94 protein-coding genes, 1 tRNA gene and 5 pseudogenes are annotated in these 115,343 nt (G+C 67.2%); 47 read left to right on the plus strand and 53 right to left on the minus strand.

Going from position 1 to position 115,343, the window contains the following annotated elements; genetic code table 11:
• Nucleotides 1-442, minus strand: a pseudogene (locus RHCRD62_RS13710) (steroid 3-ketoacyl-CoA thiolase); the annotation flags it as partial.
• Nucleotides 443-758: 316 nt separating this feature from the next.
• Between RHCRD62_RS13710 and RHCRD62_RS13715 the strand changes: the two are divergent.
• From RHCRD62_RS13715 to RHCRD62_RS13735, 5 genes are all read left to right on the plus strand, one after another.
• Nucleotides 759-1,121, plus strand: a complete 363-nt coding sequence (locus RHCRD62_RS13715; protein ID WP_050065307.1) for an ArsR/SmtB family transcription factor — start codon at nt 759-761, stop codon at nt 1,119-1,121.
• Nucleotides 1,122-1,205: 84 nt separating this feature from the next.
• Nucleotides 1,206-2,087, plus strand: a complete 882-nt coding sequence (locus RHCRD62_RS13720) for a hypothetical protein (RefSeq protein WP_253277318.1) — start codon at nt 1,206-1,208, stop codon at nt 2,085-2,087.
• Nucleotides 2,088-2,134: 47 nt separating this feature from the next.
• Nucleotides 2,135-4,021, plus strand: coding sequence for a phosphoenolpyruvate carboxykinase (GTP) (locus tag RHCRD62_RS13725; RefSeq protein ID WP_050065794.1), 1,887 nt, complete (start codon nt 2,135-2,137; stop codon nt 4,019-4,021).
• A gap of 157 nt (nt 4,022-4,178) precedes the next feature.
• On the plus strand, nt 4,179-5,906 hold the full coding sequence (locus RHCRD62_RS13730) for a SulP family inorganic anion transporter (RefSeq protein ID WP_050065308.1): 1,728 nt from the start codon (nt 4,179-4,181) through the stop codon (nt 5,904-5,906).
• Nucleotides 5,903-6,310 carry a DUF5313 family protein gene (locus RHCRD62_RS13735; RefSeq protein ID WP_050065309.1) on the plus strand — a complete coding sequence of 136 codons (408 nt, stop codon included), beginning with the start codon at nt 5,903-5,905 and terminating at the stop codon, nt 6,308-6,310. The genes RHCRD62_RS13730 and RHCRD62_RS13735 overlap by 4 nt, the downstream gene beginning before the upstream one ends.
• 234 nt (nt 6,311-6,544) lie before the next feature.
• Here the strand turns inward: RHCRD62_RS13735 and RHCRD62_RS13740 are convergent, their stop codons facing one another.
• The 3 genes from RHCRD62_RS13740 to RHCRD62_RS26725 all read right to left on the minus strand — a co-directional run bounded on the left by RHCRD62_RS13740 (nt 6,545) and on the right by RHCRD62_RS26725 (nt 9,453).
• Nucleotides 6,545-7,792, minus strand: a complete 1,248-nt coding sequence (locus tag RHCRD62_RS13740; RefSeq protein ID WP_050065310.1) for a cytochrome P450 — start codon at nt 7,790-7,792, stop codon at nt 6,545-6,547.
• Nucleotides 7,793-7,857: 65 nt separating this feature from the next.
• Nucleotides 7,858-9,267 (minus strand): PucR family transcriptional regulator, encoded by a 1,410-nt coding sequence (locus RHCRD62_RS13745; RefSeq protein WP_253277319.1) that lies wholly within the window; start codon nt 9,265-9,267, stop codon nt 7,858-7,860.
• Between the two features lie 24 nt (nt 9,268-9,291).
• The gene (locus RHCRD62_RS26725) at nt 9,292-9,453 is read right to left on the minus strand and encodes an MmyB family transcriptional regulator (protein WP_172671064.1); all 162 of its coding nucleotides are present in this window, start codon (nt 9,451-9,453) and stop codon (nt 9,292-9,294) included.
• A 123-nt stretch (nt 9,454-9,576) separates the two neighbouring features.
• On the opposite strand from RHCRD62_RS26725, the gene RHCRD62_RS13750 reads away from it, so the two are divergent.
• The 3 genes from RHCRD62_RS13750 to RHCRD62_RS13760 all read left to right on the plus strand — a co-directional run bounded on the left by RHCRD62_RS13750 (nt 9,577) and on the right by RHCRD62_RS13760 (nt 13,218).
• On the plus strand, nt 9,577-10,701 hold the full coding sequence (locus RHCRD62_RS13750; RefSeq protein WP_172671079.1) for a PucR family transcriptional regulator: 1,125 nt from the start codon (nt 9,577-9,579) through the stop codon (nt 10,699-10,701).
• Between the two features lie 122 nt (nt 10,702-10,823).
• Entirely contained in the window at nt 10,824-11,378 is a 555-nt protein-coding gene (locus RHCRD62_RS13755) for a hypothetical protein (protein ID WP_050065313.1), read from the plus strand.
• A 133-nt stretch (nt 11,379-11,511) separates the two neighbouring features.
• Nucleotides 11,512-13,218 (plus strand): AMP-binding protein, encoded by a 1,707-nt coding sequence (locus tag RHCRD62_RS13760; protein ID WP_253277320.1) that lies wholly within the window; start codon nt 11,512-11,514, stop codon nt 13,216-13,218.
• A gap of 290 nt (nt 13,219-13,508) precedes the next feature.
• Here the strand turns inward: RHCRD62_RS13760 and RHCRD62_RS13765 are convergent, their stop codons facing one another.
• Nucleotides 13,509-13,991 (minus strand): DUF6326 family protein, encoded by a 483-nt coding sequence (locus RHCRD62_RS13765; protein ID WP_050065796.1) that lies wholly within the window; start codon nt 13,989-13,991, stop codon nt 13,509-13,511.
• A 162-nt stretch (nt 13,992-14,153) separates the two neighbouring features.
• On the opposite strand from RHCRD62_RS13765, the gene RHCRD62_RS13770 reads away from it, so the two are divergent.
• Nucleotides 14,154-15,293: a sensor histidine kinase gene (locus RHCRD62_RS13770; protein WP_050065314.1), complete on the plus strand. Its 1,140-nt coding sequence runs from the start codon at nt 14,154-14,156 to the stop codon at nt 15,291-15,293.
• Entirely contained in the window at nt 15,290-15,946 is a 657-nt protein-coding gene (locus tag RHCRD62_RS13775; protein ID WP_050065315.1) for a response regulator, read from the plus strand. The genes RHCRD62_RS13770 and RHCRD62_RS13775 overlap by 4 nt, the downstream gene beginning before the upstream one ends.
• A 320-nt stretch (nt 15,947-16,266) precedes the next feature.
• Here the strand turns inward: RHCRD62_RS13775 and RHCRD62_RS13780 are convergent, their stop codons facing one another.
• A complete protein-coding gene (locus RHCRD62_RS13780) occupies nt 16,267-16,899 on the minus strand; it encodes a TetR/AcrR family transcriptional regulator (protein ID WP_050065316.1) in 633 nt (210 codons plus the stop codon).
• A gap of 95 nt (nt 16,900-16,994) precedes the next feature.
• On the opposite strand from RHCRD62_RS13780, the gene RHCRD62_RS13785 reads away from it, so the two are divergent.
• The 3 genes and pseudogenes from RHCRD62_RS13785 (at nt 16,995) to RHCRD62_RS13795 (ending at nt 19,762) form a co-directional block, all read left to right on the plus strand.
• A complete protein-coding gene (locus tag RHCRD62_RS13785; protein WP_050065317.1) occupies nt 16,995-17,948 on the plus strand; it encodes an aldo/keto reductase in 954 nt (317 codons plus the stop codon).
• A complete protein-coding gene (locus tag RHCRD62_RS13790) occupies nt 17,939-18,823 on the plus strand; it encodes an acyl-CoA thioesterase domain-containing protein (RefSeq protein ID WP_253277321.1) in 885 nt (294 codons plus the stop codon). The genes RHCRD62_RS13785 and RHCRD62_RS13790 overlap by 10 nt, the downstream gene beginning before the upstream one ends.
• A gap of 127 nt (nt 18,824-18,950) precedes the next feature.
• Nucleotides 18,951-19,762: pseudogene (locus RHCRD62_RS13795) on the plus strand (class II aldolase/adducin family protein).
• Between the two features lie 494 nt (nt 19,763-20,256).
• Here RHCRD62_RS13795 and RHCRD62_RS13800 read toward each other — a convergent pair.
• From RHCRD62_RS13800 to RHCRD62_RS13810, 4 genes are all read right to left on the minus strand, one after another.
• The gene (locus RHCRD62_RS13800; protein ID WP_050065319.1) at nt 20,257-20,505 is read right to left on the minus strand and encodes a hypothetical protein; all 249 of its coding nucleotides are present in this window, start codon (nt 20,503-20,505) and stop codon (nt 20,257-20,259) included.
• A gap of 506 nt (nt 20,506-21,011) precedes the next feature.
• Nucleotides 21,012-22,100 carry a 23S ribosomal RNA methyltransferase Erm gene (gene erm, locus RHCRD62_RS13805; protein ID WP_367379644.1) on the minus strand — a complete coding sequence of 363 codons (1,089 nt, stop codon included), beginning with the start codon at nt 22,098-22,100 and terminating at the stop codon, nt 21,012-21,014.
• A 77-nt stretch (nt 22,101-22,177) separates the two neighbouring features.
• Nucleotides 22,178-22,492: a hypothetical protein gene (locus RHCRD62_RS25855; protein WP_157050921.1), complete on the minus strand. Its 315-nt coding sequence runs from the start codon at nt 22,490-22,492 to the stop codon at nt 22,178-22,180.
• A 145-nt stretch (nt 22,493-22,637) separates the two neighbouring features.
• Nucleotides 22,638-23,180 carry a TetR/AcrR family transcriptional regulator gene (locus tag RHCRD62_RS13810; RefSeq protein WP_050065321.1) on the minus strand — a complete coding sequence of 181 codons (543 nt, stop codon included), beginning with the start codon at nt 23,178-23,180 and terminating at the stop codon, nt 22,638-22,640.
• Between the two features lie 157 nt (nt 23,181-23,337).
• Here RHCRD62_RS13810 and RHCRD62_RS13815 point away from each other — a divergent pair, with 157 nt between their 5' ends.
• Nucleotides 23,338-23,586 (plus strand): hypothetical protein, encoded by a 249-nt coding sequence (locus RHCRD62_RS13815; protein WP_050065322.1) that lies wholly within the window; start codon nt 23,338-23,340, stop codon nt 23,584-23,586.
• 800 nt (nt 23,587-24,386) lie between these two features.
• Here RHCRD62_RS13815 and RHCRD62_RS25860 read toward each other — a convergent pair.
• From RHCRD62_RS25860 to RHCRD62_RS13825, 3 genes are all read right to left on the minus strand, one after another.
• On the minus strand, nt 24,387-24,641 hold the full coding sequence (locus RHCRD62_RS25860) for a hypothetical protein (protein WP_157050922.1): 255 nt from the start codon (nt 24,639-24,641) through the stop codon (nt 24,387-24,389).
• A gap of 460 nt (nt 24,642-25,101) precedes the next feature.
• Nucleotides 25,102-25,791 (minus strand): hypothetical protein, encoded by a 690-nt coding sequence (locus tag RHCRD62_RS13820; RefSeq protein WP_050065323.1) that lies wholly within the window; start codon nt 25,789-25,791, stop codon nt 25,102-25,104.
• Nucleotides 25,792-25,878: 87 nt separating this feature from the next.
• Nucleotides 25,879-26,403 carry a hypothetical protein gene (locus RHCRD62_RS13825; RefSeq protein ID WP_050065324.1) on the minus strand — a complete coding sequence of 175 codons (525 nt, stop codon included), beginning with the start codon at nt 26,401-26,403 and terminating at the stop codon, nt 25,879-25,881.
• A gap of 276 nt (nt 26,404-26,679) precedes the next feature.
• On the opposite strand from RHCRD62_RS13825, the gene RHCRD62_RS13830 reads away from it, so the two are divergent.
• Nucleotides 26,680-27,093 carry a hypothetical protein gene (locus RHCRD62_RS13830; RefSeq protein WP_050065325.1) on the plus strand — a complete coding sequence of 138 codons (414 nt, stop codon included), beginning with the start codon at nt 26,680-26,682 and terminating at the stop codon, nt 27,091-27,093.
• A 386-nt stretch (nt 27,094-27,479) separates the two neighbouring features.
• Nucleotides 27,480-28,064: pseudogene (locus RHCRD62_RS13840) on the plus strand (DUF4178 domain-containing protein); the annotation flags it as partial.
• Nucleotides 28,065-28,591: 527 nt separating this feature from the next.
• Here the strand turns inward: RHCRD62_RS13840 and RHCRD62_RS13845 are convergent.
• The 4 genes and pseudogenes from RHCRD62_RS13845 to RHCRD62_RS13860 all read right to left on the minus strand — a co-directional run.
• Nucleotides 28,592-29,467 carry an RNA polymerase sigma-70 factor gene (locus RHCRD62_RS13845; protein ID WP_050065327.1) on the minus strand — a complete coding sequence of 292 codons (876 nt, stop codon included), beginning with the start codon at nt 29,465-29,467 and terminating at the stop codon, nt 28,592-28,594.
• Nucleotides 29,464-30,117 (minus strand): carboxymuconolactone decarboxylase family protein, encoded by a 654-nt coding sequence (locus tag RHCRD62_RS13850; protein ID WP_050065328.1) that lies wholly within the window; start codon nt 30,115-30,117, stop codon nt 29,464-29,466. Before RHCRD62_RS13850 ends, RHCRD62_RS13845 begins: the two co-directional genes overlap by 4 nt.
• A gap of 335 nt (nt 30,118-30,452) precedes the next feature.
• Nucleotides 30,453-31,409 carry a hypothetical protein gene (locus tag RHCRD62_RS13855; RefSeq protein ID WP_050065329.1) on the minus strand — a complete coding sequence of 319 codons (957 nt, stop codon included), beginning with the start codon at nt 31,407-31,409 and terminating at the stop codon, nt 30,453-30,455.
• Between the two features lie 167 nt (nt 31,410-31,576).
• Nucleotides 31,577-32,037: pseudogene (locus tag RHCRD62_RS13860) on the minus strand (TIGR01458 family HAD-type hydrolase); the annotation flags it as partial.
• A gap of 578 nt (nt 32,038-32,615) precedes the next feature.
• Between RHCRD62_RS13860 and RHCRD62_RS13870 the strand changes: the two are divergent.
• Nucleotides 32,616-33,215 (plus strand): hypothetical protein, encoded by a 600-nt coding sequence (locus tag RHCRD62_RS13870; protein ID WP_050065332.1) that lies wholly within the window; start codon nt 32,616-32,618, stop codon nt 33,213-33,215.
• Between the two features lie 183 nt (nt 33,216-33,398).
• On the plus strand, nt 33,399-33,644 hold the full coding sequence (locus RHCRD62_RS13875) for a hypothetical protein (protein WP_050065333.1): 246 nt from the start codon (nt 33,399-33,401) through the stop codon (nt 33,642-33,644).
• 419 nt (nt 33,645-34,063) lie between these two features.
• On the opposite strand, the gene RHCRD62_RS25475 is transcribed toward RHCRD62_RS13875, so the two are convergent.
• The 5 genes from RHCRD62_RS25475 to RHCRD62_RS13890 all read right to left on the minus strand — a co-directional run bounded on the left by RHCRD62_RS25475 (nt 34,064) and on the right by RHCRD62_RS13890 (nt 38,888).
• Complete coding sequence (locus RHCRD62_RS25475; protein ID WP_084734270.1) at nt 34,064-34,960, minus strand: PaaX family transcriptional regulator C-terminal domain-containing protein; 897 nt, start codon at nt 34,958-34,960, stop codon at nt 34,064-34,066.
• 162 nt (nt 34,961-35,122) lie between these two features.
• Nucleotides 35,123-36,376, minus strand: a complete 1,254-nt coding sequence (locus RHCRD62_RS13880) for a flavin-containing monooxygenase (RefSeq protein WP_367379645.1) — start codon at nt 36,374-36,376, stop codon at nt 35,123-35,125.
• A complete protein-coding gene (locus RHCRD62_RS26730; RefSeq protein WP_367379646.1) occupies nt 36,282-36,620 on the minus strand; it encodes an NAD(P)-binding protein in 339 nt (112 codons plus the stop codon). Before RHCRD62_RS26730 ends, RHCRD62_RS13880 begins: the two co-directional genes overlap by 95 nt.
• Nucleotides 36,621-36,713: 93 nt before the next feature.
• On the minus strand, nt 36,714-37,175 hold the full coding sequence (locus RHCRD62_RS13885; protein WP_050065334.1) for a hypothetical protein: 462 nt from the start codon (nt 37,173-37,175) through the stop codon (nt 36,714-36,716).
• 111 nt (nt 37,176-37,286) lie between these two features.
• Complete coding sequence (locus RHCRD62_RS13890; protein WP_084734271.1) at nt 37,287-38,888, minus strand: flavin-containing monooxygenase; 1,602 nt, start codon at nt 38,886-38,888, stop codon at nt 37,287-37,289.
• 523 nt (nt 38,889-39,411) lie between these two features.
• Between RHCRD62_RS13890 and RHCRD62_RS13895 the strand changes: the two genes are divergently transcribed.
• Together RHCRD62_RS13895 and RHCRD62_RS13900 are read left to right on the plus strand one after the other, a co-directional pair.
• Entirely contained in the window at nt 39,412-40,638 is a 1,227-nt protein-coding gene (locus RHCRD62_RS13895) for a saccharopine dehydrogenase family protein (protein ID WP_050065335.1), read from the plus strand.
• Between the two features lie 16 nt (nt 40,639-40,654).
• The gene (locus RHCRD62_RS13900; protein ID WP_172671065.1) at nt 40,655-41,515 is read left to right on the plus strand and encodes an alpha/beta fold hydrolase; all 861 of its coding nucleotides are present in this window, start codon (nt 40,655-40,657) and stop codon (nt 41,513-41,515) included.
• Between the two features lie 80 nt (nt 41,516-41,595).
• Here the strand turns inward: RHCRD62_RS13900 and RHCRD62_RS13905 are convergent, their stop codons facing one another.
• A complete protein-coding gene (locus RHCRD62_RS13905; RefSeq protein WP_050065337.1) occupies nt 41,596-42,654 on the minus strand; it encodes an alpha/beta fold hydrolase in 1,059 nt (352 codons plus the stop codon).
• Between the two features lie 100 nt (nt 42,655-42,754).
• Between RHCRD62_RS13905 and RHCRD62_RS13910 the strand changes: the two genes are divergently transcribed.
• Nucleotides 42,755-43,348 carry a TetR/AcrR family transcriptional regulator gene (locus tag RHCRD62_RS13910; protein WP_050065338.1) on the plus strand — a complete coding sequence of 198 codons (594 nt, stop codon included), beginning with the start codon at nt 42,755-42,757 and terminating at the stop codon, nt 43,346-43,348.
• Between the two features lie 250 nt (nt 43,349-43,598).
• Here RHCRD62_RS13910 and RHCRD62_RS13915 read toward each other — a convergent pair whose 3' ends face one another.
• Together RHCRD62_RS13915 and RHCRD62_RS13920 are read right to left on the minus strand one after the other, a co-directional pair.
• Nucleotides 43,599-43,865, minus strand: coding sequence for a GNAT family N-acetyltransferase (locus tag RHCRD62_RS13915; protein WP_084734273.1), 267 nt, complete (start codon nt 43,863-43,865; stop codon nt 43,599-43,601).
• Between the two features lie 171 nt (nt 43,866-44,036).
• The gene (locus tag RHCRD62_RS13920) at nt 44,037-44,882 is read right to left on the minus strand and encodes an NAD-dependent epimerase/dehydratase family protein (RefSeq protein WP_050065339.1); all 846 of its coding nucleotides are present in this window, start codon (nt 44,880-44,882) and stop codon (nt 44,037-44,039) included.
• A gap of 175 nt (nt 44,883-45,057) precedes the next feature.
• On the opposite strand from RHCRD62_RS13920, the gene RHCRD62_RS25865 reads away from it, so the two are divergent.
• Both RHCRD62_RS25865 and RHCRD62_RS13925 read left to right on the plus strand, forming a co-directional pair.
• Complete coding sequence (locus tag RHCRD62_RS25865) at nt 45,058-45,225, plus strand: hypothetical protein (protein ID WP_157050923.1); 168 nt, start codon at nt 45,058-45,060, stop codon at nt 45,223-45,225.
• Nucleotides 45,226-45,789: 564 nt separating this feature from the next.
• Complete coding sequence (locus tag RHCRD62_RS13925; RefSeq protein WP_157050924.1) at nt 45,790-46,179, plus strand: hypothetical protein; 390 nt, start codon at nt 45,790-45,792, stop codon at nt 46,177-46,179.
• A 207-nt stretch (nt 46,180-46,386) separates the two neighbouring features.
• Here the strand turns inward: RHCRD62_RS13925 and RHCRD62_RS25870 are convergent, their stop codons facing one another.
• From RHCRD62_RS25870 to RHCRD62_RS13955, 5 genes are all read right to left on the minus strand, one after another.
• Entirely contained in the window at nt 46,387-47,079 is a 693-nt protein-coding gene (locus RHCRD62_RS25870) for a hypothetical protein (RefSeq protein WP_157050925.1), read from the minus strand.
• Nucleotides 47,080-47,297: 218 nt separating this feature from the next.
• Nucleotides 47,298-48,344 (minus strand): hypothetical protein, encoded by a 1,047-nt coding sequence (locus tag RHCRD62_RS13940; RefSeq protein ID WP_050065343.1) that lies wholly within the window; start codon nt 48,342-48,344, stop codon nt 47,298-47,300.
• Nucleotides 48,341-48,883, minus strand: coding sequence for an RNA polymerase sigma factor (locus RHCRD62_RS13945; protein ID WP_050065344.1), 543 nt, complete (start codon nt 48,881-48,883; stop codon nt 48,341-48,343). Before RHCRD62_RS13945 ends, RHCRD62_RS13940 begins: the two co-directional genes overlap by 4 nt.
• Before the next feature lie 614 nt (nt 48,884-49,497).
• Entirely contained in the window at nt 49,498-49,920 is a 423-nt protein-coding gene (locus RHCRD62_RS13950; protein WP_157050926.1) for a hypothetical protein, read from the minus strand.
• An 815-nt stretch (nt 49,921-50,735) separates the two neighbouring features.
• Nucleotides 50,736-51,671 carry an alpha/beta fold hydrolase gene (locus RHCRD62_RS13955; protein WP_084734274.1) on the minus strand — a complete coding sequence of 312 codons (936 nt, stop codon included), beginning with the start codon at nt 51,669-51,671 and terminating at the stop codon, nt 50,736-50,738.
• Between the two features lie 97 nt (nt 51,672-51,768).
• Between RHCRD62_RS13955 and RHCRD62_RS13960 the strand changes: the two genes are divergently transcribed.
• The gene (locus tag RHCRD62_RS13960; protein ID WP_050065346.1) at nt 51,769-52,251 is read left to right on the plus strand and encodes a MarR family winged helix-turn-helix transcriptional regulator; all 483 of its coding nucleotides are present in this window, start codon (nt 51,769-51,771) and stop codon (nt 52,249-52,251) included.
• Nucleotides 52,252-53,739: 1,488 nt separating this feature from the next.
• Here RHCRD62_RS13960 and RHCRD62_RS13970 read toward each other — a convergent pair.
• The 4 genes from RHCRD62_RS13970 to RHCRD62_RS13985 form a co-directional block, all read right to left on the minus strand.
• Complete coding sequence (locus RHCRD62_RS13970; protein WP_050065348.1) at nt 53,740-55,392, minus strand: AMP-binding protein; 1,653 nt, start codon at nt 55,390-55,392, stop codon at nt 53,740-53,742.
• Nucleotides 55,382-56,368, minus strand: coding sequence for an SDR family NAD(P)-dependent oxidoreductase (locus RHCRD62_RS13975; RefSeq protein WP_050065349.1), 987 nt, complete (start codon nt 56,366-56,368; stop codon nt 55,382-55,384). The genes RHCRD62_RS13970 and RHCRD62_RS13975 overlap by 11 nt, the downstream gene beginning before the upstream one ends.
• A gap of 4 nt (nt 56,369-56,372) precedes the next feature.
• Nucleotides 56,373-57,053 carry a TetR/AcrR family transcriptional regulator gene (locus tag RHCRD62_RS13980; protein ID WP_050065350.1) on the minus strand — a complete coding sequence of 227 codons (681 nt, stop codon included), beginning with the start codon at nt 57,051-57,053 and terminating at the stop codon, nt 56,373-56,375.
• A 729-nt stretch (nt 57,054-57,782) separates the two neighbouring features.
• Nucleotides 57,783-57,853 (minus strand) — tRNA-Gly (locus RHCRD62_RS13985).
• 93 nt (nt 57,854-57,946) lie between these two features.
• Between RHCRD62_RS13985 and dcd the strand changes: the two genes are divergently transcribed.
• A complete protein-coding gene (gene dcd, locus RHCRD62_RS13990) occupies nt 57,947-58,525 on the plus strand; it encodes a dCTP deaminase (RefSeq protein WP_050065798.1) in 579 nt (192 codons plus the stop codon).
• An 89-nt stretch (nt 58,526-58,614) separates the two neighbouring features.
• On the opposite strand, the gene RHCRD62_RS25875 is transcribed toward dcd, so the two are convergent.
• Nucleotides 58,615-58,776, minus strand: coding sequence for a hypothetical protein (locus RHCRD62_RS25875; protein ID WP_157050927.1), 162 nt, complete (start codon nt 58,774-58,776; stop codon nt 58,615-58,617).
• 296 nt (nt 58,777-59,072) lie between these two features.
• Here RHCRD62_RS25875 and RHCRD62_RS13995 point away from each other — a divergent pair, with 296 nt between their 5' ends.
• Both RHCRD62_RS13995 and RHCRD62_RS14000 read left to right on the plus strand, forming a co-directional pair.
• Nucleotides 59,073-60,452: a UDP-glucose dehydrogenase family protein gene (locus tag RHCRD62_RS13995; protein ID WP_050065351.1), complete on the plus strand. Its 1,380-nt coding sequence runs from the start codon at nt 59,073-59,075 to the stop codon at nt 60,450-60,452.
• A 128-nt stretch (nt 60,453-60,580) separates the two neighbouring features.
• Entirely contained in the window at nt 60,581-61,867 is a 1,287-nt protein-coding gene (locus tag RHCRD62_RS14000) for an Hsp70 family protein (protein ID WP_050065352.1), read from the plus strand.
• A 159-nt stretch (nt 61,868-62,026) separates the two neighbouring features.
• Here RHCRD62_RS14000 and RHCRD62_RS14005 read toward each other — a convergent pair whose 3' ends face one another.
• Nucleotides 62,027-63,292, minus strand: coding sequence for a YibE/F family protein (locus RHCRD62_RS14005; protein ID WP_050065353.1), 1,266 nt, complete (start codon nt 63,290-63,292; stop codon nt 62,027-62,029).
• Between the two features lie 302 nt (nt 63,293-63,594).
• Nucleotides 63,595-64,209 (minus strand): 5,6-dimethylbenzimidazole synthase, encoded by a 615-nt coding sequence (bluB, locus tag RHCRD62_RS14010; RefSeq protein WP_050065354.1) that lies wholly within the window; start codon nt 64,207-64,209, stop codon nt 63,595-63,597.
• Nucleotides 64,210-64,330: 121 nt separating this feature from the next.
• Between bluB and RHCRD62_RS25490 the strand changes: the two are divergent.
• Nucleotides 64,331-64,913, plus strand: a pseudogene (locus tag RHCRD62_RS25490) (hypothetical protein).
• A 3-nt stretch (nt 64,914-64,916) separates the two neighbouring features.
• Here the strand turns inward: RHCRD62_RS25490 and RHCRD62_RS14020 are convergent.
• The 5 genes from RHCRD62_RS14020 to RHCRD62_RS14040 all read right to left on the minus strand — a co-directional run bounded on the left by RHCRD62_RS14020 (nt 64,917) and on the right by RHCRD62_RS14040 (nt 72,914).
• Entirely contained in the window at nt 64,917-66,584 is a 1,668-nt protein-coding gene (locus tag RHCRD62_RS14020) for an ArnT family glycosyltransferase (protein ID WP_172671080.1), read from the minus strand.
• 2 nt (nt 66,585-66,586) lie between these two features.
• Complete coding sequence (locus RHCRD62_RS14025) at nt 66,587-68,104, minus strand: glycosyltransferase (protein ID WP_253277323.1); 1,518 nt, start codon at nt 68,102-68,104, stop codon at nt 66,587-66,589.
• The gene (locus RHCRD62_RS14030; RefSeq protein WP_050065357.1) at nt 68,101-69,597 is read right to left on the minus strand and encodes a hypothetical protein; all 1,497 of its coding nucleotides are present in this window, start codon (nt 69,595-69,597) and stop codon (nt 68,101-68,103) included. Before RHCRD62_RS14030 ends, RHCRD62_RS14025 begins: the two co-directional genes overlap by 4 nt.
• Before the next feature lie 12 nt (nt 69,598-69,609).
• A complete protein-coding gene (locus RHCRD62_RS14035; protein WP_050065358.1) occupies nt 69,610-71,553 on the minus strand; it encodes a hypothetical protein in 1,944 nt (647 codons plus the stop codon).
• A gap of 104 nt (nt 71,554-71,657) precedes the next feature.
• The gene (locus tag RHCRD62_RS14040) at nt 71,658-72,914 is read right to left on the minus strand and encodes a pyridoxal phosphate-dependent aminotransferase (RefSeq protein WP_050065359.1); all 1,257 of its coding nucleotides are present in this window, start codon (nt 72,912-72,914) and stop codon (nt 71,658-71,660) included.
• A 212-nt stretch (nt 72,915-73,126) separates the two neighbouring features.
• Between RHCRD62_RS14040 and RHCRD62_RS14045 the strand changes: the two genes are divergently transcribed.
• Together RHCRD62_RS14045 and RHCRD62_RS14050 are read left to right on the plus strand one after the other, a co-directional pair.
• A complete protein-coding gene (locus RHCRD62_RS14045) occupies nt 73,127-74,524 on the plus strand; it encodes a carotenoid oxygenase family protein (RefSeq protein ID WP_050065360.1) in 1,398 nt (465 codons plus the stop codon).
• A gap of 100 nt (nt 74,525-74,624) precedes the next feature.
• Complete coding sequence (locus tag RHCRD62_RS14050; protein WP_050065361.1) at nt 74,625-75,776, plus strand: alkane 1-monooxygenase; 1,152 nt, start codon at nt 74,625-74,627, stop codon at nt 75,774-75,776.
• Between the two features lie 86 nt (nt 75,777-75,862).
• On the opposite strand, the gene RHCRD62_RS14055 is transcribed toward RHCRD62_RS14050, so the two are convergent.
• Together RHCRD62_RS14055 and RHCRD62_RS14060 are read right to left on the minus strand one after the other, a co-directional pair.
• Entirely contained in the window at nt 75,863-76,813 is a 951-nt protein-coding gene (locus tag RHCRD62_RS14055) for a hypothetical protein (protein ID WP_050065362.1), read from the minus strand.
• Between the two features lie 413 nt (nt 76,814-77,226).
• Nucleotides 77,227-80,358, minus strand: coding sequence for a (Fe-S)-binding protein (locus RHCRD62_RS14060; protein WP_050065363.1), 3,132 nt, complete (start codon nt 80,356-80,358; stop codon nt 77,227-77,229).
• A gap of 336 nt (nt 80,359-80,694) precedes the next feature.
• Between RHCRD62_RS14060 and RHCRD62_RS14065 the strand changes: the two genes are divergently transcribed.
• Nucleotides 80,695-81,357 carry a DUF8020 domain-containing protein gene (locus tag RHCRD62_RS14065; protein WP_050065364.1) on the plus strand — a complete coding sequence of 221 codons (663 nt, stop codon included), beginning with the start codon at nt 80,695-80,697 and terminating at the stop codon, nt 81,355-81,357.
• A gap of 133 nt (nt 81,358-81,490) precedes the next feature.
• Here RHCRD62_RS14065 and RHCRD62_RS25880 read toward each other — a convergent pair whose 3' ends face one another.
• The 4 genes from RHCRD62_RS25880 to RHCRD62_RS14080 all read right to left on the minus strand — a co-directional run bounded on the left by RHCRD62_RS25880 (nt 81,491) and on the right by RHCRD62_RS14080 (nt 86,678).
• Nucleotides 81,491-81,631 carry a hypothetical protein gene (locus RHCRD62_RS25880; protein ID WP_157050929.1) on the minus strand — a complete coding sequence of 47 codons (141 nt, stop codon included), beginning with the start codon at nt 81,629-81,631 and terminating at the stop codon, nt 81,491-81,493.
• A 233-nt stretch (nt 81,632-81,864) separates the two neighbouring features.
• Nucleotides 81,865-83,148, minus strand: a complete 1,284-nt coding sequence (locus RHCRD62_RS14070) for a S1 family peptidase (protein ID WP_050065800.1) — start codon at nt 83,146-83,148, stop codon at nt 81,865-81,867.
• A gap of 267 nt (nt 83,149-83,415) precedes the next feature.
• A complete protein-coding gene (locus tag RHCRD62_RS14075) occupies nt 83,416-84,759 on the minus strand; it encodes a S1 family peptidase (RefSeq protein ID WP_050065365.1) in 1,344 nt (447 codons plus the stop codon).
• A 128-nt stretch (nt 84,760-84,887) separates the two neighbouring features.
• The gene (locus RHCRD62_RS14080) at nt 84,888-86,678 is read right to left on the minus strand and encodes an Hsp70 family protein (protein WP_050065366.1); all 1,791 of its coding nucleotides are present in this window, start codon (nt 86,676-86,678) and stop codon (nt 84,888-84,890) included.
• A 269-nt stretch (nt 86,679-86,947) separates the two neighbouring features.
• On the opposite strand from RHCRD62_RS14080, the gene RHCRD62_RS14085 reads away from it, so the two are divergent.
• From RHCRD62_RS14085 to RHCRD62_RS14095, 3 genes are all read left to right on the plus strand, one after another.
• On the plus strand, nt 86,948-87,463 hold the full coding sequence (locus RHCRD62_RS14085) for a nitroreductase/quinone reductase family protein (protein ID WP_172671066.1): 516 nt from the start codon (nt 86,948-86,950) through the stop codon (nt 87,461-87,463).
• A gap of 86 nt (nt 87,464-87,549) precedes the next feature.
• The gene (locus tag RHCRD62_RS14090) at nt 87,550-88,581 is read left to right on the plus strand and encodes a Dyp-type peroxidase (protein WP_216596634.1); all 1,032 of its coding nucleotides are present in this window, start codon (nt 87,550-87,552) and stop codon (nt 88,579-88,581) included.
• Entirely contained in the window at nt 88,578-89,381 is an 804-nt protein-coding gene (locus RHCRD62_RS14095; protein ID WP_050065368.1) for a family 1 encapsulin nanocompartment shell protein, read from the plus strand. Before RHCRD62_RS14090 ends, RHCRD62_RS14095 begins: the two co-directional genes overlap by 4 nt.
• A 12-nt stretch (nt 89,382-89,393) precedes the next feature.
• On the opposite strand, the gene RHCRD62_RS14100 is transcribed toward RHCRD62_RS14095, so the two are convergent.
• Both RHCRD62_RS14100 and RHCRD62_RS26610 read right to left on the minus strand, forming a co-directional pair.
• A complete protein-coding gene (locus tag RHCRD62_RS14100; RefSeq protein ID WP_050065802.1) occupies nt 89,394-91,850 on the minus strand; it encodes a LuxR C-terminal-related transcriptional regulator in 2,457 nt (818 codons plus the stop codon).
• A gap of 29 nt (nt 91,851-91,879) precedes the next feature.
• Nucleotides 91,880-93,646: an Hsp70 family protein gene (locus RHCRD62_RS26610; RefSeq protein WP_050065369.1), complete on the minus strand. Its 1,767-nt coding sequence runs from the start codon at nt 93,644-93,646 to the stop codon at nt 91,880-91,882.
• Between the two features lie 377 nt (nt 93,647-94,023).
• Here RHCRD62_RS26610 and RHCRD62_RS14110 point away from each other — a divergent pair, with 377 nt between their 5' ends.
• The 4 genes from RHCRD62_RS14110 to RHCRD62_RS14125 all read left to right on the plus strand — a co-directional run bounded on the left by RHCRD62_RS14110 (nt 94,024) and on the right by RHCRD62_RS14125 (nt 100,028).
• Nucleotides 94,024-95,892: an IniB N-terminal domain-containing protein gene (locus RHCRD62_RS14110; RefSeq protein WP_050065370.1), complete on the plus strand. Its 1,869-nt coding sequence runs from the start codon at nt 94,024-94,026 to the stop codon at nt 95,890-95,892.
• 108 nt (nt 95,893-96,000) lie between these two features.
• Nucleotides 96,001-97,803 carry a dynamin family protein gene (locus RHCRD62_RS14115; protein WP_157050958.1) on the plus strand — a complete coding sequence of 601 codons (1,803 nt, stop codon included), beginning with the start codon at nt 96,001-96,003 and terminating at the stop codon, nt 97,801-97,803.
• Nucleotides 97,800-99,266, plus strand: a complete 1,467-nt coding sequence (locus tag RHCRD62_RS14120; RefSeq protein ID WP_050065372.1) for a dynamin family protein — start codon at nt 97,800-97,802, stop codon at nt 99,264-99,266. Before RHCRD62_RS14115 ends, RHCRD62_RS14120 begins: the two co-directional genes overlap by 4 nt.
• A gap of 111 nt (nt 99,267-99,377) precedes the next feature.
• On the plus strand, nt 99,378-100,028 hold the full coding sequence (locus RHCRD62_RS14125; RefSeq protein WP_050065373.1) for a hypothetical protein: 651 nt from the start codon (nt 99,378-99,380) through the stop codon (nt 100,026-100,028).
• A gap of 74 nt (nt 100,029-100,102) precedes the next feature.
• Here the strand turns inward: RHCRD62_RS14125 and RHCRD62_RS14130 are convergent, their stop codons facing one another.
• Nucleotides 100,103-100,651: a TetR/AcrR family transcriptional regulator gene (locus RHCRD62_RS14130; protein ID WP_050065374.1), complete on the minus strand. Its 549-nt coding sequence runs from the start codon at nt 100,649-100,651 to the stop codon at nt 100,103-100,105.
• A 222-nt stretch (nt 100,652-100,873) separates the two neighbouring features.
• Between RHCRD62_RS14130 and RHCRD62_RS14135 the strand changes: the two genes are divergently transcribed.
• From RHCRD62_RS14135 to RHCRD62_RS14160, 6 genes are all read left to right on the plus strand, one after another.
• On the plus strand, nt 100,874-102,076 hold the full coding sequence (locus tag RHCRD62_RS14135) for a cytochrome P450 (protein ID WP_050065375.1): 1,203 nt from the start codon (nt 100,874-100,876) through the stop codon (nt 102,074-102,076).
• Between the two features lie 248 nt (nt 102,077-102,324).
• On the plus strand, nt 102,325-104,163 hold the full coding sequence (dnaK, locus tag RHCRD62_RS14140; RefSeq protein WP_050065376.1) for a molecular chaperone DnaK: 1,839 nt from the start codon (nt 102,325-102,327) through the stop codon (nt 104,161-104,163).
• Complete coding sequence (gene grpE / locus RHCRD62_RS14145) at nt 104,160-104,723, plus strand: nucleotide exchange factor GrpE (RefSeq protein WP_050065377.1); 564 nt, start codon at nt 104,160-104,162, stop codon at nt 104,721-104,723. The genes dnaK and grpE overlap by 4 nt, the downstream gene beginning before the upstream one ends.
• A gap of 34 nt (nt 104,724-104,757) precedes the next feature.
• Nucleotides 104,758-105,945: a molecular chaperone DnaJ gene (gene dnaJ / locus RHCRD62_RS14150; protein WP_050065378.1), complete on the plus strand. Its 1,188-nt coding sequence runs from the start codon at nt 104,758-104,760 to the stop codon at nt 105,943-105,945.
• Nucleotides 105,946-105,989: 44 nt separating this feature from the next.
• Nucleotides 105,990-106,388 carry a heat shock protein transcriptional repressor HspR gene (locus RHCRD62_RS14155; protein ID WP_050065379.1) on the plus strand — a complete coding sequence of 133 codons (399 nt, stop codon included), beginning with the start codon at nt 105,990-105,992 and terminating at the stop codon, nt 106,386-106,388.
• Nucleotides 106,389-106,565: 177 nt separating this feature from the next.
• The gene (locus RHCRD62_RS14160; RefSeq protein WP_050065380.1) at nt 106,566-107,729 is read left to right on the plus strand and encodes a globin domain-containing protein; all 1,164 of its coding nucleotides are present in this window, start codon (nt 106,566-106,568) and stop codon (nt 107,727-107,729) included.
• A 21-nt stretch (nt 107,730-107,750) separates the two neighbouring features.
• Here RHCRD62_RS14160 and RHCRD62_RS14165 read toward each other — a convergent pair whose 3' ends face one another.
• The gene (locus RHCRD62_RS14165; protein ID WP_050065381.1) at nt 107,751-108,509 is read right to left on the minus strand and encodes an FAD-binding oxidoreductase; all 759 of its coding nucleotides are present in this window, start codon (nt 108,507-108,509) and stop codon (nt 107,751-107,753) included.
• Between the two features lie 144 nt (nt 108,510-108,653).
• On the opposite strand from RHCRD62_RS14165, the gene RHCRD62_RS14170 reads away from it, so the two are divergent.
• The 3 genes from RHCRD62_RS14170 (at nt 108,654) to RHCRD62_RS14180 (ending at nt 112,811) form a co-directional block, all read left to right on the plus strand.
• Nucleotides 108,654-110,222 (plus strand): AMP-binding protein, encoded by a 1,569-nt coding sequence (locus RHCRD62_RS14170; RefSeq protein WP_050065382.1) that lies wholly within the window; start codon nt 108,654-108,656, stop codon nt 110,220-110,222.
• A 68-nt stretch (nt 110,223-110,290) separates the two neighbouring features.
• The gene (locus RHCRD62_RS14175; RefSeq protein WP_050065383.1) at nt 110,291-110,977 is read left to right on the plus strand and encodes an alpha/beta fold hydrolase; all 687 of its coding nucleotides are present in this window, start codon (nt 110,291-110,293) and stop codon (nt 110,975-110,977) included.
• A gap of 4 nt (nt 110,978-110,981) precedes the next feature.
• Nucleotides 110,982-112,811 (plus strand): hypothetical protein, encoded by a 1,830-nt coding sequence (locus RHCRD62_RS14180; RefSeq protein WP_050065384.1) that lies wholly within the window; start codon nt 110,982-110,984, stop codon nt 112,809-112,811.
• Nucleotides 112,812-112,872: 61 nt separating this feature from the next.
• On the opposite strand, the gene RHCRD62_RS14185 is transcribed toward RHCRD62_RS14180, so the two are convergent.
• A complete protein-coding gene (locus RHCRD62_RS14185) occupies nt 112,873-115,110 on the minus strand; it encodes an NADP-dependent isocitrate dehydrogenase (RefSeq protein ID WP_050065385.1) in 2,238 nt (745 codons plus the stop codon).
• Between the last annotated feature and the right edge of the window lie 233 nt (nt 115,111-115,343).

The raw sequence follows: 115,343 nt of genomic DNA on the forward strand, positions 1-115,343 counted from the left end.
ACTGTGCGGGCATGTCGAGGCCCCACGATGCGGGAAGTCGGGGTCCGTCTTCGGTGCCAACGTTCGCGCCGAGCGGGACCTGGCTCATCTGTTCGACGCCACATGCGATGCCCATGTCGNTGGCGCCGGTGNCGATGAGGCCCGCGATGAGGTGGTTGGCCTGTTGTGCGGAGCCGCACTGGCAGTCGATCGTGGTCGCGCCGACCTGCCAGGGCAGGCCTGCTGCCAGCCAGGCGGTGCGGGTGACGTTGTTGGATTGCGCGCCGGCCTGGGTGACGCAGCCGCCGATGACCTGCTCGACGAGGGCCGGATCGACTCCGGCGCGCTCGAGCAGGCCGACCTGGACGGCGCCGAGGGTTTCTGCCGCGTGCAGGCCGGACAGCCATCCGCCGCGCTTGCCGATCGGGGTCCGGACGGCTTCGACGATTACTGGTGTACCCATGAGCGCAAACCTCTCCACTGTCAGAAATTAGAACTTGTTCTTACCACTATTTGGTCGGTAATACACCTAGAGGGCAACTGTTTTCGTGTTCCTGTCGCGGTGGAACTGGAACTGATATCGACGCGACTGGAGAATGGGGGTGTGATCCATCCGCCCGGCTGCGCGCAGTCAGACTAACAAGTTGCTAAGATTCGCAACTAGCAGATGGTGGTGTGGGAAGATCACTGCCGAGACACATGAGAGTTCAGCAGCAGGACAAGCCGCAAGACGGGCGACCGGTCCCCGTCGCCCTGGGATCGGACGACAGGAGGACGTCATGGTGAATTCGCGTCAACCGCTGTATCGGATGAAGGCGGACTTCTTCAAGACGTTGGGGCACCCCGCCCGTATCCGGGTCCTGGAGTTGCTGAGCGAGCGTGAGCACACCGTCTCGGAGATGCTGCCCGAGGTCGGGATCGAGCCTGCGAACCTGTCGCAGCAGCTGTCGATCCTGCGCCGCGCGGGGCTGGTCACCGCGACACGGGAGGGGCTGTCCGTGTCGTATGCGTTGACCTCCCCGCGCGTTGCCGACCTGCTGAAAGTCGCCCGGGAGATCCTGGGCGGCGTCGTCGCGGGTCAGGCGGAGCTCCTCGAGGACTCACCGGAGCCGGCGGTGTCGGTGGGCGGCTCGACCCGCTGACAGCGCGCCGACCGGCCGGAGTCAGGCACGGCCATTGATTGCGAATTTTCTTAAGTGCTTATCTTGCGAGAATGGATGGATTGCGTGGCCGGTACTGACGACGAACACCAGCCGGACGGGCTCGCCGGCGGCGTGGAGCCGCGGATCCCGGGAATCGCCGCTGCCGTGGTGACGGTTGGCCACGCCGCCAGCGGACGAGCCGGCGCCCGTCCACATCAATCACCGTGGGCGGCAATGGAGTCCTACACATCGCTGATTCGTCGACACACACCGCTGCGAGCACTGCGGCTGCCGATGACCACCGGCGACCCCGCGGCGGTCGCAGCTCGGATCGGCGCCCTCGCGCCCCGGGTGGCGGTGGCGTTCGTCACCGGCCTGAATGCCGAGGACTCCTCCCGGATCAAGGGTGAGGTGGCAGCGCGTGGCGGACCACTGGTCCTCACCGAACTCGACACCGCCACCGCAGCTCTCGCCGCGACCACGATCTCGACGCTCCGCCGGCGCGGCATCGCACCTCGTTCGGGTCGTGTCGTGGTCACCCGCCCCGAGGCCGCGCCTCTGCTCGGCGCGACTCTGGTCAGGTGCGGGATCGGTCAGGTCACGAACTGGCGCACCGGAGACGCGCAGGCGTTCCCGCTGCGGCGACTGATGGAAGGACACGATGCGCTGATCGACCTCGCCGGCGCGGCCGCCGACACCGACGCGCCCGGTCGCACCGTGCGCCCTCCGGCCGACCCGCACGAGCTGGGTCGGCTGGTCCTGCCGGGGCTGATCGGCGCGCTGTGCGGGCACGACGCCAGCGGTGTGAGCGCGGAGGTGCTCGCCGCGGCCGCACGGGCGCTGGCCCTGACCACCCCGCCGGGGCAGGTGCTGCCCGGACCGGACGACGGTCTCGTCCCCCGCGCGATCGCCCGTGAGGTCGGACGCGTCCTTGCCCCGCCCGCCGACCGCAGCCGGCATCCGTAGCGATGCCCACCCGCACCGCAATCGACCGATTCCGTGAGGAGAACACCGTGACCACACCCGCCGCCGACATCGGGGCCGCCCCGACCGCGCACGAGGAGATCGTGTCCTGGGTCACCGAGGTCGCCGAGCACACCGGACCCGACACCGTGGTGTGGTGCGACGGATCCCCCGGCGAGTGGGACCGCCTGACCACGCAGCTGGTCGACAAGGGCACCCTGGTACGCCTCGAGCGCAAGCCGAACTCGTTCTGGTGCGCCTCCGACCCGGAGGACGTTGCACGGGTCGAGCACCGCACCTTCATCTGCTCGAGGTTCCAGGCCGACGCCGGTCCGACGAACAACTGGATGGATCCCGTCGACATGAAGACGGTGATGACCGAGCACTACCGCGGCGCGATGGCCGGCCGCACCATGTATGTGATCGCGTTCTGTATGGGTCCGCTCGATGCGGCCGAGCCGAAGTTCGGCGTCCAGATCACGGACTCCGCTTACGTCGCCGTCTCGATGCAGATCATGACCCGCTCCGGGACCTCGGTGTGGGACGAGCTCACCGAGGGAACCGAATTCGTCAAATGCCTGCACTCGGTCGGTGCCCCGCTCGTCCCCGGGCAGGCCGACACCGCATGGCCGTGTGATCACACCAAGTACATCTCCCACTTCCCCGAGGAGCGGATGATCTGGAGCTACGGCTCCGGCTACGGTGGCAACGCTCTGCTCGGTAAGAAGTGCTACTCGCTGCGCATCGCGTCGAAGATGGCCAAGGACGAGGGCTGGCTGGCCGAGCACATGCTCATCCTCAAGCTCACCTCCCCCGAGCAGAAGGTGCACTACATCGCCGCGGCGTTCCCGTCCTCGTGCGGCAAGACGAACCTGGCGATGCTCGAGCCCACCCTCGACGGGTGGACCGCGGAAACGATCGGTGACGACATCGCCTGGATGCGGTTCGGTGAGGACGGGCGACTGTACGCGGTGAATCCGGAGGCCGGGTTCTTCGGTGTCGCCCCCGGCACCGGCGCCCACACGAACCCGCATGCGATGGCCACCATCGAGCGGGGCAACTCGATCTTCACCAACGTCGCCCTGACCGACGACGGCGACGTCTGGTGGGAAGGCATGACCGACACGGCGCCGTCCCGTCTGACGGACTGGCGGCGGCGGGACTGGACCCCGAACTCCGGTGAACCGGCGGCGCACCCGAACTCGCGCTACTGCACCCCGATCGCGCAGTGCCCCACCGTCGCCCCCGAGTGGAACGACCCCGCCGGGGTGCCGATCTCGGCGATCTTCTTCGGCGGCCGCCGCGCCACCACCATCCCCCTGGTCACCGAATCACTGAGCTGGCAGCACGGAGTGTTCCTCGCCTCGACCCTGTCCTCGGAGACCACCGCGGCCGCGACCGGCGAGGTCGGCGTCGTGCGCCGCGACCCGATGGCGATGCTGCCGTTCCTGGGCTACCACGTTGGTGACTACCTCGGGCACTGGCTCGACATGGGCACCCGGAGCGACCCCGCACTGCTGCCGAAGATCTTCTACGTCAACTGGTTCCGCCGCGGCGACGACGGCTCCTTCCTCTGGCCCGGGTTCGGGGAGAACTCCCGAATCCTCGATTGGGCGCTGGCGCGAATCGAGGGCCGGGCCGGCGCCCGGGAAACCCCGATCGGAAACGTCCCCGCCACTGCGGACCTCGACCTGACCGGGCTGAAGTTCGATCCCACCAAGATCGACGCCGCCCTGACGGTCACCCCGGTCGAGTGGATCGCCGAGACCCGGCTGATCGACGAGTGGTACGCCACCATCGGTGGCAACACCCTGCCCGACGTCCTGCGCGAGGAACTGGCGGCACTCAAACTGCGACTGGCCGGCAACGGCTTTCCCGGCGAACCGGTTCCTGTGCGCGACGAGAACTTCCGCCAGGTCCGCCGCCTTCGGAACTGACCCGCCGATCTCGGGGACCGGAAAGCCCGCCCGAGACCAGGCGCGCGAGCGTATCGCGCCGAAAGACCCGCGCTCCGCGCCTGACCGGCCCGGCCCGAGCACCCCTTGTCCGCTCGGGCCGGGCCACCCACCACCCACACCCTCAGGATCACCGCGCATGTCCGAACCTCGTCCCACTCCGCACGGCCGTGGCCGCATCGCCTGCGCCGCCCGGGCCACCGCCGACCTGCTGCCGCGCTTCAGCGAGTGGGCGCCCGCCGTGCGCGCCCCGGGCGCGGACCTGCTCGCCGGGCTCATCGTCGCCCTCGTCGCGTTGCCACTCGCGCTGGGGTTCGGGATCACCTCCGGCCTCGGCGCCGCCGCGGGCCTCGCCACGGCCGTCATCGCCGGCGCCACCGCGGCGGTGTTCGGCGGGTCCCGATTCCAGGTGACCGGACCGACCGGCGCCATGACCGTCGTCCTGGTCCCGATCGTCGCCCAGTACGGGCCGACCGGGGTCCTCGCCGTCGGGCTGATCGCCGGCGTCATTCTCGTCGGTCTGGCGTTCGCCGGGGTCGGCCGGGCCGTGCGGTACATGCCCGCCCCGGTGATCGAGGGTTTCACCGCAGGCATCGCGGTCGTCATCGCCCTGCAGCAGGTCCCCGCCGCCCTGGGCGTCACCGGAGTCGAGGGGGAGAAGGTGTGGCAGAGCGCGTTCGACGCCGCCCGCCGCTACGCAGAGAACCCCACACTCCTGGACCCGGTCACCGCGCTCGTCGTCGCGGTGGTGATCCTCGTCGGCGGCCGCTACCTGCCGAAGATCCCGTTCTCCCTGGTCGCGGTCGCGGCCGCCACCCTCGCCGCGCAGCTGCTGCACCTCGACCTCGCCCGGATCGGGGCCCTCCCGTCCGGGTTGACCGCCCCCAGCCTCGATTTCCTGCACCTCGGTGATGTGCCGTCGTTGCTCGCGCCCGCGCTGGCGGTCGCGGCGCTCGGAGCCCTGGAGTCGCTGCTGTCGGCGACCGCGGCCGACTCGATGTCAGTCGGCACCCGCCACAACCCCGACCGGGAACTGTTCGGCCAGGGCCTGGCGAACATCGCCGCCCCCCTGTTCGGTGGGGTGCCGGCCACCGGTGCGATCGCCCGCACCGCGGTCAACGTCCGCTCCGGTGCCCGCACCCGCCTGGCCGCCCTCACCCATGCCGGCATCCTCGCCGCGATCGTCTACCTCGCTGCCGGGCTCGTCGCCGACATCCCCCTGGCCGCGCTCGCCGGGGTGCTCCTGGCCACCACCGTGCGGATGGTCGAAACCGCCTCGATTCTCGCGATTACCCGCGCCACCCGCGCCGACACCCTCGTCCTGATCGCCACATTTCTGGTCACCGTGATCTTCGACCTGGTCACCGCGGTCGCAGTCGGGGTCGGGTTCGCCGCGATCCTCGCCCTGAGGGCGGTCGCCCGCTCCGCCCGCCTCGAGCAGGTGCCGCTCGACGAGACCGGCGATCACAGCGCCGAGGAACACGAACTGCTACGCGAGCACATCGTCGCCTACCGGATCGACGGCGCCGTCTTCTTCGCCGCCGCCCACCGGTTCCTCCTCGAACTCGCCGAGGTCTCCGACGTCAAGGTCGTGATCCTGCGGATGTCGCGGGTCACCACCCTCGACGCCACCGGAGCCCTCGTCCTCAAGGACGTCATCACCCGACTCGAGCACCGCCACATCACGGTCCTGATCTCCGGCGCCAAACCCGAACACCTGCGGCCGCTGGCCGCGCTCGGTGTGTTCACCACCAAGGACAGCGATCAACGCCACCTGTGCGCCACCACCCCCGACGCAATCGACCTCGCCCGCGCACTCGTCCTCTCCGACACCCGCTCCCCGACAACGACCGAGGATCACGAATGAACGACAGCACCCCGACCAGCACCCAGGCGGGGCACGCCCCCACCATGGGGCAGCGCCTGGGCTACATCCTGGGCAAGACCCAGCCCCAGGACCTGCATCCGTGGGTCGTCAACGATGTCACCGGACCGGGCGCGACCCGTCGCTACGCCACCCGCTGCCTCATCCCGCTCGTCCCGATCCTCGCGGGCCTGATGTTCATCCCCGGACCCTGGATCATCCGCGTCGGCATGGTGCTGCTGCTGTTCCTCCCGTTCGTGTACTTCTTGTTCGCGCTCAAGAGCATCTACCTGCGGCACCGGCTCCTCAGTCACGGCCTCGACCCCGAACTGCTCAACACACACAAGAAGCAGCGGCTCGACAAGGAGCGTGACTCCTACGAATCCCGCTACCGCCGAACGCAGTGAGTGCCGGCTCGGAACGGTGAGTCGCGTGCACGTAGCGGCACGACCGCGGTGATACCGGCGACGAGAAGGGTCTCGCCCCATGAGAGGGTCGCGACAGAGGGGTTGACGGTGCTCGGCTGCGCCCACATCATCGCCTCCGGACGCACGTATCTTGTTCGCAGCGAACAGGACTGCCGATCTACGGTCCATTCGCAGGTCCTCGGTGCTTCGGCGTGCAGAGCAACGTCAAGCCCTTCAGTGTTCGACCGGGCACCGGCCGTTGAAGTCGACCTCGAACTCCTTGATGCCGTTCAGCCAACCGGATCGAAGCCGCTTGGGATCGGCCAGCTTCGTGATGTCGGGCATGTGGTCGGCGATTGCGTTGAAGATCAGATCGATCTCGAGGCGCGCGAGGTTGGCTCCGATGCAGAAGTGTGCGCCGGTACCGCCGAAACCCAAGTGTGGGTTCGGGGTCCGCATGATGTCGAAGGTCATGGGTTCGTCGAAGACATCCTCGTCGAAGTTCGCCGATGCGTAGAACATCGCGACCCGGTCACCCTTCTTGATCTGCTGGCCGCCGAGCGTGGTGTCGGTCAGCGCGGTCCGCTGGAAGGCCGTGACGGGGGTGGCCCAACGGACGATCTCGTCGGCGGCGGTGCGGGGACGCTCCCGCTTGTACAGCTCCCACTGCTCCGGATTCTCGAGGAACGCGATCATCCCGTGGGTGATGGCGTTCCTGGTCGTCTCGTTCCCCGCGACCGCGAGCACGAGGACGAAGAACCCGAACTCCTCGGGGCTGAGTTCGTCGCCATCGACGTCGGCCTGCAGCAACTGGGTGACGATGTCGTTGGCCGGGCACCTCTTCCGTTCCTCCGCCATCCGGTATGCGTAACCGAGCAGCTCCATCGTCGCGGTCTCGTGGTCGCCCTCGGACGTGGCATCCTCGTACCCGGTCATCCGGTTGGACCAGTCGAAGACCTTGCCCCGGTCCTCCTGGGGGATACCGATGAGCTCCGCGATCGCCTGCAGCGGAAGCTCACTGGCAACGCGGGTGACGAAGTCGCCTGCGCCGACCGCCGCGGCCTGGGTGACGATCTTCTCCGCACGCTCGGACAGCGCGCCCTCGAGCATGCCGACCGCGCGCGGTGTGAAGCCACGCGCGATGATCTTGCGTAGCTTGGTGTGTTCCGGCGCGTCCTTGAAAAGCAGGATGTGACGCAGCGACTCGACGGCCTCACGGGGAATGTCGTCGTTGAACCGGACGATCGCGGTGTTCTCCCACGTGGAGTACACGTCACCGTCGCGGGAGACCTCCTTGACGTCCTCGTGTCGAGTGACGACCCAGTAGCCGTCGTCAGGAAAACCACCCGTGGTCGGCGGTTGCGGGCACCACCACACCGGCGCCGTCCTGCGCAGTTCTGCGAACTCCGCGTGCGGCACATGCGTGGCGTAGATGTCCGGATCGGTGGGGTCGAAGCCTTCGGCGATGCGTGGTGTGGACACTGTGAGCTCCTCTCTTCGGGCTGTTGGCAGTCAGCCTGACAGGGGAGGAGGTGTCGCAGATTGGCCTAATTTGCCAGTTCGCCGTGGCCCTTTTGTTCGGTGGGTACATCGACGATCGCGCTGCTTCCGAAGGTGTCGAAGCAGTCGAGCGCCAGCTCGAGGTGTAGTGCGCGGTGGATGATTCGCTGGCCGAGGCGCTTCTCGATCTGCTGCACGCGGTATCTCACGGTGTTCTTGTGGACGTCGAGCTGGCGAGCGGCGGCCTCGAAGTTTCCGGGGTGCGACAGTACTGCGCGCAGTGTGTTGCGGAGCCGCGCGGAGGTCTCGTCGTCGCCGAAGAGTCCATGCAGCTCACGTTCGACGAACGTGTTCATGGCGTCGGGACGAGACGCGAGCATCGAGACGACCTCGACGTCTCGATAGGTGGTGACGGGGAGGCCCTGTTGTCCGCGCGAGGCGATCCGTTGCGCTTCCAGTGCCTCGCGGTGAGTTCTCCGGAACCCGTCGATGCCCTTCCCCGGCCGGCCCACCGCGACCCGCACACCAGGAGGTACAAGTGCGGAATCGATCGTGGGTTCTTCGTCGTTCCCGGTCACCATCCAGACCCACAGTCCCCGCGCACCGGATGGGACACAGAGGATCTCTGTCGCCGAGGCCGACCTCGCGAGCCGCTGGGCAAGTGGCTCGAAGATCCGTGAGTCGATGGAAATGGCGTGGTCGGTAGTCCACAACACCAGCGAGGTGTTGACGCGGTGGACCGGGTAGCTGAGCTGTACCGATGCGTCTTCGGTGCTGTTCTGACTGCCATCCAGGATTTCGCGGACCGTGTTCATCCGCATCGAGAACGCTCCGCTGAGTATCCGCTCCCGCTCCTGGGAGTAGGTGGCGGCGAGTTCCTCGAGCATCGAGTTCATGACCTCGCTCGTCTGCTCCCACATCATGACGACGAGCTGAACCTTGATCTCCGCGGACGTGTCCGCGTTGTTGACGAACTCCGTGACGAACCGCCACACGGCGCGGTGACCGGCGTGGTACAGACTGGAGAGAACCCGCAGCTCAAGTCCCCGCCGAGCGATCGTCAGGGCTAACGAGTGCGCTTCTTTGGCTACCGGAACCGACCATAGTGGAGAGGTTCCGGACTTCGTCACAGCAAGGATGGCGCGGAACTGGCTCCGAACAGCCAGCTGCAGATCCCTCTGAACATCTGCATCGGTGGACAGTTCGGGGACGTTGGCTCCCATGGATTTCGCAACATCGTCGATGAACGTTTCGAGGTCGGCCTGGGACAGGCTTTCGGCGATATAGCCTCGCATCCACTCTTCGGCCCGTGCTGCATTCATCGATCGACGCCCCCTCGGACAACGAGAGCCGCTGCGACTCCTGATCCGGCCACCATCATAGGGAGGGGTCACTCCCGATCGGAAGAGTTGAGAAAGGTGTTCGTCAATGGCAGAGCATGCTGTGCTGCATGCCAATTGGATAGGTTGACCAGTTGGTGATCACACTTGAGTGAGGCTCCTGATCATTTCGTCGTCCGGTAGGTGGAGGGACTCGAAGTCGTAGGCGAGAGTACCGAGGTCTGGGTGGTCGAACTCCTTCCGGGTGTGTCGGCGTGGCCCGACCGCGTGGCTCGTCCAGAGGTCGCGGAACGGGTCGATCACGGCTGCCCGCCAGCAGGCGTGAGGCCCTGAGCTGGAATGCGGGATCGTGGTGGTTGGCCGATGCCGGGGCGGCAGGTGGAGTCGATGGGAGAAGATGATTCCGTGAGCTTTGAGCGACTGCGGATGTCCGGATTGGGGTCCGATTCGGTCTCGGTGCTGCGGATCATCTCCTATTTCGACGAACTGGGGGAATCCGCCGCGAACGCGGACACCGTCGTCCGGTCCGCGGCGCTGCTCGCCGAGTGCCCGGTCGGCGTCCGATGGCGGGCGGGCACCGCCATCCGGTATGGGGCGCTGGGGGATCCGCTGGAAGACGATCGCCCCGAGGCGTCGACCGGGCAGGATCTCGAGGTGTGGCTCGAACGCGCGGGCGGGGAGCATCCGCTGGACTCGGTCCTGACGGATCGTTTGCGGCACACGCTGCGGGTGGCCGCGATGCGGCCGGGTGCAGCAGCCGGGCCGCAGATGGGTGATCCGGCACTGCTCGAGGTGGTGCTCTCCGGGAAGGAGCGGCGGGAGGACCGCATCCGCGCCGTGGGGCTGCTCGGCTTGGACCCCACCCAGTACGTTCGCGTGCTCGCGGTGTCCGCGACCACCAACAGCTCGGCGGCGGAACTGATTTCACGATCATGTCCCGGACGGATTGTGCGGTCGGTCGCGGTCGGGAACCTGACCGCGATGCTGGTGCAGGAGGACCTCGACAGCAGGCGGCTCGCCGACGACCTGCACGAGGCGATCGTCGCCGCGTACCCGCCCGGGCCGGGGGCCGGCCGCGACCGCGGCCCGTGGGTGGGGATCGGCGAGCGCACGAGCATCTACGCGGCACCGGCGTCCTGGGACCAGGCGCGGCGTGCGCTGCGCTTCGCCTCCTCGACGGTGTTCGGTCGACGGGCGCTGGCATTCGGGTCCCTCGGCTCGCTCGAACTTCTGGCCGAGATCCCCCTCGAGCGCCTGCTGAACGACCGGGACGTGGCGCGGCTCAATGCCTTTGCGGTCTCCGAGGCCGGTGCGCAGGACGTCACGACGTTGGAGGCGTTCTGCGTGTTCGGCTCGCTCCGGCGGACCGCGACGGAACTGCACGTGCATCACAGCACGGTTGCCGCCCGGCTCGCGCACCTCGAGAAGGAGATGGGCTGGGACCTCGAGCGCTCGACGGACCGGTTCATGGCGACCCTGGCGCTGCTGCTCCGCAGGATGTCGCTGTCCTCGGCGGAACTGGCGGCGTCCGACGCGTTCCTGGACTCCTGACGGCCATCCGACGGGAGTCGGGCTCGGTATCCCGATCCGCCGACGGGCGTCGGATGACACTCGAGTGTGGCGTGGATCACGATAGGTGACGAAGTGTGATTCACGACTGAGAGGAACATCCGATGGCCGTCATCGATTCGAACCGCACCTGGGAGCTGCTCGAGGAGCGTCTCGCCGTCACCACCAACGAGCGGCACCGCCTGGTCCTGAGCGTCGTTCTCGAGCACATGTATGCCGAGGCGGTCCCGGACCTCGACCGCCTCATGGCAACACTGAGCCCCAACCCGGATTACCACTTCTGGAACAACGGCCAGGACGTCGGCCCGAAGACTGCCGAGGGGGTGCGGGCCTACTACACCGCCTTCGTCGAATCGCGCAGCAACGTTCTCGAGTACGCGCTCGACCGGTTGATCGTTGACGATCACTGCCTGGTCACCGAGGGTTACCTGAAGCAGATCTACCCCGGTGCCTACGCCGCGCAGCTCGGATTCCCGGTCGACGACGAGTCCGCGGACTACCTCATCGTGTTCCGGCAGCTGCTCCTGTGGCCGGTGGACGAGAACGGCAAGATCGAGGGGGAGGACTCGTACGCGTCCGGACCGGTGAGCATCACCAAGCTGTCCTTCGACGAGCTTCCCCAGGAGTACATCGATCTCGTTCACGCGCCCACGTCCTAGCGCCCTCCAGGTGGCAGTGCGTGTCCGTGCATGGGAAGTGAAGGCGCGCTGAGCGGGATCGCAACGACCAGTCCGGAACCCAGCTACTCGTCGGTGGTGTGGGACACCCCGATGGACTACGAAAGAGGATGACGTGCCCGCAGAATCTGTTGCCGGACATGAGGTTCCCCGGCTCGCCCCTGCCGAGGTCGCCGAGCGGCGGCTGACGTTCGCCGACCTGTTGCTCATGCGCGCGGAGGACGACCATCCCGGACTGTTGTTCGAGGACTCCCGCTGGACCTGGCGGGAGGTGGTGCGCGAATGCGCCGCCCGTGCATCGGTGCTGTCTGCGCTACGGCGACCCGACCGGCCCTTCCACGTCGGTGCGCTGCTGGAGAACGTTCCCGAGTACATCTTCCTGATCGGGGCCTCCGCGCTGGCGGGCGCCACCCTGATCGGGATAAACCCGACCCGCCGCGGCGCCGAACTCGCTGCGGACATCCGTGGGGTCGACTGCGACCTCATCCTCACCGACCGGGCCGGGCTCGCCCTGCTCGAGGGCCTGGACGCGGCGGTGGACGACGACCGAGTCCTGCTCGTCGACGGCGGTGACTGGCTGGAGAAGGTCGAATCCGTTGCGGTGGAACCGATCACGGTCGCCCTCGAGGCGGGCGACCCCGCGACTCGCCTGCTGTTGACCTTCACCTCAGGTTCCACCGGCGCCCCGAAGGCGGTGATCTGCACGACGGGCCGCCTCGCGGCGCTGGGTGCGATCAACTACTGCTCGCTGACCCGCGCGGACGTGACGTACAACGCGATGCCGCTCTTCCACGGCAACGCGATCATGGCGTGCTGGGCGCCGTCGGTGTTCAGTGGCGCCACCTACACGATGCGCCGCAGGTTCTCGGTCTCGGGATTCCTGCCCGACGTCCGGCGGTACGGGGTGACCTTCTTCAACTACGTCGGCCGGTCCCTGGCCTACCTCCTCACCGCGCCCGAGTCGCCCCTGGAACGGGACACGAACCTGCGGGTGGTCTTCGGCACCGAGGCGGCGCCACGCGACCGGGACGAGTTCGAACGACGCTTCGGGGTCCGTCCGATCGAAAGCTACGGCTCGAGCGAGGGTGCGGTGGTGATCGGCCTGACCCCGGACTCGCCGCCGCACTCGCTGGGCAGGGCCCCGGAGGGGATGAGCGTCGAGATCCACGACGAGAGCGGAAAGCAATGCCCCCGTGCCGTGTTCGACGACAAGGGCGTGCTGCTCAACGCAGGTGAGGCGATCGGCGAGATCGTGAACACGACCGGCGCCGCCATGTTCGAGGGGTACTACCGGAACGATTCGGCGACCGCGGAGCGGATCGACGGCGGCACCTACCGGTCGGGTGACCTCGGATACCGTGATGAGGACGGCTTCTTCTACTTCGCCGGCCGCTCCGGTGACCGTATTCGCGTCGACAGCGAGAACTTCTCTGCGGCGCCGGTCGAGCGGATCCTGGCCCGCTTCCCCGGTGTCCGGTTGGTGGCGGTCTATCCGGTGCCCGACCCGCGTACCGGGGACCGGGTGATGGCCACGATCCAGATGGACGACGGCGCGGGCTTCGATCCGGAGGCGTTCGGGCGTTTCGTGGCGGAACAGCCCGACCTCGGGACCAAGTGGGCACCGCGGATCGTGCGGATCGCCACGGCCATCCCGGTGACGGCCACCCGGAAGATCAACAAGCCGGTGCTGCGCACCGAGTCGTGGCTCGTCGAGGACCCGCTCTACCTGGGTGACAGCGAATGCCGCTACGTGCTCGCGTCCCCGGGCGCGCTCGACGCCCTGCGGTCCGAGTACGAGCGGTACGGCCGCGCGCCGAATTGACCGCTGTCGCGCTCGGATTCGACGAGTCTGTGAATTACACAATGGATCTGGACAGGGAGGACACTGACCGGGCCGGCTGAACTCCGGGTTCCACTAGCGGGCGTTGACTAGGATGCCAGCGTGAACTACTCCTGGTCGTTCCTCGGCTGACAGACGCCCGTATCAGTCCCTGGACCTGAGGGGGGAGCGCAACGGGCGCCGAGGGGTGAACTCTTCAGCGGGAGAGAGGGTGGCCCACACCGCGACACCGAGGCAGATGGCTTCGAACAGGACGGGGACTGCTCTTGGGTTCACGCTTGCTGTTGGGCGCGAACGGTTTCACGGTCCGAGCTGGTCGCCGACGGCGCGGTGCTGGGCCAGGTCCAGGCCCACCGCAGGATGAGGGCGAAGATGATCACTTCCAGTGCAACGCCAAGGCCGTAGAAGTACGCCCAGGAGGAATCGCCCACCACGTTGAATGCCGCGTAGGGGATCTGCACCGAAGCCACGACGAGGTTCGTGATGCGGTTCGCCCGGGCGGGCAGCGTCATCGACAGCAGGACCATGAGGATCGGGATCGTCATGAGCACGAGGAAGGTGGTCAACAGCGTCTGGGTGACGTCGAACTCGAAGACCTTGCCGACGAGGATGTCCTCGACGACGCCGGGCTTGAAGAAGGCGATGATGTCCACGTAGGCGTAAAGGAACATCGCGCTTGTCCACGCGGCGACGAGCTTGGCCCGCACCGGGATCGGCGGGTCCTCTAGGGTGGCGACGGCTCGAGGTGTTCTCATCATGGGCTCCGTTTGTAGTTTGAGGATCGGTAGGTCCACGATCGCTGAGCCCGGCGGCGAGCACATTGGCCCGGAGGCCGGAGTTCGACTCGCCGATGGCATGGTCTCCCTCTCGTACTTTCGGCGGGTACGCCGAGGCGCGCCGACCCCTAGTCTGGAGCCGTGGTCAGTCTCCGGCGCTCCATCTGGAATGAGCCGCGGCCTGCTGACGCCGCCCCCATCGGTCGTCTCGACTGGCTGCTGGTGGGCGTGTTCGCGGCCGCCTCCTTGGTCGAGGTCATCGTTCGACCGGGCTTGGCCTGGCGACCCCTTGTGGCGGTGCTCGCCCTGGCGCTGGTGCCTGCCCTGCTCTCGCGGCGGGGGCGCCCCCTGATGGCCGCCCTGATCGGGTGGGGCATCGCCGGGCTGCTCTCGATCCTCCAGCTGACTGAGCACGCCGGGGACCTCGGCCTCTACTCCATGATGGCCGTCCTGACCCTGCTCTACTCCCTGGTGCGGTGGGGCTCGGGACGGGAGATGGTCTGGGGGACGGCGTTTGTGACAGTCATCGTCGCGCTGGGGATGTACGCCTCCTCCGCGGCATGGCCAGACCTTTTCGGCGGGAGCGTCCTCTTGCTGTTGGTCGTCGCCCTCGCGGCGGTGTTCCGCTACCGCGCGGACCTCTGGCATCGCCAACAGCGCGAGATCCGAGACCAGGAGCGGGTGGCGTTGGCGCGCGAGCTCCACGACACAGTGGCCCACCACGTCTCGGCCATCGCGGTGCAGGCCCAGGCCGGTGGCGTGGTCGCCGGCATCCAGCCCGAGAAGGCTGCCGAGGTCCTGGCCGTGATCGAGTCGGAGGCGTCGCGCGCCCTGGCGGAGATGAGATCCATGGTGCGGGTGCTGCGTGAGGACGAAGCCGTCGCCTACTCACCGCAGCTGGGGGTCGCGGACCTGCCTGCTCTGTCGCGCGCCGACGCGATGCCCACTGTCGAGGTCTCGCTGCACGGTTCGTTGACCCGACTGGCACGACCCGTGGACGCCGCGCTCTACCGGCTCGCGCAGGAATCTCTGACCAACGCCGTACGGCACGCCCGGAGCGCGACCCGCGTCGGGATCGACGTAAGACGGGAGGGCGACGCCGTCAGGCTGCGTGTCAGTGACGATGGACAGACCGAGTCGGGGCCTTCCCCGGAGCCCGGGTTCGGCCTGCTGGGCATGGCCGAGCGCGCCCAGCTCCTCGGCGGATCGCTCTCCGCGGGACCGGGGCCCGAGGGTGGCTGGGTGGTCGAGGCCGTGCTGCCGGTGGAGGCGCTGGCATGAGCATCCGTGTTGTCGTGGCCGACGACCAGGACTTGGTCCGGACCGGGCTGGTGATGATCCTCGGCGCACAACCCGACCTCGAGGTCGTGGGGGAGGCAGCGGACGGGCTCGCGGCGCTCGACCTGGCGACCAGGCTGCGTCCCGATGTCCTCCTTGTCGACATCCGGATGCCCGGGCTCGACGGCGTCGAGGTGACGCGGCGCCTGGCCGGGCCAGACGTGACGGACCCGATGGCGGTCGTCGTGATCACCACCTTCGACCTCGATGAGTACGTGCTCGGCGCCCTCCGCGCCGGCGCCCGCGGCTTCCTGCTCAAAGACGCCGGGCCGGAGCTCCTGGTGCAGGCCATCCACGCGGCGGCGAACGGGGACGCGCTGATCGCCCCCAACGTCACCCGCCGGCTGCTGGCGACCTTCGTCGACCAGGCGCCGGTGGTGCCGGTCCAGCCCGTCGACCCGCTCACCGAGCGCGAGAAGGAGGTGCTCGCGCTGGTGGCACGGGGCCGGACCAACGCCGAGATCGCTACCGAGCTCTTCGTCGGTCTGAGCACGGTCAAGACCCACGTCGCATCGTTGATGGCCAAGCTCGGCGCCCGCAACCGCGTCGAGATCGCGATGTGGGCATACGACACCAGACGTGTGAGAGCCGATTAGCTCCTTCGCTGCACTCAATTGCTGAACCTGCCGACTGATGTTCCAAGCGCGGCCGTCTCGACCCATGGGGCCGGAACCTCGGCGAGGCGGAACCGGAGCACGCACCACACCGACGAATGCGTCGCGTCGCCTCCGGGCACGAGAAGTCCTCAGTCGCCACCGGATCCGCAGCTAGCGCCCCCGCCCCGGTGACGAAATCCACGGATTCCGCGGTCCGACCTCGACCATATTGCGGAAACAAACCTCGTAGCCGCCACGAGGAGCACTCCGGGTCGCGTTCCAGGCGTGCGGTGTGCGGGATATGGGTGATTCCTGGCACGTCAGGGAGGGCTGACGTCCCTCTTCGGCACGCTGCACGGCGATAGCCCGCCAGCGCCTCCCGCAGCGGGGAACAGCCGCTCGACTGCGGCGACAATGGCCGCGCGGCGGTCAGCCAGGAACTGGTCCCGCGCACCGCCTTCTGCCGAGGGCAGGCTGGGCTGGTCCACCCAGGCAGATGCGAGCCCGCTGACGAACACGAGGATATCGAGTGGGTTCCACGAGGGATCGAGCAGGCCGTCCTGCTGTGCGCGGCGGACTTTCTCCACCTTGCCGCGGGCGATGTCCCGGGCGGTGTCGTCGGTGTCGACGCCTTCGAGTTCTCCCCACCGCATGATGCGTCGATTGTCGGGGTGCGCGATGAAGTAGTCGTGGACGCGTCCGGCGTAGCCGGGCAGGTCGGTGGGGTTCAGCTGCGTTGCCTCGGCGACCGCGGCGAGCTGCTGGGCGGCGACGAACCGGTAGAGCTCGTCCTTGCTGCGGAAGTAGGCGTAGACGCGTTCCTTGCTGGTCTTGGCGGCCTTGGCGATCCGATCGATCCGGGCACCGGCGATCCCGTGCTGCGCGAACTCGGCCGTAGCCGCGTCGACGATGCGGTCACGGGGTGAATCGGCGCGAGGCGAGGGCGGCACCATCCCACCGTACCAACCCGAACTGTTTGGTTTGACGATGTGCGCAGCCGCACATAGAGTCAAACCGAACAGTTCGGTTTGGATTCAGGAAGGGATTCATGCAGCAGAGATCATTGGGGACGCAAGGACTGACCGTGTCGGCGATCGGTTACGGGTCGATGGGCACCGTCGTTGGGTACGGCGCCACCGACGACTCCGAGTCGGTCGCCGCGATCCGCCAGGCCCATGACCTCGGGGTGACGTTCTTCGACACCGCCGAGATGTACGGCTGGGGTGACGGGGAGAAGTTGCTCGGCCGGGCGGTGGCACCGTTCCGCGACGAGGCGGTGATCGCCACCAAGTTCGGGTTCACCCCCGGCTTCGGCACCGACTCGCGGCCCGAACACATCCGCGAAGTGGTCGAGACCAGCCTGCGGAACCTGGGGGTCGACAGCATCGATGTGCTGTATCAGCACCGCCTCGATCCCTCGGTGCCGATCGAGGACGTCGTCGGCGCCATGGCCGAGTTCGTCGACGCCGGCAAGGTGAAATACCTCGGACTGTCGGAAGCGACCCCGAGCGCCATCCGCAGGGCTCATGCCGTGCACCCGATCTCGGTGCTGCAAACCGAGTATTCGATCTTCGCGCCGGTCGCCGAACCCCTGTTCCCGCTGCTCGCCGAGCTCGGTATCGGGTTCGTCGCCTACTCGCCGTTGGCGCGCGGGTTCCTCACCGGCACCGCGAAACGGGCCCGCGACTACGACCGCGGCGACTTCCGCACCCTCATGGACTGGTGGAACGCCGACAACTACGATGCCAACACCCGCGTTGTGGATCAGCTCACCGAGCTCGCCGCCGGCAAGGGCGTCACAGTCTCGCAGCTGGCGCTGGCGTGGATCCTCGCGCAACGCGACTTCATCGTCCCGATTCCGGGCTCCCGCAATCCCGACCGCGTCGCGCAGAACGTCGCCGCCGCCGACATCGAGCTCACCGCCGACGACCTCGCACGCATCGCCGCCATCGCACCCGGCGGCGGCCACGGCGACCGCGGAACACCCTCGCCATGGCTCTAGACCACCGTCGGCCCGATCACGCCGACACACGCGCCGCAGACGGAGGGGACGTCATGGCGGCGTTCTTCACCCGTGAGAACGGCCGGTACTTCCCGGGCCGCAAGTCCCTGAGCGCCTGGTCTGCCACCCAGTTGTCCGGCACCGTCGTCTGCGGACTGCTGGCGCACGGGCTGGAGACACACAGTCCCGGACCGGAGTTCGTGCCCGCCCGGTTCACCGTCGACATGTTCAGCCCGGTCCTGGACGAGCCGATCGAACTGCGCAGCACGATCGTCCAGGATGGCAACCGCATCCGGGTGGCCGACGCGGAGATCGTCCAGCGAAGCCGTATCCGGGCCCGCGCGACAGCGCAGTACCTGATCGCCGCCGCCGAGCCGCCCGGTGAGATCTGGCGCCCCAGCCAGGACCTGCCCGTCCCTGACGTCCGCCTCGACCACCCGGACGGCTCGATGCCACTGTTCAAATCCGGGTCCGGCGACTGGACACACAGCTTCACCTCCGGCTTGAACTCGCACCGCAAGAGCGTCTGGAACAACATCCCTCCGCTCATTGACGGTATGCCCATCACAGCGTTCGAGCGTTCGGCCTTCGTCGCCGACTTCACCAACCTCATGTGCAACTGGGGCACCGCCGGCGTCGGCTACATCAACACCGACGTCACCATGACCCTGTCCCGACTGCCCGACGGACCGGAACTGGGCCTCCAAGCCCAGAACCACGTGGCCGCGAACGGCATCGCGATCGGTACCGCGAGCATCTACGACCGCACCGGGCCGCTGGGGACCTGCACGATCACCGCACTGTCCAACGCGCGCAGGCAGGTCGACGTGGCAGTCGCCGGCGCGATACAGCCAGCGACCGCAGCCATGATCTAAGCCTTCCTGACGATCCAGGCGGTGCTCAGCATCCCGTCCGATCCCACAAAGTCAGTGACCCGACGTCAACCGCTCAAGCGGCTGCCGCCCGTACAGACAGCTTCATTGAGAAAGAGACCTCCGCTCCATGACCATCACCGCAACAGATTCCAGACCGCGTGAACGCGCTGCGGCTGCGGTCGGACTCGCCGACCGTGAACTGCCCTTCTCCCTGCCGCCGCGCTTCGACTCGGTCGACGCTGAGCGCGAGTACCGCAAGGCCCAACTGGCCGACGGGTTCCGGATCTTCAGCCGGCTGGGATTCTCCGAGGGTGTGACCGGGCACATCACCGTTCGGGATCCCGGAGAACCGGACACCTTCTGGGTCAACCCGTTCGGCATGGCGTTCTCTCAGATTACCGCCCCCGACCTGGTCCGCTGCGACCACGACGGCAACGTCCTGGAAGGGCGCTTCCACGTGAACCGCCCGGCCTTCGTCATCCACGCGGAAGTGCACCGCGCCCGACCCGACGCCATAGCCTCCGCCCATGCGCACTCCCTGCACGGTAAGGGTTTCTCCACACTCGGGATCCCGCTGGACCCGCTCACTCCGGACGCGTGCGCCTTCTTCGAAGACCACGGCATGTACGCCGAATTCGGCGGCGTCGCCAACGAAGTCGAGGAGGGCCAGCGCATCGCCGAGGCAATCGGGAATCACAAGCCGCGATCCTGCAGAACCACGGTCTGATCACGGTCGGCACGTCGGTGGCAGAGGCGGTGTGGTGGTTCGTGTCGATGGACCGCGCGTGCCAGGCGCAATTGCTGGCGATGGCCGCCGGCACGCCGAAACCCATCGACCGTGAGTCGGCGCTCAAGGTCCGCGAGCAGACCGGCGGGCACTTCTCGGGCTGGTTTCAAGCCCAGCCGATGTGGGCCGAGCTGGCCGCAGCGCCGGGCTAGGGACCATACGACGGGCCAGTGGTCGTGACCAGGAACTACAACTGACAGGTAGGAACATTCACCGAGAGGACACGGCGTGGCGCCGTCGGTGAGGCTCCCCGGCGGCGCCGCGTTGCTTCCTGCCACTGGTTCGTTGTCCATGTTGCCCCGACACAGTGAGCACGATCCCGTGGCGGCCATGGTGTAGGTCCCCATCGCCAGACGTCGGTGCACCATAGTGCAGGGAGGTTCTGGAACTGCACGCACGCACGAGAGAAAGAGAGGGTATACACCGATGCGGTGTCGTGCTGGGCTACATGCGTATTGGACAAGTTGGCCAGTCGGCAATCACCTGAGTGAGGGCTCCCGATCACACAAATCAGGATGAGCTCCAGACTTGGGGCCAAGATGGCGGGGTTCTGGCAGGCTACCTGGCGCCGATCGCGAGGGACATTGCGGAACTGGCGGATACGGCTTGCTTCGGTGTTCGGCCGAGACGGATGCCCACGCGCTCACTATTTGCGAAACACGTTGACCAGCGTGGGGCCGAATGCGGCGAATGCGGCAGTTCCCCCTGCAAGCGCCATGCCGACCAGTGCGGCCTTTCGAGGCAGTCCGCGACGGGCGGCGTCCGCAACCACTGCAGCGTCGATCAGGTCCATCGCGATCCCGGCACGCAGATTCGCCCGACGCACGGTGGAATCCGGATGCAGCGCAGCTGCGCCCAAGACGATGTCACGAACGCCGAATGCCTTGATCCACACTCCTAGATCGCTACTTGGGTAGGCAATACCCAACGCGTTGTGGACCTGCCGTGACGCGATCGCGGTGGTTGCACCCCACAGGATCCGTCCAACGCCAATCGCGTGGGAAACCACGCGCTCGGCCGAATCGTCCTGGTGCGTACTTGGTGCCGTCACGGCGGTCAGCTTGCCAGGCCGGAGCCCGAACCCAGCCAGTCGGGGCCCATACGGCTCGTGGATCGACCCAGAGGGAAGAGAAAGAGATGGGTCTCGACGCCGCCAGGAAGCCCAAGCCGGCCGGCCCCGAGATCCACCGCTAGTCGGATTCCGTGGAGATCATCCGCTCGCGACGACCTCGAACGCCTGGACGAACTGCGGGACTGAGCGTTCGACGCGCAGTCCGCCGGCCCCCCCAATTCGCCGGCGACGGCGTTGGACGGGACCTCTTCGCGGTGAAGCTCGGGAACCGATCCGATTCCACCGGAAGCACCCGGGCATCGTCGAACTCGATGCCCAGGTGCCCGCGTTCAGCGGAGGAGCCTGTCGGCCAAAGTGATCCACTGGTCCGGATGAACGAACGCCACAACGGTGTCGTGGGCGATGCCCACGTCCACGAAGGCGTCGTCGACTCCGCGGTACCGCGTCGACAATGACGCGCGCAACGAGCCGCCGATGCCGGAGAAGCCCAACTCCACCATGGCCTGGTAGGCAAGGCGATCAGCCACCAGGGGCACCGGCCGTCGCTCGATCCGCAGGATCGCCGCGTCGACCGACGGCACCGGCCGGAAGCTCTCCCTGCCGATCCGCGCGATCAGCTCCCAGGTGAACCACGGCCAGTTCCGCACCGTGACCAGGCTCCAGCGTTCGAAGTCGCCGGACCGCTTTCGCGCGTACTCCAACTGCGTGATCAGCGTCGCCGAGGTCAGGGACGGGGCCCGCAGGCACCAGTCGACGATCTTCGACGTGACCGAGAACGGGATGTTGCCGACCACCGCGAACGGTTCTCGCGGCGGTCGGACAGCGGTGAAGTCGCCCCGCACCACCGTGAGCCCGGTCCTGGCCTTCAGCTTGGCGGCCAACAGCGGGTCGACCTCGTAGCCGACGACCTCGGCGCCCGCTGCGTCGAGCGCGACAGTGAGTGCGCCGTCGCCAGATCCGGGTTCCAAGACGAGTCCGCCGGGCCTGGCCACCTTCACCACGAGGTCAATGGCATGCCGGTCGGTCAGGAAGTTCTGCGAGAGTTCCCGCCTGGCCCGATCCCTGGGTGTGCGACCGCCCGTGGCCCGAGCCTTCTTCTGTGTGTGCGAGTAGTTTCCGTGTGCGAATGACTGTAATGCCACAGCTGTTGCCCTTCCGGGTCTTCGAGAGGAAAGAGGTCTCGAAGGGCCCTGGGCGCGCCAGCGCGACCGCGGTCCGCTAGCGGGCCAGAGCCCGGCTGTGGCGAATACGAGTGAAGACGAAGCAGTACATGCGCCAGAACGTACGGAGTCGTCGCGCACTCCGCAACGCAATTTCTCCGGCAGGTCGAGGATCTGCCGAATACGACCGTTCGGGTGGAGTTGCGATGGAAACGGAGGTCCGATTTCGGGTGGTCTCAATAGGAGAGGGGTGTTCACTCATGACTACTGAGCACGTGCGCCGACCCGACCGGTTGGCTTGATCAGTTGATGATCACACTCTGTGGGGCGGTTGATCACACCTGCCTGATGCCTGGACGTGCATCATGTTGGCCCGGCAGGCGGCCGCCGCCGGGCACATCCACCGGCCGCTGATGATTACCCGAGCCGCCTGCCTGCGGGGAGTGGCGGGTGCGGCGAATGTTGGCTCCGATGGTCCTGTGCGCGCCACGCCGGGTCGCCGTGATCAGCCATACGCACAGGGCTACCAATGCCGCGAGCCAGCCGAAGATCGCGTCGATTCCTCCGCTGATGGTGTGGGGGACAATGAGGCCGGTCACCACTGTCAGCACGCAGACCATGGTCACCACACGGAATCGACGCTCGCTCACCGCTTCATTCTCTGCCGGCGATCGGCGTCGGGCAAAGACCTAGCCGCGAGCGGGACCGTGGGTCGCCCTCTCCCAAGTTCAGGCGACCGGCCTCGGCTGCGTCTCGTCGGCGTCCGTGCCGTGCAGATGAGTCGGCGCGGGTAGATCAGGCTTCGACTGTCGGCCAGAAGAGCTCGAACAGTCGCTGTCGCCAGCCCTCGACGTGGCCGAGACGCCCCCGTTCGGCTACATAGGCCCCGACTATCCCATCGACGAGGGTGTCGTTGTCGAGGTCTGCGCGGAACTCGCCCGAAGACTTCGCATCGTCGATCGCTGCGGAGATCTGCTGCCGATACCTCGCGAGGATGGACCGGAACGTTTCGCTGAACTCGACGTCTTCGTCCGTGAGAAGTGCTGCCATGCCACCGAATCCAATGCCGTGCTCGATGGAGGCGACTGCTCTATCGATGATCCAGGTCAGTCGTTGCCGGGGATCGAACTCGTCATCTGCCAGCGGAGGAGTCGACAGTGGAGCCAGTGCGCCGGCCAGCATTTCGCGGCGATCGGCGTACCTCCGATAGATCGTTGTCTTGGCGACCCCAGACAGCGCGGTGACCGATTCGACGGTCACCGCGCCGGGGCCTCTCGATCGCAGCAGTTCGAGGACTGCGGTGTGGATTCGGTCGTCGGTGCTCGGTGGGCGGGCCATCGGTCTCCTTCGTGCTCTCTTCGCGGCGCGGGCAATTCTTCCACGTGCTACGGTGGGCGTAGCGCTACGATCCGCGTAGCGTAGCGAGGAGGTTGTTGACGTGCAGGGTCTTCACCGGGCCATCCGTTCGGTTCCATTTCCTTTCGTGGGATACGTCATGGGCCTGCTCGGCTTCATCGGTCTCGGAACGGCGGTGAGTGCATTCGCCTACGGTCACCCGGCCACGCCCGCATTGGCGGTTGCGACGCTCGGCGCCTTCGTCGCAATGACACTCAGTTTCCGTGTGCGCGCCTACCAGATCGCCCACACCGATGGTGAGTCGGTGCGGCTGAGTCTGGATCCGCTGATTCCGGCTGAGGATTCCCGCGCCGCTGAGCGCTACCTTGCCCGGTACCGGGCGAGTTAGCCGAGTGACTCGACGTTGAGACAGGTGCCGTCGTAGCTGACCTACTCCGAAGTGCTGGTCTTCGGATCGACTGGTGATCCACGACCGCACACCCGGACATGCGGATGCCATCCCAGTACGGCACCCACGCGGGGTGTCGTAACACCGTCGCTCCGGAATCGAGAGCGTGTTCACCGATCTGAAGCAGAACCGGCTGAAGGGGACCGCGGCTCCTTCAGTAGCTTCGGGATCCGGTGGTACGCATTCCTCGTCGGGTTCACCTTCGCCGCGCTCAAGCCGCACGACTGGTACCCCAAGCGTGACCGCCTCGATTCATGGGGCACGTTCCTCGGCAAACCGGAACCGGCGCGCACTCGCCGCCGTCAGCCGAACCGGCCGTCCGAAAGCGGCTACGAGAACACAACTCGGCTGAATCCACATGAGACGGGCACTCTGAGCACGCCGAACGTCGGCCGAACTCAGACAACAAGGCGCGAGCGCGCGGGAAATGGGTTCGGAATCTGGCCGTGGTTCCAATTGGTGAACACAACCGACCGTCGGAGTGAGAGATAGCGATGGAGAGAGATTGAGGGGTGTTCACAAAATGACGGTTCGTACTGGGCTACATGTGTATTCGACAGGTTGGCCAGTCGGTAATCGCACTTTGTGAGGGATCCAGATCACACAAATCAGGATGAACTCCGGACTTGGGGCAAGATGGCGGGGGTGCTGGCAGACTACCTGGCGCCGATCGCGAGGGGCATTGCGGAACTGGCGGATACGGCTTGCTTCGGTGTTCGGCCAGGGCGGATGCGACGCACTCACTCACTCTTTGCGTAACACGTTGACCAGCGCGGGGCCGAATTCGGCGAATGCGGCAGTTCCCCTGCAAGCGCCATGCCGACGAGCGCGGCCTTAAGAGGCAGTCCGCGACGGGCGGCGTTAGCAACCACAGCAGCGTCGATCAGGTCCAGCGCGATCCCTGCACGCAGATTCGCCCGACGCACAGTGGAACCCGGATGCAGCGCAGCTGCGCCCAAAACAATGTCACGAACGCCGAATACCTTGATCCACACACCTAGATCGCTACTGGGGTAGGAAATACCCAACGCGTTGTGGACCTGCCGTGACGCGATCGCGGTGGTGGCACCCCACAGGATCCGTCCAACGCCAAACGCGTGGGAAGCCACGCGCTCGGCCGAATCGTCCTGGTGCGTATCTAGTGCCGTCGCGGCGGTCAGCTTGCCCGGCCGGATCCTGAACCCAGCCAGTTGGGGCGCATACGGCTCGTGGAACCACCCAGAGGGAAGAGAAAGGAGGGGACCGGCCGGAGCGAGGAGAGAGCCGGAGTGAGTAGAGAGACGGACGACGGCGGCACCGTGATCATCGAGGCGACCGCCGCCGCGCCCGGCAAGGAACCCTTCTCTGCACGCCTCGCGGATCTCGTACCGTCGACCTGAGCCGCTAGTGCCGGGCGCCCCACTGAGTCTCGACGCCGCCAGCGGAGCCCAAGCTGGCGGGCCCCGAGGTCTATCGCTAGTCGGATTCCGTGGAGATCATCCGTGCTTCGGCGGCCAGTTCCGTCGGCAAAGTGCGCGACGAGTCGTTCCACCCGATCCACCGGGTTCCGCTGATGTCAGCAAGCAGGTATGGGCCCGCCCGCCAGAAGCTGTGCTCGGGTTCACCGAATACGTACCATCCGTTGAGCCACAGCGGCGTCACCTGCTCGGTGAGACGGGTTGCGATCGGCGCCCCGTCATCCTCGACGACGGCCAGGTTGCGGCAGCCCAACACGGTTTCCTGGAGCACGAACGAAGTGAGGAAGTGCTCAAGAGTCGGGGTCAACTTGACGTAGTCCTCGGTGTCGACGTCAGTCCACATCCAGTGCGCATTGCTCCAGACCGCACTGGACTCGGCGTCGGCTCGCACCCGGCACGTCCAGGCGTCCTGATGGTCGCGTACGAAGTCGACGTGGCCGTCGACGACGACCAGATCGGAGGGCCGGACCAGCACATCCTGGTGTTGGAGGATCATCGGAGACTCGGGCAGGTGCTCCCCGGTTTCCTGCGTCGGCCACCGCCCCACGAACGCGTACAACTCCGCCAGTGCCGTCGGTGCCGGCACTGGAAGATCACCGGGTGGGGTTCCGTAGTCGGGTCGCCAGTCGCCGTACCAGTCAGTGAGAAAGCGCTTCAGCCACCGCACCGTGCCGTCCGAAACCTCCATGGAGGCCATGATATTTGCGGGCCCGCCAGGAGGGTCGGCCACCCAGGCCGCCAGTCCGACGTCGTTGGCCAGGATCTAGGCGAGCGATCAGCTCCCGACGAACTCGCCGAGGTCCGGGAGGGTGCCGCTTCCGGGCGGGATTTGGTCGGTGGAAGGCACGGTCACCACGGTGGATTCCTGCTGGATGAGAAAAGCATGGTCCATCTGGAACTGCGGCAGGTACTCCTCGAGGCCGGGGTAGGCGGAGATCCACATGGCCGTGTTGGAAGGAGTGCCGCAACTCGCCAGGACGACGTAGGAGCCGTCGGGCACATCGGTGATCGTCTGCGTTGCCCCGCCGGCGGGGATCTCGCCGTGGGAGTACAGGGACTGCCCCTGTGACAGGACGGTGGCGATCGGAGGCAGCGCACCTCCGGGCGCCGGGGCGAGGGAGGTGGTGCAGCCGATTGCCGAGCCAGAAGTGTTGGTGATCGTGTTGCTCACTGTCGATCCGTTCACCGAGTAGCTGTAGGTGACGTCACCGGCGTCTGCTGCCGATGCGAGTGCCGGGGCGATGGTGGCCAGTGGGATCGACGCTGCTGTAACGAGTGCGGCGCGGGTGATCAGTCGCATTACCGGTGTCCTCTTCGTCCGATTGGGTTCCGCTTGCGATCCTGCATGAGATTCAGGCGGCACCCGGCCACACTGACCGGCTCCCACCCAGCGGCGACACGTGTCCCCTGCCCTTTGATCTGGGCAAGGGCGCAACCCTGGTGCGATCCGCGCGTGCTCGGCGCGTGGGCGTGTCGCGGACCGAGCGCGCGCGGGGCGGCCGTAGGGTGCCGGTCGTGAAGGGTGCCGAGATCACCGTCGCGACCTGGAACACATGAGACGGCCGCGGACATTCTCGTGGTCACGGAGGGGCACCGCGGGCTTCTTCCGGAAGGTGGATACGTCGTCGACGCCGGCGACGACTGGGGTTACGTCGACAAACCGCACCACCGCAAGGTGCTGCTCCGCTCCCGCTGGCCGCTCAGCGACGTCGATTGGCTCACCACGGGCGGGGGAGCTGGGCGGGTGGTGACCGCGCTGACCGCTGCGTCGGCAGGTCCGGTCAGGATCCTCGCCATCTGCATCCCGTGGGCCCGTGCCCACGTGAGTACACGACGGCGTGACGCCACGGCGTGGTCCGAGCACCTCGGCGGCCTCGATCAGCTCGAGGTGCTCGGTTCGACCGGCGGTGCCGACGGTGGTTGCCAGCGACTTCAGTCAGCATGTCCCGCGGGTCCGGCAACCCGTGAGGGTCGCCGAGCGGATGGCTGAGGTGATGGGCCGGTGGACGATTCACACAGTCGGCGACGTCGAACACGGTCCGTTGATCGATCACGTCGCCTCAGACCTGAAGTGCACCGGGCTGCACACCTGGCCTGGGTACGTCGCTGACCCCAAGCTCAGCGATCATTCCGGGGTGGTGTGCCAGATGGTTCAACTGGCGTGACGATTCACAGCCGGGCCAGTGACGCTGTATTCGTCATTATATTTGGTATTCCCGGCCGCTCTGACCTGCGGCATGACAACTATCGTGACGATGAAAGGGCGCGATTCGTCGTCATCGAAGTTGACAATTGTTCACGGCTGTTCGTGGGCTGAACCCCGCTCAGGAGTCAGGTAGTTGTTGTCGAGTCCTACGTGAGGGGAACACTGTCGGGATGGGTGTCGTGATTCTTCTACTCGCCCTGTTGGTTCTGATCTCGATCGCCGGGAACGTCATACTCGGCATGCGCACAGACACTCCTGGTGCACTACCGCGGATTGATCCGCTTGCCGCCAACCCGGAGGCCTACGACCCGCTCCGGATCGGTGTCGGTGACATCGTCTCGTGCACCGGTGTCGACNACGTCGTCNGCGGCACGATCAACTTCGACNAGGAGGGATTTCGCTGGCACGAGCACCTGCTCGCCGGCCCGAACGGCCGTCGCCGGCTCACGGTCGAGTACGAAGAGGGCGAACTGGAGATGACGCTGTGGACGCCGTGCGAGGGNANCTGCCTCGAGCCCGGCGAAGAAGTGGCTCTCGACAACCGCGTGTACCGGCAGGTCAAGTCCGGTGCTGTTCAGTTCACCGCGGAGGGAACGACCGGTACGCCACCGTCCGGATCGATGGAATATGCGGACTATGCGACCGCCGACAGAAGCGGTCGGCTCGCGTTCGAGCGGTGGTCGAAGACCGCGTCATGGGAGGTGTCGACCGTACGCGCCGTCACTCGCAGTGAGCTTGCGGTCGTCCACGCGGGTTGCCACGGGCACTCAGCTCGAGACGCGCAACCCGGCCGCCGAGCACGGCCGGGCAACCGACACGACGGTCGTCAGAGCGGAGAGCACCAGGTGATTCGGCAGGCTTCGACGCGGCCGACCGATCCCTGATGAAGGTATACGCGCGGTGACGGTGGCGAGGCGCCAATGAAAGAGCATGTTGGGCTGCAAGCAGATTGGATAGTCCACCCGTCGTTAGTCGCGCTTGAGATCGGCGCCAGATCACATCAATCTGGATGAGTTCCAGCTCAGTTCCCGTGTCGATGCGTTGTGGGGACGTTGAAGTTTGCGGCGTCGCCGGGACATCGCCTCCTCGGTCGACTGTTCTCCGCGGCGGGGTGCCGTCGCGGCCGGCGCTTCTTGTGACGACCCCGGCAGGTGGAGTGCGTCGCGTCGAGGTCGATGCCGCCGCGATCGTATCCATCGAGTTCGAGGAATCATCGCTGTATGTCGTTGTGGAACAAGAACCTTGGGCACGCGTGCCGGTTCCGAACTTCAGCCGAGGTGCGCTACCGTGCCAGCTCCGCCTCCTCGTCGAGCCGGCTGAGCTTGTACGGGTTCGCGATCGAGAAGATGCGGGTGATCCGTCCGTCCTCGATCTCGAAGCTGATCGCGCCGGCGAGCGCGCCGTCGATCTCGCCCCGGATCGCCGGATGGCCATTCACCCACGTGGGCCGCGCCTGGAACGGCAGGCCGAGCTTCGCGAGGCCACCGAGCAGGTAGCGGCTGATCTTGTCGGCGCCCACGATCGGGTGGCGAGCCGCGCCGCGCACGAAGCCGCCGCCGTCGGCGACCGACACCACATCGGGTGCGAGCACATCCATCAGGCCCTGCAGGTCGCCCGAGTTCACCGCAGCGACGAAACGGGCGATGACCGCCTCCTGTTCGGCTCGATCGGCCGTCACCCGCGGTCGCCGCGCGGCGACGTGTTCCTGTGCGCGGTGGGTGATCTGGCGAACGGCGGCCGTGGTCTTGCCGACCGCGGCGGCGATTTCGTCGTAGGGCACGTCGAACACCTCGCGCAGAACGAACACTGCGCGTTCGGTCGGCCCGAGTGTCTCGAGCACGGTGAGCATCGCGATCGACACATTCTCGGCGAGTTCGATGTCGTCTGCGACATCCGGGCTCGTGAGCAGTGGCTCGGGCAGCCACTGCCCGACGTACGACTCGCGTCGACGCGACATCGTGCGCAGTTGGTTCAGTGCCTGGCGGGTGACGACCCGCACGAGGTAGGCGCGTTCGTCGCGTATACCTGCGTGGTCGACGGCATTCCACCGTAACCATGACTCCTGCAGCACGTCCTCCGCGTCGGCCGCGGATCCGAGCAGTTCGTAGGCGACGGTGAAGAGCAGGGGGCGGTGGGTGACGAACGCGTCGTCGGTCATGACGTCGAGCCTACGGCCTTGAACGTGGTATCCGGCGGCTGCGGCCCGGGGGCAGATGTCGACGCAGGCCCGGCCGCGGTCGCCCGAGTCTCCAGAGGCGGGAGCTGACACGTGTCGGCGTAGCCTTCCGAGTGGATGCCGAGGGCGACGTTCATGCGTGAACTCATGTTCATGAAGGCGACTTTGGCGGTGAGCTCGATCAGCGCGGCGGGGCCGAGTTCGGTGAGGAGTGCGGCCGACAACTCGTCGGTGACGGCGGGCGGTGTCTGGCTCATCGCCTCGGCGTATTCCATGACATGTCGTTCGACCGGCGTGAACACCGACGCTTCGCGCCAGTTCGGCACCTGCCTGGCTTTCGCCTCGTCGAGCCCGTCGTTGTGAGCTTTGTAGTAGTTGAAGTCGAGGCACCAGCTGCAGCCGATGTAGGCGGCCGTCGACATCACGGCATAGCTTGCGAGATTGCGGTCGAGCTGGTCCAGCGCCTCGATCTTGCGGCCGATGCCCATAGACGCTCGCATGAGCGCCGGATGGTGGGCGAGCACGCCCAACGAGTCCGGGACCTGGCCAAGCATCCGTCGGGATGCGATCTTCACGATCGTGCCGAAGAGGCCGGTGAGCTCGGTCGGCGGGATGCGGGTTGGTGTGGTCATCGTGTCCTCCGGGAGATCGTCGACGGCCGGGGTTCTGTTTTCCCGGGTTGTCCGTCGGCATGAAGACACCGATCGACGCGTGGTTGTGACATCCTCCTCGAGAACGCCCCGACAGAAATCGACCATGGATTGATCGTGGTTGGCCGACACTGCTCGACCTAAGTGTGATCACCAACTGTTCAACCTATCCAATCCGCGTGCAGCCCAGACCGAACCGCCGGAGGTACAGCGGAGGTACGGGTAACCCCGGAAAACCGAAAGCCCCGACCAGAAAACGATCTGGTCGGGGCTTTTGCTTGACTTGAGGCCTCTTGTTGATGGCCTCAGGTTCGGGATCAGTTCATGGTGCCCTGCATGGGGATGTAGATTTCGGCGGCTTCTACGAAGGCTGAGCCGGTGAGTTCGGCTAGGGCTAGTGATTCGTCTAGTTTGCGGAGGGCATTCTGGACGTAGGGGCGGTCGTCCCATTGGTCACCGATCGCGGTGAGGGGGGCGGTGTTGCGGGTAAGCCAGTCTCGGAAGGGGCGGATGTCCGAGGGGGACGCGTAGCCGCCGATGGCGTAGTTTTCGGGGATGGTCCAGTTCGAATCCCATTCCAGGGAAGGGAATTCGTCGGGGAGCACGCCGAGTAGCGGGGTGTTGTGGTCGGTCGGGGCGTAGCAGTCGGTGGAGGCGTTTTCGGCTAGTTCGGTGGGCCACACGCGGCCGCGCTCGATCCAGCCGGGGAGAAGGGCTGCGAGGAATTCGACCAGGACGAACTGGGCATTTCCAGCGAGGGCGCTCGCGGCTTCGATCTCGTCGCCGTCGCCGTTGCGGATGGTGTCGCGGCCCGCACGCACGGCCGCGGCGGCTTCACGGAGCAGGTCGAGCTTCCAGCGGAAGCCGATCGCGAGACGTTCGTCGGCGGGGAGGTTTCCGCTCACCTTGGGTTCGACGTGTGCGAGCAAGGCGGGGTCTAGTAGGGTGATCTGGCTGCGGGCCAAGTCATCTACCTGGTCGACGGTCGCATTGCAGTACCGCACAACGGCTTCCGCGACGTCCTCCGAACGCTCGGCAGTCACGAAGAACGGCCGCCCCCATACGTGCAGGCTGGTATCGAACGCACCACCGGGGTTCGCCTGCATCACCCCGAGTCCCCACGCGTTAGCCCGGAACCGCACCTTAGCCTGTCGTACCGCGTCGGCAATCAGATCATCCAGATCGTCGTCATTCCCGCGCCCCGCCAGGAACGGCGTGACCCGCTCCTGCACCAACCGCATATCGACCGGATGAAAACTGATGTCGTAACCCATATTCGGCCCCCCACTTGTCTCGGATCTTCCGCCGCCACAGTAACTACCGCCGCCGACACATACCCCCGCACCTCCGATGATCATGAAATACACAGGGGCCTTCTCGACCTTTGCCTGCACGGTTTCATGATCGTCGAGCTCGCTGGCGAGGGTCGGGCTGAGCGGGCCCCGGTGTCGATGCGGATGCCCTTCGCGCTGGCCCAGGTCAGTCCGCCCCGTATCGCGATCGCCGGCACCCCGTCGAGCATCAGCTCCACCACCCGGCTCAGCGCGGCGTGGTCGAACTCGGGCCCGGCCCGCCGAGGACCACCACCTCCGGGCTGTCGGTGTCGAACTCGATGCCGGTCATGTCCCCGGCGATGTCGCCGTGGTTGATCAGCAGGCAGCGCTGCCCCGGATGGACCTCGCGGAGGTACTCGGCGTTGAGCGCGGCGGCCGTGACGATCTCCTCGGCATCCACCGCCATGCCGCAGTCGCGCAGGGCCGCTGGAGGTGGTGTTGGTGAGGAAGGCGCGTGCGAGCCCGCGGTCGCGGACGGCGTCGAGGGCCGCGGCGGCCCCGCGAGGGGTTGCCACGAGGCGACCAGCACCCCGTCGATGTCGAACAGCACGCCCTCGACCGGAGTCACTGCTCACGCCCCCGGCTTCTCCGCGATAGGTGAACACCCCCGGCCATCTCCCGCCGGCCACGACATCTCTCTCTTCTCTCTTCTCTCGACTGACTCTCTTCCTCAATCAATCAATCTCGCTGTCTCGCCACACGGACCCCCGTCCTCCCTACTCCTGGTCCAACTCGATCTCGGTGCCGATGGCTACCTGCTGGGTTTCGTTCCCACAGACTCGGCCAAGGACATCAGCAAAGCCGGATCATTAACTGTCGTTCGCCGAGGCTGGCATCGGGGTAATGTCGGTCACCCAGTTCGGTTGCCGTGTCGGGATTGGCACACCGGTGATGGAGTCAATTCGGTGCGCCAACGCTCGCAGTGCGATGCGCGCGGTAGCGGGGTCGGTGACACTCGGGGCGGAGATCGCCTGCATCGCTGTCGCTGTGGCGCGAAGTTCCGGCTGATCGACGGCCACGGAGACAGGCTGTTCTCGGCCCGCGCTCAATGCTCGGATGCTATCGGTTCTCAATGATGACGAGTTTCATCGGATGCACGAACTCGTCACTACACTCGGACCCCGACATGGAGCGAGAGGAAGTGACATGGCCGCATCGCCGCCGATCCAGCAGGTTAATCTCTACCTCCCGCCTTACATTCAGGCGGGCATCGCCGCGGGGCTGATGAAGCAGACGGGCGGGACTGTTCGCAACCTACAGGGGCAGATCGTCAAGCTCCTCGAGGAGGCTTCACTCGCAGAGAAGGCCCCTGCGAACGCGCAACGTGCCGCAGCGGCGATCCTGAGGGACAAGCGTGTCGTCACCGTCCTCGTGGTGACGACGACCATCGTAGGCGGCGCGACGGTCCTCGCTGTCCGGGATCGGCGTCAGGCCAAGAGATGCGTGGCCGAGCTCAACGCCTCACTGATCGCCTACCTTGAGGCGGCGCGTGATGCTCGGCTGGACGAGGTCACCATCGGCCGCCTGCTCGCTGACCTTGACGCCGCAGAGGCCCACTCGAAGCACGGGAACGTTGCAGTCGCTGCCACGTTGGTCGAACTGGTGATGGAGTACACGAGCAAGCTCGCTGAGGCCAACTCAGTCGAGTTGGAGGACCTCGACACGCCCTCAGCTGGAGAGGCCACAGTGGTGGACTTCCGCCGCCACCTCGAAGCCCAGCGCAGGATCTTCCGCCGCGCCGCCTAATACTCGACGGCCGACCAGGCCTGGTCCGCCACGGGCGAGAAGACCGGATGCCAGAATCCGATTCCGCGACGAGACTCGCCCGCCTCCGATCGCTCAGCTCCAGAAGTTGCGACCGACCGCAGCAGGGTTCCAACGGCCGCGCTGTCCGCAGCCGTTCAAGGGCACCTGTTTTCGCTCAGCCAGATGCTCTCCGGCTCAGCGAAACGCGGCGGTGCCGTCGACCACAGCCCCCGACCGGGCCGAGCACGAGCGCAGACTGCCGCGCTTCCACACCGGGACGAGCGCGACCTCCGCTACGTGCTCATGACCCTCGCCGCGCTCAATGGCCACTCGGAACTCTCGGCAGTGATCGACGACCTCGACGACGAAGAGACATGCCCGCGCTACGCGGCACATCTCTGGGGAGCGAGCGGGGACGCCGACAGCTGATTCGTCCGCGTAGGCCGCACTCGTGTTCGTCATGCGAGCCGCCGATGGCAGCGTCACGTTGCGCGGTGAGCTCGGGCCTATCCAAGCGTACTAGAGAGACGAGAGAGAAAAGCGAGCCGGCCGAGCGATGGTGGCCATGGAGACCGGTAGAGACGGACAGAGAGACGCGCCACGCCCATGAGCGTCTGACTAACTGAATAAATGTAGAGAGCGCGCGTCAGGCGGCGAGGCTGGATGGAATGGATGGAATGGCACGCACGCCCTGGTGTTCATCAGATGCCGATTCCGTGAGGGCAAACCTGCGAGCATGCACGCCAAATTTCCCGGCCGTCCGAACAGAGGGACCGTTCTCATCGACACCCAACTGCCTTGTTGAGTGCAGGTTTGCGCTACACCGCAGCGGGCCCGGAGAATGGCGGCTAAGGGATCGGCTGGGGAGCGTGATCGGTTACGTGTTGGACCACGTCGGCATAGCTTCGAAAAAGGCGTGGACGAGCCGGAGCCGGATTGAGGTTTAGGAGGACGGACCAGCACTCGGCCGTCAGGTTGCGGGCGCGGGTTCCCGGCCATGGGTGTGGAAGCAACTCTCGCGGGAGAAGTGGGTCTGGGTTCATCGCGCGAGTGAATTCAGATGCCAGCTCTATTGCGATGGTGAGGGTATCTGTCTCAGTCAATCCTATGGTGTCTCGAAGACGCAGAAGACGTTGTTGCGCAACATTGATGAGCTTCGCATGTCCATCGGCGATGTTGTCGAGCGGCCAAAGCCGTGCCGCGATCGTACGGGGATCTTTTGTTCCACCAACTGTGAGATCTGAGGTGGTGCATGAGGTCACATGGTCGGTGACCTCCAGTTTGGACGCAAGAGCTTGGATGTGTGATCCCCAAGGATTCGGTGAAATATAAAGGCCGCCTTGAATTGACGCACCACCGAGGTGCACGATCCCGTCTCGCATGGCGTCTCGGGCTTGCCTGGCCGTCTCGGGAATCGCGAAGGCGACGAGGTGCCAGTTCCCGTCCCAGGGTGCTTCGCCGCGGTCTTGCGCGAACATGTATCGCACGAACTCAACATTGGGCTCGATCGAGCTTTCGGCCCCCTCTGAAGCGCGCAGAACGGCCCGGCGGCCCCGTCCTTCTTGGGTGAACTGACCGTCCGTAACAAGCCGACGAATGCACAGCCGCACCTGCTGGTCCGTCATTCCCAGCGCATTCGCCACCGAATAGAGCTCGTTCGCGTGAAGCGTGGCATCTTCGCGAACCATGCTCTCCACGAGGACACGCGTCGGCACCTCGACGTTGTAGTCGTCGCTTTTACTCATTTTGTCACTCCTGTGGCTGCAGCTGGAACGCTCAACAATAGTACGATCGTATTTGAAGTGACAGTTCTGGCGCTTTTGCAGGGTTGCGACGAAGCCGCCAGCGCGTCGTCAGCATGGTACGCGCACGGCCAGGCATCGAGGGCCCGAGACTTGTACGGCCGCTTAGGCATTGAGGCTGGGTTTCTGCGGGATAGAGCTCGATACCGAAGCGCGATCACGGGTTCCGAACGCCATCGAGTCATCGACTGACCCGAATCTCATGGCGTGAACATCGGCAAAGTAGTTCTGGTGGCGCGACCAAGGAGCCTCGGGTCCCTGCTTTGGAAGTCGGTCGACAGCGCGCAGAACGTAGCCCGCCTGGAGTGCGAGGACGGACTGCTCCGCGACCATGCTGTCCTCCACTGTGGGGACGGCGTAGTCCACGTCGTGCGCGTCCAGGTGGTTGAGAAGTTTGCATACGTAACGTGAAGACAGGTCGGCTCTCATCGTCCACGACACATTGGTGTAACCGAGACACCATGCGAGGTTTGGCACTCCACTCAACATCAAACCCTTGTAGATGAATGATTGTGCGGCATCGATGCGTACACCATCCACTTCTAGTTCAATCTCACCGACCGCGACCAGGTTCAAAGCTGTCGCGGTCACGACGACGTCCGCATCCAGATGACTGCCGGACGCGAGGGAGATGCCAGTCCGAGTGAACCGGGAGATCTCGTCGGTCGCGATGGACGCGCGACCGCTCGTGAGGGCGCTGAAGAAGTCCCCATCAGGGGTCAGGCAGATCCGCTGATCCCACGGCTCGTAACGAGGAATGAAATGTGGGTCGAGGTTGACTTTCCGGCCGTCATGCCGGGCGACCGCAGACTTCATTGCACGCGCAGCAGTGTTCGGAAACTGTTTGCAGAACGCGAACGAGAGCCGGGCCGACGCGATGTTCTTCCACCGAACCATCGCATACGCGCTGCGCTCGGGCAGCACCCTGCGGAGGCGGATTGCCATTTGATCGTGGGAGGGCCGCGACACGATGAAGGACGGTGAGCGCTGCAATATCGTTACGTGCTTCGCGGTGGCGGCCATCGCCGGGATGAGTGTGACCGCAGTAGCTCCGCTGGCGATGACAACTACGCGCTTGTCGGTATAGTCAAGGTCTTTCGGCCATTGCTGCGGGTGCACTACCATCCTCGAGAATTGCTCGAGTCCTGGGAATTCGGGAGCGAAGCCGCCCTTGTAGCTGTAGTACCCGCTGCACAGGTAGAGGAAGCTGCACGTGTATACGCGGAGGCTGCCGGCGACTCGACACGTGACGGTCCATGTTGCATCAATGGACGACCATGTTGCGCGGGTCACCATGTGGTCGAGCCGGATGTGTTGGTCGACGCCGCGGGCATCGGCGGTTTCTTTGATGTAGTTCAAAATTGACGAACCGTCCGCAATTGAGCGGGACTTGCCAAGGCCGGAACGGGTAGCTGAGTGTGAACATGTCCGAGTCTGATCGGATACCGGGGTAGCGGAACAGGTCCCACGTGCCGCCGATTTCGGCGCGTCCCTCCAGTACGGCATATGAACGGTTCGGGCACTCGGTTTGCAGCCGACAGGCGGCGCCGATCCCTGAGAGCCCCGCACCGACGATCAATACGTCGAAGTGTTCATCGGACATATCAGGTAGCTCCTTGGTTCGAAACTGATGGCTTGCGCGGCGCGGTCTGGTCCCGCTGCAGCGGGATCAGACCGCGCCGCTGTGGGTGGCTTGCTAGAGAGCTTCTCCGGCCCCTCGGGTCCTCCGCATCGAGTTACATGCGAACGCGATAAGTGACAACCCGGCCAGACATGCGGTGGCCAGGGTGAACGAGAACCAGAACATCACCCAGGTCGCCGGCACTGGAAGCAGCACGATCGTCAGAGCGAGGTAGAGCACGGCTACCCAACGTAGGCGCCTCTCGTCGTGTAGTTGATCCGGCAGGCGCCCGGCCGAGTGCACCGGTGGCCCGCTCCCGTGCAGGGCCAGGCCACTGGTGACAACCAGCCGCCAGGTGTGAAGATTCAAGGCAATCACGAACAGTAGAAGGGCGAGCCCCGACAGTGACACCCAGTCGGGAACCTGCGGGGCGTCGAGCGGGATGAACGGCAAGGTGACAGCCGCATAGAACACCGCTCCCGAGGCCTCGATCGCCACCAGTCGCCGTGCGGGGCGGAGATTCAGCAGGCCGTGCATGGCTGACTCGCGTGCTTCATGTCGCACTCCGGACGATGTCGTGCCGAGCGCGGTTCGACGTCATCGTCGGCGGCATTGCCTCTCATCCCGCGACCTTGGCGGCATTGCCTCTCATCCCGCGACCTCGGCGGCGTTGATGCTCTCGGCGGTGGTCAAAATGTAGTGCTCCGCATCGAACTCGGATGTCTCCGCGCGGAAGCGCCAGGTCTGGTCGGGCCAGATCGTGGTGATCTGGTTCTTCTTGTCCTTGTACCAGCTATTGCATCCACCGCTCGCCCAGACGCTGGGAGCCAACCGTTCCTGAAGGTTGGCGTTGTATTCGTCTTGCTTGGATGCCTTGACATCCACCGACCGCAATTGGAGCGCTTGCATGAACCCCAAGGTGCTGAGCAGGTAGGCGATCTGGGCCTCGATCATGTAGATCAAGCTGTTGTGCCCGAGCCCGGTGTTGGGTCCTGCCATCAAGAACAGGTTGGGAAACCCGGCGACGGTCGACCCGCGATAGGCCTGGGGACTGCCTTGCCACACATCCTCGAGGGAACGTCCGCCGGCCCCGAAGATCACGCGCGGATGAGACGCATCGGTCACCCGAAATCCGGTACTGAAGATGAGTACGTCGACGGTGTGCTCGTCGGTTGAGACGCCGTCGCGCGTGCATGTCCGCACATGGTCGGTATCGATGCCTCGAATTGGATCAGTGACGACCGAGACGTTGGGCCGCGTCAGTGCGGGGAAATAGTTGTCAGAGAGGAGGACTCGTTTGCATCCGAGCTCATAATCGGGTGTCAGCTTCCGACGAAGCTCGGGATCCTGCACCTGGCGCTTCAAGTGGTCCTCGGCTGATCTGCGGCCCAGGTTGCGAAGCATCTTGTTCCCCATCAGGGCAGGCACTGATGCCTCGCGTGTGAGGTACTCGAACCCGCGGGTGAGGCGCTGCAGCACGGGCATCGTGCGGTAGAGCCTCTGCAGCCAGCTCGGAATCTCCCAGTCGTGGCGCGGAACTATCCACGACGGAGTCCTCTGAAAGACGGTCAGGTGCGCCGCTCTTTGCTGAATCTCGGGAATGAACTGAATGGCACTCGCCCCTGTGCCGATCACTCCGACCCGAAGCCCGGACAGATCCAATGAGTGGTCCCACCTGGCTGAGTGAAATGACTCGCCTGCAAACATCTCAAGCCCGGGAAGCTGTGGAATCGACGGCTCGGAGAGCGGTCCCTGTGCCATAACTACGAAGTTGGCGGTGAGTGGGCCTCTGCTCGTCTCGACGCGCCAGATTTGGGCCTCTTGATCCCACTCGGCGCGCTGGAGTTCGCACCTGAACCTGATGTGCGGCCGTACTCCGAACTCATCAGCACATCGTCGGAGGTATGCGCCGATCTCGGGCTGGGGCGCGAACCGCTTGCTCCAATCGGGATTGGGGGCGAACGAGAAGGAGTAGAGGTGCGAAGGGACATCACATGCACAGCCCGGGTAGGTGTTGTCGCGCCATGTCCCGCCGACTTCACTGTCTCGTTCAATCACTAGCAGCTGCTCACCAAAGCCACTCTGCAGCAGTTGAATTGCTGTTCCTAGGCCTGCGAAGCCGGCTCCGACAACGAGGATCTTTGCGTGCTTCTCCGCGAGTGGCTCGCCGCTAGCAGCCGTGCCGCGAGAGGTGGGGGAGGGGGTTGTGCTCGGCCGCGGCTTTGGCGCCGGCTTCTTCGGGTTGGTCACTGCACTCCTCGATTCTGCTGTGGACGATGCATGTTGAGCTAACTATCTCGGACAAACCTATCGTATCGAAAACGACCGATTATGCAACGATCGCATAGAGTTCGATTGCAGTAGGCCTTCCGCATGCGACAACTGTGGCGCTGGTCGGACGGCGCCGAAGGCGGGCGGGGCAACTCGTTGCCGTGGCGCGACGGCGTCACGCCACGACGGCAGATCTCCGCGACCTGGTCTGTGTCGAGCGCGTTGGGTTCGTGTCGCGCCGAGTTCATCTGTACCCCGCCTCGTCACGCGGTGCCGTCTGGGGCGGTGGTTCGATCGATGCCTGATTGCCACTCTCGAGGCCGCGCTTGTTCTGCCGCGTGTAGGTGTTTGGACGTTTCGGAAGCTGGCCGGGATGGCTGGGGGCCGCCCCTTCGGGATTCTGGCGTGAGCGTTCTGTCCACAACAGTTCGAGCATATACAAAACGTTCGTGTTAAGATCGATCGTGTTGTAATCGACCGAAACTCGATCTAAGGAGGACGCATGAGAGTTCTGGCGCTAGGCGGGGCGGGTGCGATGGGCGCGGAAGCTGTTCGGACTGCGGTGAGCTTGCCGGGGGTGGCGGAGATTGTGGTTGCAGACCGCGACTACTCCGCGGCTGATGCACTCGCTCGTGAGATGGCGAGTGTCGGTGTGCCGGTGCGGCCCCGCAAGGTTGACGTGACTGACCGACAGGGGCTGTATGCGGCGTTCGACGACGCGGACGTGGTCCTGAATACCGTAGGCCCGTACTACCGATTCGGGCTGACGGTGTTGCGGGCGGCGATCGAGTCCGGCACGCACTATCTCGACATCTGTGACGACTGGGAGCCGACGCTGCAGATGCTTGAGCTGGATGCGGAGGCCCGCAAGGCGGGTATCTGCGCGATAGTGGGAATGGGTGCTAGCCCGGGTGTGAGCAATTTGCTCGCGGCCCGGGCGGCTCGCGAGCTCGACAGTGTCGTGGATGTGTACACGGCCTGGCCCGTCGACGGTCCGGGCACGGAGGATCAGGATGAGGTGGATGCCCAGCTGTTGAGCCCTGATGGGCAGCCTTCGGCAGCAGCGGTGCACTGGATGCAGCAGATCAGTGGGACCGTTGCGGTGGTGCGGGACGGGCAGATCGCGCAGGAGCCGCCGTTGCAGGCTGTTTCGTTGTCGTTGCCCGGTGGGCGAAACGGCACGGCTTACACCGTCGGACATCCCGAGCCAGTGACCCTCCATCGTACGCTTCGGCCCTCTGGTAGCTCGGCGAACCTGATGGTCATCTCCCCGGGGACGGCCGCTTACCTCGATGTACTGCGCACCGATATTGACAAGGGGCGGTTGACGAACGAGACCGCGGCGGTAGATCTCGCGAGCCCGTCGTTTCGGAGAGGAGTCCGTTCGATGGCGCGTGCCGCGAAGTTCAAGTCACCGGGCAGCTTGCCGTCCTTCTTCGCGGCCGCGATGGGCAGCAAGAACGGGCAGCCGTGCACGGCTCTTGCGCATCTCGCCGATGACACCGGGCTGGCTTCACTGACCTCGGACATGGCTAGAGCGACAGGAATTCCGTTGGCGCTCGGACTGTCTCAGGTAGCTGACGGAACCGCCGTTCGGGCCGGAGTGCATCCGCCGGACGCGGTTGTCGACCCTGACCGCTTCTTCCATGACCTGGCCGTCACCGTCAACGGAGATGGTTCGAGCAGCGGCGTTGTCGTGGAGCTCGATCGGGCCGACGGAGCTTCGTAGGTTCGTAGGTTCGCGGATGACACGCGACCCGATCCGGGGACAACAGAAAGGACTCGAGGACATGCGCGTGATGAACGGGCAGCTGACTGCCACTCCCTACTTCGTGAGTGGCGCCGGTGACCCACTGGTTCTATTGCACGGAGCGACGATGTCCTGGCATGTGTGGGAGCCGCTTTTCCCACTGCTCACGCCACACCATCGCATCCTCGCTCCGACCCTTCCCGGGCACACGGGCCGCCCCGCAACTGCGCCAGTCATGGCGCTGGATGACATCGTCGACTCGGTGGAGTCTGCGATGGACGACGAGTCCATCACGACCGCAAACATTGTCGGAAACTCCCTGGGGGGCCTGGTCGCGATGGAACTCGCTCGCCGGGGAAGGGCCCGGAGCGTCGTCGCGATCTCGCCAGCGGGCGGATGGACGTCGGAAGGCGGCGCTGCTGCCGCACGGGCTGTCTCCGATGGGCAGCGTCTGGTGCGGATGATCCGCCCGATTCTCCCCATCGCAATGAGGGTTCCGTGGATGCGTCAAATCGCATTCCGCGACATCGCCCGCAATGGCGCACGCCTGGCGTCGGGGCGAGCTGTCCAATCACTGTGTGCAACAGCTGACTCCACCCTGTTCGAGCATTTCGACGAAGTGGCCGTTGCCAAGCCCTATGTCGATGTCGACACACCCGTCCTCATCGTCTGGCCCACGCGGGATCGCATCCTTCCCCTTCGTTCACACGGGATCGGTTGGCGCACGCTCGCTCCCGGGGCTACCTGGAAGGTGATAGGTGGAGTCGGCCACGTTCCGATGCTGGACGATCCCGAGGGGGTCGCTCGCACCATTCTCGATTGGACACGGACGGGCTCTCCGGAGTTGTTCACGTAGCCGGCAACCGGCCAAACGGTGGTCGCGGGCCTCATCCGAGCAGGCCCGCGTCTCCGTCTGGCCGGTCCGCCGGGCGGATATCAGGCGGCCACGAGCCGGCTGCGCAGCCAGTCGACCATCATCGGCATCAGCTCCGGCAGCTTGGTCACAGCGCAATGGCCGGCGTCGGGAATCACATGGACCTCTGTGTCCGCGCGTCCTTCGAAGATCAGGGTGTCGTCGAGGGGAACGTGTACGTCGTCGGCCCCATTGATGACGAGCATTGGTGCGTTGTTCTCGCGGAGAAGAAGATCGCGGCGGTCGAATACGCGAGTGGCTGCCATTAGTTTCTCCTGCGTGGCGGGGGCGTCGAAACCGACCGCATTGCCCACGATGTCGGCCATTCCGTAGAGCAGGCGTTCGAGGTTCGCGACCTCAAATGCCGTCGCCACGGGGGCGCCGATGTTGATCGCCGCGTCGACCGCTCCCGTCAGGCCGGACCTCACCGCGAAGTTGCCGCCGAAGGACACTCCGAGGTGACCTACCTTGCCGTTGCCGAGCGCGCGCGCCGCGGCGATCAGACCGTCGATCACTTCATCGCCGAATTCATCAAGCGGGACCGGTGATTCGCCGGTTCCGGGCTGGTCGAAGGCGAGCACCGTGACGCCAGCGTTCTGTGCGAACCCAACCGCGAGGGGGTGCATGTCCATCTTCCAGCCATCGACGCCACCGCTGAGGAGTAGGACCGGCGCGCCGCTGTACTTTTCGTCGGCGGAGAACAGGTGCACCGGTAGTTCGACGGCGGCGTTCCGGTACGGCAGCGTGAGCATGCGGCGCTCGAACCGCACGCCGAACCCGGCCGCGGCCTTCACGTACTCGTCCACCTGGCGGCGCAGGGCCAGGCGCCGTGATTCGTTGGCGAGGACCGGGAACTTGGCGATGCCGTAAACCATGGAGGCGAGCGCATGATCGCCCTGTGCGGCGTATTTCGCTGCAAGGCGAGACCATTCGTGGACCCATCCCCCGGGAGCGTCCGCCCACATGGAGTCGATGGCTGCACGCGTGCCGTCGAGATCTTGCGGCGCGAGTCCGAAGCTCAGGAACTGCCCGGATCGCTCGTCGATGAGCGCGCTGTGGTCAACAGGAAATTCGTACGGCATGGTTCGCCCCTTCGGAGTCATTAATGCAACAGTCTGTTGCGTTACTAACGTGTCACGCTGGCCCCGTTAACGCAACGGGTTGTTGCGGTAAGTTGGGGCAGTGTCAGTATCCGAGAGGCCAGGCGGGCGCAGTGCGCGTGTCCGGGAAGCCGTGTTCGCCGCCACCCTGTCCGGTCTGTCGGAACGCGGCTACGCGTCGTTGACCGTCGAGGACGTCGCCGAACGTGCGGGCGTGCACAAGACGACGATCTACCGGCGTTGGGGCACGCTGGCCCAGCTGGTGGCCGAGGCGGTCGTCGACCTGTCCGAGACCACTGTTCCGGTGCCGGACACGGGCGCGCTCGAGTCCGATCTGCACGAGATGGCGCGCTCGATCGTCGCCCTGGTCACGAGCGAGTCGGGGCGCGCGATCGTCGCGGCTCTGTTCTCCGATGCCGTTCGCACGCCCGAGGTGGCGGCGATCAAACGCGAGTTCTACGCCGGCAGATACGCCCTGGCCGACGTGGTCGTGCAGCGCGCTGTCGGGCGCGGCGAAATTCAACAGAACGTGTCGGCTGCTGATCTGCTCGCCGCGATCGCCGCTCCCATCTACTACCGCCTCCTGGTGGCGGATCTGCCGGTGGACCGGGCCGTCGCCGATCGCGCCGCGGCCGCAGCGTTAGTGGCTGCTCGGGCAGGCGTCCTGAATGCATGAGCGGATCGCGCAGCTCTGTCGACGACACGGGATCCGGCGACACAGATCAGGCGTTGGTCCATGGGCCGCGCTTCTCGGGGTTCATGATGATTGCAATCTCGGCGACTCGACCGCCGATGACGGCCAGGTCCATGGCCGTAATCACCCGCCAAGTGTGAGCTCCTACCTGTCTGACGACTCGCCGGCGACAAATGTCAGAGTGCAACCCGTCACACGGAGGTGCCGCCCGGCGCGGTATGCTTTTCGTTGATCATCGCTCTGAGCTGCCCTCAGGTAACGGGCACCCGGGCCGCACAAGCACGGTTCGATCCGGCGCGCGGAACCCGAATTGTTCGTAGAGTCCGTGCGCGTTGCTGGTGAACAGCGTCCATCGGAATCTTGCACCGGGGCCGTCGTCGATCATCTTGTGCACCAGACTCTTTCCGACCCCCCGGCCACGATGTTCGGGGACGACGAAGACATCGGCCAGCACTGCGTCGTTGACGCCGTCGGAGATCGCGCGCGCGAATCCCACCATTGATGCGCTCGCACTCTCGCACCAGGACCACCGACGTCAGCGCGACACTCGCGGGCTTGGGCCAGTTGCCGAGCATCGGCGACAGCGTGACCGAGAGGACGAGGCTGCCGGGAAAGACACAGCAGTAGGTGACGATCGCCTGACGCCACCGGACGGGCACCGGCGGTCGGCTCACAGGGCCGCGAATCCGTTGCGCCAACTCGACCAACGAGGCCTCCACCCCAGTGCGTGCGCGTGCGCGTTCGACACCGGGCGCCCGCTGTGACTTCCGGCCAGTGCTTCCTGCTCGACCTGGCCGCCGACCGACTGAGCGAACCGAGGTGCCCACTCGATGGTCTCGGCCGGGTCGTCGTCGACGACGTTCACCGGACCCATGGGCCAGTCGAGGGCGGCGACGGTGGCGGCGACCGCGTCGTCCACGTGCAGGAACGAGGTGACTGCCAGTGCGGGGCTCCAGGTTCCAGCGCGAGCCGCCTCGGCGTGCAGCCCCGTCCGCGAGTACCAGGTGCCTGGCCCGTAGAGGGTTCCGTAGCGAAGGATCGTGGCCGGTGCAGATTCGGACATTGCCTGCTCCAGCGCCGTCACCCCGTCGACGGTGATGCTCCGCGGGGGTGCCGCGTCGACGTCCAGTGGTGTGTCCTCGGTGGCGGGCCCGGCGCCGTCCGCGTAGGCCCACGCAATGCTCTGGGCGAGGACCCTGCGCACGCGTGCCGCCCGGATCGCGGTCGCCAGGTTCCGGCTGCCCTCCGTGCGCAGACGCGCATTGGCTCCGCTGCTTCCCCCGGACAGATCCGTCAGCTGATGAATCACCACATCGGGCCCGGCGGCACCGACCGCGGCGGTCAACGCCGCCGGATCGAGGGCATCCACGACGACGCCGTCGGCCCCCAGCCGCAGCAGGCCGTCGATGCGGTCTTCCCTGCGGGTGGTTGCCACCACGGTGTGACCGGCGTCCCGGAGCGCGGGCACCAACGCCCGGCCGATGACGCCCGTTCCGCCTGCCAAAAAGATTCTCACTGCTCCAGACCATCCTTTCGCTGTTGACGGACTTCAACCTAGTTCCGAAGCGGCCCAGCGAGAAGGTCCACTTCACGCCACCAAGATTGGGCCAATTAGCGCTCTGCTCAATACACGTCGCTGTGCGAGGTGCACCGGACAGCGAACCTCTACAGCTGCAGCGAAAGAGGGCAGGGTGCTGCGCGACGACCCCGCAGTCCTCGCGTTCGTGCTGCCTGGGTTGCAGGGCGTGGCCGACACCATCGTCAACAACTGGGCGTCCCATCTGGATCCGGCCGAGTTCACGCAGTTCTCTGCGGCGGCACTCACGCGCGCGATCACCTTGGCCGAACCGGCCGGCTGACCCCGGTTCAAGCGGGCTCAGCCCAGCTTGCGGAGGCTCACCAAACGGGAGTCGCAACTTCGCGGGTCAGACCAACGGGCTGTGCGGAGCGGCCGAGTCGGGTGATGCTCTACCTCATCGCTGGCGCACACACGGCACGCGCGGTCGGACGAGAGAGCCAGCGCGAGGAGCAGAGCGAGAGGAGAGGGATGTTCACCTATTGCGGGTCGTTCTGGGCCTCTTGCGGAGTGGGTTGGCAGACCAGTCGGCAACTACACATGTGAAGGGCGCCAGATCACACCATTCTCGATGAGATTCTCCTGACGTCGGCAAGCCCCCACGGGCCAAAACCTGGCAGGTGAGACTCGTCGAGCCTTCGGCAATGGCAGGCTCTCGTGCTATTCGGGCGTGTACCGCCCATCATCGTTGACGTGCAGCTCAGCGATCGCATCTAAAGGTCGCCGAAACAAGACGCCGGTCGGCAGGTGGCCGTCGGTTGAGGCGGGGCACCAGGCCTTGTGGGAGATTCAACGGATGGTCGGGTGTATCCGGGTCCTTCTTGGTGGTGCAGGGCACAGGTGGTGTGTGCTCTTCGCCGTCGTCGCTGTACCGCTGCTGTTAGGTGGCTGCGGCGGCTATTCGGGGCAAGTCATCACTCCTGGCTTTGAGTCATTGCCACGATGCGCAGTGCGCGAGGAGATCCCGGTCGGCGAACTCGATCAGGACCGGCTTCACGACTGTAATCCCGAGGGTCTGCGAATCCGGATGCCGGATGGTCGGGTTGCCCAGGTCGACGCAGTGGGTACTACCTACTCAACGAGCAGCTCGGATCCCGGACTGCCCGGCGAGATCACCGTCATCAATTGGGGCGTGGAAGGGGTGGGTGTCGCGTTTCGTAGCGGTGACGAGCGGCGGGTCTGGGGAAGTACCGACCAGGCCCGGAGAAAGCAGGAAGCGATTCCCGAACTCAGATAGGGGTTGCCTGCATGTCGGGGCTCGATGCCTGTGCCGAGCACTGACGCGTATTGGCCCGGTGCCCGCCGTAGACCTGCGCACGGATGATCTACCGATCCCGCGCGCTGTTACGCGTCTGTCCCGCCACAACGCCGGCGGGAGCGCGGCTGGGCGAACCTGTGCCGACCGCGCCACCCGGCCCGCGGGCGGGCCGTCGCCGCGGGGTATTCACCAATGGCAGAGCATGCTGGGCTGCAGGCTGATTGGCTTTCTGACCGCCAAGAACCGAGCGGTCCAGACGGTCAGCCCGATCCCTATGACCACAACGCAAACGACTGCGGCTGCGCCGATGAGGTATGTCGAGATAGACGTGTAGAAGTTCGTCGTCTCCGTCAAGGCAACCGCGGCGCCAGCACTGAGTGCGGCACCTATCGGTAGCAGCACAGCGAGCCACCGCACGGTCGAAATAGCGCGAGGATCGCCAAACGTGTGAAGGACTCGCCACACGAACAGCAGCGTGCCCAGGTATCCCAGAATCCCGGACGACACGTACAGAAGGCCTTCGTACTGCCCCATCCGGATAGCTGACAGCGGCGACAGTACGGAGAGGACCACGAGCAGCGGAGTTGCCAGACCAGCCACGAGCCCGAGAACTGCCGCCGGCACAGCAAGTTCCAACCGCAAGGCGCGGCCACACAGGCCCCGCTCGCATGCTCGATCCCGGAGGATCTGTTCACTGACGTCATCGAGGACTGCCGGCGTGCCGTGACCGTTTCGGTTCGCGACTCGGAGTTCAGTCTCGAGTTCCGAAAGCAGTGCTCTGCGATCGGCCCCCTGGACACCGGCACGGCGCCAGAGGCCATCTGCCCGACGGGTGATCTCGGACCGTTCGGCACTGTCAGCGCGCGCGATGATGTTCATACGATGTCCGTTCCACTGTCGATTCGTCCCGACTGGCAGGCCGCGCCCTCGAAGCACTCGGTGGGAATCGAGTGCGCCGAGCGAATCCCACCCCTATGAACACGTTTGAGTCGCCAGCAGCGACCCAAGCTACGGACAAGCATGACCCACGGGACGGTAATCGAACAGAACGTACCAAATGACCGGTTTTGATCTTGGGGATGAAGCTGTGATCTCGATCAGATGCGGTCGCCAACGGAGGGGACGTACCCCTCGGCGATCCAGGAGATGTAGCTGACCGTGGACGGTAGCGGGACCGGGAACTCGGTGGCGCCCACGCCGGTCGCGATCTCCTCGTAGCCGAGAAGTGCTCCCGTTGCCTCGTCGAAGATCAGGACCGTCTTCCGATCGCCGGCCTGGGTGGCGACAGCGATGCCGGCACGCCCTGCCCGATCGGTGACGGCTCCGAGCACGTCGATCCCGGGTTGGTCGGCGAGGACACCGAGGTAGGCCGCCTGGAGTTCGGCTGAGACGATCTGGGACGTCCAGGTGTCCTTGTACTCGTCGAACCATTGCTGCGCGGTCCGGCCGGACCCCGCGGCCAGCAGGCGGCTGCGCAGCTCTGACACTGACCGTGTGTCCGCGTCCAGTCGGGGTCGAGGAAACACGTCGGGGTGAAGAATCAACGACTGCTGCACACCGTCCTCGAGACTGTCCAACCGGCCCGCCCCGGTCTCGTCGCGCCATTGCTCGCGTTCGATCTCCGCGGTCCATCCCTGGTCGAGGATGGTTCCGTCGGTGGTCCGGGCGCTGGACAGAAACCAGTTGCGGGATTTGACGTACTCGTATGCCCCGGAACCCGGTGCGGGAGGCTGCCGTTCGGCCTGTGCGGCGATGTGACGCAACAGGTCGGCGGACGAGACGGGGCGGCTGTAGGCGACGAAATGCAGCATCGGCACAGACCCGGCCGATGGGGGGAACACCGCTTGCCCCGGGTCCAGCGGGGGCAGGGTGAAGGTCGCCGAGGGAGGCTCGGACTGTGTCGTCTCGCGGGGACTGTCGACGATCAGTGCGCCTGCGGCCGCGACGCCGGCCACGAGGACAACCGCGGCCGCCGCGGCGACCGCGATCCGGTGTCTCGGCGTGCCTCGCCGGGAGCCGTCCGCCCGATCGTGATCGTGGGCGAGAATCTGCTGGAGTCCACCTTCCCGTGGCACGAACTCCACGTTCGGGGGCACCGGGTTGTGGCGTTCCATGCTCTCGAGCGGTGGGCGTCGGTTGGTCATGTCTCGTCCTTCCCAGCGCGGATCGGTGATGCAGGGGCTGCGTCGTCGCGTGCGTCCAGGGCCGCCTCGAGTCGTCGACGAGCCCGGTGGTGACGGACCGCGAACGCTGCGGTGCTGCAACCGGACACCTCGGCAGGTTGTCGGTAGGGCAGCCCGTCCCAGACGGTCAGCATCAGCGTTTCTCGGTCCTGGTCTGACAACGAGTCGAGAGCGGTGAGCACTGTTATCCGCTCGACAACGTCGTGGTCGGCGCCGGGTGAGGTGGCAGCGCCAACGTCGAGAGTTGCGGCGACCTCCGAGGCGAGGGTGATCTGTCGGACATCGCGGCGGCGCTGCTCCGACAGGGCATTGCGGGTGGCGACCAGCAACCAAGGCAACGGGTCAGCCGGCAACTGATGGAGCTTCTTCCAGGCGACAAGGAAGGCGTCGTTCGTCGCTTCCTCGGCAGCGGTGTCCACCGCTCGCCTCGCCGCGTAGGCCCGCACCCGCGGATACAGCCGCCGATACATCTCGGTGAACCGCGCTTCATCCGTCCCCATCCAACCCCCTCCGCCACACGCTTCACCTTGTAACGGCACGGCCGGGGGCAGAACTTACATGCAGCGTGAACACCAACCGTTCTGTGCTGTGCGATGGCAGGCACGGGCCCTCAACGCCATTCGATCGCGCCAACACACCTTTGCTGCCCGCCGACGAGTCTCGTCCGCACACTGCCCGCCCCCACTGTCTCCATCATCGTCCCGGCAGGCGCTCGCCGTGTCCGATCTCGTCGGCCCGAAAGCCACGCACCCCTGCCCGAACTCGTTTTCTGACATGCAGTGATGACACGTCCCCTCGCTCATCTGGGCCATTGGGGAAGCAGCAGGCGGGGGCCGGTCAGTTCGGGGGTCCGATCCAGTGGTGAGGTGTGCGGACCAGTGGCGGCGGTCACCGTCGCGGCGGTCCCGACGGCGGCGGGATTCCATCGTCCGGGCCCGACGTCGAATCGGCGGGCGCTGATCGTGATGGTGAGGTTGACGTTCTCGGTCGTGAGAGCATCCGCGACAACGGTGCTCGTGAACTCGTCACCAGCTGGTCACGAGCGCGGGAAATCAGTGGGCTGCGCGGATCCGGACAGCCAGGCGTCAGGGTGCGGTCTTGGCTGACATAGGAATCACCGATCGGCGAGCTCTGATTCAGGGAAGTAGAGGTAGGCACTGATGAATGCGATGGCCGCGATCACGGCGATCGAGAGGAAACCGAGCCCGCTCACTTCAGCGACGGTCGCTCCGGTTGCGGCAGCCACCGCGATCGTGAGGGCGGTGACGCTGCTGAAGAGGATCCGCCACTGCTGGACGTTCGTTGGGCCAGGACGCTTGTGTGCGGTATTGAGTACTCCCCGGCCGGCGGCAGCGGCCAGCCACCCGAAGAACAGCCCGAAGGGGATCGAGATGATCAATCCGAGCAGTGCGCCGAGGATCATTGACGGAAGGTCGGAATCGAAGAACTGGACAGCGACATAGATGCCGAACACTCCGCCGCACACGAGCGGCACTGCATATGCGGAGCGGCGCCAGTTCTGACCGCGGGGTGTCATAGCCGGAGAGTATCACTTTCTGATGGTGGCGCATGTGATGTAACTGACTCGAAATCCGTTGTCGCCGTTAGTCTATTTGTCACGACTAACGGCGCCAACGGCATTCTCATTCGGCTTGCGTTGCGTGCGTTCGTGCACTCACTACGGTGCTAGTTCGTGGTGCAGATTCCCTGGTATGCGCAGATGTTCGCGCCGAGTTGGTTCATGAAGGGGCTGCCCCCGGCTTTGTTGACATTGTGAACCGTCCGGGGCTTATTGCCGGTCCTATGCTGGCGACGGCTGAAAGCGAGCTGAGCCCGGAGGAGTCCGGGTTCTTCGTCATCCTGCTCGCGGTCGCGGGAAGCGAAGCCACCGGGAACGCGCTCCCCATCGCTAGCTAGCTAATGCTAAGAGAGGAGAGAGAATGGTGTTCACCTATGGCGATTCATTCTGGGCTGCATGCGGATTGGATAGGTTGACCAGTCGGTAATCGCACTTAACGAGGGCTCCAGATAACACAAATCTGGATGAGTTCCATACTGCTGATGGCCGGGGAGTCCGATTGGAAGAATCTCCGCATCGAGCCAGGTCGGCCGATCGAGTCTGGCAGATATGGACACGACACGGTCAGCAGCGACGACGTCCACAACCCAAGCGCGCAGACACCCGGGTGACCATTTGGAAACTGCTGCTGTGCGCGATCCTGATGACCAGCGGTCGGGTCATCCGCCGCGTCCTCGACACCCTGCGCCTCGACGACGTCGAAGCATCCATTCCGACTACTTCGCCGTCGCCCCCAGATTCATCGTTTCCGGTGGAACCGCAAGACGGCGCCATCATTTTGGGGGCAGGATCTCCGTCACGGGATGTCCATCTCTCGGACCGGCCTCTTGCTTTCGCGGTTCAAGGCCGTCGAGCAGAGCGCAGTTCAACTCTGCGGCGGGGCTCATGGGCATGGTGTGGTGCGTTGCTCCGTCAACGATGATCGTGCGTAGCAGTGGGATCGATTCGGTGACGGTCGCCAATCGCCGGCTGTCGTGTACCTTGCTGCCCTCCGCAAGAATCACCGTCGTTTCGACCGCCAATGCGTCGAGCGCATTTCGCTTGGGCCGCTTGGGAACAACGGTTCTCGACTTCGGGAAATGCTCTGCGCCACGGGCGTCCAGATCGAGCCAGTCCTCATCGATGTGCTGCCCGTTGGTCTCCCAGCGGATGAAGTCGCCTCTGCGCTTCTCGGTGGGCCGCAGAAGCAACGGAATGGCGCGGGCCAGGTACTGCGCTCGCATGCCGGCGAAGCACGAACTTGGGTCGAGTAGCACCAGGTTCTGGACACGATCGGGCTCGCGCAGCGCGTAGGCGAGCGCGATCATTGCGCCATAGGAGTGGCCGACGAGGCTGAAAGCTGCCAGACCGGCGGCGGTGGTGACATCGTCGAGCCATGACAAGAGGTCATCGACTGTCCGCGGGTCTTTGTCGCCCGCGACGCTCCGGCCGGCATCGCCGATCAGATCCACCGCGAAGACCCGGTATCGATCGGCGAGAGCGGCGACATTCTGGAACCACACCGTCGAGGTCGCCCCACCTCCGGGTAGGAGCACCAGAGGCGGGGCATCTGCCGGCCCGCAAATGTTGACTCGGGTCGTTCCGTGCTGCGTTTCGAGGTCGACGCTGGTGACGTCGACCGGCCACTTTTCGAGAACTAGGTCGTATGCACCATAGAAGGCGACTCCTTCCGGGGTGGTGGCGAAGTCGACTGTCGACAAATGGGACATCCGGTTCTCCTCGGGCAGATAGCTCGATTGATCGAGATAATGGACCTGTCGAGATAGTAGATTGTTGAGGCAATGCTGTCGACCACAGGAGATCGTGATGGATACCGGAAGTACGCCGGCCGAGGATTCGCTCAGTACGGTGCACCGGCTTCGGGCGCTGACGGTCGAGTTGCACCTTCTGGGCGCGGAGTTTGGGCGAGTACATGGCTTGCATTCCACCGACGTCCGAGCACTGATCTGTCTTCTTGACGCCGAACGCAGCAGCCGCCCGGCGACCCCGAGTTGGCTGGGGGAGCAGCTCCATCTCAACTCCGCATCAGTGACCGCACTGATCGACCGAATGGAAAAGGCGGGACATGCGCGGCGTCAACGGGACTCGCAGGACCGCAGAAGGGTCTTCGTTGAGGTGACTCCTGAAGCCGTGGAGCTCGGTTGGGCGTTCTTTGGGCCAGTGATCGCGAATGCGTTGGCTGCCATTGGCACGTATAGCCCTCGGGAGGTGGAGACTGTGGTCAGATTTTTGACTGACATGCAGGCTGCTGTCGAAGGCACTCGCCGGGATTCCGACATCAACGAGTAGCGGCAGCGGCGTCGGTCGCGAACGCAATTAACGGCTTTCACCCCTCCCGACTTGCGAACGCTCATCGAGGACGTGCCTGAGTTCAGGAGATTGACCGGGCTGATCACATCGCCTCGCGAAGCAAATACTGAGCAGGACTGGTTGGGCTGGAAGGCCGCCGCGATTGGATGTCCTTCATGGATCTTCTGGAGCGATGGATGGATGGATGGTGCGGGCGGATGGATGGAGGGGTCTTCACCAATGGAGGAGCGTGCTGGGCCGCATGCGGATTCACTAGGCAGCCCGCCTCGATGAACCCCGATGGTTCCGACCAGAAGCGGTTGACGCCTCGTTCGATCACAGCGCAGGGACCGAGTATCGGCGGGGGACAGTGATATCGCTGATCAGAATCGCCCGGCCTCGGAAGGCGAGGGAGCGCAGACCGCGGACCACGGCTGTAACGCCGACGACCAGCGGCTGCCAGTACACCTTCCGGTCGGGCACGGCTACCCCGAGCGCGGCAACGGCGGCCGACGTCGCGATCAACCCGGTGGCCGCGGAACCGCCCCGGACCACCACATCGCTGACCGGTCAACGATCCTTGACCGGTCAGCGATTGGTAGTCGGATAGTGAGAAGCAACGATATGGTTCGGTGTGCCCGAAATTGCTAGCCGGCGTCGCACCCAACCATCGCCGCCTCGCATTGTCTACGAAGCCCTTACTAACCCGGACCGTGACCCCGTTCGTCCGTGGCTGATTCTGCACAACGACGAACAACGTCCCCGATCGCAGAAGCTGTCGAACCGAACCTTGTCGTCTGGACCTCAATCTGGCCATGGCGACCGGATGCACGGATCCGCTTCGACATCACTGGCCCACCACGCTGCAGCACAACTCTGTGCTGGACATCGATCGTCGACGAACCGGTCCCGGACGGGGAAACTACCGTCCGCATGCGCAAGCGAGTGAACGAACTCATCAACGCGAACCTGCGCTTCACGTTCGGTCAATAGTCATTCGAACGAGGATCCGCTTACGGCGTTCGCCAATCGTTCCAACTGCCGACATGAATGGATCGCGAACTGGGACAAGGTCGCTTTAGGGGCGCGGCATGGCCAGCCACCCACGGCTGATTGATTTGAGAGAGGGGTGTTCACCTATGGCGGGGTGTGTTGGGCTGCATGCGGATTGGATACATCAACCAGTTGGTATTCACACTTAGTGAGGGCTCCAGATCACACAAATCTGGAGGAGTTCTGGATTGCAGACAACCAACCAGGGGGCGTATCGGTCGTGCCCAGGTTGCCGTCGCGGACCCTCTTGTCGACGCAGAGGCGCCGATGCTACGGACAACGACAAGGCCGCGGCTCCTGGTTTGACCGTGCTAGCGTCGCCCGTATCGCGACTGGCGTTTGAGTGGGACACTGCAAGGAAGCGAATTTCGGAGCGTCGTACGCCTGGGCGCTCCTCAGTTGACCACTGAGGAGCACCGCCATGGATCAACGCCCTCAGGCGATGTCGTGGGATTGCAGCTCGGTGCGCAGGACCTTGCCGCTGGCATTGCGCAGGATCTCGTCGAGCACCACGAATCGCTTGGGTACCTTGTAGCGCTCGAATCCCGCGCGCAGGTGCGCCTTGAGTTCCTCGTCGGGCAGCACGACCGCGCCTGGTGCGAACACGATGAACGCGTGCAGGACCTGCCCGAATTCGGCGTCGGGAATCCCGATCACGACCGCGTCGGCGATGCCGGGGTGTGCGACGAGGCGGTCCTCGACCTCGCCGGGAAAGACGTTCTCCCCGCCGGAGACGATCATGTCGTCGGAACGGCCGTCGATGAACAGTCGCTGCTGGGTATCGAAATGGCCCATGTCGCCTGTGTTGACGTGTCCGTCGACCACCTCTTTGGCCGAGGCGGTCGCGGTCGCGTCCGGGGTGTAGCCGGTGTATTCCAGGCCGCTACGGACGAAGATCATGCCGGTCTCCCCAGCTTTCGCTTCGCTGCGGTCGGTGCGCAGGATTCGTACCGAGACCCCGAGGGCGGTTCGGCCCGCGGTGTTCGGGGCCGCTACCAGATCGGCGGGAGTGGCGACGGTGACCAAGCCGGCTTCGGTGGAGCCGTACCCGCTGACCAGGATCGGACCGAAAGCATCGATGATTCCCGACACCGTCGCGGCGGTGATCGGTGCGGCGCCGGTGACGATGACCCGCAACGCCGATCGTGTCGATGCCGTCTGCTCGAGGTCGGGAAGTGAGAGCAGTCGCTGCAGCATCACCGGGACCGCCATGACCACCGTGATCCGATGTCGAGTGATGTCGTCCAACGTTGCCTGCGAGTCGAAACGACTGCGGCACACAATGGTCCCGCCCAGTGCCAGTGGGCCGAGTAGCGCGAGCAGGCCGAACCCGTGGAAGAACGGGGGCGCCACGAGCACCCGGTCCGTCGAACGCAACCGCACAATCGCCATCGCGGTCACGGTCAGCAGCGCGAGCGCCCGCGGTTTCACCGCTCGCGGAACCCCTTTGGCCAACCCGGTCGTCCCTGATGTCAACAAGGTGATCTTCACCGCGCGCCGTACCCGAGGTGGCGCCGGATGCCGCTGTCCGGCGAGATCGTCCAAGGTGAGCATCGGCGAGGCGTCCGCCCCGGGCTCGCGCTCCGCCAGCACACGCAGTCCCGCGAACTGGGCGTCGCCGACTGCGTCCGCGTACTCCTCGTCGTAGATCAGGACATCGGGGGTGTGACGGTGCAGGATCGCCTGCAACTGCTGTGAGGGCAGCTCGGTGTTGATGAAGACCAGCTCCGCACCCAACTGCGCGCCTGCGCTCATGGCCTCGACGAATCCGCGATGGTTGCGGCACACGATCCCCACCGACCGTGGTTTCGCCGGGGCCAGTGCGAACAGCGCAGCGGCGATCGAGCCGGCTCGCTGCTGCAGCTGCCGATACGTCATCTGCCCGGTCTCGTCGATCACCGCGACCCGCTCTGGGTACCGGATCGCGCTGGCCGCAATGAGCATCGCCGGTGTCGGACCGAACCGAACAAGGCTGCGCGCTAACGACACCAGCTTCCGAGGTCCGAGCGGCGTGAACATCCCCGACGTCGCGATTGCCGACAGAGCCGCCGTTCCACGTCGAATGCTGTGACCGAGTTCAGACGACATGTGAACCCGCCGCGGTCGTGACCCCACCGCTACCGCTGACCTCGAGTGGTGTGCGCGCTGCTTCCACACGCGACAGGGACACCTGGGTGTCGCCGAGGAATCGGTAGATGAATCCGACGAGGATCTCGAGCGGCCAGCGCAGCAGTGGAACCATGATCGCCGAGGGATGCCCGTAGATCGGGGTCATCGTGCGCGGCTTGGACACCACCGCCCGCGCGATCACGCGTGCCGCGTCCTCCGGCGTCTGCCCCGGCATCAGCCGCATCCACCGGCTCGGCGCGCTCATCCGGGTGTGCATCAGCCCGGCATAGAAGGTGGTCAAGGTGACCCCGTCCGCTCGGGCCTCCATCCCCACAGCACGCATCCACCAGTCGAACGCGGCCTTCGACGACAGGTAGAACCCCCACTTCGGTATGACGGGGAACATGACGCCCACCGTCGACACGTTCACAATGTGACCACGACCCCGCGCCCGCATCCCCGGCAGCAGCGCCAACGTCAACCGCATCGGACCGACATAGTTCGCACCGGAAGTCGCGGTGATGTCCTTGGGCCGGTCGTAGGACAGGTGAATCGAACGCCGCAGTGATTTGCCCGCATTGTGGATCAGGTAGTCCACCTCGCCGAAATCGTGCAGCACCGCCTCGGCGAACTCCGTCACCGACTGCTCACTGGTCAGGTCCAGCGCATAGGCGTACGCCTGGCCGCCGTCGGCGACGATCCGGTGGGCGACGTCGCCAAGCCGGTCCAACGACCGCGCCGCGAGCACCACCCTTGCGCCCGATGCGGCGAACAACTCCGCGGTCGCCTCGCCGACACCGAACGAGGCTCCGGTTATCACGACGACCTTGCCCTCGACCTCACGGCGCAACCGCTCCGTGCGGCGCAGGCCTCGCGGCCCGATCAGGCTGGCCAGAGCGCGGGCTACCGGGTGCTCGACGATGCGAGACGGGCCTACAGGAAGGGGTGACGACATCGCTCTACTCCATGCTTTCGACAGGATTGGGCACCGCTTGCGGGCCCAGGAACAAAGACAGCAACGGCGAATCAGACTTCGCCGCATCCATGACCCGTTGGGTCAGCTCGATCTGCGGATCTGCTCGCAAGGCCCCCAGTACCGAGCCGAAGACATTGGCAAGTACCAGATCTCGAACCTGCTCACGCGTGATCTCCTCGGTGTGCATCCAATGCAGCACGATGCCTTCGATGAACGACAGACACCCGCTGATTGCCGCACGGAACACTGGCGTCGACTCCGTACCGGTGATCTCCATGGCCAATGCTGCGGCAATCCGCTGGCGATGTCGGTCACGGATCTGTCGGACCTCGGCATCGGCGACGTCAGCGATCAAGGCTTCGAATGATCCCGGTTGCTGCGCAGCCCGATCCAGCAGTTTGTCCACACCCTGGGCCAACCGATCCACCGCCGGCCCGCGCATGGCCAACAGGTCGCCCCAGAACTCCTCGGCGGCGAGTTCGAGCACCGCCAGATAGAAGCCCCGCTTTCCACCGAAGTGGTAGCTGATCGATCCTGCCGCCACCCCGAGCGAGCGGGCCAGGTCGACGATCGACACCTCCCCGTAGCGCTGCTGGCTGAACGCGTCCTTGCCCGCTTCCAGCAGCACCGCTCGCGAGGCCTCACCGCGCCGATTGCCGACCACCGTGCCTCCCAGTTCTTGAATCAGATTCAATTCTGACGGTAGGTGGTACCTGGGGTATCGGTCAATAGGTTTCTGAATTCAATTCAGATTGTTGAGGTGGTCCCGGATCGCGCTGCCGCCACCCCGAGCAAGCAGGCCCTGGGTTGCGAGCGTTGACTACGAGTGCCTGACTGAGGGGCGACTGATGGTGAATCTCATGCAGTGAGTTGCCATCCACGCCGCCGCGTCGGGTAGGTCGGTCAGGTCGCGATGGCCGCGCCGGGTCTCCGGTCCGAGGGCGTTTCGGTCCTTCTCTGAAACTGGCAGCCCGCGGGCACAGTTGGTGAACGGCGAGGGTCAGACATCGAGATGAATGCCGGCACGCTCACGATTGCGAACAGAAGGGCCGGCGGCGTCAGTTTGCTCCGGTGCAGCACGAGGAGTCCTCGGCGACCGCCGGATTCGGCAGATAGCCTGTCCCCGTGGCGAGATCCATGGATTCCGCGGCTCGACCTCGACCTCGACCGCATCGCGGAAGCGGTCGTCTGTAGCCCGCCGCGGGCCTGCACTCGGCTCAGTCTGGGCCCGAATCGCGCCGCAATCGGGTCGATGATGCGCGGAATCGGGCCGGCGAGGTCTAGTCGAGGGGGAATCTGCCTTCGAAACCGTCCGCGGTTCCAATAGGTGAACGCAACGGGCGATGATGGGTGAACACCCTCGGCACGGACGGGCGGACGGTGGAAGAGAGAGAGCCGATGACGGGAATCGAACCCGCGTATTCAGCTTGGGAAGCTGATGTTCTACCATTGAACTACATCGGCACGCTGGGCTTTTCCGCCGAATCGGCGGTGTAACACCCTGCGAGCGGCAACTCTAGCAGACCGCTTCGACCTTGTGCGGTTACCCTCTTGTTCGTGCTTCTCTCCGACCGCGACATCCGTTCATCCGTCTCCTCCGGCCGCCTCGGGATCGATCCGTTTGACGATTCGATGGTGCAGCCGTCGAGTGTGGACGTGCGGCTGGACCGCCTGTTCCGTGTCTTCAACAACACGCGGTACACGCACATCGATCCGGCGAAGCAGCAGGACGAGCTGACGAGTCTGGTGGAGCCTGCCGAGGGGGAGCCGTTCGTTCTGCACCCGGGGGAGTTCGTTCTCGGATCGACGTTGGAGTTCTGCTCGTTGCCCGACGATCTCGCCGGCCGACTCGAAGGGAAGTCGAGCCTCGGTCGTCTCGGGCTGCTGACGCATTCGACGGCCGGGTTCATCGACCCCGGCTTCAACGGCCACATCACCCTCGAACTGTCGAACGTGGCAAACCTTCCGATCACGCTGTGGCCGGGCATGAAGATCGGGCAGCTGTGCCTGTTCCGGTTGACGAGCCCCGCCGAACATCCCTACGGCAGTTCGACTGTCGGCTCGAAGTATCAGGGGCAGCGGGGGCCGACGCCGTCGAAGGCGTACCTGAACTTCATGAAGAGTCCCACCGACTGAGGCCGCGTCTCTCCGCGTCGTATTCGGTTGCGCCGGACCAGCTCACGTAGGTCTGGTCCGGCGTCGCCTCGGCCGTTGGTGGGGGCGGGTCAGGACTGACTGGAGCGTCCGTCCGGCACGTAGTGGGAGAACAGCATCCGGTGCGTGGTGTCGGTGAAGGTCTCGCGCTTCTCCTCGGTCGGGCGCTCGGTGCGCCGCTGCGGGCGGTCGCTGCGCCGGTCGATGTTCGATGACGATCGGGGTGCGGTCATGGGCACTGCTTTCCTCGGACGGTTGCGGCGATGCCGGTGCCCGGATACAGCTGCGCCCCGGCCACAGGTCGGCTGGGCGCACTGTCACCTGGGCAGAGGGCGCCGCGGGTTGGGAAGTGCTCGATGGTCGTCGGGTCACCTGACCGTGCGGTCAGGTGTGACGTCGAGAGCGTAACCGACCAGTAGTTCGGCTGGGACGCCGCCCACACCGACCGGTCCGAGACGGACGTGACACGTACACCCCCCGTTCGCGCCGGATACCACTCGCGCTCACGCCCGCGACGTATCAACAAGTCATGCGCTGCACCGTATTCGGAACCGGCTACCTCGGCGCCACCCACGCCGCCTGCATGGCCGAACTCGGCCACGACGTCCTCGGCGTCGACATCGACGCGGGCAAGATAGCGAAGCTCGCGGCGGGGGAGGTGCCGTTCTACGAACCGGGCCTCGTCGACACGCTGCGCCGCAACCTCGACGCCGGGCGCCTCCGGTTCACCACCTCGTATCCGGAGGCCGCGGCCTTCGCGGATCTGCACTTCCTCGGGGTCGGGACGCCGCAGAAGAAGGGGGAGTACGGAGCGGACCTGCGGCACGTGCACTCCGTCGTCGACACCCTCGCCCCACTGCTCGACGGGCCCGCCGTGATCGTCGGCAAGTCCACCGTCCCGGTGGGCACCGCGGCCGAACTCGCCGTCCGGGCAAGCAGACTCGCGCCGGCAGGCGACGCCGTCGAGGTCGCGTGGAACCCCGAGTTCCTGCGCGAGGGGCACGCCGTCGTCGACACACTGCGTCCGGACCGCGTCGTCGTGGGAGTCGACCCGTCCCGGCCGGGACGCGCCGAAGCGCTGCTGCGCGACCTCTACGCGGACCTCATCGCCGCCGACGTCCCGTTCCTGCTCACCGACCTTCCCACCGCGGAACTCGTCAAGGTGTCCGCCAACGCGTTCCTCGCGACGAAGATCTCCTTCATCAACGCCATCTCCGAGGTGTGCGAAGCGGCGGGTGCCGACGTCGGCGCCCTCGCCGATGCGCTCGGTCACGACGCCCGGATCGGCCGCCGATTCCTCGGCGCCGGACTCGGGTTCGGCGGCGGCTGCCTGCCCAAGGACATTCGCGCGTTCATGGCCCGCGCAGGCGAGCTCGGCGCCAACCAGGCCCTCATGTTCCTGCGCGAGGTCGACAGCATCAACATGCGGCGTCGCACCAGGATGGTCGAGCTCGCGACCCGCGCCGTCGGGGGATCGCTGCTCGGCGCGACCATCGCCGTCCTCGGCGCCGCGTTCAAACCCGACTCCGACGACGTCCGTGATTCGCCCGCGCTCAACGTCGCGGGCATGCTGCAGCTACACGGAGCGACCGTCACCGTGTACGACCCCAAGGCGATGGACAACTCCCGGCGACTCTTCCCGACGCTCGCGTACGCCACCTCGGCCGTCGAGGCATGCGAGGGTGCGGACGCCGTTCTGCTCGCCACCGAATGGGACGAGTTCCAGGCGCTCGACCCTGCGGATCTGAACGAGGTGGTGCGCTCCCGGGTCGTCGTGGACGGCAGGCGCTGCCTCGATGCCGATCGCTGGCGTGCCGCCGGGTGGGCGTATGTCGCCCTCGGGGGCGGAACAATCGGCAACAGCGCGGCAAAACAGACCGGACATGCGGCCACCGTGGCGGGCGCTTAGCCGAACGAATGGGCCTCTGGCGCAAAGATCGCGATTCGATAAACTCTGCGACGTTCGCGTGCGCGCCGTCGGGGGCACGCACACCTCGACATAGGGGCGACTCGATGAGCGCGGTACTGGGAGTGTCAGTGGGGACCAGTGCTGTCCGCATGGCCACCCTGTCCGGAAACGATCACGACACCGAAGTTCTGCCGGGCTTCGGCGGACGCGCAGTCGAAGTCGTCACCGGGCCCGCCGAGGACGTCGCGGCGCAGTCCATCGGCGTCCTCCTCGAACACCAGGACCATGCCGACATCGGGGCCACCGGCGTCGCCTACGGCAACGGTGTGCACCCCGACTCGATGCACGACGCGATGGCCAGGCAGCGGCTGCACAACTACCAGCTGGTCCCCGAAGCCACGGCGGTCGTCACCCTCCTCGAAAGCGTTGGGCAACTGGCCCCCACCGACCACACGGTCGTCATGTACGACCTGGGCAGTTCCGGTGTCACCGTCACCGTCGTCGACCGGCACTCGCATGCCGTCCTCGCGCAGCAGCGCAGCGACGTCGCGGGTGGAGACCAGTTCGATGCACTCGTCGCGGAGCAGCAACTGCGGGAACGGGGCCTCCCACGCCCCGTCGACACCTGGGCGGCAGCCGAGTTCACCACCCGATGCAGGGAAGCCAAGGAGCAGCTTTCCACGGGTGCCGCCGCGTGCGTCCCCGGTGAGAGCGGACTCATCCTCCTCAACCGCGAACGGTTCGAGGCCCTCGTCCGGGTACCCGTCGAAGCCTCCGCGCGCCTGGCCCGTGACGTCATCGCCGCGTCCGGTCGTCAACCCGACGTACTCGTCCTCCTCGGCGGCAGCGTCCGCATCCCCCTGGTCCCGAACCTGCTGCAGAGCTGGCTCGGGCTCCGCGTCATCCTGCCGCCCGAACCGGAAATGGTCGCCGCGCAGGGAGCTGCACTGCTCGCGACGACGATGGCCCCGGTCGTGCAGCCCGAGCCCACCGACGTTCCGCCGGAACCGGACTGGGCCGACATCGCGTCCACGACACCGCCCCGGCGTGGACCGTCACGACGGCAAATGGTCCTCGCGGGATCGGTCGCCGCCGGCCTGGTCGCCGTCGCGGGCATCGGACTGGCGCTCGGAAACGGTGGTGACAAGCGCGGCGCTGTCGAGAGCGGGGAGACCGCCGTCGCCGAGGTGACCGTCCCGCCCCGCACGCCGTCGAGGACCACCCCCGCGCCGACTCCGACGACGACACCGGCTCCCACTTCGGCGGAAGCCACGACGGGTCAGACGCCGAATTCGACCGCGGAGTCGCCGCAGGTTCCCCCCGCTCCGCCGGGCCCGCGCTTCCTCAACCTGCCCGACCCGATCCGCATCGAGGTCCCGCCGAACATCCAGCTGCCGCCGGGCATGGTCCGCTGATCGCCGTCTGATCGACAGCCCAAGCCACCCTTGGATCGCCCGAAAAGCGCGCACCAAGATGGTCCTCAGCGTCGGGTGACTGCTTCCCTGTTGGCTCCCTGATGTCACATCGAGGGTCGCCAAGTGACCCGATGTGACATTAGGGAACCGGGTGGTGGGTCAGCGGGCGTGGCGGCCTGCGGGTGCTCGGCGGTTGCTCGATTCGGCGCGCGGGGGCCGGGCGAGCGCCACGGCGATCGCCGTCGTCAGGGGCACCGACAGCGCCAGCGCGATTCCGCCGACCGCCGACCGCAGGATCTCGATCGCGACGGCGTCACCGGTGAGGACGTCGGTGATCGAACGGCCCGCCACCGAGAACAACAGCAGCAGTGGAAGCGCGCCGCCCGCGTACGCGAGGACGAGGGTGTAGACGGTGCTCGCGATGTGGTCGCGGCCGACGCGCATCGCAGAGCCGAACACGGCCCTGCGGTTGGCGTCGGGGTCGAGGTGTGCGAGTTCGAACGCCGACGACGCCTGGGTGATGGTGACGTCGTTGAGGACGCCGAGGGAACCGATGATGAACCCGGCCAACAGCAATCCGGTGATCGAGACGTGCCCGAGGTACGTCTGGACATTGGTGTTCTGTTCCTCGGACAGTCCCGTGAGGTGTGTCATCTCGATCGCCGCCCACGACAGGACAGCGGCGAGGACCATCGACGCGATGGTGCCGAGCAACGCCGAGCTGGTGCGCAGGCTGACGCCGTGCGCCAGGTAGAGGACCGCGTACAGGATCACCGCGCCGCCGACGAGCGCGACGGGTACGGCCGGTTTGCCGTCCAACAGTGCCGGCAACATGAATCCGACGAGCACTGCGAACGCGACCAGCAGGCCGAGCAGTGCGCGGACTCCACGCCATCGAGCGACGACGACGATGACGAGCACGAACAGTCCGACCACGGCGAGCAGCGACCAGCCTCGGGAGTAGTCCTCGAACGAGTACGCCGTCGCGCCGGTCGCGTCGGTCTGCCGTACGAGGCGGATTCTCTCGCCCGCCGCGAGGTCGGGTTGGCCAGGACCGGGGCCGATCTCGAGGAGTGTCCGTGTCCCCTCGTTGGGTCCCGACTCGATGGCTATGACGCTGCGCTGGCACTCGTACGAGTTGTTCGGTGGGGGAGCGGGATTCCCGGTGAACGACCGCCCGATCGACGGGCTTCCGCACGGGCCGAAACTCGATTCGACCACCGTGCCCGCCTCGGTGACGACGGCGCCGCCACCGGACGTCTGGAATGGGAGGGGGATCTCGACGCTGTGTTTGCTGGGCCACAGTGCCACCAGGCCGACGAGCACGACGACGCCGATCGCGGTGAGGAGGCCGACCACCACGCGGGCGGCGGCGGGACCGACGGGAACCGGGCCGGTGTGACCGTGACCGTGGCCGTGACTCATCGCGTCAACACCAGACGAAGCATGGCGTCACAGTACCGAGCGAAGAATTGTGAACCGAAACCCGAGATTCGGGGAGGGATCGAGGGGTACCCCCCAGCGGGGTGGCGGGGTACAGGGGGGTGTCTCCCCGCCACCGGCTCGATTGCACACAGGGGGGAGGTGCAATCGAGCGTGCTGGACACCAATGGTGTCCTCACCGAATTTACATGGTGTTGTTCAATCTGTCTCACTCCAGGTCGAGATTCATGCTGAGAACTGGATCACGGCAGGTGACGGTGCCGAACCCGCGTGTCGCGTCGAGATCAGAAGGTCTCGCGATGGATCGCCTCCTCGAGCGGCCGACCGTCACGCCAGCCGAAACGTACGAGGTCCGGCGTCTCCTGGAACTGCGACACCGGACCGACGCACAGCCACGCGATCGGTCGCACCGGAGCCGGTACGCGCACCAGTTCGGTCAGGAAGGCCTCGTCGTAGAACGAGACCCACCCGACGCCGATGCCCTCCGCCACCGCCGACAACCAGATGTTCTGAATCGCCAATACCGCGGAGAACACTCCCGTGTCGTCGACGGTGTGCCTGCCGAGGATGTTCGCCCCGCCCCGCGACGGGTCGTAGGTGACGACGATGCCCGTGCCCGACTCCTGGATGCCCTCGACCTTGATCGGATCGAACGTCGCACGACGCTCCGGCGGCAGTGAGTCCGCGAACGCGCGGCGGCATCCGGCGACGTGCTCCGCGAACGTGTCGAGGGTCCCGCGATCCTGCACGACGACGAAGTCCCACGGCTGGGTGTTGCCGACGCTCGGCGCGTTGTGGCCTGCCCGCAGGATCCGGTTCAGCTGCTCCTCGTCGATTCGGTCGCCGGTGAACTCGGCGCGCACGTCCCTGCGCATCCGGATGGCGTCGTACACGGACATGACGTCGCGCTGACCTGGGGCACTGCTGCTCTCGTTGGACACGCAGTCGACGGTATCGGATCGCGTTGCCGGTGGGTGAGGGCCGTGACCGAATGCCGCGCCGGCGGGTAGCGTCGAACGCATGGTGGCCGCCGCGTTCGTTCGACGCTGGGCTCGAGCAGCCGTCGTGGCGGTCGTGGTTCTCGGGCTCGCGGCGCTCACCCCGGCCGTCGGCAGTCCACAACGCGCTGCGCGCGTGGGGACCGCCGGTACGGGGCTCACCCTCGACGGTCGCCCCTGGTGGCCGGTGGGCATGAACGCGTACCAGCTGGCCACCGACTGGTCGGTCAACGTCGGTTGCGGCGCCCAGGTCGACTCCGACGTACGTGGGGGCGTCACCTTGGGTCGACATCCTGCAGTACCACGACTACCACTCCGACGGAGTGCCGCTGCCCGGCGACGAGTGGAACGGTCTGGCGCGACGTCTGGAGCAGGCCCGAGCGCTCGGCAAGCCGCTGCTCGTCGCCGAGATCGGGCAGGCGGCGGGATCGTGTCTGCCACTGGCGCGGCGCGTCACCGACGTCAAGGCCAAGATCGACGGGCAGCGGGCCGCGGGAACGGCAGGGGCGCTGCTGTGGTCGTTCGTGCCCGATCCCCGCCCGGGCGAGTGCACCTACGACATCGGCCCGGACGACCCGTTGTTCGACCTCCTGGCGGCGTACTGACTGCTACTCCGGCTCGGTGGCGTCGTTGGGGTTGGTCAGCACCCGGTAGATCCGCCAATCCGGTTGATCTGCACCGTCGTTCGGGAACTCCAGCTCGAGCATCGAGATCTGGGCGCCGTTGGAGTAGATGGAGGGATAGCGTCGGTTGACGGCGTCCGCGGTACCGCGTCCCGAGTTCGGCACCGTCAGAATGTATTTCACGTCGCTGGCTGCCGGATCGCTGAGAATCGACACGAAATCGCGATCCGACGGCAAGACGAACCGCTCCGGATACTTCGATGCCGCCACCACCGCGAATCCGTACAGGCTGTCCACCAGAATCGATCCGTCCGGCAGGTCCATCGCGTCGAGGTGATCCGCCATCTCGCGCTCGGTCCCGAACGACGCGAGGATCCGCAGCTGCTGATCCATGTCGGTGCCCTCCTGCGGATCGAACGGAAGCAAGGCACCGACCGCGTACTGCTGCACCGACAGGCTGCGGCTCTCCATGCCGACGGCGGTGATCGGAACACACAGCGCCACCAGCACCGTGGCCGCGACCGCGACACCCCGCAACCGCGGTGGGGGCATCGCGTGCGGCACCGCGAACACGCCGGGCCGCCGCGGACGGAGATCGCCCCGGGCCGGGAACACCTGGAATGCGTAGACGTACATCAGCGGAATGACGCAGATGTAGAAACGCAGGAACGGGAAGGTCGAGCCCGCCGCGTACGAGTACACCTGGAACGCCAGCACCGATCCGAAGATCAACGTCGTCACCAGTACTTCGACATCGCGACGTCGCACGGCGAGGACCACGATCACGGGAACCAGCACTGGCAGCGCGGGTGCGAGAACGAGGAGTTCCGCCGCCGAGTACGCGAACGTCCGAGTACCCGACTCCGCAGGACCACCCACCTGATCCAGGATCGCCGAGTTGCCGTACTGCGAAGTGAACTGCGCGAAGGCCTGGCCCGTCAGCAGCCAACTGGTCCCCGCCCACGCGAAAAATGCCAACGCCGCCGGTGCCACCAGGATCACCGCATCTAGAAACGCGGTCTGCCACCGGTTCCGTTCGGCACGACGCCACGTCACCACAGCGACGAAGGCGGCACCGGCCAGGGTGGGGAAGCCCGCGTCGTAGCGCGTCAGGTAGGCCAGCCCCAAAGCGATACCCGCGCCGATCAGGTCGTGCACGTCGTCGGTGCTCGTCCATCGGATCAGACGCCGGACGCACCAGCACATCAGGAACACGAACGGTGCTTCGCTCATCCCCGTCGCGCCGTAGAACACGATCATCGGATTCACGGCGAACAGGACGGTGATCGCCACCCGCTGCCAGCGCGGCACCCCACGATCGAGGCCGATACCCCAGATCTGCACCGCCGCACCGGCCATGAACGCCGACGACATGATGACTCCGGCCATCGCGTACCTGGTCAGGTCGGGAAACCACGGGTTGAACGCCGTCAACGGGATCTCCACCAGTGCCGTCATCGGCGTGAAGATGAACCCGATGCTCGCCAGGTGCGGGTCGCGGCCGAACAGCACACCCTGAGCCGACTGCACCCGGCTCAGCGCGTCGCCGAGCATGAACTCCGCGTGCACCGCCAGCAGGTACCCGACGACCAGGTACAGCAGGGCGCTCGCCGCGTACACGACGACGGCAGGTCGCGCGAACACCCGCAGCATCCTCATCGCTGAGTGCTCTCCGCCTGCACGGCGGCTGCGGCGTCCACGTCGGTGTCGGACTCGCTCGCCAAGCCGTGAAACGTCTTCTCCCAGTAGGAGGGGCGGAACAGCAACTGCCACACGCCCTTGATGGCGGCGATGCTCATCAGCAGCCAGTACAGCGGCACCAGCAGGCACGACCACAGTAGTCGCGGATTCCCCGTCTCCCGCGCCCCGATCAGATTCATGTAGATCGTCGCGGCATTGCCGAACAACAGGCACACCAACGCCGGGAAGTAGACCCAGGGCGGAAAGATGTCGCCGATCAGGACCGGCTGACCCAACACCCACGCGATCGTGATGAACCAGAACACCATGTTCAGGCACGCGATCAGGGGAGTGCCCGCCAACAGCAGGGTGAACCGGACGAACGCCCACGGCCCGATCTGCTTCCACAACCGCACCGGGTGACGGGTGTGCACCAACCACGTTTGCAGGTAGCCCTTGTACCAACGCGATCTCTGTCGCATCCAGTTGATCGGGTCGCTGTTCGCCTCCTCCAGTGTCGTCGACTCCAGCACCGCCGTCGTGTAGCCGCGGGCCGCGATCCGTACACCCAGATCCGAATCCTCGGTGACGTTGAACGGATCCCACGCGCCGATGTCGTCGAGGACGGAGCGCCGCAGATGATTCGACGTGCCGCCCAACGGGATCGGCGCCTTCAATCGCATCAGGCCGGGAAGCAGATAGCTGAACCAGACGCCGTACTCGACGGTGAACCAACCGGTGAGCAGATTCTGCCCACCGTTGAGGTACGCCAACTTCGCCTGCACGCACGCGACCCGATCGTCGCGCATGGCGAACGTCGCGGCGACGCGTCGAAGCTGCAGTGGTTCCGGGAGGTCCTCCGCGTCATAGATGGTGATGATGTCGCCGGTCGCGAAATGTAGGCCGTAGTTGCACGCCTTCGGCTTCGTCCGCGGATCCGCCGCAGGCACCAGCAGCACCGTCACCAGCTCGCCGACCCCGACCCCGGCCTCGTTCGCGGCCGTGATCGTGATGTCGTCGTCCTCCTCGAGGAGCAGCAGGATCTGCAGCTTGTCGCGCGGATAGTCGAGCCCCGACAGCGACCTGAGGAGCTGGCCGATCACCTCCGGCTCGTGATACGCGGGCACGAGCACCGTGTACGGCGGCAGGTCCGCGTCGGGGATCGCGCGCGCCTGTTCGTCGCTCACCCGGATGATGGCGTTCGCCGCGAGTCCTGTCCGGAACACCGCGAGGCGATCCCCGAGCGTCAATACGTAGGCGACGGTGCACACGCCTGTCACGACGGTCAAGGTCACCTGCGGCCACAGGAACAGACACACCAGGAACACCGCCGCCTGCGCGATCAGCAGCGCCCGCTGCCACGGGACGAACGCCACCGACGCCGACGCGTCAGGATCCCGCTCGCGGAGTCCGTGCACGGCGTCGTGCAGCGCTTGCTCACGGAACTCGGCCGACGCCGAATCCGGATGCGGTGGGGGAGCGGCCAGCGTCACGACACCACCTCCCATTGTGTCGCGACCACGTCACGCCCCAGTTCGGTCAGCATGTCGGAATCCTTGTAGTCGGGTTCCTCGTCCTCCAGCACCGCGTTACCGCGGAAGAGCACGTTGATCGTCTGCGTCGCCACCGACAGCGCCGCCGGATCCGATTGCGGGAACTGGGCGCCCGGATCGTGGTTGTCGACCGAGATCAGGTTCACCACCTGCACCGTCCCGTCGCCACGAGTCCACTGGAAGTTGAGTTTCGTCCAGGTCAGGAACAGGTTCTGGTCGACGATCGTGTACATCAGGCCCCGCACGTCGTGTCCCAGATCGACCGACACGATCGGCGACCGCCTGCCCTGAATGGTCGAGTACAGCGTCTCGCCCGGGTACACGTTCAGCGTGTCGGGGTCGCGGGTGAGCAGCGAATCCGCCACCACCGTTCGGCGCCTGCCCTTGTCGTCCCACCCCGGGTTCACCTCATCCGCAGTCCACGTCTGACGCACGATCGTCGCTCCGGCACCGAAGAATCGGGGGGCCCAGTCCGCCGGTTCGAGGCCGGTCTGCGTCCACCCCTCCGGGACGACGAGGCCGGGAGTCTCCGGCAGCGGCGGCCCCGTCGCGATCGGAATGATCAACTCCGCAGGAAGGGGGATCGAGAACAGCGCAGCCGCCGTCGCCAGCACCAGCAGTGCAGCCTTCCACGGCCGCGTCACCGGCGAGGTCCGTTGCGGGCGGAACGACAAGCGCGGTTCGCGAATGCGGACGGAGTACGCCCAGAACGCCAGCACGATCGAGGTGCCCGCCGTCAGGGGTGCGAGCCGCGCCGACAAGGCGCCGGCCAACGCCGGATAGCCCACCGCCAGTTGTACTCCCAGGAGCAGGAATCCGAGCGCGAGCGTCCCGAGCGCTCCGATCAGCCCCCGCGTCAGGGTCCGCGCCACGGTGATGCCGGCGGCGATCGCGATCAACACCGTCGACACGACCGCCGCCGCCAACCACGTGCCCCCCAGCGTGACCACCGCCGCGCGGTACGCCAGAGGCGACACCGCCGTCAGCACCAGCCAGATCGGCCAGTACCGCCCGGCGGGCCGCAACCCGAACACAAGCACACACGCGCCGAACAGAAAGAGAAGCATCGCGAGCAGGTCGGTTCGCAACAGATAGAAGGTGTCCCGGTATCGGGGGACGAGCAGGGCTGCCGTCGCCACCGACAACGCCAACGCCATGCCGCCGACGATCACGTCCACCTCGCGGTCGTGGATCGGGAGTTCGTCGTGTCGATGTCGCGTGATGCCGATGCCGGCGACGAACACCATCAGGGGCACTGTGAGGATGTACTCGTACATGCCACCCGGCAGGGTGTCGATGGTGGTCCGCGTCAACGAACTCCAGAACGCCACCACCGTGCACGCGATGATCACGGTGAACCGCACGAACAGCGGTGTCAGGACCGACCGGACGCTCGGACCGTCGGTCGCCGTCGACACCGCTTCCGTCGTCATCGATCGCTCGACTCACCGCTGCGAACGGCGCCGCAGACCGATCGCCAACGCCGCCGCCGCCAGCAGACCCGCCAACACGAGCACTCCGCCGGCGATCAGCACCCCCCGCACCACATCCGACGTCTCGTCGGTCTCCGGTGCCGGCTGGTTCGCCGTCACCTGCACCGGATCTCGGTCACCGGTCTGGAACAGTGCGTCACCGGACAGCGACGACCAGCGTGAGCGGTCCGCGTCCAACCAGGCCAGGATCCGATCGACACTCTCCGGGGTCCCGGTCGACGTCGCGACCAGCAGCATCCGGTCCCGCTCCGCATCCCAGGCGGCCTGCAACGACCCGAACTGCAGCCCCGGAATGTCGACTCGCTCCGGGTCTCCGCCGCCTGTCAGATCGACCAGCTCCACCGTGTCGTCGCCGATCACCTTCAACGGCAACGGAACCGAGTCGGGGAGGCCGCCGTTCGCTGCGACCAGAATCGCGGGAACATCGGAGTTCACGGCGTCATCGAAGTCGACCAGGACCGGACGGAAGGGGGTCGCCGTCAAGCCCTGCATCCCCGTGACGATCGACATTGCGCGACGCGCATCGTCGAAGGTGTCCTCCTGCAGTCCCACTCGCGCGATCGGCATCAAACCCTGTGGCAATGCCTGGAACCCACTCGGATGCGGCGGCACCTGCGCGTCACTCCGCACCGCACCATCGGGGTCCAGGGTCAACGTCACCGGCTGCGTCGAACCACATGCCATCGCGCCGGCCACCTGCAACGTCACCACCAGTTCGGTGTACCGCGACATCAGGTTCGACGGGATCTCCACCCACCGATCGATCCGACCGTCCTCGTCCACCGGCCACTGATCCAACGTCGTGTCACCGACCGTCACCGTGATCTGCCCGTTCTGGGTGTCCGGCAACGGGGTGTAGTTGCCGATCAGGTGCACCCGCACCGGACCGGACGGTCGTCCGAGGCGCGTCTGGTCGATCCCGATCCGCACCTGAACACGACCAGTCGACGTCGCGGTGAGAGCACTTGCACCCAAGTCGCCCAACGTGGTCAGCGACGGTGCCGCCGCGGGTGCGGCGTCCAACGAACCCGCCGTCGCCGTCGTCGCGACGGTGACCGCAGCGAGATCGCTCGTGAGCAGTCGCGACTGGTTCAGCAGGCCGTCACCGTTGCCGCTCAGCGTGAGCACCGGAACCCCGGCGGGCGAGGTCGACAGCGTCGTGGCGTTGACGTCCGACTCGGACACCACGACCTGACGCTCCAGCAGCCCCACCGGATCCGTCGGTAGATCCTGGCCCGCAGGCAGTGCCCGCAGGTCCACTGCCGCATCCTGATTGGCGTACCGGGCGGTGATCGCGGCGCCGATCTCGAGCGCCGCCGCGACCTCCTCGCGGTTCGGCTCCGGCGGCACGTACACCGACAGTCGGGTCAGCGCGGGCGGCAGGAAGTCGGCGAGCACGGTCGGCTGCGCTTCCGTGCCCGCGAAGTCGACGACACCGTTGACGATCGCGAGTGAACCTTCGGACCAGTCGTACGAGCACCACTGGTCGTCCAGGGGAACCAGATACGACCGCAAGGTGATCCGAGCCGTGTTCTCGACGATCGATGCGCCTGTCAACGGCAACGACACCGGCACGGTCGGTGCACCCGAGGGAACGTCCACGCGGCCCAGCGTTCGCCCGTCCGACAGGACGTCGATCCATCCCTGCCCGGAACCCGCCGGCACCTGCAGCGTTCCGCGCAGCGCGACCGGACTCAGGCCCTGCGGCACCGGAATCTGGAGCGACACGTCGTCGGTGCGCCCCGAGAACGTCAGCGTGGGGGCGACACCCACCGACGGGAACGGCAGGGACTCGTCCTGCCTGACCTGAGCAGGCAACGCCTGCACAGGGGGCGCAGCGGCCACGGCCAACGCGGCAGCACACAGAACCGACAACGCCAACGACCGGACCGTCATGCATGGCCTCCGAGCGGGTGGGTGACAGGGCCGATCTCACCCTACGAAGGAACACCCTCCGATGCAGCGGACGATCGCCGCGCCGCGCCGTCGAGACTTGTCTGCTACTGGCTGTAGCTGGACAGGAAGTTGCCGAACCGTTCGATGGCGACGGCGAGGTCACGCGCCCACGGCAGCGTCACGATGCGAAGATGATCATGATTAGGCCAGTTGAAGCCGGTGCCCTGCACCACCAGGATCTTCTCCTGCAGCAGCAGATCCTGCACCAGCTTCTCGTCGTCGTGGATCTCGTGCACGTTCGGATCCAACTTCGGGAACGCATACAGCGCACCGCGCGGCTTCACACACGACACACCCGGGATCATGTTCAACCGCTCCCACGCGACGTCGCGCTGCTCGAGCAGCCGTCCACCGGGGAGGATCAGATCCTCGATGCTCTGGTATCCGCCGAGCGCCACCTGAATGGCGTGCTGTGCAGGCACATTCGGGCACAGGCGCATCGACGCCAGCAGGTTGAGGCCCTCCAGGAAGCTCGACGCGTGATCCTTCGGCCCGGTGATCGCCACCCAGCCCGCCCGGTAGCCGGCAACCCGGTATGACTTCGACAGGCCGTTGAACGTCAGGCACAGCAGATCCGGCGCCAGCGTCGCCAGCGAGATGTGCTTCGCGTCGTCGTACAGGATCTTGTCGTAGATCTCGTCCGCCAACAGCAACAGCGAGTGCTTCCGGGCCAACGACACCAGCTGGCTCAGCACCTCCTCGGAGTACACCGCACCCGTCGGGTTGTTCGGATTGATCACGACGATCGCCTTCGTCCGCGGCGTGATCTTCGATTCGATGTCGGCGATGTCCGGGTTCCAGCCGTCGGCCTCGTCGCACAGGTAGTGCACCGGCGTCCCACCCGCCAGCGCCGTCGTCGCCGTCCACAGTGGATAGTCCGGTGCCGGGATCAGCACCTCGTCGCCGTTGTCCAGCAGCGCCTGCATCGTCATCGTGATCAGCTCGGACACCCCGTTGCCGAGGTAGACGTCGTCGACGTCGAGCTCCGGGAAGCCGGGGACCAGCTCGTACCGCGTCACGATCGCCCGACGCGCCGACAGGATTCCCTTCGACTCCGAGTACCCCTGCGCCGTCGGCAGCGCCGCGATCATGTCCCGCATGATCACGTCCGGCGCCTCGAACCCGAACGGCGCCGGATTGCCGATGTTCAGCTTGAGGATGCGGTGACCCTCGGACTCCAGCCGCGCCGCATGCGCGTGTACCGGGCCACGGATCTCGTACAGCACGTTCTGCAGCTTCGCGGACTGCGTCAGCACGCGCGGCGGTACATGGGTGTGGTGGGAGGGCTCCGAGACGGTCACCCGTCCATGGTGCCACTGCAGGTAAAGCGAATTACTGCCGGGCGGCGGGGAGTGTGGACGTGTTCACACAGGTGTTCGGGCGTCCACAGGGGTTTTCTGCGTGCAGAACCCCCGCGGAAACCCGAAAAACCGTGTGGACGAGACGGGTGAGCGTCGGGGGAGGATTCTGGACTGTGGTCGAACCCACCCGCCCACACGGAAGCGGCATTCCCATGAGCGCACCAGGCATTCCCCGACCCGCACCGGTCGACATGGCGCACCACAGCCACCTCACCGGACTGTTCGCGCCGCAACGCGACGAGGTCGACGTGCACGACCTCGACGTGATCGGCGAAATCCCCCCGGACCTGCACGGTGCCTACCTGCGTAATGGGCCGAATCCGCGCTTCGACCCGATCGGGCGGTACGTCTACCCCCTCGACGGCGACGGGATGGTCCACCGCGTCGAGATCGCCGACGGCCGCGCCCGCTACACGAACCGCTTCGTGCGGACGCCGATGGTCGAAGCCGAGGAACGCGCAGGTCACGCCATCTGGGGCGGTGTCACCGACCTCTACACACCCGGCGTCGACGAGGTGGGACCCGACCTCGCGGGCACCAGTCGCGACCTGCCCGACATCAACATCGTCCGGCACGGCGGACGGCTCCTCGCGATGGCCGAGAGCGCGCCGCCGTACCGCCTCGACCCGGCGGACCTGTCTACCCTCGGGCGGGAGACCTGCGGTGACGCGATGGCTGTCGGCAGCACCGCCCACCCGAAACGCGACCCCGCGACCGGCGAACTCGTCCTGTTCAACTACATGCTCGAGGCGCCCTACCTGACGTGGGCGGTGCTCGCCGCGGACGGGACGACGTCGCGGCCACCCACCCCGGTCGACGGTGTCAACACCCCGCTGATGATCCACGACATGGCCCTCACCGAGCGGTACGTCGTCCTCGTCCTGTGCCCGCTGGTGTTCGACATCGCCGCCATGCTCACCGGCGGCGCGCTCCTCGACTGGCGACCCGACGACGGCACCCGCATCGCCCTGATCCCCCGCGACGGCGGACCCGTCCGCTGGGCGAGCTGCGACGCGTTCTGGGTGTGGCACTTCGCAGGCGCCCGCGACCTCCCCGACGGCCGCGTCCAGGTCGACTACGCGCAGTGGGCGTACCCGCACGGGTTCGCCCGCCCCGACGCCCCCTGCCCGGGCGGACTCGTCCGCGCCGTCGTCGACCCCGAGCGCGGCACCGTCGACCGGCAGACCGTGTTCGACCGCGACGTCGAGTTCCCCCGCGTCGACGACCGCACCCTCACCCACGCAGGCGGACCCGTCGCCACCGTCGGCAAACTCGGCCGAGACTCCGCAGGCTGGGACTCGCTGCGGTTCTTCGACCCGGACGCGGGCACCGAGGCGCACTGGGACGCCGGCTCACTGGCCGTCGGTGAGCCGCAGTACATCCCCGGTGCCACCGCCGACTACTGGGGAATGATCGGCACCGACCGCATCGACCTGACATCGTGGTTCGTGATCCTGCCCGCCGCGGACCCCGCGTCGGGCCCCCTTGCGCGGGTGGAGCTTCCGATCCGCGTTCCCTCCGGACTGCACGGAGCGTGGCTACCCGTGTGATCCGGGCAACATCCTCTGGAACGCTACGAGGCCCTCCGGCGATACTTACCGGTGCGTCAGATTCGGTAGGCGCGTATCTACAGGGGGATGGAGAAGGGTCGTGTCGATCGTGTCGCGCGCCGAGAACGGGGGGACGGCAACACCCGCGGTCCGATGGAAGGATCGTCGACGCTTCTACTGGCTGCTCGGGCTGCTGGTGCCGCTGAGCCCGTTCCTCGGGTGGTTCCTCGTCGACCGGTTCCACCTCGGACTCTTCTGGGCGGCGGGCGCGCTGTTGCTGGTCGTCGTCGTCCCGTTGATCGACCTCGTCGCAGGCGTCGACAAGTCCAATCCGCCGGAGCAGGTGATGGCCTCCCTCGAAGCCGACCGCTACTACCGCTGGTGCACCTATCTGTTCCTGCCGTTGCAGTACGCCGGCCTCGTCTTCGCCTGCTACATGTGGACCACCGCACCCATGGGCTGGGCGGAACGATTCGCGATGGCCGCCACCGTCGGCGTCGTCGCCGGAGTCGGAATCAACGCGGCACACGAACTGGGCCACAAGCGGCCCAAACACGAACGGTGGCTCGCGAAGATCGCGCTCGCGCAGTCGTTCTACGGGCATTTCTATGTCGAGCACAATCACGGACACCACCTGCGGGTCGCCACCCCGGAGGATCCTGCGACCGCACGCTACGGCCAGTCGTTCTGGGCCTTCCTGCCGCGATCGGTGATCGGTGGTGTGCGGTCTGCCTGGGTAATCGAGCGGGCGCGACTGCACCGGCGCGGTGCCCGTACCTGGAGCATCCGTAACGACGTGCTCAATGCCTGGGCGATGAGCGTCGTGCTGTTCGCCGTCCTCATCGCCGCGTTCGGGTGGTCCGTCGCGCCGTGGCTCGTCGTGCAAGCCGTCCTCGGCTTCACGTTCCTCGAAGCCGCGAACTACCTCGAGCACTACGGACTGCTCCGCGGGAAGCGTCCCGATGGACGCTACGAACGCGTTGCGCCCGAGCACAGCTGGAACAGCGACCACGTCGTCAGCAACGTGTTCCTCTACCACCTGCAGCGGCACAGCGACCATCACGCGAACCCGATGCGGCGCTACCAGACCCTCCGCTCGATGGAGAACGCCCCGCAGCTGCCCGCCGGCTACGCGGTGCTCATCGTGCTTGCGTTCGTCCCGCCGCTGTGGCGTCGAGTGATGGATCCGCTGCTGCTCGAGCACTACGACAACGACCTGTCACGGATTAACGTGCAGCCGTCTCGGGTGTAGGTCCGCACAGGTTTTCGGGCATCCACACGGGTTCTCGACGCACATTTCCCGTGTGGGCGCGCGAAAAGGGGTGCGCAGGCGTCGGGTCAGCCGGGGCGTGGTGTTCGCGTGACCCGACCTGACGGCGGCTCTGCTCGTCCGGCACGCGCAACGGCCCGACGAATACGGTCCGCCACGACTCCCGGCGTCGCGAGCTCGTCCCAGGTCCAGCGGACCACCTGCCATCCCGCGTCCCGGATGGCGTCCTCGCGACCCTTCTCCGCCCACAACACGTCGGAGGGTAGTTCGCCGTCCGGGACCAGCCGGCCGTACTTGACGCGACCGTCGAACTCGCCGACCACACCGTCGAGCACGAAATCGACCCGCCCGAGCCGAATGCCACCGTCCGAGTGGAGCGTCGCCTGCAGATCCGGCAGTGGCAACTGATCGCGGACGAACAGTGCGCGACTGCGTGATTCGCCGACGCTCTCCGACCGCCCATCCGCGAGATCGAGAAGCCGACGGACCCGACTCACGTGCTTACGGTCGGGCGCGAGCACCGCTGCCAGAGTCGCGCGGGTGACGGCACCGGTGTGCAGGGCGTGGTCCGCGACGACGAGGGCCTGCTCGAACCCGAGAGTTGCCGCGAGGTCGACGACGGTGCGCGCAGGCGTCGTGACGCGCAGACCGTCGAGGGTTGTCACGTGCTCGGGCGGCAACGGCAACGAGTGCACATGTCGCCGAGGGCTGATGCTGCCCCCGAACGACCGGTTCCGGGTCAGGTGCACGCGCGACAGCGACGTGTTCCACAGGTCGAAACCGTGCACCACTGCCGCGGACTGATGGCTGAGCACCGCTTCCGGAGACGCCACGTCGAGCACCGCTTCGGCCGCCAGCCGATGCCGAGCGTCCATGTCGAGGTCGAGAAACGTCGCGGCGTGGGCGAATCGTCCGGGGTGCAGGCGCTTCCACGCCCCGGTCCGACATTGGCGTTGCAGTTCGCGATCCGTCGCGCCACGCCGCAGTGCCTCGGCGCGTCGAATGATGAATTCCCCCATGGCCGTATCGTGCCGGACGCCCCACCCCGCAGCGATTGGGAAAGCGCCGCCTGGGGATGAAAGCCGCAGTTGTGCACAGGGCGCCGGTCGCCGGTTGTGGTGCGGACGTCCGCAGGGGTTCTGGAGTGTGCGCAGGGGTGTTGGGCGTGCAGTGGGGGTGTGGGTGCGGGAATGGTCGTGCGCATGGGTTTTGGGTGGCTGGGGGTTGCTGTACCGGGTTGGAGGGGGCGGCGGTCGGGGTGCGCAGGGGTTCTGGAGTGTGCGCAGGGGCCCTGGAGTGTGCGCAGGGGTGTTGGGCGTGCAGTGGGGGTGTGGGTGCGGGAAGTGGCGTGCGCATGGGTTTGGGTGGGCAGGGGGAGAACGCAGAACGCGCCCCCACCGAATCCGGTGGGGGCGCGTTCCGTACTGTGTGGCTACTTGCGGCCGGGAGCCTTGGCGCCGGGCTTGAATCCGAGTCCGCCTGCCTTCGGCTGCGGCGGCGCCGGAGCTTCGGCGACCGGAGCAGCGGGTGCCTCCGCGACGGCGGGTGCCTCCTCGACCGGGGCTTCCTCCACGGGAGCCGGAGCCGGTGCCGGGGCGGCGGCGGGGGCCGCGGCCTTACGGGCGCCGGGCGCCTTTGCGCCACCCTTGAATCCGAGTCCGCCTGCCTTCGGCTGCGGCGGCGCCGGAGCCTCGGCAGCAGCTGCCGCGGGAGCCTCGGCAGCGGGGGCTTCGGCGACCGGAGCAGCAGGCGCAGCCGGAGCAGCAGGCGCGGCGGCCTTCTTCGCACCCGGAGCCTTCAGTCCGCCCTTCATCTGGAGCCCGCCGGGCTTGGCGACCGGAGCGGCCGGAGCCTCGGCGGCCGGTGCCGCAGCCTCGGCAGCGGGAGCAGCCGGGGCAGGGGCCTTCGCGCCCGGAGCCTTGGCGCCAGGGGCCTTGAGCCCACCCTTCATCTGCAGTCCGCCGGGCTTGGCGGCCGGGGCAGCGGGAGTTGCGGCCTCGGCAGCGGGTGCGGCAGGCGCAGCGGCCTTGGCACCCGGAGCCTTGAGCCCACCCTTCATCTGCAGGCCACCCGCCTTCGCGGCGGGAGCTGCAGCCGGAGCCTCGGCGGCCGGCGCGGCTGCAGCCGCAGCGCCACCGGGAGCCTTGAGACCACCCTTCATCTGCAGGCCACCGGGCGCCTTGGGGCCGCCCTTCATCTGCAGACCGCCTGCCTTCGGGGCAACCGCCGCGGCAGCGGCCGCTACGGGAGCCTCGACCTCGGCCGGTGCCTCCTCGACAACGGGCGCGGCCTCGGCGACGACGGCCTCCCGCGGCGTCTGCACGACGACGAGGTTCTCCGTCAGCTTCGCCGGCTCGAGGCGGGTGATGGACTCGAGCATCATCTGCGCGACGTCGACGACCTCGACGCCTTCGCCCTGGCCCTGCTCCTGACGTGCGGTGACGCCGTCGGTGAGCATGACGCGGCAGAACGGGCAGCCGGTCGCGATCTTCTTCGGATCGGTGGACAGTGCCTCGTCGACGCGGTCGACGTTGATGCGCTTGCCGAGCTGCTCCTCCATCCACATGCGGGCACCGCCGGCGCCACAGCACATGGACCGCTCGCCGTGGCGAGGCATTTCCTTGAGGTTCGAGCCGGTCGCGGCCATCAGCTCACGTGGCGCGTCGTACACCTTGTTGTGGCGACCCAGGAAGCACGGGTCGTGGTAGGTGACGTCTTCCTGCACCGACGAGACGGGGATCAGCTTCTTCGCCCGCACGAGACGGTTGAGGAGCTGGGTGTGGTGGACGACCTCGTAGCGGCCACCAACCTCCGGGTACTCGTTGCCGAGGGCGTTGAAGCAGTGCGCGCAGGTGACGACGATCTTGCGCTTGGACTCCTCGATGCCGTCGAAGACGTTGTTGAGGACCTCGATGTTCTGCATCGCGAGCTGCTGGAAGAGGAACTCGTTACCGGCGCGACGTGCGGAGTCGCCGGTGCAGGTCTCCTCGGCGCCCAGAACCATGAACTTCACGCCCGCGGTCGCGAGGAGCTCGGCGACGGCCTTCGTGGTCTTCTTGGCGCGGTCCTCGTAGGCGCCGGCGCAGCCGACCCAGAAGAGGTACTCGTAGTCGTCGAACGTCTCGGCGTCCTTGCCGAACACCGGGATCTCGAAGTCCATCTCGGAGATCCAGTTGAGGCGGTCCTTGGAGTTCTGGCCCCAGGGGTTGCCCTTGTTCTCGAGGTTCTTGAACAGGCCCGCGAGCTCGGTCGGGAACTCCGACTCGATGAGCACCTGGTAGCGGCGCATGTCGATGATGTGGTCGACGTGCTCGATGTCGACGGGGCACTGCTCGACGCAGGCGCCACAGTTGGTGCACGACCACAGGGTTTCGAGGTCGATGACGGGGGCCTGCTCGCCCGCGGCGACCAGTTCGGCGGTCTCGCCGACGAGCTTGCGCTCGGCTTCGAGGCGCGCGGCCTCGGGGATCTTCGCGAGCGCGGCTTCGTTCACGTTGCCGTCGGCGTCGACGAGGCCAACCTCGTCGCCGCCCATGTCCTTGCGGCCACCGGCCAGCAGGTACGGGGCCTTGGTGTAGCCGTGGTCGCGCAGCGACATGATGAGCAGCTTCGGCGACAGCGGCTTTCCGGTGTTCCAGGCGGGGCACTGCGACTGGCAGCGGCCACACTCGGTGCACGTGGTGAAGTCGAGCCAGCCCTTCCACGAGAAGTCCTCGATGCGTCCGGCGCCGAGGGTGTCGGTGTCCGGGTCGACGTTGTCCATGGTGAGGGCCTTGCCCTTGGACATCATCGGCTTCGCGGCGCCGAGGGCGACGCCGCCGTCGTTCTCACGCTTGAAGTAGATGTTGGGGAACGCGGAGAAGCGGTGCCACGCGACGCCCCAGGTGATGTTGCGGCCGACGACGAACAGCCAGACCATGCCGGACATCAGCTTGACGAAGGCGAAGATCGAGACGAGCGTGACGTTCGCCGGGATCACATTGGCGATCAGGCCGGTGACCGGGTCGGTCCAGCTGGAGTGGCCTTGCAGCGACAGCACGCCTGCCTTCACCAGCACCATGCCGATGCCCTCGGTGAGCACGACCCATTCGACGAAGTAGGCGGGACCGAACTTCGATCCGCTGAAGCGGGAGAGGCGCTCGGGCAGTCGCGGGTGGTTGAGCTGGCGGATCACCATCAGCGTGACGATGCCGACGACCGTGCCGACGCCGAGGATCTCGTCGCCGAGGTGGAACCACCACGTCTCACCGATGATCGGCCACGACCAGGTGGGATCGAAGGTCTGGCCATACGCCATGAACCAGAACTGGGCGCCGACGAGGAAGCCGATCATGACGAGCCAGTGCGCCCAGCCGACGGTGCGGAACTTCTGCATCCGGGTGTGCGCGATGAACTCGATGATCATCTGCTTGAAGCGGGGGAAGAACGGGCGCCACCGGTCGGGCGCGGGCTGACCGATCGTCACTGTCTTGCCCATGGTCCAGGCCCCGCTGAGGAACGAGGCCCAGCACACGAGGCTGAGCAGTACGCCGATCGTGCCCAACGTGATCGTCAGGGCATTCATGTCACGGCCTTTCCTTCTCCGACGGTTACGCCTGCAAGCGTAAGGTACCTAAGTTACCCGCCGGTAGCATTTGGTTTCACATCATGTCACGGCTGCGTGCGCCGGGTTTTCGCCCGGGTGCACAGTAGTGCTTGCGTTCACGGTAAAGGCCCGTGCGCCGATCGATTCGCGCAGGTTAGCCTAAGTTAGGCAACTGACCAGTAACTTAGCGATCTCCTGAGGGTTTCCTAACTTTGACGCGAAGTCGTTGTTCTCAGGAGGTTCACAGACTAGTGTGCGTGTGTTGCTGTGTCTTTTCTCGCCAAACCGCGAGTCATTCCGGAGGGGATATACCGAATGAAGCTCAGGAAGTCTGCCGTCACGTCGATGCTGGCGATCGCCGCACTCGGCGTCAGTGTCGGCACCGCCAGCGCCAACCCGGCGCCGGAGACCATCGACTGGAACTCGAAGATCGAGGGAACGTCCGTGGTCACCACCATCGATGCGGGTGCGTTCAAGGTGTCCGGTGACGGCAAGAACATCGAGCTGCAGGACGGTCGCGGCAATGCCGTCGTCAGCCTCCCGCTCGCGTTCCAGCTCAACACCCTGCAGTTCCCGATGGACCAGAAGATCAGCGAGGACGGCAAGACCGTCACCCTGACCCCGGTCTTCGACCTCGGCAAGGCCAAGTCGATCTCCGGCAACGCGACCGCGCAGCCGATCAACGGCGCCGGCCTCGCGATCAAGGACATCGCCTCGCCGGACGAGAACCTCAAGGCGCAGCAGACCTTCACCTCGCAGCTCGCCGTCGCCACCGCTTCCGGTGGCCTGCTCGGCACCATCATCGGTGCGGTCGTGGGCACCTTCGTGATGCCGGCCGTCGGCACTGTCACCGGTGCTGGTATCGGTGGCGTCGTCGGCACCATCGCTGTTGGCGGCCCGACGCTGGTTGCCGCGGGCATCGGCCTGGGCCAGACCCTGATGGCCGAGCCGGGCACCACGGTCTACGCGGCCAAGTAACTCACTCGGTACGCGACAGCGGCCCGTCACCTCGTGGAGGTGACGGGCCGCTGTCGTGTATGGGCACGTGTTCATGCCCTTGAACGCGTCGAGGCCGGGCCGCAAAGTTGCGGCCCGGCCTCGACGGCGTGGATCAGGAGAGTCCGGCTCCGCCGGCGTTCATGGCGATGGCGGCGATGTAGCCCACCGACTTCATGACGATGCCCAGGACTGCACCGGTGTCCGATCCGGTGCCAGCGTCAGGGGTGGTGGCGTCGGCAATATCTGCGAGCATTGCACTTCCTCGTCGTGTAGGCCGACTCAGCGGCCGGCGGATTGCCCGACTGGATCCCCCCAGTCAGTTCGTTCTCTTTTCGTTGTTGGTGCGAAACGGTTACGCCAGCAACAACTTCGGGCATTCTACCCCGTGAGCTCATTCTGCAGTGACGCTACTCGTCACCTGCCCGCAACGAACTGTGCGCGGGCCCCCGACCTGGGGACCCGCGCACAATCTGCGTCATGCGGTGTCTAGCTGGTGCGGACCTTCAGGCCAGGGTTGGCGCCGATGATCGCGTTGATCGGCGTCGCGAACAACTGCGGGCTGTCCCCGACGATCGTGGTGATGACCGTAGCGACCTCGCAGAACTTCAGGTCGGCGACGTTGGAGGCACTGGAGATGCCGAGTGCGCGGTCGCCGGTGACGATGGTGCCGCCACTGTCGCCCTGCAGCGCGCAGATGTTGGCGGAGAAGCCGCCGCGCAGGACACGTGCGCCCACGCCCACGGTCTGGTTGACCGCGTTGATGGTGCCGCAGGTGAAGCCGGTGGTCAGACCGGACTTGCAGACGGGTGCGCCGACGACGGGGTCGGCGGTGCCGGTGATGTGCAGCGGCGAGCGTCCGGGCACGCGGACCAGGTTGTTCTGGAAGCGATGGGCCTCGGCGTCCTCGATGTCGATGATCGAGAAGTCGAGTCCGTCGAGGTTGGTGCGCTTGAACGTCCCGATCTGCGGTCCGAACACGCCGTCTGCGGGCATCTGGAACACCTTGGACCCGGGAGCGCCGTGGTTCGGGTCGCAGTGGCCTGCCGAGATGTTGACGGTGGCACCGGAGCCGTCGACGCCGTTGAACCCGAGCGAGCAGCGGAACGCGCCCTCGGCGTTCTCGGCGGCGTAGGAGTCGCCGCCGAAGAGTGCGTCGTCAGGTGCGCCGCCGTTGTCGACGACGGGTGCGACCGAACCGAGCGCGGGCTGCAGGGCGAGGACCGCGCCTTCGAGGAAGTCGGGCACCTGGAATCCGCCGACCTCGACCGTGTTCGAGACGCGGAGCACGAGGTTGTTGTTGACGACGTCGACCGCTGCGCCGCCGACGAGGCCGGCCAGGGGCTCGGGGAGAGTGGAGATCCACTTCTGCGCCTGTGTCAGCTGGTCCTCGAGGGCCCGTTCGCTGCGCGGCAGGTCCTTGACCGTGTAGCCGGCCTCTTCGACGGCCTTACGGGCGGCGTCCGTGTCGGTGCCGTCGGCGAGTCCGACCAGGGGCTTGCCGGCCGGGTCGAGCCATGCGCCTGCGAACACGTCAGGGAATTTCTTGCGCATCTCGTTGGCGAACGCCACCAGCTTCTGGCCTGCGTCGGCCTTCGTCAGGTACTCCTCCGCGCTGAGGCCGAGGTCGCGCTTGACTGCGGCGACGAGATCCTCGGGCAGCGCCGCGGCGGGAGCGGGGGTGGCGGGGGCCGCGTGTGCGAACGCGGGAGCGAGCAGGAGTAGAGCGGCGGAACCGATCATCGCGGCGCGAAGCGCGCGGGTGCTGCGCATGAGGACCTTCCGTTCGGGGACACGCGACTGACGTGAGGCAGGCATGCGGGCACGGCCGGGCGCCGCGGGTCCGGGTCGAATGCCCATGACTATATGGCCTGGAGCGCCGAGAAAACACCGTCTCGCGGATTTGCGGAGTGGCGGCATCCGAATTGCCGGGGATGTCTCATCCGAATCACCTGGGATGCCGTATCCGGCAGGGCGGTGCTGGGAAACGACGACGGCCGCACCGGTGGTTCCGGTGCGGCCGTCGTGTCGTTCGTTCCGTCAGGCAGGTGCGTCCTGGGTGCGGATCCGAAGATCACGGCCGAGGGTGGCGTTGGCGCGCTCGACGATCTTCTCGATCGGGACACCGATGCTCGCGGTGCCGCCGTCGAGGGCGAGGACCAGGTTCGCTTCGGTGCAGTTGGGGGCACCGCTAGCGTTGGATCCGGACGAGACGCCGAGCGCTCGGGTGCCGGTGAGGATCGCTCCGCCGCTGTCGCCGCTGAGCGTGCAGGTGGACCCGGCGAATCCGCGGACGAGGCGGTTGGTTCCGTTCGCCAGATCCAGCGGCACGTCGACGGAGTCGGCGAGCACGATCCCGCAGGTGAAGGCGGAGGTCTGACCGGACTTGCAGATCGGTGCCCCGACGATCGGTCGTGCGGTGCCGGTGACGGTGACGGTGGTTCCGTTGGCGCCGCGGACGGTCGGCTGGTTCAGGCCTGCGTCGACGCCCGCCTTGTTCAGACCGATCACCGAGTAGTCGAGGCCCTCGGCCTTGACGCCCATCTCGGAGTGCTCGAAGCTGCCGATCTCGGTGCTGCGGGTGACGTCCGTGTGGTTGGGAAGGTACACCGGAGACCCGCCGGCGACGCCGGACTGCCCCTGGGCCGGGTCGCAGTGCCCGGCGCTGACGTTGTACGCGGCACCGTCCGCGCCGACGGCGTTGAAGCCGAACGAGCACACCCCGATCTCCTCCACGGGTGTCGCGGCGGACAGCGGCTTCGCGGTGGTGACGTAGGTGTCGCCGCCCTGCGGGCGCGGATCGACGGGGCCACCGCCGCCGGGGGAGACGATCACCTTCAGTTGGGCGAGCAGGGTCGGCAGGTTCAGTGCGCGTCCGATCGGGCTGTTCACGACGTCGATGACGACCTGGTTGTTCAGCACGTCGATCGACGTCGAGTTCACCTGCGAGGACACGTCCTGCGGAAGCGCCGTGATCCACTGGTTCAGCTGGCCTCGAGCGGCCTCGAGTTGGCGCTCGGACTTGGTGGCCATGTGGGTTCCGTAGCCGTCCGCCGACACCCGCTGCGCAGCCTCGGTCGTGGTGACGGCGACGATGGGACGCCCGTCCGTGGCGATCCACGACCCGGCGAAGGTGTCGGGCGCCGATTCGCGCAGTCCGTCGGAGTACGTCCCGAGGCGCTGAGCGAGTTCGGCCCGTTCGAGGTACTGCTCCGGCGTCAGCTTGAGGTCACGCTTGATGGCGTCGACGAGTTCCGCGGGGAGTTGCGTCACCTGCTTCTCGGTCACCAGGGGTTCATGCGGCGCGGCCTGCGCGAGTGAGGCGACAGGGAGGAGCGTGGCAGAGGCCAGGATTGCGGCGCGGAGCACCAGCGGCAGACGCATGAAGACCCTTCTGGAGGCGTTCGGACGGACGACGACGCCCTACCATAGGGGAAACTTCGATGTGATGTCGGCAACTGCTGGTAGCAGGATTTCTTATCAGAAATTCCCGTCCCGTAGCGGCTTCGTCCTCAGACCCCGGCGTCCGTTTCCGGGTCGGGTTCCGGCTCGGGCGTGGGCTCCGTTTCCGTCGCCGTTTCCGTCTCGGTTTCGGTTTCGGTCGGAGGTTCGGTGGTCGTGGTCTCCTCTTCTTCCTCTTCCTCCGTCTCCGCCGGCGGCTTGGTCGTCGTCTTCGTGGCTGTGGTCGGCGCCGGCGGCTTCGCTGTCGTCACCACCGGAGGCGGCGGCGCCGGAACAGCGGTGGTGGCGGGCGGCGGAAGAGCGGCCTCAGTGGACCTCGGTGTCGTCGCTTCGGTGGTCCGGGGCGCGGCGGTCGTCGTGGTCGGGGCATGCTTCGTCGTCGTTGCCGTGGTCGTCGACGTGGCAGGTGCGACGACTCCCTGCGGCGGGGTGTCGGCGCTCTCGCCCCGGGTCATCGCGACGCCCGCAATCGTCGCGAACAGAAGGGCGAGTGTCACGCCTGCGGCGACGAGCGTCCGACGACCGCGGACAGGTGATTCATCCGCGGGATCGCCCGCCGGTGCCGCGGCAGCGGGCGTTGCATCGGCGGCGACACCCGCCGCCACGGGAAGGACCGGGTTGCCGAAGCCTGCCTGGGTGAACGCCGCCGGCTGTTCCTGCGGAACCACCACGGGCAGGAAGTCGGTGACGGCGTCGTCGTCGACTGCGTCACCGACGATCCCGGCCGCTGCGGCGGCACCGGCGGCCGCAGCACCGGGTAATGCTGCCGCAGCGCCTCCTCCGCCGACCATGCCCGCGGCGAGGATTGCGGCACCGTGCACGGCCGTGTGCGCAGGCTTCGGCGCGACGATCGCGGGCGCGGGCAGCGACCCGGCCAGTTCGGCGAGCTCGAGTAGCAGGGGGATTGCCGCGCCGCCGCCGGTGAGGACCACCGCGCGCAGCGTCGCCGTCTCGACGTCGTGGGCACGGAGGACCTCGACGACGAGTGCCAGGGCACCCTCGAGGGGGCCTCGCATCATCTCGTCGAACTGCGACCGCGTCACCGTCACCTCGGTGGCGGAGTCGCCGATGCTCACCGGGATCGTCGCCGCGTCCGCTGCCGACAGTTCTTCCTTCGCGGCGCGGCAACCGTCACGCAACCGGCCGAGGTCGGCACGGATGTCGGCATCGGCGGGATCGAAGCCGTCGAGATCGGCCGCGGCGACACCGAGGACGTACTCGCTCAGGGTGTCGTCGAAGCTGTCGCCACCGAACAGGGGAGAGAAGGTGGGCGGGACCAGCAGGTGCGTCTCGTCACCTGCGCCGACCAGCGACACGGTGAGACCCGCGGCACCGACATCGCACACCGCGACGGTGCCGCCGTCCAGCGGTCCCTGCGTCGCCTCGAACCACCCGACCGCGGTGACAGCGTCGGGCACCAGGCGCACCGATGACAGCCCGGCACGGTCGAGCGCGGACCGCAACGCGTCGACCCGCGAGCCGTCCCAGCGGGCGGGATGGACCGAGACCAGGGCCGGGTTGCCAGCGAATCCGGGGAACTGCTGTACAGCGGTGGCGAGCAGGCTGGCCGTGGCCGTCGCGACGAGATCCTCCGCGAGATAGACGGTGCCGTCGGCGGCGGTGATGCCGTCGGGGTCGCCGACGGCGTCGACGAACCGGCCGATCACTCCCGGTTCGCTGCGCGGCGCGCCGAGCATCGCGGCGGTCGCCGAAATGCGGAGCGTCGCGGGTTCGACGAGGGTGGACGGATCCGTGAGCGGCGCGTCCGACGACTGCAGGACAGCGATCGCGTTGGTGTTGCCGACACCGAGACCGATCCCGTGCTGGACCGTCATCGTCATGCCCCCTTGTTCCTGAGTCCCCCGACTCGTCCGTCCCCCGGCGAAACTCCTGCGCCGCCGCGTCACAGTAATCGGGCTTCGCTTCACGTCCGTTACCGGACCAGGGCATGTCTCCCGATCCCCTTTTCGGCACCCCAGGCGTCCAGTCGCCGCCTCGCCGCGTGTCGTCGGCGCCGATAACTCCGGTATCGGCTTCTCCTCCGCCTTCCGGGACGACGATTGCCCTGCCAGGTGTATCCGAGCGGAATCGAGAGACTAGCGTCGAAGACATGCGCACCGATGGTGACGCGAACTGGTTCCAGCGCGCAATGCAGCGGTGGTCCACGACCCCGCCCGCGGAATGGATGAACACCCGCGTCCCCTGGCACCGGGTCGATCGTCTCGTGTACCGGGTGACGAAGGGGCGGGCCACGTTGACCGGCCCGATGAGCGGTCGGGCGACCGTGATGCTCACGACGACGGGCGCCCGGACCGGGGAGCCGCGCACCTGTCCGATGCTCGGGTTGCCAGACGGTGACCGCGTGGTGGTGATCGCGTCGAACTACGGCAGGCCCGGCAATCCGGCTTGGTACCACAACCTGCGCGCGCACCCGTCCGCGACGCTCGTGGTTCCGCCGCACGCGCCGCGGCGCGTCCGGGCCCGGGAGGTCGAGGGGGCGGAGCGGGACCGGCTGTGGGCGCTGGCCGTGTGCACGTATCCGCCGTGGGAGCACTACGTCGACCGGGTGGCCGGGCGTCGAATCCCCGTGATGGTGCTCGAACCCGATGATCCTGCGCCGAGCTGATCGCGGAGGGCATGTCGTCCGGCAGGCGGCGTCGAGCCCGCCTAGGCTCGACGAACAACTGCACCACGGACATGTCTGGAGTGCTCATGAGTCGACCCGTAACCCAGCCGATCCTCGACCCGCTCACCACGTCGGCGTTGTTTCTCGTGGTCACCGCCGGCCCGGAACCCGCCGACGCGGCGACGGTCGCAGGGGTGGCCGCCGATGTCGGGGCACTCGTGCGGGCGGTCGGGTTCCGTGAACTCGCGGGCTCGCTGTGCTGCGTCGTCGGCGTCGGTTCGGAGTTCTGGGATCGGCTCGGCAAGTCGACACGACCCGCCGATCTGCACCCCTTCGTCGCGCTCGACGGGCCGGTGCATCGCGCGCCCGCGACGCCGGGTGACGTGCTGTTCCACATCAAGGCGTCGCGCGCCGACCTGTGTTTCGAGCTGGGGCGGCAGATTCGCGATGCGCTCGGCGATGCAGCGACGGTGGTCGACGCGGTGACGGGGTTCCGCTACTTCGACGCACGCGACCTACTTGGTTTCGTGGATGGAACGGAGAACCCGACGGGCACGGGCGCCTTCGATGCCGCGATGATCGGCGACGAGGACGCCGAGTTCGCGGGCGGCAGCTACGTGATCGTCCAGAAGTATCTGCACGACATGGGTTCCTGGGGCGGGCTCACGACGGAGGACCAGGAGCGGGTCATCGGGCGCACGAAGCTCGAGAACGTCGAACTCGAGTCGCTGCCGTCGAACTCGCACGTCGCGCTCAACACCCTCGTCGACGACGACGGCACCGAGCGGGAGATCCTGCGCGGCAACATGGCGTTCGGCAGTATCGAGGCAGGGGAGTACGGCACGTACTTCATCGGATACGCGCGGACGCCGGACGTGACCGAGGAGATGCTGAGGCACATGTTCCTCGGCGACCCACCCGGCAACCACGACCGCATCCTCGACTTCTCCACTGCGGTCACCGGCACGCTCTTCTTCGTGCCGAGTGTGACGGTCCTCGAAGCGCTCGCAGACCCGGACGCGGAGACTGCCGAGCCCGACGCCGACGAATCCGCGGACCTGGCCGCGAAGTACGGAACGTCCCTGAACATCGGTGACCTCAAAGGAGTAGCCCAATGAGCCAGTCCAGCAACCTGCACCGCCAACTCGCCCCCGTCACCGATGCGGCGTGGGAGCAGATCGGCGAGGAGGCCGCCCGCACCTTCAAACGGCACGTCGCAGGCAGACGCGTTGTCGACGTTGCCGGACCGTACGGTTACTCGTACTCGGCGCACAACGTCGGACGGGTCAAGCCGATCACTGCCTCCGACAGCAGAATTCGGGCGCAGCTCCGAGAGGTGCATCCCCTGGTCGAGTTGCGCTACCCGTTCACCCTGAGCCGCGCCGAGATCGACGACGTGGCGCGCGGGTCTCTGGACTCCGACTGGCAACCGGTCAAGGACGCCGCCAAGGCCATCGCCTTCGCGGAGGACCAAGCCGTGTTCGCAGGCTACGAGGAAGCAGGGATCCTCGGGCTCGGACCGTCGTCGAGCAACCCCGTCCTGCAATTGCCGGAGGACCCGCTCGCGGTGCCCGACGCGGTGGTCTCCGCGCTGTCGGCGCTGCGGCTCGCCGGTGTGGAGGGCCCGTACGCGTTGGTGCTCGATGCCGACGCGTACACCGCGGTCGCCGAGACCCGGGACGAGGGCCATCCCGTGTTCGACCACCTGGTCAATCTCGTGAGCGAGATCGTGTGGGCGCCCGCGGTGCGGGGCGGCTACGTGCTGTCCACCCGCGGCGGCGACAACCAGCTGACGCTCGGTGTCGACCTGTCGATCGGATACGACAGCCACACCGCCACCGAGGTCACGCTGTACCTCGAAGAGACGCTGACGTTCTCGGCGCTGACCGCGGAAGCGTCGGTGGTGCTCGCGAGGTGACCCTCGTCCCCGCTACGCGCCGTGGCCCATGGCGCGCAGCATGGACAGCATCTCCGCTCGGGACTGTGCTCCTAGTCTGCGACGGATCCGGGCGACGTGATGTTCGACCGTCTTCGCCGAGATGAACAGCCGGGACCCGATGTCGCGGTAGGTCAACCCCGTCACCAGTAGCCGCGCGACGTCGGATTCACGTTCGGTCAGCGTCGCACCGACCGTGGGGGTGGGGGTGCCGCCGCGGTCGGCGGGGGCGGGCCGCAAGGCCCGCGCCACCTGGAGCAGCGCGGTGGCCGTCGCTGTGTCGTCGACACGCAGAGCCGCCTCGCTCGCCAGCCGGGCGCCGTCCCACGGCAGCCCGATCGCACCGAGGCCCGTCGCTGCGGTCTCCACCTCGGCGGCGTCGGTCTCGCCCTGCAGCACCCTGAGCCAGGCGCGTCCCGCACACGCGAGGCCCGCAGCGTACGAACTTGTTTCGGCGGCAACGCCGAGTGCATGTGCATGCGGGATCAGGTCGGTGGGCGACTCGGTGAGGATCGCTGCCTGCACGCCGTACCAGTGCAGCGGGGTGCCCCACAGGATCGGTTCGTCGAGTCGCGTCAGCAGTTCGCGTGCCTGGTCGACGAGATGTGCGACCCGCTCGGTGGCGCCGAGACGTGCTGCACCGAGCCATAGTTCGCCGAGAGGAAGCAGGCTGAGCAGATCCACCGAATGCTCGGCGACAACGGGACCCGCGGCTTCCCAGGCCTGGTGCAGTGCCCCGATGTCACCACCCCGGCGCGCAACACCGACCCGCAGTGCGGCGGCGAACAGGGCGTCGCGGGGTCGTTCCGCCACCGCGGACAGCGCGTCAACCGTGCGGGTCGCGGCGTCGAGATCGCCCTGCAGCATCGACACCCACGCACCCAGGAGGCGGTGCCGATTGTGGGCGACGTCGGTGTCGGGGTCGCCTTCGCTCGCCCGCGCGAGAACCGCAGCCGCGCGACCCAGCTCGCCGCAGTGCATGGCGGTCAGCGCCGTCACCGCCGAGCCGGTGTCGGGGAGCAGTCGGGTCCGAGGGGCGTTGGCGGACAGGGACACCGCGCGTGCCATCGAGTTCAGCGCTACCGCCGTCGGGCCGTCCATCGACTGACGCAACCCCTGAGCGAGAAGTGCCTCGCCCGCCGAGGTCGAGGTCGGCGGAGCATCGGTTCCGCCTGCCGCTGCCGCGTCGGCCGCGTCGGGCCGGCCCGCGGCGAGCAGGACGGACTCGGCGATCGGCCGGTCGACGCCGAGACGATCCGGCCCCAGCCACTCGTACAGGTCCGCACTGCGGACCAGCATCCCCTGGTGGGCGGCGATGCTCGCCGCGATGCGGACGGCAGCTGCCAGCTCGGGTCCGGGTGTCGTCGAGGCCTTCTCGAGCAGGGTGTCGGCGAGTCGGGCAGCGGTCACCAGGTCGCCCGACAGGCCCGCTGCCTCGGCCCGGCGCAGCGTGAAGGCCTCGGCATCCGCGCCCGCCCACACCGCCTCCTCGTACAGCGCGGTCGCCAGTCGCGGAGTCGCGAGAGCGGCCTGGGTGCAGAGGTATTCGGCTAGCTCGGGGTCAGTCAGCCCGGCTGCCGCGAAGGCGCGCGCCGACGGGACGTCGAGGGTGCCGAGTTCGATCTTGACGCGAAGGAGTTCGAGTTGCAGTGCCGTCACCCGCTGGGGTCCGACCGCGGAACGCAGGGGTTCGCATGCCGACGCCACCAGGGCGCCGGTGGGGAGCAGGAGCCCGCATCCGCGTGCTCGTTCCACCAGGTCGCGCGCGTCCGGCAGTGCGAGCAGGCGGGCCAGTTCGCCCGCGTCGAGTCCAATGCCGGTCATCGCAACGGTCAACGCGGACAACAGGTTCGCATCCATCGGCGCGAGCACCTCGGCGTGGCAGGAGGCGACGGACGTCGCGACGACGCGGTCCGCCGCCGCCGTCGACGGCATGTCGGCCAACCCCGCCAGAGCGGCATCGACGCATCGCGGAGCTCCCGCCGTGAGCCGGTGGATCAGCGCGACCAGGGTGGTGGGAAGTGTCGCTCCGAGTACCGCTTCCGCTCGGCGGGAGACCTCCCGTGACGTGAGGTTCGTCAATGTCAGCGATCCGCCCAGCGCGGCGGCGAGGGCCTGCAGATTCGGGTTGCCGGACCGTGGCTCGGAGGCGACCACGACCGTCGTGTCCGGGCGCCTCGCCAGATCGGCCAGTGCGTCGAGCGTCGACGCCGACAGCAGGTGCGCATCGTCGACGACCACCGCGGCGCCGGGGGCCGTGGCCTCCGCCGGATCCGAGGTCACCGGCCCGGGAACGTGATCCCGCACCAGGGCCAGCAGCGCCGACTTGCCGGTGCCCGACGCGCCGCGAATCAGGACGTGCGGATGACCGGAGCGGACACCGTCGAGGAGGGCACGCGCGGGGGCCGACGACGCGACGGCGGGGGCCGGGCGGGTGAGCTGTGCGGGCACGGTGTTCGCCTTCCTGATGCCGGTCGGGGTCACTGGCCGAGGAGTCCGTCGGTGACGCCGCCGACGACACCTCCGACGAGTTGGCCGGTGCCGCCGAGCACACCTCCGACGAGTCCACCCGCGCCGTCGACCACGTTGCCGAGGCCCTCACCTGCGCCTGCGGCAGCGTCGCCGACACCCTGTCCGATTCCGGTGCCGCCGCCACTCGGAGCCGGAGCGGGTGGCGTGTAGGCGGGGGCGGGCGGAGGAGCCACCACCGGTGCCTGAGGCGTGTTCGCCTCGGGCGCAGCGGCAGGCGGGCTTGGGGGCCGAGCCCCGGTGGTCGCCGCCACCGTCGCGGCCCGCGCGGCGTCGGTCGTGGATGCCGCACGAGCGGACCCTGTCGCGCCGGTCGCCCGGCCCGTGGACGCCGCTTCGGTTGTCGACGGAGAACCGTTCGACGGGCTCGAGTCGACCGCGACCTGGGCCGTCGTCCCCGGCGTCGTCCCCGGCGTGGTCTCGGAGGTGGTGGTCGCGGCATCGGACTTCGATCCGGATGACGAGTCGAACACCCCGGTGCCCAACGACAGGCCGCCGGCCGCGAGCAGCACGATCGCGGCGGCGGCCGCGGAGACGAGCGCCGCCTTCTTCGGTGTCGTCAGACCGCCACCTCGGTGCACGGTCGGCGCGATCGTTGACGTGACCTCGGGCGCCGCCGGTGCCGCGGCGCCGAGGGCAGCGCCGAGTGCGGCGAACGCGGCCGTGTCCGTCTCGGCCGGTGTCGCGGGGAGGGGCACCGCCGACTCGGAGGCCAACAATGCGGCACCCGATGCCGCGGTCGCCGTCGGGTCCGCGTCAGCGACGACCGGCACACGCAGGGTCGACGACAGCAGTTCGGCAACAAGGGGAATCGACGAACTGCCGCCGACGAGAAGTATCGACCCGATGTCCGACATGTCGAGACCTGCGCCGCGGACCGCCTCGTGCACCAGGTTCACCGAGTCGGCGAGCGGTTCCCGGAGCAGGTCCTCGAGCTCCTCCCGGACCAACCGGACGTCGCAGCGGACCCCGGGCAGGTCGACCGTGAGGACCGTCGCCGTGTCCGACGACAGCGCCTCCTTCGCTGCACGGCACTGCATCCGTAGTTGCGTCAATGCGGCGGCCGCGCGGGGCTCGAACGGGTCGATGCCGTTCACCCCGTCCGGCAGGGCACCGAGGACGTGCTGCAGCGTCATGTGGTCGAACGCGGAACCCGAGTACTCCTCGGACCGCAGCGGCGCGCCGAGGATCTCCGGATCCTCCTGTGGGCGAACCACAGTCACGTCCAGCGAGCCCGCGCCGAGGTCGTACACCACGACCGGGGCGTCGTCCGTGTGGGACCGGGTGCGCTGCATCCACCGGACCGCGGCCTGCGGTTCGGTGACGAAAGCGACGTCGGGGAGGCCCGCGAGGTCCAGCGCGGCGGCCAGCACGTCCACCTGGTAGCCCGTCCAGACGGCCGGATGCGCCAGGGCGACGGCATCCGCCGGCGGAACCGAATCGGCCAGGCACCGCGCCGTCGCGGCGACGAGATCCTCGCCGGAATGAGTGCTGCCGTCGTCGGCGATCAATCCCACCGGATCGCCCACCCGGCCCGCATACCCCGCGATCACCACGGGTGGTGTCGCGCCGTCCGACACCAGCGACACTGTCGCCCCGTCGAGGGCGAGCGCCGTCGGGACCGTCACGATCTCCGCCCTGCCCGCCGCGGCGTCATCCGCGTCGAGCGCCGCCGTCGACTGCGCCGAGCCGATGGTCAGTCCGAGCCCTGTCGCCATGCTGATTCTCCCGTCTGCGAGGCGTCGACCCCGACGCATCGAACTGCGCGTCGAAAGGTCCACAACCCGTGTCGTGCGGTGGGCGTCAGCCCGGTGTCCCCGGGGCCGAGAAGGGGCCCCAGGGGGCGGCCCCAGGGACCGCGCTATTGCCATCAGTGTCGTCCTCGAAAGCGATTCCGTTACCGAATGCGAACCCATAACCGCAGTTGAGGGGCATTTCCCCCATATCGCCGGGATCCCCTATATCCCCTACCCCCGGGTCGGCCGATCCAATGGGGGAGTCGACCCCGTTGGGCGGGGCGTCACCGCTGCCTAGTTTCGAAGTGTCACTTTTCCTGTGGGCCACGCCGAGCCACACGACACGTCAGGAGTCCGACATGGCCACCAACGCGCTGCTCGATTTCATCCTCAGCCTGCTGCGCGACGACGAGGCGCGGGCCGCGTACTGCGCGAATCCCGACGCGGTTCTCGCGGCCGCCGGGCTCGGCGACGTCACGCACGCCGACATCACGGCCGTCGCCCCGCTCGTCGCCGAATCCGGACTGTTCGCGGGAGCGGGCACCGCACTGACCGGCATCCTCGGCGCGGGCGCCGAGGCGGGCGGAGCGCTCGGAGGCGCCGTCGGCGGCGGGCTCGGCGCCGGCCTCGGCGCGGGACTGGGCGGCGGTATCGGACTCGGCGCCGGGGCGGGCCTCGGGCTCGGTGCAGGAGGAGGCCTCGGCCTCGGTGCGGGAGGAGGCCTCGGCCTCGGCGGCTCCGCGGGCGGAAGTGTCGGAGGTGGCGTCGATCTCGGCGCCGACCTGGCGGCTGCCCTCGGTGCCGCCCTGCAGGTCGGTGGGCAGATCGGAGCCGATCTCGGTGCCGCACTCGGCGCGGCCCTCGACGCCGGAGCCGGTGTCGGTCTGGATCTCGGAGGCGTGGCCGACCTGGATCTCGGCGGAGCACTCGGCCTCGGCGGTGGACTCGATCTCGACGCCGCACTGGGCCTCGGCACGTCCGTCGCCGCCGCACTCGGTGGCGCGCTCGGAGTCGGAGGCGACCTCACCGCAGACCTCGGCGGGGCACTCGGTGGTGTGCTCGGCGCGGTCACCGGCCTCGACCTCGGCGGTGCCGCGGACATCGGTGGTGCACTCGACCTGAGCTCGGTGCTCGGTGCGGCATTCGGAGTCGGCGGCGACCTCGGCGCCGCACTCGGAACCAGCCTCGGCGGTGTCCTCGGCGGCGCACTGGGAGCAGGCGGGGACCTCGGCGGGGTGCTGGAAGCAGGAGGCGGCCTTGGCGGGGCGCTGGACCTGGGAGGTGCCCTGAGCTCGGTGCTCGGTGGATCCCTCGGTCTCGACTCCGCCCTCACGACGGACCTCGGCGCTGCTCTCGGCGGCGCACTAGAGGTGGGCGGGCTCACGGGTCTGGACCTGTCCGGGCTGGTCGGCGGTGCGCTCGGCGCAGGCGCCGAGGCCGGATCGGCTCTCGACGCCGGGCTCGGAGGGGTGCTCGGCGGCGGGATCGACGGTGTGCTCGGCGCGGATCTCGGTGCGGCGGTCGACGGTGTGCTCGGCGGCGGGATCGATGGTGCGCTCGGCGCGGACCTGGGTGCGGCAGTTGACGGTGTGCTCGGCGGCGGGGCAGCCGGTGATGTGGGCGCAAGCTTGGGCGGCCTGCTCGACGCGGGCGCCGGGCTGACCGGCGGACTCGGTGGCGCGCTGGGCGGCGTTGTCGATGCGGGAGGGGGAGCGGCAGCCGACCTGAACACCGCGCTGACCGGCGCCGCGAGTGGCGGCATCGAGACCGCTGCGGGTCTCGGGCAGGGCCTGGTCGCCGGTGTCGGCGGCGGGGTCGGAGGCGCCATCGACGCCGGTGCAGGACTCGGCGGCGACCTCGCGGGAACCGTCGATGCGGCGGCGGACGCGGGCGCGAGCCTCGGCGGAGCGGTCACCGGAGCGATCGACGCAGGCACCGCGATCACGTCGGGACTCGACGCGTCCGCGGCCGCAGGCGGCCACCTCGACACGGGCCTGGCCGGCGACCTGACCTCCGGGCTGCAGGGCGCCGCGTCCGGTGTCGGCAACGCATGGACCTCCCTGGACGCGTCGAGCGCGTTCGGTGCGGAGACGTCGGCGTCGACCGGGCTCGAGGCGGGCGTCACGTCCGGTTCGGACAGCCTGTTCTCGACGGGGGACAGCCTGTTCGGCCAGGCCGAGGCCGTCACCCACACCGATGTCGCCGACACCGCGATGCACGGCGAGTAGCACTCGGGTGTAACGAAACCGGCCCCGCACGCGGTGAGACACGTGCGGGGCCGGACCTCGCGGAAAGAACGGTGAGTCGGGTTCATGGACAACGCATCCGGTTCGGCGATGCCGACGAGTGCGACGCGAACGGCCGAGTTGACCGGTCTCGTCGACGAGGTCGCTGCTGTCGCCGCCGCTGCGGGGCGCACCGATCTGGTTGCCAGGCTGGAGGGTGCCCGCACGAGGCTCGTCGACCCGCGGATGCGCATCGTCGTGGTCGGCCCCCTCAAACAGGGCAAGAGTCAGTTGGTGAACTCGCTGCTGAACCTGAGCGTCTGTTCGGTCGGGGACGACGAGACCACCGCGATCGCGACCGTCGTGCACAACGCGGATGTCGCGTCCGCGGAACTCGTTCTGGCGGAACCGGGGCTGGACCCGGTGCGGGTTCCGATTCCTCTCACCGACCTCGCCGGACTCGACCCGTCGACTCCGGCGGCCGGTGGTCGCGAGGTGCTGCGAGTCGAGATCGGTGTCCCGAGCCCGCTGCTGGCGGACGGGCTGGTGTTCGTCGACACGCCGGGCGTCGGAGGTCACGGGAACCCGCATGCCGCCGCCACTCTCGGTCTGGTCACGTCGGCCGACGCCGTACTCGTGCTCTCCGATGCCAGTCAGGAGTTCACCGAACCCGAGGTCGCGTTCCTCCAGCAGGTCGTCGGACTGTGCCCCGCCGTGGCCTGCCTGATCAGCAAGACGGACCTGTACCCGCACTGGCGCGAGATCGTGGAGGCCGATCGCGGTCACCTCGTGCGGGCCGGTCTGCAACTGCCGTTGATCCCGATCTCGTCCGTGCTGCGGACACACGCACTGCGACTGCAGGATCGGGAACTCGACGTCGAGTCGGGCTTCGCGGCGCTCTACGACTTCCTCCGCGAGCAGGTGCGCGCCCGCACCGAGGAGACCATCAGGCAGTCCGTTGCACTCGATGTTCGTTCCGTTGCCGAACATCTCGCGCTGACGCTGGGAAGCGAGCTGGCGGCACTGCGTGATCCGGCGAAGGGTGCCGCCGCCGTCGCCGAACTGCAGAAGGCGAAGGCGGTTGCGGAGGATCTGCAGAAGAAGTCGTCGAAGTGGCAGCAGACGCTTGCCGACGGCATCGCCGACCTCGCCGCCGACATCGACCACGACCTGCGGGACCGCCTGCGGCGCGTCACCAGGGAAGCGGAGGAGACCGTCGACGAGGGCGATCCCGGCCGGGACTGGCCCGCACTCGGGGAGTGGCTCGAACAGCAGGTGGCGGTGTCGATCGGCGACAACTTCGTGTGGGCGCACGAGCGGTCGGTGTGGCTGGCGGAAGTGGTCGCGAGCAACTTCTCCGACTCGGGTGCGGTGGCGTTGCCGCACCTGCACGTCGCGGATCTCGACGGACTGCTCGATCCGGTGGCGTCCCTCGCCGACCTGGAGTCGGGACGAATCGGCATCACCCAGAAGGTTCTGGTCGGCATGCGCGGATCGTATGGTGGCGTGCTGATGTTCGGGCTGATCACCACGATGATGGGAATGGCGCTGGTCAATCCGATCTCGGTCAGCGCGGGACTGCTGCTCGGAACGAAGGCGTACCGGGAGGATCGGGAGTCCCGAATTCTCAAGCGCCGCAGCGAAGCCAAGGTCGCGATCCGGCGATTCGTCGACGACGTCAGTTTCCAGGCGGGCAAGGAGTCGAAGGATCGGCTGCGGATGATCCAGCGGATGCTGCGCGACCACTTCTCCGAGGTCGCGGAGCAGACGTTGCGCTCGCTCGCGGAATCCCTGCGCGCAGCCCAGGATGCGGCCCAGGTCGCCGCATCGGATCGCGCCCGCCGCGCCACCGAGATCGAGGAGCGGATGCGGGTTCTCGCGGCGGCGCGGGACGCTGCCGGAGCGTCGAGGTGACCGCCGCGGCGTTGGACTCGGCACGGACGCTGATCGGGTCGGCGCGGGAGGCGGTCGGTGCGCGGGCGCGGTCCGGGCTGGACGACTGTGCCCGACGGCTCGAGGAGCCGCTTCGTGTGGCGCTGGCGGGTTCACTCAAGGCGGGCAAGTCAACCCTCCTCAATTCCATTGTTGGGCAGGACATTGCACCGACAGATGCGACGGAGTGCACCCGGGTCGTCACCTGGTACCGCAGCGGCGCGACGCCCACCGTTACCGCCCGCTACGACGGCGACCGCACGGCCAACGTCCCGGTCCACCGTATCGGCGGCGCGCTCACCTTCGACCTCGGACAGTTGACCGCGGCCGACGTGGACCGGCTCGAAGTGGAATGGCCCGCCCGCGCACTGCGGCACACCACGATCATCGACACCCCGGGCACGTCGTCGCTGTCACGCGACGTCTCCGCCCGCACCCTGCGCATGCTCACCCCCGAGGACGCGACGTCGGGTGCGGACGCGGTGGTCTACCTGCTGCGCACCCTCAGCGCGTCCGACGTGGACTTCCTGGGTCGGATCGGCGCACACGTAGGCGGCGAATCCGGCCCGCTCGGGGTCGTCGGGGTGGTGTCGCGGGCCGACGAGGTCGGTGCGGGCCGCATCGACGCGATGTCGTCCGCGCGCGACGTGGCCGACCGGTTCGCCACCGAACTCGAACGCACCGGGCTCTGTCAGGCCGTGGTGCCCGTCGCGGGTCTCCTCGCACTCGGCGCACGCACACTCCGTCAGGCCGAATTCGAGGCGTTCCGTACCCTCGCCGACGTCCCGGCGGACGACCTGCAGGTGGCGATGCTCTCGGCGGACCGGTTCGCGCGCCCGGACTCTCCACTGCCGGTCGATGCCGAACTGCGTGCCCAGCTGGCACATCGCTTCGGGCTGTTCGGGATTCGACTCGCGGTGACGCTGATCAAACTCGGGACGCAGGATTCGCCGACGCTCGCCGCCGAACTCGTCGAGCGCAGTGGGCTCGACGAGCTGCAGCAGGTGATCGACGTCCAGTTCGGGCAGCGCGCAGATCAACTCAAGGCGCATTCGGCGTTGCTCGCCGTCGAACGAGTGCTCGCCCACGAGCCGGGAACGGACGCCGGACGGGTCCTGGGCGCCGTCAAGCAGGCGTTGTCGGACGGCCACGGGTTCCAGGAGATCCGGCTCCTCGGGCGACTGCGATCGACACCGGTGACGCTCGGCGACGACGACACCCGACTACTGCAGAGGCTCGTCGGCGGCAACGGTGTCGCGGCCACCCAGCGTCTCGGTCTCGCACCCGACGCCGGCCTCGCGCAGCAGCGGGACACCGCGCTCGGAGCGGTGCGCTTCTGGCGCACGCGTGCACAGCACCCGCTCGTCGACGGCTTCACGGCGCGGGCCTGCGCCGTCGCCGCCCGCAGCGCGGAGGGTGTGCTCGCGAACCTCGCCGCTCAGTGACGCGACCCACATCCGCTTGAGTTCGTACCGGCCGGTCTCCTAGGTTCGTTGTGCCTCCGTGCACTCGCGGAGCTTTCTTTGGGGGGATACATGATTCATCGTCGATTTGTCGTGCGCGCAGGTCGGATCGCCGTCGCCGCCGCACTTCCGGTTGCTGTCGCAGCCGCCGGGACCGGAGTCGCGTCTGCGGCGCCGGTCGTCGCAGAACCCGCGCCCGTCGCTCTGCCCGATCAGATGTTCGCGTTGCTCGGATCTGGCTCGGCGCAGGGGGATTCGGTGCCCGCGCTCGCGGACATCGCCCTTCCGGCCGCGCCGATCTCGGCGACGGTCGAGGATGCCGCGGTGGTCGGAGCGGTCGCAGGCGGGGTGCCCGCCGCGTTCATCGGCGGAGTCGGCGGCGCCGCGGCCGGTGCGGTCGTCGGCGCAGGCGCCGGATTCCTGGTCGGAATCGGCGCGACCGCAGCCGGAATCTTCACCGGCTCCATGATCGGATGCGCGACCACGGGCTGCACCATCAACGTGCCGGTGTTCGTGGCAGGCCTTGCGGCACAGGCGGTCACGGCCGGTCCCGCGATGGCGATCGGCGGCGTCCTCGGCGCCGGTGTCGGCGCAGCGCTCGGAGCGGCGGCGCTCGGCATCCCCGCAGCGGGTGCGGGCGCGGCGATCGGTGCCGGAGCCGTCAACGCGGGAATCCCGATCGACGTGCCACAGCTTCCGGCCGGACTTCCGCCGCTCCCGGCCGGGCTGCCGCAGCTCGGCTGATCACAGCGACCGGCCGCGTCGACACATCACCTCGGACCACGACCCGACTCGCGGGCCGTGGTCCGAGTGCGCTGTCACGCGAATGCCGGTGCGACGAACCGGCGAACCAGGTGCCGCTCGGCGTCCGCGTCGTCCAGCGGCCACGTCAGCAGGGCGAGGACGACCCGCACCGTCCACTGCGCCCTCTCGTCGGCCGGGCCGAGTCCGGTGAGCGTCGCGGACAGTGCGCCGAGGTGTGTCGACGTCGCGAGGTAGTCGTCGACGCTGCGGGTGCGGGGGCCGGCGAACCACGCGTTCAGGGCCGGGTCCGCGCGAATCGCCCGGACGGACGTGAGGATCGCCTCGACCACCCGGTCCGCGCCGTCGACGCCCTCGACGGCCGCGGCCACCCGGCGGGCGACGTCGGCGGCGGCCCGGGCGATGACCCCGTCGAGAATCGCCTGCCTGCCACCGAGGTGTCGGTACAGGGTCGCGCGTGAGCAGCCCGCACGCGCCACGACGGCGTCGACCGTGACGGCGTCGAATCCGTGCTCGGCCATGAGCGCCGCCGCCGCGGTGAGGATGCGGTCGGTCGCGGCGTCGTGGCGCGGTGTTCCGGTGAGCCAGTCGCTGCGATCGGTCATCGAATCTCCTGAAACTCGGTGGATGAACTTGTCTCAGTGTGAGACAGAACGGCCATCATCGTCTACCTCTGGTTGGGGGCCGACCTGCGGCGCTCCGGAACGTCGTGAGACGGCGGAGAATCCTTCCTGGACTGGGGGTTCTCACTTTCCCGCGACCCCTTGACGCTCCCGATCCGATCTTGCGACGGTGACCCGGACACGGCGCGACGGAAGGACTCGATGATGACGAAGGCACCGGTGCAGGACCTGTTCGATCCGGAGGTGCAGCGCGACCCGTACCCGCTGTACGGATGGCTGCGCGAGCAGGCGCCGGTGTACCGGGTGCCCGGAACGGACGTGCATCTGGTGGCCACGGCGGAGCTGGTCGCGCAGGCCTGCGCCCGCACCGACGATTTCTCGTCCCACCTGACCGGGACCCTCGTGCACGGTCCGACGGGCCCGTCGACCTTCGACATGACCGGTGGTGGCCACGCGATCCAGGTGCTCGCGACCGCCGACGATCCCGACCACGCCGCGCACCGGAGGCTGGTACTTCCGGCATTGGTGGCCAAGCGGATTCGCGCACTCGAACCCCACGTCGGTGCGCTCGCGGAGACACTGTGGAACGAGGGCCTGGACGGCCGCCGCATCGACTGGGTGTCCGCCGTCGCCGACCGGCTTCCGCTCACGATGGTGGCGCGGCTGATCGGATTGCCGGACGACGACGTGCCGCAACTGCTGTCCTGGTCCTACGACAGCACGGAGATGCTCGGTGGTGTGGTCACCGAGACGGAGTTGCCCGCGCTGACGACGTCGGCGGCCCGGCTCGCCGGCCACCTGTACTCGGCGTTCCAGCGGGCTCAGGGCGATCCGCGCGACGACCTGCTCGGCGACCTGGCACGTGCCTGCGCCTCAGGGGCAGTGACCGCGGACGAGGCCGTCCTCATCCTCGTGCAGCTCGTCGGTGCCGGAGGCGAGTCGACCGCCGGGCTGATCGGGTCGGCGGCCCGGCTGCTGGCGGATCGGCCGGAGCTGCAGGCGATGCTGCGCGCGGACGCGACGCTGATCGCGCCGTTCCTCGACGAGGCGTTGCGCTTCGAGTCGCCGTTCCGCGGTCACCACCGCCACGTCACCCGGGACACGACGCTCGGCGGCGTCGCGCTCCCCGAGGGCAGTCACCTGACGCTGCTGTGGGGGTCGGCGAACCGGGACCCCGCGGTGTTCGACGCGCCGGACGAGTTCCGACTGCACCGTCCGAACCTCAAGTCGCACCTTGCGTTCGGTAAGGGGGCGCACTTCTGTGTCGGCGCGGCACTGGCCCGGATGGAGGCGCAGGTCGCCGTGCGTCTGCTGCTGGATCGCAGTGATCGCATCGAGCCGGTGGACGCCGAGTGGGCGGCGAGCCTGTTCGTGCGCAGGCACTCCACGCTGATCCTGGCGGTGTGATCGGCGGAGTCGTCGTGACGGACATCACATCGATTCGGCTGCGGCGATCGGGGAACAAATCCCGGGACGGTCCCGTTGAGAACATCGACAGCCTTGAGTGTGGTCGACTCAAGTTTGGTTTGACTCCGAGTGGAGTCGAGTGCAAACTTGAGCGCGTGCCACTCACTTAGGGTGAGGAAGCTGACGAAGACCCGGGCCGAACAGACCACAACCGGTTCGGCCGGGCGCAACACGTAGGAGGAAACACCATGGCTCGTGCGGTCGGAATCGACCTCGGGACCACCAACTCGGTCGTTGCCGTCCTGGAGGGCGGCGAGCCGGTAGTGGTGGCCAACTCCGAGGGCGCGCGCACCACCCCGTCGGTCGTCGCCTTCGCCAAGAACGGCGAGGTGCTGGTCGGCCAGCCCGCGAAGAACCAGGCGGTCACCAACGTCGACCGCACCATCCGCTCCGTCAAGCGCCACATCGGCACCGACTGGACCGTGGACATCGACGGCAAGAAGTACACCTCGCAGGAGATCAGCGCTCGCACGCTGATGAAGCTCAAGCGCGACGCCGAGGCCTACCTCGGTGAGGAGATCACCGACGCGGTTATCACCGTCCCCGCCTACTTCGAGGACGCGCAGCGCCAGGCCACCAAGGAAGCCGGCCAGATCGCCGGCCTCAACGTCCTGCGCATCGTCAACGAGCCCACCGCGGCCGCGCTGGCGTACGGCCTCGACAAGGGCGAGAAGGAACAGACCATCCTGGTCTTCGACCTCGGTGGCGGCACCTTCGACGTGTCCCTGCTCGAGATCGGCGACGGCGTCGTCGAGGTCCGCGCGACCTCCGGTGACAACCACCTCGGTGGCGACGACTGGGACGAGCGCATCGTCAACTGGCTCGTCGACAAGTTCAAGGCGTCCTCGGGCATCGACCTGACCAAGGACAAGATGGCCCTGCAGCGTCTGCGCGAGGCCGCGGAGAAGGCGAAGATCGAGCTGTCGTCCTCGCAGTCGACGTCGATCAACCTGCCCTACATCACCGTCGACGCGGACAAGAACCCGCTGTTCCTCGACGAGCAGCTCACCCGCGCCGAGTTCCAGAAGATCACCTCCGATCTGCTGGACCGCACCCGCGCGCCGTTCCAGTCGGTCATCAAGGACGCAGGCATCTCCGTCGGCGAGATCGACAGCGTCGTGCTCGTCGGTGGCTCCACCCGTATGCCCGCCGTCTCCGACCTGGTGCGCGAGCTGACCGGTGGCCGTGAGCCCAACAAGGGCGTGAACCCGGACGAGGTCGTCGCCGTCGGCGCCGCCCTGCAGGCCGGCGTCCTCAAGGGCGAGGTCAAGGACGTGCTGCTCCTCGACGTCACCCCGCTGTCCCTGGGCATCGAGACCAAGGGTGGCGTGATGACCAAGCTCATCGAGCGCAACACCACCATCCCGACCAAGCGGTCCGAGACCTTCACCACGGCCGACGACAACCAGCCGTCCGTGCAGATCCAGGTCTTCCAGGGTGAGCGCGAGATCGCCTCGCACAACAAGCTCCTGGGCTCCTTCGAGCTCGCGGGCATCCCGCCGGCCCCGCGCGGCGTGCCGCAGATCGAGGTCACCTTCGACATCGACGCCAACGGCATCGTGCACGTGACCGCGAAGGACAAGGGCACCGGCAAGGAGAACACGATCAAGATCCAGGACGGCTCCGGCCTGTCCAAGGAAGAGATCGACCGGATGGTCAAGGACGCCGAGGCGCACGCCGAGGAGGACAAGGCCCGCCGCGAGGAGGCCGAGGTCCGCAACCAGGCCGAGTCGCTGGTGCACCAGACCGAGAAGTTCATCAAGGAGAACGAGGACAAGGTCCCGGCCGACGTCAAGGAGAAGGTCGAGGCTGCGATCGCCGAGGCCAACACCGCACTCGCCGGTAGCGACATCGCCGCCGTCAAGTCCGCGGTCGAGAAGCTCGCCACCGAATCCCAGTCGCTGGGTGAGGCGATCTACGCCGCGCAGGCTGCCGAGTCCGCCGGTGACGCTCCGGGCCAGGCGCAGGACGGCGATGTCGTCGACGCCGAGGTCGTGGACGAGCCCACCGATCAGGACAAGAAGTGAGCGCCGAGAACCCCGACCGCGAACCGGCCGACGCGCCCGCCGCTGACGCCGACACCACCCCGGCCGCCGCTGATGCGGCGGCCGGGCCCGCGGCCGAGATCGAGGTGGACGAACTCGCCAAGGCCATCGTGGAACGAGACCAGGCCGTCAAGGATCTGGGCTACGCGAAGGCCGACCACGCGAACGATCTGCGCAAGTTCAAGATCCGGCAGGCCGAAGCGGTCGAGAACACCACCGCCTCCATCGTCACCAAGTTCCTCGACGTGGCAGACGACCTCGACCGGGCACGCGCCCACGGCGACCTCGAGAGCGGTCCGCTGAAGGCGCTGTCGGACAAGCTGATCGGAGTGCTCGAAGGTATCGGGCTGGTCGGGTTCGGTGAGGAGGGCGACGCCTTCGCCCCGGATTTGCACGAAGCCGTGCAGATGGAGGGCGACGGCCACAACCCGGTGCTCGGGACGGTGCTGCGCAAGGGCTACAAGCTCGGCGACCGCGTGCTTCGGCACGCGATGGTGACCGTCACCGACGGCGAGCCTGCCGCAGACGAGCCCGCCGAGTAAGTACACAGAAAACAGCGAGAGGAGGAGACGCCCGGTGAGCCAGCGGGAGTGGATCGAGAAGGACTTCTACAAGGATCTGGGCGTCTCCCCCGACGCCTCGGACAAGGACATCAAGGCGGCGTTCAAGAAGCTGTCGCGGGAACTGCATCCCGATGCCAACCCAGGTGACGAGGCAGCCGCCGAACGCTACAAGGCCGTCACCGAGGCGAAGTCGGTGCTGACCGATCCCGCCAAGAAGAAGGAATACGACGAGACGCGGAAGATGTTCGCGTCCGGCGGATTCGGACGTGGTGGCTACGCCCCGAGCGGCGGGTACTCCACGACCAGCGGGGGCGGGTTCGGCGGTGCCGAGTTCAACATCGGCGACCTGTTCGGCGGTGGCGCCACCAACGACAGCGGACTCGGCGACATCTTCGGCGGTCTGTTCGGCGGGGGGCGGGGCGGCCGCACCGCGACCGCGTCACGCCCGAAGCGAGGCGCCGACGTCGAAGCCGAGATCACCCTTCCGTTCCGCGACGCCGCGGCGGGCACCACGGTGCCGCTGCGGCTGACCAGCCCGGCCGCCTGCACCACCTGCCACGGAAGCGGTGCCAAGCCCGGCACCAGCCCGCGGGTGTGCCCGCACTGCAACGGATCCGGCATCGTCAGCCGCAACCAGGGCGCGTTCGGGTTCAGTGAACCGTGCGACGACTGCCGCGGCACCGGATCGATCATCGACGACCCCTGCACCGACTGTCATGGCACCGGCGTCCAGAACCGCACCCGCACTATCACCGTTCGCATCCCGTCCGGTGTCGCCGACGGGCAGAAGATCCGCCTCGCCGGACAGGGCGAAGCCGGACTGCGCGGGGCACCGTCGGGCGACCTGTACGTCGTCGTGCACGTCACCGCGGACAAGGTGTTCGGCCGCAACGGCGACGACCTCACCGTGATCGTGCCCGTCAGCTACGGCGAACTCGTCCTCGGCACCACCATCTCCGTCCCGACGCTCGAAGGTCGGGTCGGCGTCAAGGTGCCCGCGGGCACCGCCGACGGCCGCATTCTGCGAGTCCGTGGCCGCGGCGTTCCCAAGCGATCGGGTGGCGCGGGCGATCTGCTCGTCACCGTCAAGGTCGCGGTGCCCACGCACCTCGACGACACCGCCACCGAGGCGCTGACCACCTATCTGGAGGCGGAGAAGGCCAGCGGATTCGATCCGCGTGCAGGGTGGGCGGGCGCATGACGCCCCGCCCCGAACACGACACCGGGACCACGCGGAGGTGAGTGATGGCCGAAAAGCAGGGCAAGGACGGACCCCTCGATCCGGACGCACAGGTCTTCGTGATCTCGGTGGCCGCCGAACTCGCCGGGATGCACGCGCAGACGCTGCGTAACTACGACCGCCTCGGTCTCGTCATCCCGCAACGCACCACCGGGGGCGGCAGGCGCTACTCGCCCCGCGACGTCGCGCTGCTCCGCGAGGTGCAGCGTCTGTCTCAGGACGAGGGCGTCAACCTCGCGGGCATCAAACGCATCATCGAGCTCACGAACCAGGTCGAGGCGTTGCAGGCCCGCGTCACCGAGATGGCAGCGGAGATCTCCCGACTCGCCGCCGGTTACCGCCGCGAACTGGCTCCCGCCCCACGTAATTCGATCGTGGTGTGGAAACCCCGGCACGAGCGCTGACCCACCCGCGGGGCCCGCGACAACGCGATGTGGGTCACACATCACACGGGTCGCACAGCTTCACACCCGCCCCTCGAGTCGCCTAGACTCTCTGAAACCCGCGGCGACCGCCGAGGGCGACCACGGCCTGCCGGGGACTGCGGCAGGCCGTTGCCTGTGCAGAACGGGGAACCTGCAGTGGATTCGACGGCTGTTTCACACATCCGAACGACGTTCAAGGCCCTTGCGGCGGCCGAGGACGGCGGCGTCCACGTCACACGGTCGTTCTACTCGATCCTGTTCGCGAAGTACCCGGACATGCGCGAGATCTTCCCTGCCGTCATGGAGATGCAGGCAGACCGTCTTCTCCAGGCCATCGCCTACGTCGTCGACAACCTCGACGACATGGACAAGGTCCAGCCCTTCCTCGCGCAGCTCGGCCGTGACCACCGCAGGTACGGGATCACCGAAGACCACTTCATCGCTGTCGGCGGCACCCTGATCGCCACCCTCGAACGCTTCACGAGCACCGAACTGTGGACCGAGGAAGTCGACCTGGCCTGGCGTGAGGCGGTCGCGCTGATCGCCGCGATCATGCTCGGCGAGATCAACTCCAAGGACGGACCGGGCACCTGGACGGGCACCGTCGTCGAACACAAGCAGGTCCTGCAGGACGTCGCCGTGGTGCGATTGCAGCTCGACCAGCCGATGCAGTACGGCGCCGGGCAGTACGTCGGCGTCTCGGTGCCGTCCCGCCCGCGCATGTGGCGGTACCTGTCGCCCGCGATCCCCGCGAACGACGCCGGTCAGATCGAATTCCACGTACGTCGCGTCACGGGGGGATGGGTGAGCCCGGCGATGGTTCGTGAGGTGACACCCGGTGAGGTGTGGAAGCTCAGCGCACCGCTCGGCGGTCTCGGTGTCGACCGCACCCAGGGTCGCGACATGCTGATGATCGCGTCCGGCACCGGCATCGCGCCGCTGCGCGCACAGATCATGGAGATGGCGATGCGCGGCAACAACCCGCGCGTGCACCTCTTCGTCGGCGGCACCTACCCGTGCGACCTGTACGACCTCGAGACGCTGTGGCAGTTGGCGCGGACGAATCCGTGGTTGACGGTGATCCCGGTGTCCGAGGAGAACGTCAATCCGTGGTGGCACACCGACCCCACCCCCGTCGCCCCTCCCGGGATGAGCGCCCGGCTCACCGGCAAGCTCGGCGCGGTGGTCGCCGAGTTCGGGACGTGGGAGGACCGCGACATCCAGATCGTCGGATCGCCGTCCACCGTGCAGACCATCAAGTACCGCCTGCAGGCCAAGGGAACCCCGATGGCGAACATCCGGCACGATCCGCTGTTCTGACCGAGGGTCCCGGCCCGGTTCCTAGCCCACCTGAATCGCCCCTGCTGGGGTGCCGCTGTCGACCAGGGCGCGGACGGTGGAGCGGACCATCGCGGGTGATCCGACGACGAGCACCTGGTGGTCGATGTACGCGCCGTACGAGCTGACGACCTCGGCGAGCGTGCCCTGAATGTAATGGTCGGCGCCGTATCCGACGGCCCCGCGCACGCGGTCGTACCACTGGTCGGGCCAGACCGGGTCGGTGACCTCCTCCACGACGGGAATCACCGTCAGCCAGTCCAGCTGCTCGTCGAGCAGCCACAGCATGTCCGAGGCGTAGAGGTCGCGTGGATTCCGTCCGCCGATGAACAGAAACACCTGCGGCGGGTTCGGACGGCGGGTCAGGTCGAGGATGATCGCGCGCAGCGGCGCCAGGCCGGTGCCGCCTGCGACCATGATCACCTCTCGGGCATCGCGGTCGACGACGAGACGTCCGCTGGGCGCGGCGACCTGCCACTCGTCACCGACGACGGTGTCGGTGACGATGGCCCGGCTGAGCCAGCCGGCGGGCACGGCGCGGACGTGGAATTCGAGCTTGCCGTCGAGTGACGGCGGCAGTGCCGGGGAGTAGCGCCTGCCGACGTTCGGGTTCTGCGGCACGATGACGCCAACGGACTGCCCCGCTGCGAACGGGACGAACTCGCCTTCGAGGCGGATGACGGCGAGGTCCTCACGCAGCCGGTGATGCTGCACGACCGTCACCGTCGACAGTTCCAACTCCTGCTCACTCACGCCGTGCATGGTATGCGCCCGCGGGCGTGTCGATGCGCGGACGTCCGGAACTGCATCGCCGGGCTTTGCGCAACCACTAGAACATGTGTCAGTTTTCGATCTAGTGTGTGAGGCAACCCACGCGCACCCGGCGCCCACGAGAGCGGAGTATTCATGACCACCGACGCCCTGCACCGGCCGCAATTCCTGGCCGACCTGCTGATCACGGCGCTCGAGCGCAACGCAGACCGCCCGGCGCTGTACCTCGGCGACGTCGTCCTGACCGGCGGCCAGATGCGCGACCAGATCAGCAGCTTCGTGCAGGCGCTCGCCTCGCAGGGCATCGGCAAGGGTTCGACGGTGGCGATGCTGTCGAAGAACCGGCCCGAGGTGCTCATCAGCGTCGGATCGCAGATGATCCTCGGCTGCCGCAACACCGCCCTCGCCCCGATGGGCTCGGTCGACGACCACTCCTACATCCTCGGAGACGCCGAGATCGAGACGCTGATCTTCGATCCGACCGCGTTCGAGGAGCGCGCCGCCCAGCTCAAGGACACCGTCCCGACGCTGAAGAACTTCTTCTCCCTCGGCCCGTCCGAGGTGGGCGTCGATATTCTCGCGCTCGCAGCGGAATTCGAGCCCGCGCGGCTCGTCGCCGCCGACGTCGACGGTGACGACGCGTCCAGCATGGTCTACACCGGCGGCACCACCGGCAAGCCGAAGGGCGTCGTCAACACCTTCGCGTCCGGCGTCACGCTGCCGCAGATCCAGATGGCGGAATGGCAGTGGCCCGACGAGATGCGATTCCTCGCCTGCACCCCGCTCTCGCACGCGGGTATGGCGTTCTTCGTTCCGACGCTGATGCGCGGTGGCTCCCTCGTCGTGCTGCCCGCGTTCGAGCCCGGCGCGGTGCTCGAAGCCATCGAGAAGCACAAGATCACCGCCACCATGCTGGTGCCGACCATGATCTACATGCTGCTCGACCACCCGGACCTGAAGACCCGCGACGTCTCCAGCCTGCAGACCCTGTACTACGGCGCGTCCGCGATGTCCCCGGCGCGGCTGCGTGAGGGCATCGAGAAGCTCGGCCCGATCTTCTTCCAGTACTTCGGGCAGTCCGAGTGCGGCATGACGATCTCCGTGCTGCGCAAGGAAGAGCACCTCGCGGACGATCTGGAGAGGCTCGCGTCGTGTGGCCGTCCGGTGCCCTGGCTCAACGTCAAGCTGCTCGACGACGACCTCAACGAGGTCGCGCAGGGCGAGCTCGGCGAGATCTGCGTCCGCGGACCGCTGGTGATGAAGGAGTACTGGAACAAGCCGGCGGAGACCGAGGAGGCGCTGCGCGGAGGTTGGTTGCACACCGGCGACATCGCGCGCGCCGACAAGGACGGCTTCCTGTTCATCGTCGACCGCAAGAAGGACATGATCGTCACCGGCGGGTTCAACGTGTTCCCGCGTGAGATCGAGGACGTCATCTCCGCGCACCCCGCGGTCGCGTCGGTCGCGGTCGTCGGTGTGCCCGACGAGAAGTGGGGCGAGGCAGTCAAGGCGTGCGTCGTGCTGCGCGAGGGGCAGACCGTCGCAGGCGAGGACCTGTCCGCGATGGTCAAGGACGCCAAGGGTGCGGTGCACGCCCCGAAGACCGTCGACTTCGTCGACACCCTGCCGCTGACCCCGATCGGCAAGCTCGACAAGAAGGCCCTGCGCGCCCGCTACTGGGAAGGTTCCGCTCGATCCGTGTAGGTGTCGTCGCCTGTGCGCCTTTGTGATCGCGGGACTACCACGAAGGCGCACAGGCGTAGCCTCGCCACATGGCGACCTACGTCCTCGTTCCCGGCGCCGGCGGGGAGTCGGCGTACTGGCAGTTCGTGACCCCGCTCCTGCGCGAGCGCGGGCACGACGTGATCGCACCGGACCTGCCCAGCGACGACGATGCCGCCGGCCTGGTCGACTACGCCGACGTCGTGGCCGGTGCGGTCGGCGACCGCCGCGATCTGGTCCTGGTGGCGCAGTCGATGGGCGGATTCCTCGTCCCGCTGCTCTGTCCGCGCATCGATGTGCGGCTCGTCGTCCTGGTCGCGGCGATGGTGCCCGAGGAGGGCGAGTCGCCCGGAGACTGGTGGTCGAACACCGGGCAGGAGGCGGCAAGCCGCGCCCTCGCCGTCCAGGACGGTCGCGACCCGGACGCCGATTTCGACCCGATGGTCACCTTCCTGCACGACGTTCCGGCGGACGTGCTCTCCGTTGCGCTCAGTGGTGCTCGCCCGCAATCGGACACGCCGTTCGAGCAGGCGCTGCCGATGCCGCCGTGGCCGGACGTGCCGACCCGGTTCCTGCTGTGCACGCGCGATCGTCTGTTTCCCGCCGACTTCATGCGCCGCGTGGTGCGCGATCGTCTCGGGGTCGAGCCGGACGAGATCGACAGCGGACACCTGCCCGCGCTGGCCCGCCCGGACGAACTCGTGGAACGTCTCGAACGTTTCCGCGTGGCCGGGTGATCGGGTGGCGGTCGAGGCGGACAACTCCAGACGGTGGACGCCCCGCACCCTGCTCGTCGCCGCGCTCGTGCTGGTGGCCGCGCAGACGGCCGTTCGCGGTGCCCTCGCCCTCGGCGGAAACCTGTACTGGGACGACCTGATCCTCACCGGACGGTCCGCCGCGCTCCCGCTGCTCTCTCCCGAGTTCCTGTTCTACAACCACGACGGCCACCTCATGCCCGCCGCGTTCCTGACCGCGGGCATCACGACGGCGCTTGCCCCGCTGCAGTGGTGGGCCGCGGCCGTCACCCTGATCGGACTGCAGTTGCTGGCCGCGCTGGCGGTGCTGCGTGTGCTGTGGCTGCTGATCGGTCCACGCCCCGCACTCCTCGCGGTGCTGGCGCTGTACCTGTTCGCGCCGCTGACGGTGCCGTCGTTCGCGTGGTGGGCGGCGGGGCTGAATTCGCTTCCGCTGCAGGCGGCGCTGGCCTGGGTGGCCGGTGACGCGCTGCTGCTCGCACGGACCGGGCGGCGTCGGTACGCCCTGACTGGAACCCTCGTCACCGCGCTGGCATTGGCGTTCTTCGAGAAATCGGTGCTCGTGCCGTTCGTCGCGTTCGCCGTCGTCGCGTTGACGATGCGGGTCGACGGCGACGCCACCCCGATGCGGTCGGCGTGGCGTTCGGGCAGGCGCCTGTGGCTCGGTACCGGTGCCGTCGTCGCGGTCTGGGCCCCCGTCTACCTCGTCGTCGCCGGCACCGGCATCCACGTCCCCCCGGCGTCCGATGTGATCGCGTTCATCCGTCACGGGACGTCCCTCGGCATCGTGCCGACGCTGCTCGGCGGCCCGTGGCAATGGGAACGCTGGCCCCCAGGACCGCCGTGGGCGGCACCGCCGACCGGACTCGTACTGGCGGCATGGGTGGTGCTCGCAGCGGCCTTCGTCGTCACCGTCCGGGGGACGAAGCGCACCGGCTGGGTGTGGGCGGGCATCGTCGCGTACGTGGCGGCGTCCGAAGTGGCGATGATGCTCGGGCGTTCCGGAGCGGATACCACCCACGAGCTCGCGCAGACGCTGCGCTACACCAGCGACAGCGCCGTGATTCTCGTTCTCGGCCTCGCGATCCTGTTCCGGGCGCCACGACGATCGGTGGCGCGGGCCCCGCGGCCCGACGACACCGGCGCGTTCCGGCGCACGATCACGAACCCCGTCGTCGTGACCGCCCTCGTTGCCGGGCTGGTGGCGTCGAGCGTCTGGTCGACGGTGACCTTCGCGCGCAGTTGGCAGGACAACCCGGGCGCCGACTACCTCGCCACCGCGACCCGGTCGCTGGCCGAACACAGGGATGTTCCGCTGCTCGACCAACCGGTATCGCTGATGACGCTGCTGCCGGTCGCGGCGCCCTGGAACAACGCCTCGAACGTCTTCGCGCCGCTGAAGGACCGGCCCGAATTCGTCGACGCGACATCGGAACTGCGCGTCCTCGACGAGTCCGGACGTCTGGTGCACGCGACCGTCGAGCCGGCGCGGTGGACCGTGCAGGGGTCGGAGCCGCGATGCGGAATCCGGATCGGTCCGGCCGGTGGGGAGGTGCCTCTCACCGGTCCGCTGATGGTCTGGCAGTGGACCGCTCAACTGAACTACCACGCCACGGTGGACGGGGTGGTCGACGTCGGTCTCGGTGCCGGCGAGGCGGTCGCGGTGCCCGTGCACAAGGGCCTGAACCAGGCGTTCGTGCGGATCTACGGGACCGGCGACCACCTGTCGGTTCGGCCCGTGACGCCGGGGCTCCAGCTGTGTCTGGGAGCGGGCCCGGTCGGCGTCGTGCTGCCGGGCACCGACGCGATCGAATGACCGCGGTGACGGGAAGGGCCCGCAACCCTGGCGGGTGCGGGCCCTTCCTCGTGAGCACGGCTCAGTCGCGCGTTGCCGCCAGCGCGTCGTTGAACGTCTTGCTCGGACGCATGACCGCCGCGGTCAGGTCGGCATCGGGCTGGTAGTAGCCCCCGATGTCCACCGGGTTGCCCTGCACGTCGCCCAGCTCACCGACGATCGTGTTCTCGTTCTTCGTGAGAACCTCGGCCAGCGGCGCGAACCGCGACCGCAGCTCCTCGTCCTCGGTCTGCGCGGCGAGTTCCTGGGCCCAGTACATGGCGAGGTAGAACTGGCTGCCGCGGTTGTCGAGCTCGCCGGTGCTGCGGGACGGGCTCTTGTCGTTCTCGAGCAGCTTGCCGGTCGCGGCGTCGAGGGTCTTGGCGAGGAGCACCGCCTTCTCGTTGCCGGTCTTGATGCCGAGATCCTCGAGGCTGACGGCGAGAGCGAGGTACTCGCCGAGCGAATCCCAGCGCAGGTGGTTCTCCTCCAGCAACTGCTTGACGTGCTTGGGGGCCGAGCCACCCGCACCCGTCTCGTACAGGCCACCACCGGCCATCAGGGGCACGACGGACAGCATCTTCGCGCTGGTGCCCAGTTCCAGGATCGGGAACAGGTCGGTGAGGTAGTCGCGCAGGATGTTGCCGGTGGCCGAGATGGTGTCGAGCCCGCGGATGAGCCGTTCCATCGTGTACCGGATCGCGCGGACCTGCGACATGATCTGGATGTCGAGGCCCTCGGTGTCGTGGTCGGCCAGGTACTTCCGCACCTTCCCGATCAGCTCGTTCTCGTGCGGGCGGTACGGATCGAGCCAGAAGACGACCGGCATCCCGGAGTTGCGCGCGCGGGTGACGGCGAGCTTGACCCAGTCCTGGATCGGCTCGTCCTTGACGATGCACAGACGCCAGATGTCGCCCTCTTCGACGTTCTGGGTCAGCAGGACCTCGCCCGTCGCGAGATCGGTGATGTTCGCGACGCCCGCCTCGGGGACCTCGAACGTCTTGTCGTGTGAGCCGTACTCCTCGGCCTTCTGCGCCATCAGACCGACGTTCGGCACGGTACCCATGGTGGTCGGGTCGAACGCGCCGTTGGTCTTGCAGAAGTTGATCATCTCCTGGTAGATCCGGAAGAACGTGGACTCGGGGCTCACCGCCTTGGTGTCCTTCGTCCGGCCGTCGGCGCCGTACATCTTGCCGCCGGCTCGGATCATCGCGGGCATGGACGCGTCGACGATGACGTCGCTGGGGGAGTGGAAGTTCGAGATGCCGCGCGCGGAGTCGACCATCGCCAGCTCGGGACGCTTCTCGTGGCACTTGTGCAGGTCGTCGACGATCTCCTCACGCTGGGCGCTCGGGAGGGACTCGATCTTGCTGTACAGGTCGGACAGGCCGTTGTTGACGTTCACGCCGAGCTCGTCGAAGAGCGCGCCGTGCTTGGCGAAGGCGTCCTTGTAGAAGACCTTCACGGCGTGGCCGAAGACGATCGGGTGCGACACGCGCATCATCGTGGCCTTGACGTGCAGGGAGAACATCATGCCCGTCTTGTAGGCGTCCTCCATCTGCTCCTCGTAGAACTCGATGAGGGCCTTCTTGCTCATGAACATGCTGTCGATGACGTCGCCGTCGGTGAGCGACACCTTCGGCTTGAGGACGACGGTCTTGCCGCTGGTGGTCAGCAGCTCCATCTTCACCTCGCGGTCACCGTCGACCGTCATCGACTTCTCGCCGTGGTAGAAGTCGCCGTGGCGCATGTGTGCGACGTGCGTGCGTGACGCCGGGGACCACTCGCCCATGCTGTGGGGATGCTTGCGGGCGTACTCCTTGACGGCGCGCGGGGCGCGGCGGTCCGAGTTGCCCTCGCGAAGCACGGGGTTGACCGCGCTGCCCAGGCACTTGGTGTACCGGTCCTTGATCGCTGCTTCCTCGTCGGTCTTCGGGTTCTCCGGGAAGTCCGGCACCGCGAAGCCGTGCGCCTGCAGTTCCTTGATCGCGGTGAGGAGCTGCGGCACCGAGGCGCTGATGTTCGGCAGCTTGACGATGTTCGTCTCCGGCAGCTGCGTCAGCCGGCCCAGCTCGGCCAGGTTGTCCGGTACCCGCTGTTCCTCGGTCAGGTGGTCGCCGAACTCGGCGAGGATGCGGGCGGCCACGGAGATGTCGCTGGTCTCGACGTTGATCCCGGCTGCATCGGCGAACGTGCGGATCACTGGAAGGAATGCGTGGGTCGCCAGCATCGGCGCCTCGTCCGTCAGTGTGTAGATGATTGTCGGTTGTTCCACGCTCATGTTCTGCTCTCTGCTCCCGTCTCGGCCGGACACGTGTTGGTGTCCGCGGCTCAGGTCAGGCCACGGGGTGATGGCCACTGTCACTATCCGCCATCGCGCTCGCGGCGGTGTAGGCGCCGTCTCATTCGAGCCGGAATCGGGGCTCCGGTCACCGGGTCGTGGAGCGACGAATGTCGTCGCGCACCCGGTTCCGCATCGGAGTCGGCGAGGTCGAACGAGTGGGAAACCGGGTT

The sequence above is a fragment of the Rhodococcus sp. RD6.2 genome (assembly GCF_001040705.1).
Lineage (GTDB): Bacteria > Actinomycetota > Actinomycetes > Mycobacteriales > Mycobacteriaceae > Rhodococcus_G.

What these genes read in the sequence shown, in the direction of transcription:
- RHCRD62_RS13715 (WP_050065307.1), top strand. Translation starts at nt 759, where the DNA reads ATGGTGAATTCGCGTCAACCGCTGTATCGGATGAAGGCGGACTTCTTC.
- RHCRD62_RS13730 (WP_050065308.1), top strand. Translation starts at nt 4,179, where the DNA reads ATGTCCGAACCTCGTCCCACTCCGCACGGCCGTGGCCGCATCGCCTGC.
- RHCRD62_RS13735 (WP_050065309.1), top strand. Translation starts at nt 5,903, where the DNA reads ATGAACGACAGCACCCCGACCAGCACCCAGGCGGGGCACGCCCCCACC.
- RHCRD62_RS13750 (WP_172671079.1), top strand. Translation starts at nt 9,577, where the DNA reads ATGTCCGGATTGGGGTCCGATTCGGTCTCGGTGCTGCGGATCATCTCC.
- RHCRD62_RS13755 (WP_050065313.1), top strand. Translation starts at nt 10,824, where the DNA reads ATGGCCGTCATCGATTCGAACCGCACCTGGGAGCTGCTCGAGGAGCGT.
- RHCRD62_RS13765 (WP_050065796.1), bottom strand. Translation starts at nt 13,991, where the DNA reads ATGAGAACACCTCGAGCCGTCGCCACCCTAGAGGACCCGCCGATCCCG.
- RHCRD62_RS13775 (WP_050065315.1), top strand. Translation starts at nt 15,290, where the DNA reads ATGAGCATCCGTGTTGTCGTGGCCGACGACCAGGACTTGGTCCGGACC.
- RHCRD62_RS13780 (WP_050065316.1), bottom strand. Translation starts at nt 16,899, where the DNA reads ATGGTGCCGCCCTCGCCTCGCGCCGATTCACCCCGTGACCGCATCGTC.
- RHCRD62_RS13785 (WP_050065317.1), top strand. Translation starts at nt 16,995, where the DNA reads ATGCAGCAGAGATCATTGGGGACGCAAGGACTGACCGTGTCGGCGATC.
- RHCRD62_RS13790 (WP_253277321.1), top strand. Translation starts at nt 17,939, where the DNA reads ATGGCTCTAGACCACCGTCGGCCCGATCACGCCGACACACGCGCCGCA.
- RHCRD62_RS13810 (WP_050065321.1), bottom strand. Translation starts at nt 23,180, where the DNA reads ATGGCCCGCCCACCGAGCACCGACGACCGAATCCACACCGCAGTCCTC.
- RHCRD62_RS13815 (WP_050065322.1), top strand. Translation starts at nt 23,338, where the DNA reads ATGGGCCTGCTCGGCTTCATCGGTCTCGGAACGGCGGTGAGTGCATTC.
- RHCRD62_RS13820 (WP_050065323.1), bottom strand. Translation starts at nt 25,791, where the DNA reads ATGGAGGTTTCGGACGGCACGGTGCGGTGGCTGAAGCGCTTTCTCACT.
- RHCRD62_RS13825 (WP_050065324.1), bottom strand. Translation starts at nt 26,403, where the DNA reads ATGCGACTGATCACCCGCGCCGCACTCGTTACAGCAGCGTCGATCCCA.
- RHCRD62_RS13845 (WP_050065327.1), bottom strand. Translation starts at nt 29,467, where the DNA reads ATGACCGACGACGCGTTCGTCACCCACCGCCCCCTGCTCTTCACCGTC.
- RHCRD62_RS13850 (WP_050065328.1), bottom strand. Translation starts at nt 30,117, where the DNA reads ATGACCACACCAACCCGCATCCCGCCGACCGAGCTCACCGGCCTCTTC.
- RHCRD62_RS13855 (WP_050065329.1), bottom strand. Translation starts at nt 31,409, where the DNA reads ATGGGTTACGACATCAGTTTTCATCCGGTCGATATGCGGTTGGTGCAG.
- RHCRD62_RS13870 (WP_050065332.1), top strand. Translation starts at nt 32,616, where the DNA reads ATGGCCGCATCGCCGCCGATCCAGCAGGTTAATCTCTACCTCCCGCCT.
- RHCRD62_RS13875 (WP_050065333.1), top strand. Translation starts at nt 33,399, where the DNA reads ATGCTCTCCGGCTCAGCGAAACGCGGCGGTGCCGTCGACCACAGCCCC.
- RHCRD62_RS25475 (WP_084734270.1), bottom strand. Translation starts at nt 34,960, where the DNA reads ATGAGTAAAAGCGACGACTACAACGTCGAGGTGCCGACGCGTGTCCTC.
- RHCRD62_RS26730 (WP_367379646.1), bottom strand. Translation starts at nt 36,620, where the DNA reads ATGTCCGATGAACACTTCGACGTATTGATCGTCGGTGCGGGGCTCTCA.
- RHCRD62_RS13885 (WP_050065334.1), bottom strand. Translation starts at nt 37,175, where the DNA reads ATGCACGGCCTGCTGAATCTCCGCCCCGCACGGCGACTGGTGGCGATC.
- RHCRD62_RS13895 (WP_050065335.1), top strand. Translation starts at nt 39,412, where the DNA reads ATGAGAGTTCTGGCGCTAGGCGGGGCGGGTGCGATGGGCGCGGAAGCT.
- RHCRD62_RS13900 (WP_172671065.1), top strand. Translation starts at nt 40,655, where the DNA reads ATGACACGCGACCCGATCCGGGGACAACAGAAAGGACTCGAGGACATG.
- RHCRD62_RS13905 (WP_050065337.1), bottom strand. Translation starts at nt 42,654, where the DNA reads ATGCCGTACGAATTTCCTGTTGACCACAGCGCGCTCATCGACGAGCGA.
- RHCRD62_RS13915 (WP_084734273.1), bottom strand. Translation starts at nt 43,865, where the DNA reads ATGGTGGGATTCGCGCGCGCGATCTCCGACGGCGTCAACGACGCAGTG.
- RHCRD62_RS25870 (WP_157050925.1), bottom strand. Translation starts at nt 47,079, where the DNA reads ATGAACATCATCGCGCGCGCTGACAGTGCCGAACGGTCCGAGATCACC.
- RHCRD62_RS13940 (WP_050065343.1), bottom strand. Translation starts at nt 48,344, where the DNA reads ATGACCAACCGACGCCCACCGCTCGAGAGCATGGAACGCCACAACCCG.
- RHCRD62_RS13945 (WP_050065344.1), bottom strand. Translation starts at nt 48,883, where the DNA reads ATGGGGACGGATGAAGCGCGGTTCACCGAGATGTATCGGCGGCTGTAT.
- RHCRD62_RS13950 (WP_157050926.1), bottom strand. Translation starts at nt 49,920, where the DNA reads ATGACACCCCGCGGTCAGAACTGGCGCCGCTCCGCATATGCAGTGCCG.
- RHCRD62_RS13955 (WP_084734274.1), bottom strand. Translation starts at nt 51,671, where the DNA reads ATGTCCCATTTGTCGACAGTCGACTTCGCCACCACCCCGGAAGGAGTC.
- RHCRD62_RS13960 (WP_050065346.1), top strand. Translation starts at nt 51,769, where the DNA reads ATGGATACCGGAAGTACGCCGGCCGAGGATTCGCTCAGTACGGTGCAC.
- RHCRD62_RS13970 (WP_050065348.1), bottom strand. Translation starts at nt 55,392, where the DNA reads ATGTCGTCTGAACTCGGTCACAGCATTCGACGTGGAACGGCGGCTCTG.
- RHCRD62_RS13975 (WP_050065349.1), bottom strand. Translation starts at nt 56,368, where the DNA reads ATGTCGTCACCCCTTCCTGTAGGCCCGTCTCGCATCGTCGAGCACCCG.
- RHCRD62_RS25875 (WP_157050927.1), bottom strand. Translation starts at nt 58,776, where the DNA reads ATGACCGCACCCCGATCGTCATCGAACATCGACCGGCGCAGCGACCGC.
- RHCRD62_RS13995 (WP_050065351.1), top strand. Translation starts at nt 59,073, where the DNA reads ATGCGCTGCACCGTATTCGGAACCGGCTACCTCGGCGCCACCCACGCC.
- RHCRD62_RS14005 (WP_050065353.1), bottom strand. Translation starts at nt 63,292, where the DNA reads ATGAGTCACGGCCACGGTCACGGTCACACCGGCCCGGTTCCCGTCGGT.
- bluB (WP_050065354.1), bottom strand. Translation starts at nt 64,209, where the DNA reads ATGTCCGTGTACGACGCCATCCGGATGCGCAGGGACGTGCGCGCCGAG.
- RHCRD62_RS14020 (WP_172671080.1), bottom strand. Translation starts at nt 66,584, where the DNA reads ATGCTGCGGGTGTTCGCGCGACCTGCCGTCGTCGTGTACGCGGCGAGC.
- RHCRD62_RS14030 (WP_050065357.1), bottom strand. Translation starts at nt 69,597, where the DNA reads ATGACGACGGAAGCGGTGTCGACGGCGACCGACGGTCCGAGCGTCCGG.
- RHCRD62_RS14035 (WP_050065358.1), bottom strand. Translation starts at nt 71,553, where the DNA reads ATGACGGTCCGGTCGTTGGCGTTGTCGGTTCTGTGTGCTGCCGCGTTG.
- RHCRD62_RS14045 (WP_050065360.1), top strand. Translation starts at nt 73,127, where the DNA reads ATGAGCGCACCAGGCATTCCCCGACCCGCACCGGTCGACATGGCGCAC.
- RHCRD62_RS14055 (WP_050065362.1), bottom strand. Translation starts at nt 76,813, where the DNA reads ATGGGGGAATTCATCATTCGACGCGCCGAGGCACTGCGGCGTGGCGCG.
- RHCRD62_RS14060 (WP_050065363.1), bottom strand. Translation starts at nt 80,358, where the DNA reads ATGAATGCCCTGACGATCACGTTGGGCACGATCGGCGTACTGCTCAGC.
- RHCRD62_RS14065 (WP_050065364.1), top strand. Translation starts at nt 80,695, where the DNA reads ATGAAGCTCAGGAAGTCTGCCGTCACGTCGATGCTGGCGATCGCCGCA.
- RHCRD62_RS25880 (WP_157050929.1), bottom strand. Translation starts at nt 81,631, where the DNA reads ATGCTCGCAGATATTGCCGACGCCACCACCCCTGACGCTGGCACCGGA.
- RHCRD62_RS14070 (WP_050065800.1), bottom strand. Translation starts at nt 83,148, where the DNA reads ATGCGCAGCACCCGCGCGCTTCGCGCCGCGATGATCGGTTCCGCCGCT.
- RHCRD62_RS14075 (WP_050065365.1), bottom strand. Translation starts at nt 84,759, where the DNA reads ATGCGTCTGCCGCTGGTGCTCCGCGCCGCAATCCTGGCCTCTGCCACG.
- RHCRD62_RS14080 (WP_050065366.1), bottom strand. Translation starts at nt 86,678, where the DNA reads ATGACGATGACGGTCCAGCACGGGATCGGTCTCGGTGTCGGCAACACC.
- RHCRD62_RS14085 (WP_172671066.1), top strand. Translation starts at nt 86,948, where the DNA reads ATGCGCACCGATGGTGACGCGAACTGGTTCCAGCGCGCAATGCAGCGG.
- RHCRD62_RS14090 (WP_216596634.1), top strand. Translation starts at nt 87,550, where the DNA reads ATGAGTCGACCCGTAACCCAGCCGATCCTCGACCCGCTCACCACGTCG.
- RHCRD62_RS14095 (WP_050065368.1), top strand. Translation starts at nt 88,578, where the DNA reads ATGAGCCAGTCCAGCAACCTGCACCGCCAACTCGCCCCCGTCACCGAT.
- RHCRD62_RS26610 (WP_050065369.1), bottom strand. Translation starts at nt 93,646, where the DNA reads ATGGCGACAGGGCTCGGACTGACCATCGGCTCGGCGCAGTCGACGGCG.
- RHCRD62_RS14110 (WP_050065370.1), top strand. Translation starts at nt 94,024, where the DNA reads ATGGCCACCAACGCGCTGCTCGATTTCATCCTCAGCCTGCTGCGCGAC.
- RHCRD62_RS14115 (WP_157050958.1), top strand. Translation starts at nt 96,001, where the DNA reads ATGCCGACGAGTGCGACGCGAACGGCCGAGTTGACCGGTCTCGTCGAC.
- RHCRD62_RS14130 (WP_050065374.1), bottom strand. Translation starts at nt 100,651, where the DNA reads ATGACCGATCGCAGCGACTGGCTCACCGGAACACCGCGCCACGACGCC.
- RHCRD62_RS14135 (WP_050065375.1), top strand. Translation starts at nt 100,874, where the DNA reads ATGACGAAGGCACCGGTGCAGGACCTGTTCGATCCGGAGGTGCAGCGC.
- dnaK (WP_050065376.1), top strand. Translation starts at nt 102,325, where the DNA reads ATGGCTCGTGCGGTCGGAATCGACCTCGGGACCACCAACTCGGTCGTT.
- RHCRD62_RS14155 (WP_050065379.1), top strand. Translation starts at nt 105,990, where the DNA reads ATGGCCGAAAAGCAGGGCAAGGACGGACCCCTCGATCCGGACGCACAG.
- RHCRD62_RS14165 (WP_050065381.1), bottom strand. Translation starts at nt 108,509, where the DNA reads ATGCACGGCGTGAGTGAGCAGGAGTTGGAACTGTCGACGGTGACGGTC.
- RHCRD62_RS14170 (WP_050065382.1), top strand. Translation starts at nt 108,654, where the DNA reads ATGACCACCGACGCCCTGCACCGGCCGCAATTCCTGGCCGACCTGCTG.
- RHCRD62_RS14175 (WP_050065383.1), top strand. Translation starts at nt 110,291, where the DNA reads ATGGCGACCTACGTCCTCGTTCCCGGCGCCGGCGGGGAGTCGGCGTAC.
- RHCRD62_RS14185 (WP_050065385.1), bottom strand. Translation starts at nt 115,110, where the DNA reads ATGAGCGTGGAACAACCGACAATCATCTACACACTGACGGACGAGGCG.